The sequence below is a fragment of the Streptomyces sp. NPDC014623 genome (assembly GCF_043088245.1).
Lineage (GTDB): Bacteria > Actinomycetota > Actinomycetes > Streptomycetales > Streptomycetaceae > Streptomyces.
On sequence record NZ_JBIBZU010000001.1, the window covers coordinates 167,127 to 278,187 of the forward strand.

At 71.9% G+C, this 111,061-nt stretch carries 109 protein-coding genes and 1 pseudogene (1 of these 110 running past the window's edge); 50 read left to right on the plus strand and 60 right to left on the minus strand.

What is annotated here, in order from left to right:
- Nucleotides 1–330: 330 nt before the first annotated feature.
- Together ACF1FZ_RS00775 and ACF1FZ_RS00780 are read right to left on the minus strand one after the other, a co-directional pair.
- Nucleotides 331–1,683, minus strand: coding sequence for an LAETG motif-containing sortase-dependent surface protein (locus ACF1FZ_RS00775; protein WP_391771222.1), 1,353 nt, complete (start codon nt 1,681–1,683; stop codon nt 331–333).
- Between the two features lie 79 nt (nt 1,684–1,762).
- A complete protein-coding gene (locus ACF1FZ_RS00780; protein WP_391771223.1) occupies nt 1,763–3,466 on the minus strand; it encodes a sigma-70 family RNA polymerase sigma factor in 1,704 nt (567 codons plus the stop codon).
- Nucleotides 3,467–3,615: 149 nt separating this feature from the next.
- Between ACF1FZ_RS00780 and ACF1FZ_RS00785 the strand changes: the two are divergent.
- Nucleotides 3,616–4,178 (plus strand): annotated as a pseudogene (locus tag ACF1FZ_RS00785) (hypothetical protein); the annotation flags it as partial.
- A 411-nt stretch (nt 4,179–4,589) separates the two neighbouring features.
- Here the strand turns inward: ACF1FZ_RS00785 and ACF1FZ_RS00790 are convergent.
- Together ACF1FZ_RS00790 and ACF1FZ_RS00795 are read right to left on the minus strand one after the other, a co-directional pair.
- On the minus strand, nt 4,590–5,531 hold the full coding sequence (locus ACF1FZ_RS00790; protein WP_391771224.1) for a CPBP family intramembrane glutamic endopeptidase: 942 nt from the start codon (nt 5,529–5,531) through the stop codon (nt 4,590–4,592).
- Entirely contained in the window at nt 5,528–5,821 is a 294-nt protein-coding gene (locus ACF1FZ_RS00795; RefSeq protein WP_391771225.1) for a hypothetical protein, read from the minus strand. The genes ACF1FZ_RS00790 and ACF1FZ_RS00795 overlap by 4 nt, the downstream gene beginning before the upstream one ends.
- A 173-nt stretch (nt 5,822–5,994) precedes the next feature.
- Between ACF1FZ_RS00795 and ACF1FZ_RS00800 the strand changes: the two genes are divergently transcribed.
- Both ACF1FZ_RS00800 and ACF1FZ_RS00805 read left to right on the plus strand, forming a co-directional pair.
- Nucleotides 5,995–7,269 carry a sensor histidine kinase gene (locus ACF1FZ_RS00800; RefSeq protein ID WP_391771226.1) on the plus strand — a complete coding sequence of 425 codons (1,275 nt, stop codon included), beginning with the start codon at nt 5,995–5,997 and terminating at the stop codon, nt 7,267–7,269.
- Nucleotides 7,257–7,916, plus strand: coding sequence for a response regulator transcription factor (locus ACF1FZ_RS00805; RefSeq protein WP_391771227.1), 660 nt, complete (start codon nt 7,257–7,259; stop codon nt 7,914–7,916). Before ACF1FZ_RS00800 ends, ACF1FZ_RS00805 begins: the two co-directional genes overlap by 13 nt.
- A gap of 55 nt (nt 7,917–7,971) precedes the next feature.
- On the opposite strand, the gene ACF1FZ_RS00810 is transcribed toward ACF1FZ_RS00805, so the two are convergent.
- Both ACF1FZ_RS00810 and mca read right to left on the minus strand, forming a co-directional pair.
- Nucleotides 7,972–8,235, minus strand: a complete 264-nt coding sequence (locus ACF1FZ_RS00810) for a hypothetical protein (protein ID WP_391771228.1) — start codon at nt 8,233–8,235, stop codon at nt 7,972–7,974.
- A gap of 1 nt (nt 8,236) precedes the next feature.
- On the minus strand, nt 8,237–9,118 hold the full coding sequence (gene mca / locus ACF1FZ_RS00815) for a mycothiol conjugate amidase Mca (protein ID WP_391771229.1): 882 nt from the start codon (nt 9,116–9,118) through the stop codon (nt 8,237–8,239).
- 97 nt (nt 9,119–9,215) lie between these two features.
- Here mca and ACF1FZ_RS00820 point away from each other — a divergent pair, with 97 nt between their 5' ends.
- From ACF1FZ_RS00820 to ACF1FZ_RS00835, 4 genes are all read left to right on the plus strand, one after another.
- On the plus strand, nt 9,216–9,620 hold the full coding sequence (locus ACF1FZ_RS00820) for a DUF4307 domain-containing protein (RefSeq protein ID WP_391771230.1): 405 nt from the start codon (nt 9,216–9,218) through the stop codon (nt 9,618–9,620).
- Between the two features lie 190 nt (nt 9,621–9,810).
- Nucleotides 9,811–10,308 carry a transcription elongation factor GreA gene (gene greA, locus ACF1FZ_RS00825; protein WP_383115543.1) on the plus strand — a complete coding sequence of 166 codons (498 nt, stop codon included), beginning with the start codon at nt 9,811–9,813 and terminating at the stop codon, nt 10,306–10,308.
- Between the two features lie 392 nt (nt 10,309–10,700).
- Nucleotides 10,701–12,029, plus strand: coding sequence for a sensor histidine kinase (locus ACF1FZ_RS00830; protein WP_391771231.1), 1,329 nt, complete (start codon nt 10,701–10,703; stop codon nt 12,027–12,029).
- Nucleotides 12,026–12,718 carry a response regulator gene (locus ACF1FZ_RS00835; RefSeq protein WP_391771232.1) on the plus strand — a complete coding sequence of 231 codons (693 nt, stop codon included), beginning with the start codon at nt 12,026–12,028 and terminating at the stop codon, nt 12,716–12,718. The genes ACF1FZ_RS00830 and ACF1FZ_RS00835 overlap by 4 nt, the downstream gene beginning before the upstream one ends.
- A 100-nt stretch (nt 12,719–12,818) precedes the next feature.
- On the opposite strand, the gene ACF1FZ_RS00840 is transcribed toward ACF1FZ_RS00835, so the two are convergent.
- The 3 genes from ACF1FZ_RS00840 to map form a co-directional block, all read right to left on the minus strand.
- Entirely contained in the window at nt 12,819–14,042 is a 1,224-nt protein-coding gene (locus ACF1FZ_RS00840) for an FAD-dependent monooxygenase (protein ID WP_391771233.1), read from the minus strand.
- Nucleotides 14,039–15,448 (minus strand): MFS transporter, encoded by a 1,410-nt coding sequence (locus ACF1FZ_RS00845; protein WP_391771784.1) that lies wholly within the window; start codon nt 15,446–15,448, stop codon nt 14,039–14,041. The genes ACF1FZ_RS00840 and ACF1FZ_RS00845 overlap by 4 nt, the downstream gene beginning before the upstream one ends.
- Nucleotides 15,449–15,730: 282 nt before the next feature.
- Entirely contained in the window at nt 15,731–16,501 is a 771-nt protein-coding gene (gene map / locus ACF1FZ_RS00850) for a type I methionyl aminopeptidase (protein ID WP_391771234.1), read from the minus strand.
- 65 nt (nt 16,502–16,566) lie between these two features.
- Between map and ACF1FZ_RS00855 the strand changes: the two genes are divergently transcribed.
- Nucleotides 16,567–16,866 carry a helix-turn-helix domain-containing protein gene (locus ACF1FZ_RS00855; protein WP_391771235.1) on the plus strand — a complete coding sequence of 100 codons (300 nt, stop codon included), beginning with the start codon at nt 16,567–16,569 and terminating at the stop codon, nt 16,864–16,866.
- Nucleotides 16,867–17,088: 222 nt separating this feature from the next.
- Here the strand turns inward: ACF1FZ_RS00855 and ACF1FZ_RS00860 are convergent, their stop codons facing one another.
- The 4 genes from ACF1FZ_RS00860 to ilvA form a co-directional block, all read right to left on the minus strand.
- Complete coding sequence (locus ACF1FZ_RS00860) at nt 17,089–17,256, minus strand: hypothetical protein (RefSeq protein WP_391771236.1); 168 nt, start codon at nt 17,254–17,256, stop codon at nt 17,089–17,091.
- A 329-nt stretch (nt 17,257–17,585) separates the two neighbouring features.
- On the minus strand, nt 17,586–18,437 hold the full coding sequence (locus ACF1FZ_RS00865) for an ABC transporter permease (protein WP_391771237.1): 852 nt from the start codon (nt 18,435–18,437) through the stop codon (nt 17,586–17,588).
- Nucleotides 18,434–19,438, minus strand: coding sequence for an ATP-binding cassette domain-containing protein (locus tag ACF1FZ_RS00870; RefSeq protein ID WP_391771238.1), 1,005 nt, complete (start codon nt 19,436–19,438; stop codon nt 18,434–18,436). Before ACF1FZ_RS00870 ends, ACF1FZ_RS00865 begins: the two co-directional genes overlap by 4 nt.
- Before the next feature lie 150 nt (nt 19,439–19,588).
- Nucleotides 19,589–20,818, minus strand: coding sequence for a threonine ammonia-lyase (gene ilvA / locus ACF1FZ_RS00875; RefSeq protein WP_391771239.1), 1,230 nt, complete (start codon nt 20,816–20,818; stop codon nt 19,589–19,591).
- A 157-nt stretch (nt 20,819–20,975) separates the two neighbouring features.
- Here ilvA and ACF1FZ_RS00880 point away from each other — a divergent pair, with 157 nt between their 5' ends.
- Together ACF1FZ_RS00880 and ACF1FZ_RS00885 are read left to right on the plus strand one after the other, a co-directional pair.
- The gene (locus tag ACF1FZ_RS00880; RefSeq protein ID WP_391771240.1) at nt 20,976–21,506 is read left to right on the plus strand and encodes a MarR family winged helix-turn-helix transcriptional regulator; all 531 of its coding nucleotides are present in this window, start codon (nt 20,976–20,978) and stop codon (nt 21,504–21,506) included.
- A 69-nt stretch (nt 21,507–21,575) separates the two neighbouring features.
- Complete coding sequence (locus ACF1FZ_RS00885; protein ID WP_391771241.1) at nt 21,576–21,767, plus strand: DUF1059 domain-containing protein; 192 nt, start codon at nt 21,576–21,578, stop codon at nt 21,765–21,767.
- Between the two features lie 59 nt (nt 21,768–21,826).
- Here the strand turns inward: ACF1FZ_RS00885 and ACF1FZ_RS00890 are convergent, their stop codons facing one another.
- On the minus strand, nt 21,827–22,972 hold the full coding sequence (locus ACF1FZ_RS00890; RefSeq protein WP_391771242.1) for a cystathionine gamma-synthase: 1,146 nt from the start codon (nt 22,970–22,972) through the stop codon (nt 21,827–21,829).
- A 79-nt stretch (nt 22,973–23,051) separates the two neighbouring features.
- On the opposite strand from ACF1FZ_RS00890, the gene ACF1FZ_RS00895 reads away from it, so the two are divergent.
- The 3 genes from ACF1FZ_RS00895 (at nt 23,052) to msrA (ending at nt 25,120) form a co-directional block, all read left to right on the plus strand.
- Nucleotides 23,052–24,155: a hypothetical protein gene (locus ACF1FZ_RS00895; protein WP_391771243.1), complete on the plus strand. Its 1,104-nt coding sequence runs from the start codon at nt 23,052–23,054 to the stop codon at nt 24,153–24,155.
- A 42-nt stretch (nt 24,156–24,197) separates the two neighbouring features.
- Nucleotides 24,198–24,347 carry a hypothetical protein gene (locus ACF1FZ_RS00900; RefSeq protein ID WP_391771244.1) on the plus strand — a complete coding sequence of 50 codons (150 nt, stop codon included), beginning with the start codon at nt 24,198–24,200 and terminating at the stop codon, nt 24,345–24,347.
- Between the two features lie 68 nt (nt 24,348–24,415).
- On the plus strand, nt 24,416–25,120 hold the full coding sequence (gene msrA / locus ACF1FZ_RS00905) for a peptide-methionine (S)-S-oxide reductase MsrA (protein ID WP_391771245.1): 705 nt from the start codon (nt 24,416–24,418) through the stop codon (nt 25,118–25,120).
- 95 nt (nt 25,121–25,215) lie between these two features.
- On the opposite strand, the gene ACF1FZ_RS00910 is transcribed toward msrA, so the two are convergent.
- From ACF1FZ_RS00910 to ACF1FZ_RS00925, 4 genes are all read right to left on the minus strand, one after another.
- Nucleotides 25,216–25,569 (minus strand): helix-turn-helix domain-containing protein, encoded by a 354-nt coding sequence (locus ACF1FZ_RS00910; RefSeq protein WP_391771246.1) that lies wholly within the window; start codon nt 25,567–25,569, stop codon nt 25,216–25,218.
- A gap of 410 nt (nt 25,570–25,979) precedes the next feature.
- Nucleotides 25,980–27,359: an NADP-specific glutamate dehydrogenase gene (gdhA, locus tag ACF1FZ_RS00915; protein ID WP_391771247.1), complete on the minus strand. Its 1,380-nt coding sequence runs from the start codon at nt 27,357–27,359 to the stop codon at nt 25,980–25,982.
- A gap of 654 nt (nt 27,360–28,013) precedes the next feature.
- Entirely contained in the window at nt 28,014–29,285 is a 1,272-nt protein-coding gene (locus ACF1FZ_RS00920) for an Ig-like domain-containing protein (RefSeq protein ID WP_391771248.1), read from the minus strand.
- A gap of 181 nt (nt 29,286–29,466) precedes the next feature.
- Nucleotides 29,467–29,868, minus strand: coding sequence for a hypothetical protein (locus tag ACF1FZ_RS00925; RefSeq protein WP_391771249.1), 402 nt, complete (start codon nt 29,866–29,868; stop codon nt 29,467–29,469).
- A gap of 108 nt (nt 29,869–29,976) precedes the next feature.
- Here ACF1FZ_RS00925 and ACF1FZ_RS00930 point away from each other — a divergent pair, with 108 nt between their 5' ends.
- Entirely contained in the window at nt 29,977–30,297 is a 321-nt protein-coding gene (locus tag ACF1FZ_RS00930) for a hypothetical protein (RefSeq protein ID WP_391771250.1), read from the plus strand.
- Between the two features lie 55 nt (nt 30,298–30,352).
- On the opposite strand, the gene hutH is transcribed toward ACF1FZ_RS00930, so the two are convergent.
- The 5 genes from hutH to ACF1FZ_RS00955 form a co-directional block, all read right to left on the minus strand.
- Nucleotides 30,353–31,915 (minus strand): histidine ammonia-lyase, encoded by a 1,563-nt coding sequence (hutH, locus tag ACF1FZ_RS00935; protein WP_391771251.1) that lies wholly within the window; start codon nt 31,913–31,915, stop codon nt 30,353–30,355.
- Between the two features lie 58 nt (nt 31,916–31,973).
- Nucleotides 31,974–33,140, minus strand: a complete 1,167-nt coding sequence (locus ACF1FZ_RS00940; protein ID WP_391771252.1) for a diguanylate cyclase domain-containing protein — start codon at nt 33,138–33,140, stop codon at nt 31,974–31,976.
- Between the two features lie 73 nt (nt 33,141–33,213).
- Entirely contained in the window at nt 33,214–34,026 is an 813-nt protein-coding gene (locus ACF1FZ_RS00945; protein WP_391771253.1) for an enoyl-CoA hydratase/isomerase family protein, read from the minus strand.
- Between the two features lie 96 nt (nt 34,027–34,122).
- Nucleotides 34,123–35,313, minus strand: coding sequence for an adenylate/guanylate cyclase domain-containing protein (locus ACF1FZ_RS00950; RefSeq protein ID WP_391771254.1), 1,191 nt, complete (start codon nt 35,311–35,313; stop codon nt 34,123–34,125).
- 153 nt (nt 35,314–35,466) lie between these two features.
- Nucleotides 35,467–36,336: a biotin--[acetyl-CoA-carboxylase] ligase gene (locus tag ACF1FZ_RS00955; RefSeq protein WP_391771255.1), complete on the minus strand. Its 870-nt coding sequence runs from the start codon at nt 36,334–36,336 to the stop codon at nt 35,467–35,469.
- 174 nt (nt 36,337–36,510) lie between these two features.
- Here ACF1FZ_RS00955 and ACF1FZ_RS00960 point away from each other — a divergent pair, with 174 nt between their 5' ends.
- The 4 genes from ACF1FZ_RS00960 (at nt 36,511) to ACF1FZ_RS00975 (ending at nt 39,166) form a co-directional block, all read left to right on the plus strand.
- Nucleotides 36,511–38,100 carry an acyl-CoA carboxylase subunit beta gene (locus ACF1FZ_RS00960; protein ID WP_391771256.1) on the plus strand — a complete coding sequence of 530 codons (1,590 nt, stop codon included), beginning with the start codon at nt 36,511–36,513 and terminating at the stop codon, nt 38,098–38,100.
- A gap of 15 nt (nt 38,101–38,115) precedes the next feature.
- Nucleotides 38,116–38,322, plus strand: a complete 207-nt coding sequence (locus ACF1FZ_RS00965; protein WP_391771257.1) for an acyl-CoA carboxylase epsilon subunit — start codon at nt 38,116–38,118, stop codon at nt 38,320–38,322.
- 70 nt (nt 38,323–38,392) lie between these two features.
- Entirely contained in the window at nt 38,393–38,521 is a 129-nt protein-coding gene (gene mmpB, locus ACF1FZ_RS00970; protein ID WP_391771258.1) for a morphogenic membrane protein MmpB, read from the plus strand.
- Between the two features lie 33 nt (nt 38,522–38,554).
- On the plus strand, nt 38,555–39,166 hold the full coding sequence (locus tag ACF1FZ_RS00975; RefSeq protein WP_391771259.1) for a nucleoside triphosphate pyrophosphatase: 612 nt from the start codon (nt 38,555–38,557) through the stop codon (nt 39,164–39,166).
- 12 nt (nt 39,167–39,178) lie between these two features.
- On the opposite strand, the gene ACF1FZ_RS00980 is transcribed toward ACF1FZ_RS00975, so the two are convergent.
- Nucleotides 39,179–39,616, minus strand: a complete 438-nt coding sequence (locus ACF1FZ_RS00980; RefSeq protein ID WP_391771785.1) for a hypothetical protein — start codon at nt 39,614–39,616, stop codon at nt 39,179–39,181.
- 436 nt (nt 39,617–40,052) lie between these two features.
- Here ACF1FZ_RS00980 and ACF1FZ_RS00985 point away from each other — a divergent pair, with 436 nt between their 5' ends.
- Together ACF1FZ_RS00985 and ACF1FZ_RS00990 are read left to right on the plus strand one after the other, a co-directional pair.
- Entirely contained in the window at nt 40,053–41,807 is a 1,755-nt protein-coding gene (locus tag ACF1FZ_RS00985; RefSeq protein WP_391771260.1) for an acetyl/propionyl/methylcrotonyl-CoA carboxylase subunit alpha, read from the plus strand.
- 89 nt (nt 41,808–41,896) lie between these two features.
- Entirely contained in the window at nt 41,897–42,517 is a 621-nt protein-coding gene (locus tag ACF1FZ_RS00990) for a TetR/AcrR family transcriptional regulator (protein WP_391771261.1), read from the plus strand.
- Nucleotides 42,518–42,554: 37 nt separating this feature from the next.
- Here ACF1FZ_RS00990 and ACF1FZ_RS00995 read toward each other — a convergent pair whose 3' ends face one another.
- Nucleotides 42,555–43,526: a DeoR/GlpR family DNA-binding transcription regulator gene (locus ACF1FZ_RS00995; RefSeq protein WP_391771262.1), complete on the minus strand. Its 972-nt coding sequence runs from the start codon at nt 43,524–43,526 to the stop codon at nt 42,555–42,557.
- Nucleotides 43,527–43,647: 121 nt separating this feature from the next.
- Nucleotides 43,648–45,087, minus strand: coding sequence for an NAD(P)H-quinone dehydrogenase (locus tag ACF1FZ_RS01000; protein ID WP_391771263.1), 1,440 nt, complete (start codon nt 45,085–45,087; stop codon nt 43,648–43,650).
- A 252-nt stretch (nt 45,088–45,339) separates the two neighbouring features.
- On the opposite strand from ACF1FZ_RS01000, the gene ACF1FZ_RS01005 reads away from it, so the two are divergent.
- The 4 genes from ACF1FZ_RS01005 (at nt 45,340) to ACF1FZ_RS01020 (ending at nt 50,117) form a co-directional block, all read left to right on the plus strand.
- Nucleotides 45,340–45,777, plus strand: a complete 438-nt coding sequence (locus tag ACF1FZ_RS01005) for a gamma-glutamylcyclotransferase (RefSeq protein WP_325745657.1) — start codon at nt 45,340–45,342, stop codon at nt 45,775–45,777.
- A 105-nt stretch (nt 45,778–45,882) separates the two neighbouring features.
- Nucleotides 45,883–46,707 (plus strand): purine-nucleoside phosphorylase, encoded by an 825-nt coding sequence (locus tag ACF1FZ_RS01010; protein ID WP_391771264.1) that lies wholly within the window; start codon nt 45,883–45,885, stop codon nt 46,705–46,707.
- 243 nt (nt 46,708–46,950) lie between these two features.
- Nucleotides 46,951–48,591: a phospho-sugar mutase gene (locus tag ACF1FZ_RS01015; protein ID WP_391771265.1), complete on the plus strand. Its 1,641-nt coding sequence runs from the start codon at nt 46,951–46,953 to the stop codon at nt 48,589–48,591.
- Nucleotides 48,592–49,133: 542 nt separating this feature from the next.
- On the plus strand, nt 49,134–50,117 hold the full coding sequence (locus ACF1FZ_RS01020; protein WP_391771266.1) for a DUF4232 domain-containing protein: 984 nt from the start codon (nt 49,134–49,136) through the stop codon (nt 50,115–50,117).
- 543 nt (nt 50,118–50,660) lie between these two features.
- Here ACF1FZ_RS01020 and ACF1FZ_RS01025 read toward each other — a convergent pair.
- Nucleotides 50,661–51,299: a PH domain-containing protein gene (locus ACF1FZ_RS01025; protein ID WP_391771267.1), complete on the minus strand. Its 639-nt coding sequence runs from the start codon at nt 51,297–51,299 to the stop codon at nt 50,661–50,663.
- Between the two features lie 124 nt (nt 51,300–51,423).
- Between ACF1FZ_RS01025 and deoC the strand changes: the two genes are divergently transcribed.
- From deoC to ACF1FZ_RS01040, 3 genes are read left to right on the plus strand one after another with little or no spacing between them, the layout of a single operon-like run.
- On the plus strand, nt 51,424–52,410 hold the full coding sequence (deoC, locus tag ACF1FZ_RS01030) for a deoxyribose-phosphate aldolase (protein ID WP_391771786.1): 987 nt from the start codon (nt 51,424–51,426) through the stop codon (nt 52,408–52,410).
- A 6-nt stretch (nt 52,411–52,416) separates the two neighbouring features.
- Nucleotides 52,417–53,853: an aldehyde dehydrogenase family protein gene (locus ACF1FZ_RS01035; RefSeq protein ID WP_391771268.1), complete on the plus strand. Its 1,437-nt coding sequence runs from the start codon at nt 52,417–52,419 to the stop codon at nt 53,851–53,853.
- The gene (locus tag ACF1FZ_RS01040; protein WP_391771269.1) at nt 53,846–54,742 is read left to right on the plus strand and encodes an aldehyde dehydrogenase family protein; all 897 of its coding nucleotides are present in this window, start codon (nt 53,846–53,848) and stop codon (nt 54,740–54,742) included. The genes ACF1FZ_RS01035 and ACF1FZ_RS01040 overlap by 8 nt, the downstream gene beginning before the upstream one ends.
- Before the next feature lie 63 nt (nt 54,743–54,805).
- Here ACF1FZ_RS01040 and ACF1FZ_RS01045 read toward each other — a convergent pair whose 3' ends face one another.
- A complete protein-coding gene (locus ACF1FZ_RS01045) occupies nt 54,806–55,231 on the minus strand; it encodes a hypothetical protein (protein ID WP_391771270.1) in 426 nt (141 codons plus the stop codon).
- Nucleotides 55,232–55,294: 63 nt separating this feature from the next.
- On the opposite strand from ACF1FZ_RS01045, the gene ACF1FZ_RS01050 reads away from it, so the two are divergent.
- Nucleotides 55,295–56,023: a uridine kinase gene (locus ACF1FZ_RS01050; protein WP_391771271.1), complete on the plus strand. Its 729-nt coding sequence runs from the start codon at nt 55,295–55,297 to the stop codon at nt 56,021–56,023.
- Between the two features lie 160 nt (nt 56,024–56,183).
- Here ACF1FZ_RS01050 and ACF1FZ_RS01055 read toward each other — a convergent pair whose 3' ends face one another.
- On the minus strand, nt 56,184–56,930 hold the full coding sequence (locus ACF1FZ_RS01055; protein ID WP_391771272.1) for a SigE family RNA polymerase sigma factor: 747 nt from the start codon (nt 56,928–56,930) through the stop codon (nt 56,184–56,186).
- Nucleotides 56,931–57,110: 180 nt separating this feature from the next.
- On the opposite strand from ACF1FZ_RS01055, the gene afsQ1 reads away from it, so the two are divergent.
- The 5 genes from afsQ1 (at nt 57,111) to ACF1FZ_RS01080 (ending at nt 60,999) form a co-directional block, all read left to right on the plus strand.
- The gene (gene afsQ1 / locus ACF1FZ_RS01060) at nt 57,111–57,788 is read left to right on the plus strand and encodes a two-component system response regulator AfsQ1 (protein WP_391771273.1); all 678 of its coding nucleotides are present in this window, start codon (nt 57,111–57,113) and stop codon (nt 57,786–57,788) included.
- Complete coding sequence (locus ACF1FZ_RS01065) at nt 57,785–59,317, plus strand: ATP-binding protein (RefSeq protein WP_391771274.1); 1,533 nt, start codon at nt 57,785–57,787, stop codon at nt 59,315–59,317. The genes afsQ1 and ACF1FZ_RS01065 overlap by 4 nt, the downstream gene beginning before the upstream one ends.
- Complete coding sequence (locus ACF1FZ_RS01070) at nt 59,317–59,964, plus strand: hypothetical protein (RefSeq protein ID WP_391771275.1); 648 nt, start codon at nt 59,317–59,319, stop codon at nt 59,962–59,964. Before ACF1FZ_RS01065 ends, ACF1FZ_RS01070 begins: the two co-directional genes overlap by 1 nt.
- Nucleotides 59,965–60,127: 163 nt before the next feature.
- A complete protein-coding gene (locus ACF1FZ_RS01075) occupies nt 60,128–60,703 on the plus strand; it encodes a VanZ family protein (RefSeq protein WP_391771787.1) in 576 nt (191 codons plus the stop codon).
- Between the two features lie 92 nt (nt 60,704–60,795).
- Nucleotides 60,796–60,999 (plus strand): PspC domain-containing protein, encoded by a 204-nt coding sequence (locus ACF1FZ_RS01080; RefSeq protein WP_391771276.1) that lies wholly within the window; start codon nt 60,796–60,798, stop codon nt 60,997–60,999.
- 76 nt (nt 61,000–61,075) lie between these two features.
- Here ACF1FZ_RS01080 and ACF1FZ_RS01085 read toward each other — a convergent pair whose 3' ends face one another.
- Both ACF1FZ_RS01085 and ACF1FZ_RS01090 read right to left on the minus strand, forming a co-directional pair.
- On the minus strand, nt 61,076–61,378 hold the full coding sequence (locus tag ACF1FZ_RS01085) for a hypothetical protein (RefSeq protein ID WP_391771277.1): 303 nt from the start codon (nt 61,376–61,378) through the stop codon (nt 61,076–61,078).
- 134 nt (nt 61,379–61,512) lie between these two features.
- Complete coding sequence (locus ACF1FZ_RS01090; RefSeq protein WP_391771278.1) at nt 61,513–62,667, minus strand: adenosine deaminase; 1,155 nt, start codon at nt 62,665–62,667, stop codon at nt 61,513–61,515.
- A gap of 103 nt (nt 62,668–62,770) precedes the next feature.
- On the opposite strand from ACF1FZ_RS01090, the gene ACF1FZ_RS01095 reads away from it, so the two are divergent.
- Complete coding sequence (locus ACF1FZ_RS01095; protein WP_391771279.1) at nt 62,771–63,529, plus strand: alpha/beta hydrolase; 759 nt, start codon at nt 62,771–62,773, stop codon at nt 63,527–63,529.
- Between the two features lie 16 nt (nt 63,530–63,545).
- On the opposite strand, the gene ACF1FZ_RS01100 is transcribed toward ACF1FZ_RS01095, so the two are convergent.
- Nucleotides 63,546–64,499, minus strand: coding sequence for a LysR family transcriptional regulator (locus tag ACF1FZ_RS01100; RefSeq protein ID WP_391771280.1), 954 nt, complete (start codon nt 64,497–64,499; stop codon nt 63,546–63,548).
- A 62-nt stretch (nt 64,500–64,561) separates the two neighbouring features.
- Between ACF1FZ_RS01100 and ACF1FZ_RS01105 the strand changes: the two genes are divergently transcribed.
- The 4 genes from ACF1FZ_RS01105 to ACF1FZ_RS01120 all read left to right on the plus strand — a co-directional run bounded on the left by ACF1FZ_RS01105 (nt 64,562) and on the right by ACF1FZ_RS01120 (nt 68,061).
- A complete protein-coding gene (locus tag ACF1FZ_RS01105; RefSeq protein ID WP_391771281.1) occupies nt 64,562–65,869 on the plus strand; it encodes an MFS transporter in 1,308 nt (435 codons plus the stop codon).
- Nucleotides 65,870–65,958: 89 nt separating this feature from the next.
- Nucleotides 65,959–66,675, plus strand: coding sequence for a L,D-transpeptidase family protein (locus ACF1FZ_RS01110; RefSeq protein ID WP_391771282.1), 717 nt, complete (start codon nt 65,959–65,961; stop codon nt 66,673–66,675).
- A gap of 97 nt (nt 66,676–66,772) precedes the next feature.
- The gene (locus tag ACF1FZ_RS01115) at nt 66,773–67,759 is read left to right on the plus strand and encodes a sigma-70 family RNA polymerase sigma factor (protein ID WP_391771283.1); all 987 of its coding nucleotides are present in this window, start codon (nt 66,773–66,775) and stop codon (nt 67,757–67,759) included.
- Nucleotides 67,756–68,061: a hypothetical protein gene (locus tag ACF1FZ_RS01120; RefSeq protein ID WP_391771284.1), complete on the plus strand. Its 306-nt coding sequence runs from the start codon at nt 67,756–67,758 to the stop codon at nt 68,059–68,061. Before ACF1FZ_RS01115 ends, ACF1FZ_RS01120 begins: the two co-directional genes overlap by 4 nt.
- Before the next feature lie 7 nt (nt 68,062–68,068).
- Here ACF1FZ_RS01120 and ACF1FZ_RS01125 read toward each other — a convergent pair whose 3' ends face one another.
- The 14 genes from ACF1FZ_RS01125 to ACF1FZ_RS01190 form a co-directional block, all read right to left on the minus strand.
- The gene (locus ACF1FZ_RS01125) at nt 68,069–68,413 is read right to left on the minus strand and encodes an STAS domain-containing protein (RefSeq protein ID WP_391771285.1); all 345 of its coding nucleotides are present in this window, start codon (nt 68,411–68,413) and stop codon (nt 68,069–68,071) included.
- An 18-nt stretch (nt 68,414–68,431) separates the two neighbouring features.
- Nucleotides 68,432–69,022, minus strand: a complete 591-nt coding sequence (locus tag ACF1FZ_RS01130) for a Uma2 family endonuclease (protein ID WP_391771286.1) — start codon at nt 69,020–69,022, stop codon at nt 68,432–68,434.
- Nucleotides 69,023–69,120: 98 nt separating this feature from the next.
- On the minus strand, nt 69,121–70,398 hold the full coding sequence (locus ACF1FZ_RS01135) for a thymidine phosphorylase (RefSeq protein ID WP_391771287.1): 1,278 nt from the start codon (nt 70,396–70,398) through the stop codon (nt 69,121–69,123).
- Between the two features lie 130 nt (nt 70,399–70,528).
- A complete protein-coding gene (locus ACF1FZ_RS01140) occupies nt 70,529–70,927 on the minus strand; it encodes a cytidine deaminase (RefSeq protein WP_391771288.1) in 399 nt (132 codons plus the stop codon).
- On the minus strand, nt 70,924–72,213 hold the full coding sequence (locus tag ACF1FZ_RS01145) for an ABC transporter permease (RefSeq protein ID WP_391771289.1): 1,290 nt from the start codon (nt 72,211–72,213) through the stop codon (nt 70,924–70,926). Before ACF1FZ_RS01145 ends, ACF1FZ_RS01140 begins: the two co-directional genes overlap by 4 nt.
- Nucleotides 72,210–73,325 (minus strand): ABC transporter permease, encoded by a 1,116-nt coding sequence (locus ACF1FZ_RS01150; protein ID WP_391771290.1) that lies wholly within the window; start codon nt 73,323–73,325, stop codon nt 72,210–72,212. Before ACF1FZ_RS01150 ends, ACF1FZ_RS01145 begins: the two co-directional genes overlap by 4 nt.
- Entirely contained in the window at nt 73,322–74,938 is a 1,617-nt protein-coding gene (locus tag ACF1FZ_RS01155; RefSeq protein ID WP_391771788.1) for an ABC transporter ATP-binding protein, read from the minus strand. The genes ACF1FZ_RS01150 and ACF1FZ_RS01155 overlap by 4 nt, the downstream gene beginning before the upstream one ends.
- A 252-nt stretch (nt 74,939–75,190) precedes the next feature.
- Nucleotides 75,191–76,231: a BMP family protein gene (locus ACF1FZ_RS01160; protein WP_391771291.1), complete on the minus strand. Its 1,041-nt coding sequence runs from the start codon at nt 76,229–76,231 to the stop codon at nt 75,191–75,193.
- 385 nt (nt 76,232–76,616) lie between these two features.
- Nucleotides 76,617–77,831 (minus strand): amidohydrolase, encoded by a 1,215-nt coding sequence (locus ACF1FZ_RS01165; protein WP_391771292.1) that lies wholly within the window; start codon nt 77,829–77,831, stop codon nt 76,617–76,619.
- Between the two features lie 595 nt (nt 77,832–78,426).
- Nucleotides 78,427–78,636, minus strand: coding sequence for a hypothetical protein (locus ACF1FZ_RS01170; protein ID WP_391771293.1), 210 nt, complete (start codon nt 78,634–78,636; stop codon nt 78,427–78,429).
- 148 nt (nt 78,637–78,784) lie between these two features.
- Entirely contained in the window at nt 78,785–79,825 is a 1,041-nt protein-coding gene (locus ACF1FZ_RS01175) for a hypothetical protein (RefSeq protein ID WP_391771294.1), read from the minus strand.
- Between the two features lie 11 nt (nt 79,826–79,836).
- Nucleotides 79,837–80,772 carry an N-acetylneuraminate synthase family protein gene (locus ACF1FZ_RS01180; RefSeq protein ID WP_391771295.1) on the minus strand — a complete coding sequence of 312 codons (936 nt, stop codon included), beginning with the start codon at nt 80,770–80,772 and terminating at the stop codon, nt 79,837–79,839.
- Between the two features lie 12 nt (nt 80,773–80,784).
- Nucleotides 80,785–82,029, minus strand: coding sequence for a cytidylyltransferase domain-containing protein (locus ACF1FZ_RS01185; RefSeq protein WP_391771296.1), 1,245 nt, complete (start codon nt 82,027–82,029; stop codon nt 80,785–80,787).
- A gap of 20 nt (nt 82,030–82,049) precedes the next feature.
- Complete coding sequence (locus ACF1FZ_RS01190; protein ID WP_391771297.1) at nt 82,050–83,435, minus strand: DUF6716 putative glycosyltransferase; 1,386 nt, start codon at nt 83,433–83,435, stop codon at nt 82,050–82,052.
- A gap of 208 nt (nt 83,436–83,643) precedes the next feature.
- On the opposite strand from ACF1FZ_RS01190, the gene ACF1FZ_RS01195 reads away from it, so the two are divergent.
- A complete protein-coding gene (locus ACF1FZ_RS01195; RefSeq protein ID WP_391771298.1) occupies nt 83,644–84,624 on the plus strand; it encodes a glycosyltransferase family 2 protein in 981 nt (326 codons plus the stop codon).
- Entirely contained in the window at nt 84,621–85,970 is a 1,350-nt protein-coding gene (locus ACF1FZ_RS01200) for a hypothetical protein (protein ID WP_391771299.1), read from the plus strand. The genes ACF1FZ_RS01195 and ACF1FZ_RS01200 overlap by 4 nt, the downstream gene beginning before the upstream one ends.
- A gap of 29 nt (nt 85,971–85,999) precedes the next feature.
- Here the strand turns inward: ACF1FZ_RS01200 and ACF1FZ_RS01205 are convergent, their stop codons facing one another.
- From ACF1FZ_RS01205 to ACF1FZ_RS01230, 6 genes are all read right to left on the minus strand, one after another.
- Nucleotides 86,000–86,602 carry an ALF repeat-containing protein gene (locus tag ACF1FZ_RS01205; protein WP_391771300.1) on the minus strand — a complete coding sequence of 201 codons (603 nt, stop codon included), beginning with the start codon at nt 86,600–86,602 and terminating at the stop codon, nt 86,000–86,002.
- 249 nt (nt 86,603–86,851) lie between these two features.
- On the minus strand, nt 86,852–87,946 hold the full coding sequence (locus ACF1FZ_RS01210; protein ID WP_391771301.1) for an acyltransferase: 1,095 nt from the start codon (nt 87,944–87,946) through the stop codon (nt 86,852–86,854).
- A gap of 56 nt (nt 87,947–88,002) precedes the next feature.
- Nucleotides 88,003–90,432 (minus strand): polysaccharide pyruvyl transferase family protein, encoded by a 2,430-nt coding sequence (locus tag ACF1FZ_RS01215; RefSeq protein WP_391771302.1) that lies wholly within the window; start codon nt 90,430–90,432, stop codon nt 88,003–88,005.
- Complete coding sequence (locus tag ACF1FZ_RS01220; RefSeq protein ID WP_391771303.1) at nt 90,429–91,718, minus strand: hypothetical protein; 1,290 nt, start codon at nt 91,716–91,718, stop codon at nt 90,429–90,431. The genes ACF1FZ_RS01215 and ACF1FZ_RS01220 overlap by 4 nt, the downstream gene beginning before the upstream one ends.
- Nucleotides 91,719–91,775: 57 nt before the next feature.
- Entirely contained in the window at nt 91,776–93,122 is a 1,347-nt protein-coding gene (locus ACF1FZ_RS01225) for a polysialyltransferase family glycosyltransferase (protein ID WP_391771304.1), read from the minus strand.
- Nucleotides 93,123–93,125: 3 nt separating this feature from the next.
- Nucleotides 93,126–94,091 (minus strand): glycosyltransferase family 2 protein, encoded by a 966-nt coding sequence (locus ACF1FZ_RS01230; RefSeq protein ID WP_391771305.1) that lies wholly within the window; start codon nt 94,089–94,091, stop codon nt 93,126–93,128.
- Nucleotides 94,092–94,406: 315 nt separating this feature from the next.
- Here ACF1FZ_RS01230 and ACF1FZ_RS01235 point away from each other — a divergent pair, with 315 nt between their 5' ends.
- Entirely contained in the window at nt 94,407–94,865 is a 459-nt protein-coding gene (locus ACF1FZ_RS01235) for a MarR family winged helix-turn-helix transcriptional regulator (protein ID WP_391771306.1), read from the plus strand.
- A 13-nt stretch (nt 94,866–94,878) separates the two neighbouring features.
- Here the strand turns inward: ACF1FZ_RS01235 and leuE are convergent, their stop codons facing one another.
- Both leuE and ACF1FZ_RS01245 read right to left on the minus strand, forming a co-directional pair.
- On the minus strand, nt 94,879–95,532 hold the full coding sequence (leuE, locus tag ACF1FZ_RS01240; protein ID WP_391771307.1) for a leucine efflux protein LeuE: 654 nt from the start codon (nt 95,530–95,532) through the stop codon (nt 94,879–94,881).
- A 359-nt stretch (nt 95,533–95,891) separates the two neighbouring features.
- Nucleotides 95,892–97,472: a methylmalonyl-CoA mutase gene (locus ACF1FZ_RS01245; RefSeq protein ID WP_391771308.1), complete on the minus strand. Its 1,581-nt coding sequence runs from the start codon at nt 97,470–97,472 to the stop codon at nt 95,892–95,894.
- A 251-nt stretch (nt 97,473–97,723) separates the two neighbouring features.
- Here ACF1FZ_RS01245 and ACF1FZ_RS01250 point away from each other — a divergent pair, with 251 nt between their 5' ends.
- A complete protein-coding gene (locus ACF1FZ_RS01250) occupies nt 97,724–98,632 on the plus strand; it encodes a L,D-transpeptidase family protein (protein ID WP_391771309.1) in 909 nt (302 codons plus the stop codon).
- A gap of 167 nt (nt 98,633–98,799) precedes the next feature.
- On the opposite strand, the gene ACF1FZ_RS01255 is transcribed toward ACF1FZ_RS01250, so the two are convergent.
- The 5 genes from ACF1FZ_RS01255 to ACF1FZ_RS01275 all read right to left on the minus strand — a co-directional run bounded on the left by ACF1FZ_RS01255 (nt 98,800) and on the right by ACF1FZ_RS01275 (nt 103,787).
- Nucleotides 98,800–99,909 (minus strand): hypothetical protein, encoded by a 1,110-nt coding sequence (locus ACF1FZ_RS01255; RefSeq protein ID WP_391771310.1) that lies wholly within the window; start codon nt 99,907–99,909, stop codon nt 98,800–98,802.
- Complete coding sequence (locus ACF1FZ_RS01260; protein WP_391771311.1) at nt 99,909–100,592, minus strand: RNA polymerase sigma factor; 684 nt, start codon at nt 100,590–100,592, stop codon at nt 99,909–99,911. Before ACF1FZ_RS01260 ends, ACF1FZ_RS01255 begins: the two co-directional genes overlap by 1 nt.
- Before the next feature lie 278 nt (nt 100,593–100,870).
- Nucleotides 100,871–101,452: a hypothetical protein gene (locus tag ACF1FZ_RS01265; RefSeq protein ID WP_391771312.1), complete on the minus strand. Its 582-nt coding sequence runs from the start codon at nt 101,450–101,452 to the stop codon at nt 100,871–100,873.
- A gap of 128 nt (nt 101,453–101,580) precedes the next feature.
- Complete coding sequence (locus ACF1FZ_RS01270; protein WP_391771313.1) at nt 101,581–102,087, minus strand: hypothetical protein; 507 nt, start codon at nt 102,085–102,087, stop codon at nt 101,581–101,583.
- Nucleotides 102,088–102,200: 113 nt separating this feature from the next.
- Entirely contained in the window at nt 102,201–103,787 is a 1,587-nt protein-coding gene (locus tag ACF1FZ_RS01275; protein ID WP_391771314.1) for a family 20 glycosylhydrolase, read from the minus strand.
- A gap of 403 nt (nt 103,788–104,190) precedes the next feature.
- Between ACF1FZ_RS01275 and ACF1FZ_RS01280 the strand changes: the two genes are divergently transcribed.
- The 8 genes from ACF1FZ_RS01280 to ACF1FZ_RS01315 all read left to right on the plus strand — a co-directional run bounded on the left by ACF1FZ_RS01280 (nt 104,191) and on the right by ACF1FZ_RS01315 (nt 110,632).
- On the plus strand, nt 104,191–104,721 hold the full coding sequence (locus ACF1FZ_RS01280) for a 2-oxo-4-hydroxy-4-carboxy-5-ureidoimidazoline decarboxylase (protein ID WP_391771315.1): 531 nt from the start codon (nt 104,191–104,193) through the stop codon (nt 104,719–104,721).
- Between the two features lie 167 nt (nt 104,722–104,888).
- A complete protein-coding gene (sdhC, locus tag ACF1FZ_RS01285; RefSeq protein ID WP_356883948.1) occupies nt 104,889–105,269 on the plus strand; it encodes a succinate dehydrogenase, cytochrome b556 subunit in 381 nt (126 codons plus the stop codon).
- Nucleotides 105,270–105,274: 5 nt separating this feature from the next.
- Nucleotides 105,275–105,754, plus strand: a complete 480-nt coding sequence (locus ACF1FZ_RS01290; RefSeq protein WP_391771316.1) for a succinate dehydrogenase hydrophobic membrane anchor subunit — start codon at nt 105,275–105,277, stop codon at nt 105,752–105,754.
- Nucleotides 105,755–105,784: 30 nt separating this feature from the next.
- Nucleotides 105,785–107,539 carry a succinate dehydrogenase flavoprotein subunit gene (sdhA, locus tag ACF1FZ_RS01295; protein WP_391771317.1) on the plus strand — a complete coding sequence of 585 codons (1,755 nt, stop codon included), beginning with the start codon at nt 105,785–105,787 and terminating at the stop codon, nt 107,537–107,539.
- Nucleotides 107,539–108,306: a succinate dehydrogenase iron-sulfur subunit gene (locus ACF1FZ_RS01300; protein WP_387391136.1), complete on the plus strand. Its 768-nt coding sequence runs from the start codon at nt 107,539–107,541 to the stop codon at nt 108,304–108,306. The genes sdhA and ACF1FZ_RS01300 overlap by 1 nt, the downstream gene beginning before the upstream one ends.
- 171 nt (nt 108,307–108,477) lie before the next feature.
- Nucleotides 108,478–109,053 (plus strand): hypothetical protein, encoded by a 576-nt coding sequence (locus tag ACF1FZ_RS01305; protein ID WP_391771318.1) that lies wholly within the window; start codon nt 108,478–108,480, stop codon nt 109,051–109,053.
- A 10-nt stretch (nt 109,054–109,063) separates the two neighbouring features.
- Nucleotides 109,064–109,891, plus strand: coding sequence for a hypothetical protein (locus ACF1FZ_RS01310; protein ID WP_391771319.1), 828 nt, complete (start codon nt 109,064–109,066; stop codon nt 109,889–109,891).
- A gap of 9 nt (nt 109,892–109,900) precedes the next feature.
- A complete protein-coding gene (locus tag ACF1FZ_RS01315) occupies nt 109,901–110,632 on the plus strand; it encodes a TetR family transcriptional regulator (protein WP_391771320.1) in 732 nt (243 codons plus the stop codon).
- A gap of 2 nt (nt 110,633–110,634) precedes the next feature.
- Here the strand turns inward: ACF1FZ_RS01315 and ACF1FZ_RS01320 are convergent, their stop codons facing one another.
- A protein-coding gene (locus ACF1FZ_RS01320) for a metallophosphoesterase (RefSeq protein WP_391771321.1) crosses the window boundary here: on the minus strand, nt 110,635–111,061 show its 3' portion. The gene runs 950 nt beyond the window's last position; 427 of the gene's 1,377 nt are visible here — the last part of the coding sequence; its start codon lies off the right edge, out of view — the gene reads right to left on this strand; the stop codon is at nt 110,635–110,637.

Genomic DNA, 111,061 nt, shown 5'->3' on the forward strand with positions numbered 1-111,061 from the left:
CTTCGGCTTCGGCTTCGGCTTCGGCTTCGGCTTCGGCTTCGGCTTCGGCTTCGGCTTCGGCTTCGGCTTCGGCTTCGGCTTCGGCTTCGGCTTCGGCGAGACCTTCCACAACGGACACCGCCTGCGCAAGCACATCCACTGGGGTTGCCTCACGCCCACGAGACCCGCCTGCGCTACCGGCAGGACCAGTCCCTCGCGGCACAACGGCACCGTTCCCGAGATCACGGGAAGACTTCACGGTCGGTCATGCCCGAATTCCTGCGCATGCCCCCAAGTCCCGTCCGGGTGCCGCGAGGAGAACAGCCGGACGGGACGTGGGAGACGGTCGGGTCAGGCGCGCTTGCGGCGTCGCATCACGACCAGGGCGGCCGTGCCGGCGGCCACCAGAGCGGCACCGCCCACGGCCACCGGGAGGGTGGCGGAGCTGCCGCCGGTGGCGGCGAGGTCCTCCGAGGAGCCCCCGGCCTCGGCGGCCGGCTTCGAGCCGTCGCTCTGCGTCTCGGCGTCGCTGCCCGCGCTGTCACCGGCACCGGTGTCCTTGACCGTGTCGTGCTCGACGGTGTCCGTCCCCGTGTGCTCGGGGTCCGGCTTCGCGGTCTCCTCCTCGGCGGGCGCGTCGGTCAGCTCGTCGCCGTCGAGCGCGACCTGGACCGTGGCCCGGCCGTCCCCGGAGCTCATCACCGCGACGGAGACCTTGCCCGCCTCATCGGTGAGGGACGTGATGGCGTCGGCGTCGGCCGGGGCGTCGTTCTCGCTGGTCTTGTTCGCCTCGGTCATGTCGATGAGCGAGGCCGAGCCGTAGGAGTCCTTGGGCACCCGGTAGGCGTGCACACCCTCCAGGTCCGTGTCGAAACGGCCCGCTTCGTGGCGGTACTCGACGACGAGGCGGTCCTCGCCCATCGGGATGTCCAGGGCGCGGACACCGCCGCCCTCCCCGTGCAGCGACCGCAGCGTGTAGGTGCCCGATTCGGTGATCTTGGGCGCCTCGCTGTCGTTCAGCCAGCCGGCGCGGATGTGCTCGGGCGCCGAGAAGCCGGTCGACTCGTTGCCGTTGCCCAGCAGTGACTTGGCGCTCGCGCCGTTGTCCTTGCAGTTGACCAGGTCGCCGTCGGTGCACGTCGTGCGGCCCTGGTGCCCGAAGCCCAGGTTGTGCCCGAACTCGTGCCCGAGCACGTACAGCGCGCTGCCGGTGCCGTAGAGGTTGAACCAGGTGATGGGGCCGGGCATGGTGGCGAGGCCGGCCCAGGGGCACTTGGTCGCCTGCGCCGGGAAGGTCATGGCCAGGCTGTCGTAGTCCTCGCCCTGCACCAGGCCCCGCGCGGCCAGCGCCTCCGTGGTCCTGGCCCTGATGTCCCCGTGCTTGCAGCCGGCCGCGCTCATCGGCAGCTTGATCGGGCCGATGACCTTCTCCTCGACGGCGGGGACCAGCTTGTACCGGCCTCGCGACGCGTCCGAGAGGTACTGGGCGAGCGAGGTGTCACCCGTGCCGAAGTAGCTCTCCGGCGTGCCCGCCTTCACCTGGTCCGGGTGCTCGAAGGCACTGTCGGTGAACTCCACGAGGACCGGGAGGGTCTTCCTCTCGACCGTGGCGTCGTCCGCGTACGCCGTGGCGGGGACGACACCGGCGGTGAGCGCGGCGATGCCGGCGGCCAGGGTGATGCGGCCAAGAGCGGATGTCTTCATGAGGTCCTTCTCCTTCGGAAGTGCTTCCGAAGGAGAAGAGGGCCCCGCTCAAACCTCATCCCGCGACTTTGCCATTCCTTTACTCTCCGAACAGGGCGGGCTCGTAGAGGAACCTCATGGAGTCCGATCCGTAGTAGTAGCGCGTGGTCCCGACCGCCGTCCCGTGCTCCTGGCCCTTGTCCGCGCGGGGCCACTCGACGAGGCCCAGGTACCGGGACCCGTCGGTGGTCCGCAGGGCGACCTCACCCTTCGCGTCGTCCCTCCACAGGTTCCAGAGCTGGTTCTCCTGTGCGGCGTCGCAGACCCGCTGGTCCACGGGGGCGTGATCCTCCGCGGATCCCGAACGCGTGAGGCACATCCCGCTGGCCTCGTTGCGCACCTGGGCCCTCCCGCGGTCGCCCCCGTACGGCTCCAGCAGCACCCACCGCTGTGACGCACCGCCGCCGCAGGCGGCCTCCACGGGCCGGGCCCCGGCGCCCCCGCCGATCCCCATGCAGCTCTCGGTCGAGACGAACCGCAGCGTACTGGGCCCGCCCACGGCGGGGGCCCCGGCAAGGGGCAGGGGAGCCGTCGCGGACGTGGAGGGCCCGGCGGAGGAGCCGGAGGCCGGAGTCACGGTCAGTCCTGGGCGCGCCGTGGACTCCACTGACTCCGAGGGCGCCGGGGAATCCGTGGGCTCCGACACGTCCCGGGAGCTCATGGACGGCCCCGCACGGCCCGCCCCGGCCCCTGGGCTCCCCCCGGAATCCCCCTCGCCGGGCCACAGCACCCACCCGCCGAGCAGCAGCGCCGCAGCTCCCACGGCCAGCACCACGGCCTTCACCCCGGCCGAGCCCGCCGCCCCGCCGACCGCGGCCTGCCCGGCGCCCCCCGCCCCGGACCCCGACGCGCCCGCCGTCACACCGGCCGCCGCCGCGCGGGCCTCCAGATAGGCGGGGCCGCCGAACAGCAGCACCGCCACGGGGAGCACCGTGCGCAGCCGCTGGTTGAGATCGGTCAGCTCCCGGGCCGCCCTCCGGCACCGGCCGCACCGCTCCAGATGCCGGTCCAGGTGGGTGTCCTGTCGCGGACGGGACCGTCGTACAGCGGCCGCCAGCCGGCCGCTGTACCGACGGCACTCCTCGTCGGCGGTCCCCTGACCCGCGTGGACCGCGAGGTAGGCCTCCTTGAGTCCTTCCCTGGCGCGGGCGGTCAGCGAGGCCACTCCACTGGACGTGAGACCCAGCAGGACCCCCACCTCCGCCGCGGGTTCCTCCTCCACCACCGCGTGCCACAGGACGGCACGCCACCGCTCGGGCAGCGACCGGAAGGCCTCCGCCACGGTGCTGCCCTCCTCCTCGCGGACCACGTGCTCCTCACCGTTCACCGGACCGGCCCGCTCGCGCTGTGCGGCGGCGTCGAGCCAGGCGCCGAACCCGGGAGCCAGATCGACCCGCCGCGAGCGGTCGGCCCAGTCGGCGGCGGTGTGGCGCACGACGGCCAGCAGATAGGGCCGCCATCCGTCGACCGGCCCCTTGCCGTCACGCACCGCCTGCACCGTGCGGGCGAACGCCTCCGAGGTGAGGTCCTCCGCGGTGTGCGGATCACGGCAGCAGGTCCGGGCATACGTCAGCACCGCGGGCGCGTGCCGGCGGTAGAGCTCGGCGGTCGCCCCCGCGTCGCCGTAGTCGCGTATCGCGGCCGTCAGCAGCGCGTCGGTCCGCTCGTCCCCGGCACCGGTCGACCGGTGCCGGCCAGGGGTACCGTCCCCGCGCGTCCGCCCCGCGTCATCCCGATCGGTCATGGTCCGGTGCTCCCGCGTCCGTACGTCCTGTCGGCGGGCAGTCTCGCAGACTCCCTGTCGCCGGGGCTCCGGACCAAGGGCGCTGGACGGTCCGCACAGCGGCTCCGGCCGTGGCCCGGCCGGGCCGGGAGGGAAGGGGATCCATGGGGCTGCGGGACAGCCACCGGGCGGAAGCCGAACGGCTGTTGGTACGTGCCGTGGAGGAAGGGGCACGGCGAACGGGAGGCCGGACGGACTCAGACAGACTGCTGGCGCGCGCCCGGGGCGCGCTCGGCACCACGGCGGCAGGCACGGGCGATGAACACGACGCCTGAGCCAGGGCGTTGGACGCCGCCGGAGCCGGCCGGCAGCCGCTCTCGGCGCGGTTTCAGCAGGGCGTCGCCCGTAATCCCGTTGCTGGTCACGGCAGTTGCCGCAGCGGCGGCCTTCGGCGCGGACCTGGCGCTCGGCACCGCCACCGGCCTCGCGCTGGTCGCGGCCGTGGCCGGCGCGGGGACGACGGCCACGGTGGCGCGGGGGGCCCGCCTCGCACGGGCCCGCCGCACGTCGCAGGGGAGGGCGGCGGAACCAGCGCGGCGGCCCCGGGCAGCCGCGGCTGGCACGGCTGACGGCCCCGGAGGTACGGGGCATCCGCCCGTTCCCCGGCCAGCAGCGCGTGCTGACCGCCTCCGTCCGCCCCTCCAAGAAGGAGGGCGCGTCCGTGGTGGCGCAGGCCCTGGAAGTCTGCGGCGAGGCGCTCACGCTGTTCGCCTCGTACGGTGATGCCCTCGGCGGTGACCGGGCGGCGTTCCTGCGGTGCGCGCTGCTGCCGCACGCCTCACCGGGCGGCGGCGAGGTGGGCGCGGCGGTGGCCCAGCGGGAGCTCGCGGACCTGCTGAGGCCGCCCGCCCGCTGCGGGACTCCGGGCTGGAGGACTGCGCGGAGGCCTTCCGGGTGGTCCTGAACCGCCGGGTGGACCCGGACGACGGCCGGCAGGCCCGGCGTCTCGGCCTGACGTCGTCCCGGCACGCCCGCGAGGTGACGGGGGTCGCGAGGGGAGTACGGCCGTGACGGTCCGCCGCACACGCCGTACGGGCGACTCCGCTGTGCTCTACCGGAGTCGCCCGTTGTGTGTGCTGGCCGGTCAGGCGGTCCGGGACAGCTCGGTGTGCGCGGCGGGGGCCTTCGGCAGGCCGAGCCGGCCACGGGTGGCGACGAGCAGGACGGCCGCCACGACTGCGGAGCTGACCAGGAAGGCGTGCGCCGCGTAGGAGTCGCTCAGCGACGGGAAGACGTCGGAGTAGGCGACGGAGAAGAAGTTGTTGACGCTGGTGTGCAGCAGCATGGCGAGCAGCAGGCTCTGCCGTGTGTGGTTGAAGACCCACGTCATGACGAAGCTGAAGGCGATCGTGGTCGCCACGAACTCGACCGGGGTGTACCAGAGGAGGTCCGTACCGCCCCAGTCGGTGAGGAAGAGCGGCAGGTGCCAGAAGCCCCACAGCGGGCCGAGTATCAGCGTGCCGACGACCGGTCCGTACGCGTTCTGCAGGCGGGGCATCGCGAAGTCGCGCCAGCCGGGCTCCTCCGCGACACCGGTGGTGGCCATCTGCAGGAGCAGGCCGGGCAGGTACGCGGCCAGTACCGTCGCGCTCGGCATGACGGGGCTCTGACCGCCCAGCCCGTACAGCGTGACGACGAGCACGAGGGGCACGGAGACGATGACGGCGGCCCACCAGCGCCAGCTGACCCGCCAGTCGGTCATCCGGCCCACCCAGGCGCGGAGTCCGGGGCGTCCGTCGGCGACGGCGGTGACGGCGAACGCCGACAGGACCGGACCGAGGTAGGCCCCCGGGAGGACCCCCAGCAGCTGGCTTCCGGCCGCTCCCCCGGGGAAGGTGAAGTCCCAGACGCCCTGGCCGTTCCCGGACAGGATGTACGGCGTCCAGGCCACCCAGCTCAGCAGGAAGGCGAGCGAGAAGAACCAGGTCAGAGGGGAGCGGCGCATGCTGCCACGCCAGCCGCCGCGCGGGTCCGGCAGGCCGTGCGCCGGGGGCGGAGCGGTGCCGGGATACGACTGCGTGGTCACCGGGAGCCCTCTTCCCGGAAGGCCTGGCCCGGCGTACCCGGCACACCGGCCGGGACGCTCCTCGCCCGGCGGTGGTGGACGTACAGTCCGACGCCGCAGGCCAGCGTGGCCAGACCGAAACCGAGGGACACCGCCACGGCGGCCCCGTCCATCGCCGAGGTGACCGCGTTGCAGACGGCGCAGAGCACGAGCAGCAGCCACAGCACGGGGCGCACGGGCCCGTGCGCGGGGCGGCCGGCGCTCCCCGTCCGCGGCTCGGGGGCCGTGGGACCGCCGTAGGGGTCAGCCATCGTATCGTCCTTTTCCGAAGGGGAGTCGGGCACGGACAAGACGCTACGGACGCGGCGGGGCGGCAACGATCCGGCCAGATGGAAACCCCGGGTACAGCAGGCTGTACCCGTCCTCCCCCGCTCACCGCGTGGCCGGTGAGGGATGCCATAGTGGCGCGGCACAGGAGGTACGGATGGCCACGCACGACGCGTCACCGGCGACCGGCCCGGCACCGGTCCGCCCCTGGGACGTCTTCGCACGCACCCGGGTGGCGCTGGACGCCTTCGAGCACCTCGTCGGCGGCATCGGTACGGCGGTCCTCGCCCTGATCATGCTGCTGTGGCTGATGCTCACCGCGGCCGCCTGCCTCCTCGGGATCGGCCTGCTCCTGGTGCCCGTCACCCTGCGGGGGCTGCGCGCCGTCGCCGACCGCGAACGCGTGCGGCTGACCCGGTGGGGCCCCGAGGTGATCGGGCCGGGGTCCGCGCCGGCCCGGTTGCGCCAGGCCTTCGCCGATCCGGCCACCCGCCGCGAGGTGCGCTGGGTGGCCTCGCACGCCACCCTCGGGACGGCGCTGGGCCTGGTCGCGCTGACGCTGCCCTTCACCTCGGCGACCGACGCCACCTTCCCGCTGTGGTGGCGGTTCGTACCGCCCCCGGAGGCCACCCCGTCCATCAGCCTGTGGACCGTGCACGACTGGCCGGGTGCTTTCGCCGTCAGCCTGCTGGGGATCGGGTGGTGCGCCGTCACCCTGGGCGTCGCACCCGGCATGGCGTGGCTCCAGGCGTGGCCGGGGCGGCGGCTGCTCGCCCCTCCGCCCGGCACCGACCTCGTCACGCGCGTCGCCCAGCTCACCGCGACCCGTGCCGCCGCCCTGGACGCGCACGCCACCGAGCTGCGGCGGATCGAACGGGCCCTGCACGACGGCACCCAGAACCGTCTGGTCGCCGTCACCGTGCTGCTCGGCGCGTCCCGCAGGGCGGTCTCCCGCGACGCCGACGCCGCCGACGCACTGCTCGAACAGGCACAGGGAGCCGCCGAGCAGGCCCTCGCCGAACTGCGCGCGGTGGTACGCGGCATCCTGCCGCCGGTCCTGGCCGACCGGAGCCTCGACGACGCCCTCTCGGGCCTGGCGAGCAGTTGCCCGGTGCCCTGCCGGGTCGATGCCGGGACGGACGGGCGTTACGCGGCGTCCGTCGAGGCGACCGCCTACTTCGTGGTGGCCGAGGCGCTCACCAACATCGCCAGGCACAGCCGGGCGGAGCACGCCGCCGTCACGGTCCGCCACCGCGACGGCCGGCTGTGGCTCCGGGTCACCGACGACGGCCGTGGCGGAGCGGACGAACACGGCGGATCCGGCCTCGCCGGCATCCGCAAGCGGGTGGAGGCGCTCGACGGCACACTCACCGTGGCCAGCCCTCCGGGCGGGCCCACGACACTGGAGGCGGGACTGCCGTGCGGATGGTGATCGCGGAGGACGATCCGCTGCTGCGCGAGGGGCTCGCACTGCTGCTGCGCGCGGAGGGGCTCGACGTGGTGGCGACCGCGGGCACCCCGGACGCCTTCCTCGAAGCGGTGGACGAGCACCGGCCCGACGTCGCGATCGTCGACGTCAGGATGCCCCCGACGCACACCGACGAGGGGATCAGGGCGGCCGTCGAGGCACGGAGGCGCCGGCCCGGCCTGGCGGTCCTGGTGCTCTCCGCCTACGTCGAGCAGGCCTTCGCCACCGAACTGCTCGCCGACGGCAGCGCCCGGCTCGGCTATCTGCTCAAGGAGCGGGTCGGCCGGGTCGAGGAGTTCCTGACCGCCCTGCGGCGGGTCGCGGACGGTGGTACCGCCATCGACCCCGAGGTGGTCGCGCAGCTCTTCGCCCGCACCCGCCCCGACGCCCACCTGGACCGGCTCAGCCCGCGCGAACGCGACGTCCTGGCCCTGATGGCGGAGGGCCTGGGCAACGCGGCGATCGCCGAACGCCTCGTCGTGACGGACGGTGCCGTCCACAAGCACATCCGCAGCATCTTCGCCAAGCTGGGCCTGGCACCCGCCGACCGCACGGACCGCCGGGTCGCGGCCGTGCTGCGCTACCTCGACGACGCGCGTCGGCGCGCCTGAGCGACACGGTCCGGGCCGTCCCCGTCCTCGAGAGGCGCGGGGCGGCCCCGCCGGGTCAGCCCTTGCCCGAAGCGGACGCCTTCGTTCCCGCGCCGGAGCCGGCCCGGCCATCGGTGCCCGCGGGCTCCGCCGCCGGGTCGGGGGCCTCCTCGAAGTCGACCTTGCCCATGTGGCGGTTCATCGACTTCATCAGCAGCCACACCCCGACGGCGAGCGCCGCGAAGACGAGGAAGCCGAGGACACCGGGGGTCACCTTGTTCTTGTCGAGCTCTTCGGCGGCGAGTGGAACGAACTGCGTCAGTGCCTGGGTCGCGTACATATCAGGCATTGTCGCGGATGCCCGCGAAGAGGTCGCTCTCGGGGAGGGAAGTAGCGACCAGGGACTTGGCCAGCTCGTACTCCTCGGTCGGCCAGACCTCCCGCTGGATCTCCATCGGGACCCGGAACCAGCCGCCGTCCGGATCGATCTGTGTCGCGTGCGCGATCAGCGCCTTGTCACGGATCTCGAAGAACTCGTCGCACGGGATGTGCGTGGTCAGGGTGCGTTCGGCGCGCTCGAACTCCTTCCAGCGCTCCAGCCAGTCGCCGTACGGGGACTCCAGCCCGCGGGCGAGCAGCGCCTCGTGCAGGGCGACCGTGCGCGGCTTGTTGAAGCCCTGGTTGTAGTAGATCTTCTGCGGCTGCCAGGCCGGGCCGAACTCCGCCTCGGGGAACCTCCCGGTGTCCGCGGCGCCGTCGAACGCGATCATCGAGATCGTGTGGGTCTTGATGTGGTCGGGGTGCGGGTACCCGCCGTTCTCGTCGTAGGTGGTGATCACCTGCGGCCTGAAGGCGCGGATCTTCGCGACGAGGCGCCCCGCCGCCGTCTCGTCGTCCTCCAGCGCGAAGCAGCCCTCGGGCAGCGGAGGCAGCGGGTCCCCCTCGGGCAGACCCGAGTCGACGAAGCCGAGCCACTCCTGCTTGACGCCCAGGATCTCCCGGGCCTCGTCCATCTCCTTCCTGCGCACCTCGTGGATGTTCGCCTCGATGTACGCGTCCCCCTGGAGTTTGGGATTGAGGATGGACCCCCGCTCACCCCCTGTGCAGGTGACGACCAGGACGTCCACCCCCTCGGACACGTACTTGGCCATGGTGGCCGCGCCCTTGCTCGACTCGTCGTCGGGGTGGGCGTGAACGGCCATCAGTCGCAGCTGCTCGGTCAAGACTCGGTCCTCGGTGCTCGGTCGCAGTGGTCGGCTTCTATAGTGACCGAACCGGGGGGTGGAAAATTCCTCGATCTCCGTCACGGGAGGAACGATCATGGCAGCGGTGCGCGAGGCCTTGCCCGAGGGGCGCTACGGCCGGTCGCCGGATCAGCGCGCGGACCGCACGCTGAAGATCACCGGTTCGGTGCTGGGTGTGGCCTTCCTCGCCATGATCGGCTGGTTCGGTTACGACTACGTGGCCGGCCAGGACGTCAGCGCCGAAGTCATCAAGTCGAAGATCGTCTCGGACGGCCGCGCCGAGGCGCACCTCGAGGTCCGCAAGGAGCGGGACACCGACGGGCACTGCACGCTCCGTGCCCTGAGCGAGGACGGCGGTGAGGTCGGCCGGGCGGACTTCCGGTTCGACGGGCGCACCGAACGGATCGACGAGGTCGTCTCCCTGCGCACCACCTCCAGGGCGACGGCGGTGGAGCTCAAGGGCTGCGCCGCCGACGGCTGACCGCACCGGAGGGCGCGCGCCGGCCCGGGGCCCACGTTCCCGCGCCGGCCCGCACGGATGCGCGTGTGATGTTTTACCTTCTCCCCCTTTTCGCGCGGAATTGTTAGGCTCGTTGTTTCGCCCGCCCGTGGCAGCGCATGCTTGGGGCAGGGCGTTGCTTTGTATTCCCAGCACCGACGAGGAGCACCCTGTGACCCAGACCAGCGATAACGTCACCTGGCTCACGCCGGAGGCGTACAACCAGCTGAAGGCGGAGCTGGAGTACCTGTCTGGTCCCGCGCGCACGGAGATCTCCGTCAAGATCGCGGCGGCCCGCGAGGAGGGTGACCTCCGCGAGAACGGCGGGTACCACGCGGCCAAGGAGGAGCAGGGCAAGATGGAGCTCCGGGTCCGTCAGCTGACCCAGCTCCTGGAGCACGCGAAGGTCGGCGAGGCGCCCGCCGACGACGGCGTGGTCGAGCCCGGCATGGTCGTGACCATCGCCTTCGACGGCGACCCGGACGACACGGTGACCTTCCTGCTCGCCTCCCGTGAGTACGCGAGCACCGACATCGAGACGTACTCCCCCCAGTCCCCGCTCGGCACGGGCGTGAACGGCAAGCGGGTGGGAGACGACGCGGAGTACGAGCTGCCGAACGGCAAGAAGGCCACGGTGAGGATCGTCTCGGCGAAGCCGTACCAGGGCTGATCCCCCACCACACGCAGAGAGAGCCCCGGCCGCACGCGCGGCCGGGGCTCCGTCGTCGCGCGGGGGCCTCGTCGCTCCGGTCAGGCTCCTGCCCGCTTCGTGGCTCGTGAGCCGGACCTCCGGGTCACCCCGGAGCACGCCCCGTGCCGGCTCCGCCCACGCCCGCGCGTGCCCCGACGGGGCGGTCGCGTCGCCTCCGCGGGGCGGCCGGGCCCGCGGTTCCGGCGCTGCTCGGCCCCGGGCACGGTGGCCGTCGCCCCGTATCCTGAACCGTGTGCTGCCGAATGCGGATGTCGAGGGTGAGGCCCTGATCTGGCATGGCCCGGTCTTCGTGACCGAGCCGGGACCAGCGGTACGCCGGCTCCCCGCCGGCTGGGGGGACTGAGCCCGCCGTGACGGAACCGGGTGGTGGCGGTCCGCGGCCGGGCGGCACGTGGGGGCGGGAGGGAGCGCTCACGGCGACGGGGTTCGCGTTCTGTCTGCTCGGCGGCGCGGTGCAGGTCGACGACACGCTGTCGCTTCCCTCCACCTCGGCCTGCTTCGTCGCCGTGGTGTCCTGTGCCGTGCTGCCGGTGCGGCACCGGGCGCCCCTGGCCGCCCTGGCGGCCACGACCGCGTGCGGCCTGCTGGTACCGCTGCTGGGTCTCCTGCTGACCCCGCTCATCGTGGCCCCCGCTGTGATCACCGCCTACTCCCACGTGCTCACCGCGCGCACCGAACGGCGTGCGGCGAGCGCGGTGTCGCTCACTTCCGCGGCGCTGCTGGTCGCTTCCACCCCCTTGTCCGGGGGCCTCTCGTGGCAGGACGCGAGCAGGATGGGGGCGGTCGCGGTGTCCCCGCTGATCGCCGGAGTGCTCGGTCACTCGGTGCGGAACCGGCGGGCCTACCTGGCGGCCGTGGAGGAGCGGGCCAGGCGGGCCGAGGAGAGCCGGGACAGCGAGGCGCGCCGGAGGGTGGCCGAGGAACGGGTGCGCATCGCCCGGGAACTGCACGACCTCGTGGCCCATCAGATCACCCTGGCCAACGCGCAGGCCACGGTCGCCGCCCACCTCTTCGACATCCGCCCGGAGCAGACCCGCAAGAGCCTGCGGGAGCTCGTCGGGACCACCGGCGACGCGCTCGACGAACTGCGGGCCACGGTCGGTCTGCTGCGTCAGTCCGGGGACCCCGCCGCGCCCGCCGAGCCGGCGCCCGGGCTGTCCCGGCTCCCCGAGCTCCTGGAGTCCTTCAGCCGCGCGGGTCTGGAGGTGTCGGTGCACCAGGAGGGCACGGCCGGGCCGCTGGCGCCGGGAGTGGACCTCACCGCCTACCGCATCGTCCAGGAGGCCCTGACCAACGTGACCAAGCACGCCGTTACCGGGAGCGCCCGGGTCCACCTCGCCTGGGGCCGCGATCACGTGACCGTCACCGTCACCGACGGCGGAGGAGCCGCCGGCACGGTGCCGGCCGCGTCCTCGGGGCCGGGTGCGTCCACGGCCCCGGACCGCCCGCCCGGTTACGGCCTGATCGGGATGCGTGAACGCGCCACCGCGGTCGGGGGGCACTTCTCGGCGGGCAGCCGCCGGGAGGGCGGCTTCGTCGTCTCCGCCCGGTTACCCCTCCCGTCCTCCGGCACCACGACGCGCAGGGCTGACGGAACAGCGGCCGTCGAGGGGCGGGGGACCGGCGCGACGACGGGTGAAAAGCGTACGGACGGCGCGGGAGCCGGGGATGCGCCGTGACACTGCGCGTGCTCCTCGCCGACGATCAGGCCCTGCTGCGCGGCGCCTTCCGGATACTTCTCGACACCGCCGACGACATCACCGTGGTCGGCGAGGCCGCCGACGGCGGAGAGGCTGTGAGGCTCACCCGGGAGCTGCGCCCGGACGTGGTGGTCATGGACATCCGCATGCCCGGGGTGGACGGTCTCACCGCCACGTCGGAAATCTGCGCGGACCCGGAGCTACGTGCCAGCCGCATCCTGATCCTCACCACGTACGAGACCGACGAGTACGTCGCCCAGGCGCTGCGCGCGGGGGCCGGCGGCTTCATCGGCAAAGGCGTCGGGGCCGAGGACCTCCTGGACGCCGTGCGTGTCGTCGCCGACGGCGAGACCCTTCTGTCCCCCGCCGCGACCCGCTCCCTGGTCGCCCGTTTCCTGGCCACACCGGACACCGCCCCACCGCACCGCCCCGAACAGCTCGCCGTGCTCACCCCGCGCGAACGGGAGATGGTGGCCCTGGTCGCGACCGGTCTGTCCAACCAGGAGATCGCCGAGCGGATGTTCCTCAGCCCTTTCACCGTCCGCGCCCACGTACAGCGCGCCATGACGAAGCTCGAAGCCCGTGACCGGGCCCAGCTCGTCGTCATCGCCTACCGGACGGGACTGGCCCGGGCCACTCCCGACGACGGCGCCGAGCGCCGGCCGTAGTCCGCTCCCGGGCCCCTTTCGGCGGCCCCGGGACCGGACCACGGCGGGCGGTGGGGATCCGGGGCCGGGGTCGCCCGGCCCGTGCCGCTGGGTCACCCGGTCACGGCATCCGGCCCCACTCGGGCAGCGTGAGGGCCGAGTGAGCCGGTCGCGCTGTCACGGAGGGCGTGGTGACGAGGTCACGCAGCATGGTGTTGCGCTGCTCCAGGGCCCGCGCCGTGGTAGGGAAGAGCGTGGCCGCGCCCTTGTCGACCAGCGCCTGGTTCACGTCCACGAACGCGCGGACGTCGCGTTCGTAGGCGGCGAAAGCCGCAGTGTGGTCCCGGTGCGTGGCGAGGGCGCCGGCGAGCATGTAGGCACCGACGAGGGCGAGGCTCGAGCCCTGCCCGGTGAGGAACGAGGGTGCGTACGCGGCGTCGCCGACGAGCGCGACGCGGCCCTTGGACCAGTGCGGCATGCGGATCTGGCCGGCTGTGTCGATGAACAGGTCATCCGCGTCGCGCATGGCGTCGACCATGCCGGGGACCTCCCACCCCGCGCCTGCGAAGGCCGTGGCCACCAGGTCCCGCTGGGCGTCGGGGTGCCGGGGGCCGTCGAACGGGGGCTCCGGCCGGTGGAAGTTCAGGAAGGCGTGCAGTTCGTCGCCGTCCCCGACGGCGTAGAGGGCCGCGGCTTTCCCCGGGGTGTTCCACAGCACGAGCTCGCGGGTGAGCCCGAAGGTGTTCGGCATGGTGAACACGGCGAAGCAGTAGCCGAGGTAGCGGTGGAACTGCTCTTCAGGGCCGAACAGAGCCTCCCGGGTGTGCGAGTGCATGCCGTCGGCACCGACCACCAGGTCGAACGTGCGCCGTCGCCCACTGTGAAAAGTGACGTCGGCCTCTCGTGCGGACTGGTCGAGGGTCTCGATGGAGTCGTCGAACAGGAATTCCACGTCGTCGCGGACCCTCGCGTGGAGGAAGTCGGCCAGATCCCCACGACGCACCTCGAGATCCCGGCCCTCGGCACCGCCGGCGACGGCGCGCGGGGTGACCGAGGCCACCGTGCCGCCATCGGCGTCGAGGAAGGTGCAGCGACGCGAGTCGATGTGCGCGTCCCGCAGTCGCGGCAGTATCCCCATCCGCCGGACCACCTCCGTCGCGGTACCGCGGACGTCGATCGGGTAACCACCGCCGCGCGGTGCGCCCGCCTTCTCCACCACTGTGACCGCGAACCCGGACCGGTGCAGCCAGTACGCCAGCACGGGTCCGGAGATACCGGCCCCGGAGATCAGGACCTTGCGCTTCGCGGCGGTACTCACGTTCTTCGACAGACCGGTGGGTGTCATGCCTGGGCCTCCTTCTTCGTGACACGGACGACCAGCAGTGACACGGCGGCGACGAGACCGGCGACGACGAACCCGGTGACGAAGGCCGATTCGGCCGGCCGGCCCGTCATCGGCTCCGTCCCGGCGTCGAGGATCGCGCCGGCGCCCTGGGCGCCCAGGGCGACACCGATCACGCGAGTCACCACGAGCAGGCCGGTGGCGATGCCGATGTCCTTGGTGTCGATGGCGGTGGCGGTGCCGGCCAGCAGCGCCGTGGTCCCGATGCCCGCGGCGAACGCGGTCAGCACCTTCGCGAGGACGAGCTGCCATTCCGCGGTGTGCGACGACGACAGGGCGAACAGCGTGACCACCGTGACACCGGTGCCCGCGATGACCACGGCACGCGGACCGAAACGCCGCGCGGCGATCCCGCCGACCGAATCGCTCACCGCCCCGGCGACGGCGCCGGGCAGCAGGAACAGTCCGATGGCGGTGGTGCTGGATCCGAAGCCGTACCCGTCGGCCGGCATCCCGAACAACTGCGGGAGCAGGAAGACCACCATCCCGGAACTGGCGGTCATGACCAACGTGAGCACGCACGCATGCCACATCGCAGGCTTGGCCAGCATGCGCAGGTCGACCATCGGCGAGACCGCCCGGCGCTCGACGGCGACCCATCCGGTCGCGAGGGCGGCCACGGCCACCGCGACGGCACCGACCGCGAGCGGCGGCAGGCCGCCGCCCGCCACCGTCACGAGCCCGAGCATGAACGCGAGCAACGTGCCGCTCAACAGGACCACGCCGGGCCAGTCGACCCTGTCGTCCGGCCGGACCGGCGGATCATGCGGCATCAGCCGGATCACGACCGCCGTCGTCGCGATGACCGCGATCGTCGGCAGCGCGAACATCCACTGCCAGGACAGTCCCTCCGCGATCGGTCCGGCGAACAGCATCCCCATCATGCTGCCGCCCGTGAACAGTGCGACGACCAGCCCGATCGCGACCTGTGACTCTCCTGCCGGGAGATGTTTGCGCACCAGGATGAAGGAGAGGGGCAGCGCCCCCACCATGGCGCCCTGCAGTACCTGGCCGAGCAACAGCACCGGCAGATTCGGCGCCAGGCCGGCCAGCAGGCCACCGGCCGAGACCACGGCCATCAGCCGGACCAGCACCCGCTTCCCGCCGTGGCGGTCACCGAGCTTGCCCACGACGGGTGTGACGACCGCGCCGGTGACGAGTAACGCGTTGCCGATCAACGCCCCCTCGGAAGGACTGATCCGCAGCTCACGTTGCAGCAGCGGGAGCGCGGGCTCCACCACTGACTGCAGGGTGCCGAGGGCGAGTGCCAGGATGCCGAGGGCACCGATCGCCGGCCTCCCGATGCGGGCCGGGGGAACCACCACTTCGGGTGTGCGTGTTCTTTTCATCACCTGTCGGCCACTCCAGACGCCACGGGGGCAGGGGAAACACGTGGGATTCACGCGCCTCCCACACTTCCCTCCGGCGTCCCGCCGGGCATCGTCCCCCGCGACCCTCCTGCCCTGGTGCGACCGGACCAGCCGCACAGCGTCCTGGTGCCTACGCACTACGGGCCTGCGTGGGCCGTGGCGGGTCTCGGCCCGGATCCCGGCGGCCGGGGCCGCGATCCGGCTACCGCAGAACTCCGCCGCCCGGCTCCCGGGCCCGCGAGCCGGCCCGTGCCGAAATGATCAGTTGGGCGACGTCAGGATCTCGGCTCCGGACTCGGTGATCGCGATCGTGTGCTCGCTGTGTGCCGTCCGGCAGCCCGTCGCGCTGCGGAGCGTCCACCCGTCGGCATCCGTGACGAGTCGCGCGGTGTCCGCCATGACCCACGGCTCCAGGGCGAGCAGCAGCCCGGGGCGCAGTTTGTACCCACGGCCGGGCCGGCCGGTGTTCGCGACATGCGGGTCCTGGTGCATCGTCGATCCGATGCCATGACCTCCGAACTCCGTGTTGACCGGGTAGCCCGCCCCGCTGAGGACGGTGCCGATGGCATGGGAGAGGTCACCGATGCGAGCCCCGGGCCCGGCGGCGGCGATCCCCGCGGCCAGCGCGCGTTCGGTCGTTTCGATCATCGCGACGCTCTCCGGGGGCCTGGTGCCGCCGACGATGAAGCTGATGGCGGCGTCCGCGGCGACCCCGCCCTTGGAGACGGCGAGGTCGAGCGTCAGCAGGTCTCCGTCGGCGAGCGCGTAGTCGTGGGGCAGCCCGTGGAGCACGGCGTCGTTGACGGCCGTGCAGATGTAGTGCCCGAACGGGCCGCGTCCGAAAGAGGGTGCGTAGTCGACGTAGCAGGACTGCGCTCCCGCCTCGGCGATCATCTTCTCGGCCCACCGGTCGATGTCGAGCAGGTTCGTGCCGACCGTGGTGCGGCTCTTCAGCGTGTGCAGGATGTCCGCGACCAGGGCGCCTGAGTCCTTCGCTCGGGCCAGCCGGATGTGGTTCAGGATCTCGATCATGCGACGCTCTTCCCATGCAGCCAATAACTATACCGGCCAAACTATACCGGTATAGAATCGGGGCCATGGTCAGGCTGCCGCTCACTCCCGCAGAAGTCGCACGCGGTCAACGTCTCGGCGCCCTCCTGCGCCGGGCCCGGGGAGAACGCTCGATGCTCGAGATCGCGCTCGACGCCCGCGTCTCGCCGGAGACACTCAGGAAGATCGAGTCGGGCCGCGTGGCCACCCCCGCCTTCCCGACCATCGCGGCGATCGCCGACACTCTCGACCTCTCCCTCGACGCGGTGTGGGCGGAGATCAGCCGACCCGAACACGGCGTCGGGCCGGCGGTCGGTCACAGCGCGCGTGAACAACTGACCGCCTAGGGGCCGGCTGCGGCGATGTGACCGCCCGGGCCGGTTACGGGACCGGCCCGAGGACGAGGTCCGCTCCCGGTCGCCGGACGGCTCACGGCGGTCCTCGGCGGCGGGGCGGGAGGGCACACCGGCCGTTACCCCGATCCACCGGAAGGGACCCCGGGGCGCCGGTGCGTACGGAAGAAGCGGCCGGGCCGCGCCAGGCGCCGGGGCGCGAGGCGCGGCCGGTGTTCACCTGCTGTCGCCGCGCTTGATCTCGTCGCGCACAGCACGCACGGAACGGATGGCCGGGATCACCTTCTTGGACAGTGCCGCGATCTGGTCCAGGAGGAACCCCAGGAAAGTGACCCCTCCCGCGACCGCCCCTGTGGCGACTGCCACCCAACCCGCGAGTTCCATGCAGCTCCTTCCGAGAGTGATCGGCCAGGCACCGGAGGCGCTTCCCCCGGTTCCCCCGAATCCGGAAAAGAGCGACTGCCGGGCGCCTTGTCGGCACCGATCGGACCTCGTCTGCGAACTACACGACTTCTGGGCCGGGTTCAGCGTACTTCGCCGGGCCGGCGCTGTCCCCCGTTTCCACGCGGTTTCGAGGCGGTACGGCTTCTGCCCGGCTGCCACCGCCTCCACGGCGGAGCCGCCCTCGGTTCCGGGTGACGGACGGGGCGAACGAGGCCGAGTCCCCTGCCGGGTCGCCCCGGCAGGGGACTCGGCCCATGCCGGCCCGGCCGTCAGGCGGCCGCCTGGCGGTACTTGCGGACGGCCAGCGTGCGGAAGACCGCGATGATGACGACGGACCAGATCAGCGAGGCCCAGACAGGATGCTGCATGGGCCAGGCGTCGGACGGGGAGACGCCGGGGTTGCCGAACAGCTCGCGGCACGCCTGGACGGTCGCGCTGAACGGGTTCCACTCGGCGACCGGCTGGAGCCAGCCCGCCATGTTCTCGGTGGGCACGAAGGCGTTCGAGACGAACGTGACCGGGAACAGCCAGATGAGACCGCCCGAGGTGGCCGCTTCCGGGGTGCGTACGGACAGGCCGATCAGTGCGCCGATCCAGGAGAAGGCGTACCCGAGGAGGAGCAGCAGGGCGAAGGCCCCCAGAGCCTTCGGGACGCCTTCGTGGATGCGCCAGCCGACGAGCAGGGCGACGATCGTGAGCACGACGACGGTGAGCGTGGTCTGCACGAGGTCGGCCAGCGTGCGGCCGGTGAGCACCGCGCCGCGCGCCATGGGCAGCGACCGGAAGCGGTCGATGAGTCCCTTGTGCATGTCGTCGGCGATCCCGGCGCCCGCGCCGGCCGTGGCGAAGGTGACCGTCTGGGCGAAGATGCCCGCCATGAGGAACTCGCGGTACCCGGCGGCGTCGGTGGAGCCGCCGACGACGAGTGACCCGCCGAAGACGTAGCTGAACAGCACGACGAACATGACCGGCTGGATGAGCCCGAAGAGAACCATCTCCGGAATCCGGCTCATGCGGATGAGGTTTCGCCGGGCGATGACCAGCGAGTCGGCCACCGAGCGGCTGAGCGCCCCGCGGGATTGCAGTGGTGCCCGGTTCGGCCTGTCCGTGACGGCGCTCACTGCCCGCCCTCCTTCCGGCGCTGTGCTGCCTCGGTCGTCGCGTTCTCGCCGTTCTTCTCCAGCTCGGCGGCATGGCCGGTGAGCGAGATGAAGACGTCGTCGAGGGTGGGCCGGCGCAAGCCGATGTCGTCGATCTCCACGCCGTGGGTGTCCAGGTCGCGGATCACCTCGGCGAGCAGCTTGGCTCCGCCGGTGACCGGGACGGTCAGCTTGCGGGTGTGTTCGGCGACGGAGATCTCCCCCTTGCCGTAGGTGGCGAGCACCGAGCGGGCGGGCGCGATCTGGTCGGGCCGGTGGACGACGACCTCGATGCGCTCGCCACCGGTGCGGGCCTTGAGCTGGTCGGAGGTGCCGCGCGCGATGACCTTGCCGTGGTCGATGACGCAGATGTCGTGGGCGAGGTGGTCGGCCTCCTCCAGGTACTGCGTGGTCAGCAGCAGTGTCGTGCCGCCCGCGACGAGCTCCTCGATGACCTCCCACAGCTGCTGCCGGTTGCGCGGGTCGAGCCCGGTGGTGGGCTCGTCCATGAACATCACCGGCGGGGAGACGACGAGTGCCGCCGCCAGGTCGAGGCGGCGGCGCATGCCTCCGGAGTACGTCTTCGTGGTGCGGTCGGCCGCGTCGGCGAGGTTGAACTTCTCCAGGAGCTCCCCGGCCCGCTTCTTCGCGTCCCTCGCGCTCATCTGGTAGAGCTGCCCGACCATCTGGAGGTTCTCACGGCCCGTGAGGTATTCGTCGACGGCCGCGAACTGCCCGGAGAGGCCGATCGAGCGGCGGACCGCGTCGGGGTCCTTCAGGACGTCGATGCCCGCCACGACAACCCGTCCGCTGTCCGGCTGCAGCAGGGTGGTCAGGACGCGTACGGCTGTCGTCTTGCCGGCGCCGTTGGGCCCCAGCAGGCCGAGGACGGTGCCTTCGGGTACGTCGAGATCGACGCCCCCCAGTGCTCGTACATCACCGAAGGTCTTCACCAGACCTTCGGCATAGATGGCGCCTGGCATACGGGATTCCCCCAGTTGCTTTCGCGTGGATTCCTGAACGGATCGTAGGGTTCCCGGCCCCCTGGGACCGTGAACACCGGGATGTTCGGCGATGCAAGGTAACGCGATACATCGTGATCGACAACTGGTTTACCGCGGGGATCCCGGTCCTCAGGCCCTCACCAGGTAACCGGCCTCCCGCAGCGCCGCGGTGACCTCCTCGCAGTGCTCCGGGCCCTTGGTCTCCAGGTGGAGTTCCACTTCCGCCTCGGTGAGTCCGAGCCGGGGGTCGGTCCGTACGTGGCTGATGTCGAGCACGTTGGCGTCGGCGACGGTCAGCGTGGCGAGCAGCGCGGCCAGTGCTCCCGGCCGGTCGGTGAGCCGCAGCCGCAGGCTCAGGTAGCGGCCCGCCGCGACCATGCCGTGCGTCAGGATGCGCTGCATCAGCAGCGGGTCCACGTTGCCGCCCGACAGCACGGCGACGACGGGCCCCCGGAATGCCTTCGGATCGCTCAGCAGCGCCGCGACCGGGCTCGCCCCGGCCGGCTCGACGACCATCTTCGCCCGCTCCAGACACAGCAGCAGCGCGCTGGACAGCTCGTCCTCGGAGACCGTACGGACCTCGTCCACCAGCTCCCGGACCAGCGGGAACGTGAGGTCACCGGGCCGTCCCACCTTGATCCCGTCGGCCATGGTCTGCACCGGGTCGAGCGTCACCGGACGCCCTGCGGACAGCGAGGGCGGATAGGCGGCCGCGCCCGCCGCCTGGACGCCGACGATCCGGACGTCGGGGCGCAGCGCCTTCACCGCGACCGCGATGCCCGCGGCGAGACCGCCCCCGCCGATACCGACGACGATCGTGCGGACCTCCGGGCACTGTTCGAGGATCTCCAGGCCCACGGTGCCCTGCCCCGCGATGATGTCCGGGTGGTCGAAGGGGTGGATGAAGACGGCGCCGGTCTCCTCGGCGTACTCCTGGGCGGCTGCCAGCGTCTCGTCCACCACGTGCCCGTGCAGCCGGACCTCCGCCCCGTACTCCCGGGTCGCGGCGACCTTCGGCAGGGGCGCTCCGACGGGCATGAAGACCGTGGAGCGTACGCCGAGCAGCGAAGAGGCGAGTGCGACACCTTGCGCATGGTTTCCGGCACTCGCGGCCACGACTCCGGCCGCCCGTTCGACGGGGCTGAGGCCGGAGATCCGCACGTACGCGCCACGCAGTTTGAACGACCCGGTGCGCTGGAGGTTCTCGCACTTGAGGTGGACCGGCGCACCGACGAGGGAGCTGAGGTGGCGGCTGCCCTCCATCCCGGTCGTCCTGGCGACCCCGGAGAGCATCTTCTGCGCTCCTCGGACGTCGTCGAGGATCAGCGGAGGAAAGGGGCTTGACGTACGGAAGCTCATGACCGCAAGTCTTGCAGCTCGGAGCGGTCCGGGCCGTCGCATCTCAGGGCGGCCTGCGGTGGTGTCCACAGGTTTGTGCAGCGCTGGTACGCGTTGCCCCGTGGCCGCGTACTCTGTCCCCCACCCATCCGACACCGCACGAAGAGAGCCCCCGGCCATGCCCCCTCAGGACATGACGACTGCTGCGTCTCCTTCCGGGGGCGCGGCCCCTGGACATCCGGGAACGGATCACCTGCTCGACGCCCTTCAGCACCAGGTGGCCGTCTTCGCCCGCCGTGCCGAGCAGACCCGCCTCGGCGGTGTCGGCCAGGTCCGCAACTCGATGGACCGGGCGGCCTATCTGCTGCTCAACCGGCTCGACGTGGAAGGCCCCATGGGCGTCAAGGCGCTCGCGGCGGGCATGGGGATCGACTCCTCGACCGTGACCCGGCAGGTCGCACCGCTGGTCGACACCGGCCTGGTCAAGCGCACCTCGCACCCGGAGGACGGACGCGCCGTCGTGCTGCAGCTGTCGCCGCGCGGCCAGTCCCGTCTGGAAGAGGTACGCGCCTCGCGGCGTGAGCTGATGTCCCAGGTGACCGGTGAGTGGACCGAGGACGAGCGCGCCACCTTCTGCACCCTGCTGACCCGGTTCAACGCCTCACTGGCGGCCCGGCAGGCCGCGCACCAGCCGGCGCAGGAGAGCTGACCGGCCTTCTTCCTCCGGCGCCCGGATCTATCCTGGAAGGGCCTGCACTCGCGAGTCGAGGAGGCCGTCATGACACGGAAGACCGCCGACTGCCGTAGGTATCCGAGCGCCTCGAACTGCACGCTCACCATTTCCGGTGAAGAGGACGAGGTCGTCCGGGCCGCAGCCGAGCACGCCGTATCGGTCCACGAGCACACGGACGGCCCGGAGCTGCGGGAGCAGATCCGGGCCACGCTGGAGGACGAGAAAGCCGCCGTCTGACCGCTGCGCGCGGTCCGTGGCCGGGACGGAGTCCGTCCCGGCCACGGACCGCGGCCGGGTCAGCCGAGCGCCTGCGTGAGATCGGCCAGCAGGTCTTCGGCGTTCTCGATGCCGACGGACAGCCGGACGAGGTCGGCAGGCACCTCCAGCGGAGAACCGGCGGCGGACGCGTGCGTCATACGGCCCGGGTGCTCCAGGAGCGACTCGACACCTCCGAGGGATTCCCCGAGCGTGAAGAGCTTCGCCCGGTTGCAGACCTCGACGGCCGCCTCCTCGCCGCCCGCGACGCGGAACGACACCATCCCGCCGAACGCCTTCATCTGCTTGGCGGCGACCTCGTGCCCGGGGTGCTCCGGAAGCCCCGGGTAGAGGACCTGGGTCACCTTGGGGTGGCGGGTCAGCAGGTCGGCGACCTTGGTCGCGTTCTCGTCGTGGCGGTCCATGCGGACCGCGAGGGTCTTGATGCCGCGCAGGACCAGCCAGGCGTCGAAGGGCCCGGCCACGGCGCCCATCGCGTTCTGGTGGTACGCCAGTTCCTCGGCCAGTTCCGGGTCGCTGACGACGAGCGCGCCGCCGACGACGTCCGAGTGCCCGCCCATGTACTTCGTGGTGGAGTGCACGACGACGTCGGCGCCGAGCGAGAGCGGCTGCTGCAGGTAGGGGCTGGCGAAGGTGTTGTCGACGACGAGCCGTGCGCCCGCCTGCCGGGCCACCTGGGCGACGGCCGCGATGTCGGTGATGCCGAGCAGCGGGTTCGACGGCGTCTCCACCCAGATCGCCTTGGTGCGCGGGGTGAGCGCCGCCCGCACCGCGCTCACGTCGGAGGTGTCGGCGACCGAGAACTCCACGCCCCAGCGCGAGGCGACCTTCGCGAACAGCCGGAAGGTTCCGCCGTAGGCGTCGTTCGGGATGACCACGTGGTCCCCGGGCGTCAGCAGCGCACGCAGGAGGCAGTCCTCCGCGGCGAGGCCCGACGCGAAGGCGAGCCCGCGGCGGCCGCCTTCCAGCGCCGCCAGGTTCTCCTCCAGGGCGGTGCGGGTGGGGTTGGCGCTGCGGCTGTACTCGTAGCCGCCGCGCAGTCCGCCTACGCCGTCCTGCTTGTACGTGGACACCTGGTAGATCGGCGGGACCACGGCGCCGGTGAGGGGATCCGCCGTGTTGCCGGCGTGGATCGCAAGGGTCTCGAAGCTGTGCTGGTCACTCATGGGGCCCGAGCGTAGTTCGTCGGACGGGGAGTTACAGGCCACTCGCCGCCCGGTTGCCGGTCCGGGGACAATGGACCGCATGGAGATTCTGTGGTTCCTGCTCGCCCTGTGCATGCTCGTCGCCGTCGTGGGCCCGGTCGTGCTGCGGCGCCGTGGCGGTATCCGCCAGGTCGCGCCCGGTTCGCCCGACGCCGCCGACCCGGACACCTACGGCTTCGCGCGCCAGGAGGAGCTGGACGTCCGGATGCCGGGCCCCGACCAGGACCTGCTCGACGTCCTCGACGTGGTCCAGAGCACCGGGAGCTGGCGGGCCGCCTCCCAGCTGCTCGCGGGTACGCCGAAGGAGAGCGAGGTCCGCTGGCAGCGGGTGCAGGCGTTCGCCGGTGCCGCCTCCCTGGAGCTGGCCCAGCGGCCGGGCACCGGCGGGGCGTGGCTGAGGGCCTGGCGGGCCGAGGCTCCGAAGGACGCGGGCGCGGCGGCGGTGCACGCGGAGTTCCTGGTGCAACAGGCCTGGCGTACGGGCACGGTGGGAACCGACGACTTCCGGATCATCCTGGAGGAGGCCCGTACGGTCTGCGGCGAGGCGGCCCTGCTGGCTCCGGGCGACCCCGTCCCGTACATCGTGGAGCTGGCGGTCGCCCGTGGACTGGGTTACTCGCACGAGGAGTTCGACCAGCTCTGGGCGAAGATCATCGACCGTGCGCCCTCGCACATGGGCGCGCACATCGCGGCCCTGCACTTCTGGTGCGAGAAGTGGCACGGCTCCCGCGAGGAGGCCGACCGTTTCGCGACGGCGGCCGCCGCCCGCGCGCCGCAGGGCTCACTGCTCGCGGCGCTGCCGCTGTTCGCGGTGTACGAGCACCTGCCCGAGGTCAATCTGGTGCAGGGCTTCTACCGCGGCGTCGTCGTGACGAAGGCGGTCGAGGGTGCGATGTTCGCGGTGCACGCGGCACGCGCGGACGACCCGGTGCTCGCCCATGTCCGGCACCTGCTGGTCCTCTTCCTGGTGCGTATGGAGCGCTGGTCGGAGGCGATGCACCAGCTCGTCCACATCGACGGCCACGTGGGTGCGCTGCCCTGGACCCAGAACTCCGACCCGGCCGCCGAGTACACGGTGTACCGGGCGCTGGCCGTCGCCGGGTACGAGGCGAACGGCGGCAGCCCCGCGACCCTGCTCCACTGACCTGGCACCACCCCGCTCTCCCCGGATTGGACCGGCACACCCATGGCACGACTGATCCCGATCGTCCTGATAGCCCTCGCCCTCTGGTTCTGGGTGCGGGCGCGGAGGAAGACCTCCGCGTACATGGCCTCCTACGAGCACCCGGCCGGCGAGGGCGGCGAACGCCGCGACCCCCCGGCCCCCGCGGCCTGAGACCACGGAATCCCCGGCGTCCTCGCGGCGTTGTACGGACCGAACCCCGACCCCCGGAGGAGCCCCGCATGTTCCTGACCCACCGCACCCCGCAGCTCCCCGCCCCGGAGGAGGCCCTGCGCGGCCGCCCCGCCCCCGCATTCCCGGTGCCCTCCCGCCACACGGTCCTCGGCAACCCGCTGACCGGCCCGTACCCCCAGGGTCTGGAGGTCGCCGACTTCGCGCTGGGCTGTTTCTGGGGCGCCGAGCGCACGTTCTGGCAGAGGGAGGGCGTCTGGACGACGCTCGTCGGCTACCAGGGCGGTTACACGGAGAATCCGTCGTACGAGGAAACCTGCTCGGGCCTCACCGGCCACACGGAGGCGGTCCGCGTCGTCTTCGACCCGAAGGCCGTGAGCTACGCGGAGCTCCTGAAGCTCTTCTGGGAGTCCCACAACCCGACCCAGGGCTTCCGCCAGGGCAACGACGTGGGTACGCAGTACCGCTCGGCCCTCTACACCCACTCCCCCGAGCAGGCGGAGGCCGCAGAAGCGTCCCGCGAGGCGTACCAGCAGGTGCTGACGGGTGCCGGGTTCGGCACGATCACCACGGAGATCCTCCCGGCGGAGGGCCGCACCTTCTGGCCGGCGGAGGCCTACCACCAGCAGTACCTGGACAAGAACCCGGACGGCTACTGCGGCATCGGCGGTACCGGCGCCACCCTGGAGTCCCCCTCCGAGACCAACTGGGGCCGGGCCTGCCCGACGGGGATCGCCCCGGCCCCCGGGGCGTGAGACGGAGCACCGCGGTGTGACGTGGGCCCCGCTTCCCGGCTGCTGCCGGGGGCGGGGCCCACGTCGTTCGCCGTCGTCCGGGCGGGGCGGGGGCCTCAGGCGGCCAGCCGCACCTGGCCCATCGAGGCCCGGCCCGGCGGCATCCGGGTGGAGGTGCTGCGGGCCAGCTCCTGCTGGGCCAGGGACAGTACGCCGGCCAGCCCGAGCCCCAGCGAGCGAGCCGCTGCGCCGAGCACCTCCGAGGAGGCCTCCTTGCGGCCGCGCTCGATCTCGGAGAGGTACGGCACGGAGATCCGGGCGGCCTCGGCCACGTCCTTGAGCGTGCGCTCCTGGGCGAGGCGCTCGCGGCGCAGGACGTCACCGACCACGTCCCGCCAGAGGGGCTCCCTGGGGGCGGGAGCGGGACGCAGGGGAATGACGCGGGCGCGGTTCGGCGCGTGGCTGCTCATCGCCCCAGCGTAGGAACGAAGCGCCCGGCGCGGGAGGGGAAAGCCTTCCGCGCCGGGCGGATCTGCTGTCGGCAGAACGAGGCCGGCCGTGAGGTGCCGGCGCGGCCGCCGGTCTCGCTTTGCGGGCCGGTGTACTGCTTGAGCGGGGCGGGGGCGTCCGCGGCCGGGTCCAGGGCGCAGCCGTAGCGGCCGGACGGTCCGAAGGCCGTCCCGTGGGTCTGCCGCTCGCCGGTGCGGGAGACACAGGTGCTGCCGGTCCGGGGACGCGGCGGTGGTGCCGGCGGGGAGCACGGGCCGCGCGGAGTACCGCCGGCGCGGGTGGTGCCCCTCGGCCGGGCGTGGTCCGGCGGTCCCTGCCCCGCGCCGGCAGCGAGGCGGGCTCGGGGCGCGTCACGCCCCGAGCCCCGGGCTCAGATCAGCCCCTGCGCCAGCATCGCGTCCGCGACGATCTCGAAGCCCGCGATGTTCGCGCCGACCACGTAGTTGCCCGGGCTGCCGTACTTCTCCGCCGTGGTGTGGCAGGAGTCGTGGATGTGGCGCATGATCTGCGCGAGACGCTCCTCCGTGTGGGTGAAGGTCCAGGAGTCTCGGGAGGCGTTCTGCTGCATCTCCAGGGCACTGGTGGCCACGCCGCCCGCGTTGGCCGCCTTGCCGGGGCCGAAGGCGACGCCGGCCTTCTGGAGGACCTGGACGGCCTCGGGGGTGGTGGGCATGTTGGCGCCCTCGGCGACCGCCTTCACCCCGTTGCGTACGAGGGTGAGCGCGTCGGCCTCGTGGAGTTCGTTCTGGGTGGCGCAGGGCAGGGCCACGTCCACGGGGACGTTCCAGACGCCCGCTCCCTCGACGTACCGCGCGTGCGCGCCGCGCCGCTCCGCGTACTCGGAGATCCTGCCGCGGCCCGTCTCCTTGATCTCCTTGAGCAGTGCGAGGTCGATGCCCTTCTCGTCCACGACGTAACCGCCCGAGTCGGAGCAGGTCACCACCGTCGCGCCGAGCTGCTGGGCCTTCTCGACGGCGTAGATGGCCACGTTGCCGGAACCGGACACGGCGATGCGCTGGCCGTCGAGGGACTCGCCGCGCACGCGCAGCATCTCCGCGGTGAACAGGACGCAGCCGTAACCGGTGGCCTCGGTGCGCGCCTGGGCGCCTCCCCAGCCGAGGCCCTTCCCGGTGAGCACGCCGGACTCGTAGCGGTTGGTGATCCGCTTGTACTGGCCGAAGAGGTAACCGATCTCCCGGCCGCCGACGCCGATGTCGCCGGCGGGGACGTCGGTGTATTCGCCCAGGTGACGGTGGAGTTCCGTCATGAACGACTGGCAGAACCGCATGACCTCGGCGTCGGACCGCCCCTTGGGGTCGAAGTCCGCACCGCCCTTGCCGCCGCCGATCGGCATGCCGGTGAGGGCGTTCTTGAAGATCTGCTCGAAGCCGAGGAACTTCACGATGCCGAGGTTGACGGAGGGGTGGAAGCGCAGACCGCCCTTGTACGGACCGAGAGCGCTGGAGAACTCGACGCGGAAGCCGCGGTTGACGTGGATGGCACCGGAGTCGTCCGACCACGGCACGCGGAAGATGAGCTGACGCTCGGGCTCGCAGATCCGCTCGATGATGCGGGCGTCGACGAACTCCGGGCGCTGTGCCAGCACGGGGCCCAGGGTGTCGAGGACCTCGCGCACCGCCTGGTGGAATTCGCCCTCGCCCTGGTTGCGCCGCAGGATCTCCGCGTAGAGCGGCTCGATGACACGGTTCTCGGCGGCGTGCGGGGTGAGGGAGTCGGAACTGGCCGGCATCTGATCAAGACCTTCCGTGGGTGGGATCGTGTGCGTCGGCGCTCCCTGTCCCCGGAGGCGCCACCGGCCCGGGGGGGCCGTTGCACCCGGCAAGTCTCGCAGCGCGGCCCGGCCCTACCGGGACGACATCCACATAGTGACCACATCGGCCGGGCCGGTACGGGTGGTTCTGTCCCCGTACACCCGCTCCCGCTGCGGTGGGCGGGCCGCCCGGCAGCCGGTCGCGGGGGTGGTGCGGGTGGCGAACCTCACAGCCGGAGGAGGGCGGCCGTGAGGTGCGCGCCGGGGCGGACCGGGCCGCCGCGTTCTCCGTCACGGCGCCCCGTCCTCCCGGATGGTCGCCACCCGGGGTGTCTTGCGGGCGGGTGCGCCCCCGGGTGACCCTCACGAAGGCCGCCCGTGCTCCTTCCGCAGAGCCGGTGGCACGGACACAGACCGCGGCGACCTCGTCCTCGGAGCCGGCGGCGGTCTGCGCCGGCTCCGGCGGGATGCAGACGAGGGCAGCCGCCTCACCCCTGTCCGCCGTGGAGACTCCCGCGCTCGTGCGGGCGGCGCCGGAGACGATGACGCCGGGCCCCGCCCGCACACGCCGAAGGCGGCGGTGCCCGGAGGGATCCGGGTGCCGCCGCCTTCGGAGGGGATGGGGCGATGGGGTCAGGCTTCGGAGCCCGCCGTCCACTCCGACCAGCTCATGTTCCAGCCGTTGAGCCCGTTGTCGGGGGTGATGGTCTTGTCCGGGGAGTTCTTGACGATGACCACGTCGCCGATCAGCGAGTTCTCGTAGAACCAGGCGCCGGGGGTGTTCGAGTCGTCGGCACCCTTCGCGTCGGCGAGGCCGATGCATCCGTGGCTGGTGTTGGCGCTGCCGAAGATCGACTTGGCACCCCAGTAGTTGCCGTGGATGAAGGTGCCCGACGTGGACAGCCGCATGGCGTGCGGCACGTCCTTGATGTCGTACTCGCCCTTGCCGTCGTCGTCGGTGAAGCCGACCGTCGAACCGTCCATGCGGGTCTCCTTGAACTTCTCGGAGATCACCATCTGGCCGTTGTAGGTCGGGTTCTCCGTGGAGCCGGCGGAGATCGGGATGGTCTTGACCGTCTTCCCGTCCCGGGTGACGGTCATGGTGTGCGCCTTGGCGTCCACGGTCGAGACCTGGTTGCGGCCGACCTTGAAGGTGACCGTCTTCTGCTGGACGCCGACGACGCCGTCAGCGCCCTCGACACCGTCCAGGGCCAGCTTCAGCGTGACCGTGGAGCCGCCCTGCCAGTAGTCCTCGGGGCGGAGGTCCAGACGCTGGTTGTTGAACCAGTGGCCGACGACCTCCTGGCCGCTGCTCGACGTCACCTTGATGCCGTCCTGGACGGCCTTCTTGTTCGTGATCGCCTTGTTGAAGTTGATCGAGACCGGCATGCCCACGCCGACGGTGGAACCGTCCTCGGGGGTGAAGTTGCCGATGAAGCTGTTCTCGGGCGAGACCGTGGTGAACGAGCTGTTGGCGTGTGCCTCCCGGCCGTCCGAGTCGGTCGCCGTGGCACTGATCCTGTACGTCGTCGAGCGCTCGAGCTGACCGCTGGGCTTCCAGCTGGAGCCGTCCGCCGCGAGGGTGCCCTCGACGGCGTCGCCTGCCGCCGTGGTCATCGTGACCTCGGTGAGCTTGCCCTTGGCGACGGTGACCATCGCGGCGTTGTTGATGCTCGCGTTGGTCGCCCCGTTCTTCGGCGCGATCGTTATCTGCGCCTCGGAGGTGTCCTTGGCCGCCGCTTCGTCCACCTGGGCCTGCGACGCCTTCGAGCTGTCGGACGTCGCACTGCCGCCCGACCCGCCGTCGTCGCTGCAGGCGGAAAGCACCAGTACGCCGCCGAGCAGTGCGGACGCGGCCACGAGGCCCCTGCGCCGCTTGCTGTCCGTCATCACACGCTTCTCCATCGTTGCCGATTCCCCATGATCCCCGGACAGGGTCGCCCGACGGCGATTCCCCGTCAATGTCCCAAGAACACCGCGCCCGGGTCTTCCGTTCCACATCCACCGCGGATGTGGGGAACACCACTCATCGACGCTCCCGGGTCCGCGGCGGTTCCCACCGCCTGTGAGGAGTGCCCGGCGGGCGTCAGCGTTCCGTTTTGCCGCCGCCTTCTTCGTCGTCCGTCTCATTGTCCTCGATCCCGTAGTACCCCTCGTCCCCGTCCTCCCCGGCAGCCCAGTCCTCGGCATCGGGGTCGTAGTCGATCGTCTCGCTGCTCCAGGAGGCCTGGGCGAGCTCGACGCCGGGCACCTGGCTGACCAGATCGAACGGGTCGATCAGTGAGGCGAGGGCTTCCGCTGCGTCTTCCCTGACCGTCTCCTCGGCATGCGTCCGCTCCTCGGCGGACGCGTCGGCGGACGCGCCGGAGGCGGTGAAATCGGCGGCGATGCTTTCCAGCGCGGTACCGGTCAGGGCGTCCGCGTCGCTGATCTCCAGCACCATCTCCACGCGAAGCCGAACAAATGAGGGTGTCTTCGAAGTGCTCATACGCCGGAGCGTAAGGCTCCCGGAAGCTGCGGCTTTCCTCCGACCCGCTGCTTTGCTTAGCATCGGCCCACGGGGCTAACTGATGGTTGTCGCAAGGGGATCGATTCTGTGTCCATCGCTCGTCGCACGCTGCTGACCACCACAGCGGCAGGCACCCTGCTCTGTGCTCTCTGGTTCGTCCCCTCCGCCAACGCGACCGGCGAGACAGAGACGCGGAGCAGTTCCACCGGCTCGTCCGCCGGTTCCCCCGCCGGGGTCCGGCAGGCCTCCGCCACGGGGGACTTCACCTCCGACGACAGACTCGCCGACACCGGGCCGGGCATCGACACGACTCCCTACCTGATCGGCGGCACGGCCTCGCTGTGCGTCGGTGCGGGGTTCGTCGCGTATTCCGTGCGCCGGGACGGCACGCCGGGCACCGGCTTCTGAGGCACGTGAGGGCTGCCGTGTCCCCCGGGGCGCGGCAGCCCTCACGCGTACGGGCTCAGGCCAGCGGCCCGGTCACCGCCTCCACGGCCGCGACCAGCTTCCCGTCCCGTACGAAGGCGTCGGCGGCGGCCAGGTCCGGGGCGAGGAAGCGGTCCGGTCCCGGCCCCTGGACACCGGCGGCCCTCAGTGCCCCGATGACGGCCTGCGAGGCGGGGGCGGGGGTCATCCCCTCCGCCGTGCGCAGCTCGACGGCGCGCGTGGCGGCGTACAGCTCGACGGCCACGATCCGCGCGAGCCCGGTGACGGCTGTACGGAGTTTCCGCGCGGCCGACCATCCCATGGAGACGTGGTCCTCCTGCATCGCGGAGGACGGGATCGAGTCGACGGATGCCGGGACCGCGAGCCGCTTCAGCTCGCTGACCAGTGCGGCCTGGGTGTACTGGGCGATCATCAGCCCCGAGTCGACCCCGGCGTCGTCGGCGAGGAACGGCGGCAGCCCGTGCGAGCGGTTCTTGTCCAGCAGCCGGTCCGTGCGGCGCTCGGTGATCGACCCCAGGTCGGCGGCGACGATCGCCAGGAAGTCGAGGACGTACGCGACGGGCGCGCCGTGGAAGTTGCCGTTGGACTCCACGCGGCCCTCCCCGGGCAGGACGACGGGGTTGTCGACCGCCGAGGCCAGTTCGCGGCCGGCGACAAGGCGGCCGTGCGCGAGGGTGTCGCGCCCCGCGCCGTTGACCTGGGGTGCGCAGCGCACGGAGTAGGCGTCCTGGACGCGGGGGGCGTCGCCTGTGATCTCGGAGTGCCGCCCCGTGAGGCCGGATCCGGCGAGCACCCGCAGCATGTTCTCGGCGGAGACGCCCTGGCCGGGGTGCGGGCGGATGGCGTGCAGCTCCGGGGCGAGGACCCGGTCCGTGCCGAGGAGCGCCTCCAGGGAGAGGGCGGCGGTGATGTCGGCGCTGGTGTAGAGGTTCTTCAGGTCGGCCAGGGCCATCACGAGCATGCCCAGCATGCCGTCGGTGCCGTTGAGGAGGGCGAGGCCCTCCTTCTCGCGCAGCTCGACAGGGGTGATGCCGTGCGCCGCGAGGAGTTCGCCGGCCGGCCTCACGGTGCCGTCGGGGCCCTCCGCGTCTCCTTCGCCCATCAGGGTCAGGGCGCAGTGCGAGAGCGGGGCGAGGTCTCCGGAGCAGCCGAGCGAGCCGTATTCGTGGACGACGGGGGTGATGCCCGCGTTGAGCACGTCGGCCATGGTCTGCGCGACCTCGGGGCGTACTCCGGTGTGTCCGGAGGCGAGCGTCTTCAGCCGCAGGAACATCAGCGCGCGCACGACCTCGCGCTCGACGCGGGGGCCCATGCCGGCGGCATGCGAGCGGACGATGTTGCGCTGCAGCTGTGCCCGCAGACCGGGGCTGATGTGGCGGCTGGCCAGGGCGCCGAAGCCGGTGGAGACGCCGTAGACCGGCTCGGGCTTGGCGGCGAGGGCGTCGACGACCGTCCGCGCGGCGCGGAGCGCCTCGACGGCGGCGGCGGAGAGCTCGACCCGGGCGCCCTGGCGGGCCACGGCGATGACGTCCTCGGCGGTCGTACCGGACGTCCCCACCACGACTGTATGCATATCCATATTCAGAAGCGTACGGACTGAAAGCCGCGATGTCATCAGTGGTCGTGCGGTTGACCCCTTACCGATCGCCGCCGGGCGGGCTTCCCCGCAGCCTGCGGCGGTCATGAGGAGGGCTGGGCGGGGAGTCGGCGAGCCTGATCACGTCGCCGTCGCGCCCCGCGACCACCGGTCTGCGGGAGTGCGCGGCCTTCGCCTGGTACTGGGCGGCGTCCGCCAGGCGGAAGAGCCTGCGCGCGGACGGAACCGGCCCGATGTCGTCGCCCGTGGACGCGACTCCGCAGGCCACCCCGTCACCGGGTTCCAGGGCGAGGGCCCGCGCGCAGAGCTCCTCGGAGACCCGGACCACGTCGTCCGCCGGGGGGCCCACGGTCAGCAGACAGAACTCGTCCCCGCCCAGGCGCGCGGACAGTGCGCCGGGGAGCATCGCGCCGCAGAGCGAGAGCACGGAGCCGAAACGTTCCAGCAGGCGGTCGCCCATGGCGTGGCCGTGCGTGTCGTTGACCTCCTTGAGACCGTTCAGATCGCAGACCACGAGGCTGACGACGGTCCCTTCCGCGCGGTGCAGGTCCACCGCCTCGTCGAGGCGCAGATCGACGGCCCTGCGGTTCGCGAGGCCGGTGAGCGGGTCCGTGAAGGCCAGTTTGCGGACTTCCTCGAGCCGCTCGGTCTGCGCGATCCCCGCCGCGACGACGGCGGCCAGCACGGTCGCGAAGTCCGCGTCGTCCCGGCCGAAGACCGCGGCCCCCGCAGGACGGGCCACGTACAGCTCCCCCCACGCACGCCCGTGCAGCACGATCGGCGCCACCACGCAGCAGCCCCGCCCCCGCCGGCGCAGCGCCGCGACCCGCTGGTGGCAGTACGGGCGGGCGCCCCCGACCGGCGCACCGGCCGCCGGGGCGCCGTCGGCGGTCTCCACCCAGGCGTCGGGCTCGCCGCCGCCAGCCCAGCGCTCGTGCAGGAATTCCGTGATCTCCGGGAACTGGTGCACGGGGTAGGCCTCGGCCTCGGGGAACTCCTCCTCGCTCTCGGCCCGCTCCCCCGCGTTCACCAGCACGCGCAGCCTGCCCTGCTCCCGCTCCCACACGGAGAGGGCCGCGAAGCTGCCCGCCAGCGCCTCGCACGCCCCCGCCGCCGCGGCGCGCCAGGACTCACGCGGGGTGCAGGCCGCCGCCATCGCCTGTGCCAGCGCAACCACGGCGCGCAGCCGCGCATCATCACCGCCCATCGCCCCAGCTTAGGCAGTTTTGTGATGATTCGATCAGTCGGCGGTCCTGATGATCCTCAGTTCGCCTCCCGGCTCACTCGCCGGGCCAGGCGGGCTTCCGCTTCTCGTTGAACGCGGCCACGCCCTCGGCCCGGTCCCCCGAGAAGGCCACGGACCGCCAGGCGGCGTCCTCCACCTCGAGCCCGGCCCGCAGGTCCAGCCCCTGCCCCAGCCGGAGCGCCCGCTTGGCGGCCCTGAGTCCCACCGGTGAGTTCGCCGCGATCCGGCCGCCGACGGCCAGCGCCTCCTCGCGGTCCCGGCCGGCTTCGACCAGTTCGTCGACCAGGCCCAGCTCGCGCGCCTCGGCCGCCTCGACCCGCCGAGCGGTGAACACCAGCTCGGCGGCGCGCGCCGCGCCGACCCGGCGGGGCAGCAGCTGCGTACCGCCGCCGCCCGGGATGACGCCGACGGACACCTCGGGCAGGCCGACCACAGCCGTGCGGTCGGCCACGATCACATCACAGGCCAGCGCGAGCTCGAAGCCGCCGCCGAGGGCGAAACCGTGGACGGCGGCGATGACCGGCATGGGCAGTTCCAGTACGCCGGTGTACGCGGCGCGTGCCGTGGGCCGCTGCCGCACGAGCTCGGCGTCGGTGAAGGAGTTCCGCTCCTTGAGGTCCGCGCCCACGCAGAAGGCGCGCTCATGGCTGGACGTGAGCACGGTCGCCCGCACCTCCCGGTCGGCGCCGAGCGCGGCACAGGCTTCGGCGATGGAGCGCGCCATCGCGGTGCTCACGGCGTTCATCGCCCCGGGCCGGTCGAGCACCAGCTCGGCGACGTGCTCCTGTCCCTCGTGCCGCCGTACGACGACGAAGTCCCCGAACCTCTGCTCGGACGTCACACCCATGACTGCACCCCTCCGGTTAACGAGCGTTACCGGGATCCTAGGGTCTCGCGCCCGGATCAGACCGGGCGCACGGGGTCCGTTGCCCTCTCCGCCCGGTCAGGACGACGGCTTGCCCCGCCTGGCCAGCAGCCACGGCTCCACCACGCCCAGGCCGCGCACCGGCCGCTGCCACATCGGCTGCAGCCCGAAGCGGTACGTCGGCAGGGGTGGCGCCTCGTCCGGGCGGCGGCCCTCCTTCTCCGCCAGCCGGGCGCGCTCGGCCGCCGCCGCGGCCTCCTCGGCCTCCGAGGCGGGGGCGTCGCCGTTCCGGATCAGCTCCGCGGCGAACGCACCGTCGACCAGCACCGCGTCCTTCGGCGCTATCGACGTGAGCCGGCTGGCCAGGTTCACCGTCGTACCGAACACGTCGCCCATGCGCGTGGTGACCGTGCCGAAGGCGATGCCGACCCGCAGTGCGGGCATCGTCGTGTCCTGGGCCATCGCCTCGACCAGCCGGAGCGCTATCTCGCCCGCCGTGCCCGCGTCGTCCGCGGCGAAGAGGACCTCGTCGCCCAGGGTCTTGATGAGCCGCCCGCCGTGCGCCGCGACAAGGTCGGCGGAGGTGGTCTCGAAGGCCTCCACCAGCTCGCCGAGCTCCTCCTCCTCCAGCCGCCGGGTCAGCCGGGTGAAACCGACGAGGTCGGCGAAGCCCACCGCGAGCCGCCGGTCGACCATCTCCTCGTCGTCCCCGGTCTGCACGACCCGGCCCGTGGCGGCGGCCAGCTGGCGCCGCCACACGTACACCAGGAACTCCTGCAGCTCGGGCAGGAGCAGCTCGATGAGCGGGTAGGTGACCTCGGTCCGGGTCATCCCGGCCTCGGGGGGCTCGGTCAGCCCCTCCAGGAAGGAGTCGATCTGCCACTCCGCCAGCCGGGCGGTGGTCTGACCGGTCGACCGGGCCACCTGGATCGCCATCGGCTCGCTGAGCAGCCCGGCCTCCACGAGACCGGCGAGGCGGCGCAGCGCCAGGACGTCCGCCTCGGTGAGCGCCTTGGCCTGCCCGATGTCGGCGAAGCCCATCGCCCGCCAGAAGCGGGACGCCAGATCCATGGAGACCCCGGCGGTCCTGGCCGCCTGGAACGGCGTGTAGCGGCGGTCGGCCCCCAGGATCAAGGCCTCCAGCCGGATGGCGAGCGGGTCGTCGGTCGGCTCGGCCGTGTGGTCGACCTCGTGATGCGGTGTCGAGTGGACCGACTGCCCCGACGAGGGATCCGCGCCGTCGTCGGAGTTCGTGTCGTCGACGGTCACCGGCCGCCTCCTGCCCGTTCCCTGCGCACTACCCTGCCGATCTGTCGCTGGATCGCCTCAACGATACGGCAGGTGTGCCCTGGCTCACGTCCCCGGTCGCACCGTGCCGGGTCCGTCATACGTGACATCACCCGTATGTGCACAAGCACCGGATCAGGTGAGCCCTCCTTCCTCCCCGCGCAGGTGGACGATGTCGCCGGCCGACACGGGCTCCTGGAGACCGGCGCCCGTGGCCAGCACGAGCCGCCCGTCGCCGTCGATGGCGACGGCCTCGCCGACGACGGACCGGTCGCCCGGCAGCTCGGCCCGCACCGTCCGGTCGAGCGTGGCGCAGCCCGCCGCGTAGGCCGCCTGGAGTCCGCTGTCGGCGGCGTCACCGCCTGCGTCGCGCCATTGCCCGTACCACTGTTCGAATGAACGCAGGACGGCCCGGAGCAAGGTCTCGCGGTCGGTGGAGACGGCTCCCGCGAGTGCCAGCGAACCGGCGTGCGGAGCGGGCAGCTCGGCCGCGCGCAGCGACACGTTGAGCCCGAGGCCGACGACGACGCCGTCCCCGGCGCGCTCCGCGAGGATGCCGCCGGTCTTGCGCTCCGTGCCACCGACGGTCACCAGGAGGTCGTTGGGCCATTTCAGTGCCATGTCGACGCCTGCCGACTGCGCGAGTCCCGTGGCGGCGGCGACACCTGCCAGCAGCGGCAGCCATCCCCAGCGTTCGGCGGGTACGCCGCCGGGGGTCAGGTAGACGGAAAAGAAGAGGCCCGAGCGGGGCGGGGCCGTCCAGCTCCGGTCGAGCCGCCCGCGGCCGGCGGTCTGCTCCTCGGCGACCAGCACCGTCCCTTCCGCCAGCCCCCCGCCGGCGGCCCGTGCCGCGAGGTCGGTGTTGGTGGAGCCTGTCGCGTCCACGACGTCGAGCGCGGTCCACAGGCCGCCGGGCCTCAGCAGCCCGCGGCGCAGCGCGGTGACGTTCAGGGGTGGCCTGTCGAGGTCCGACCAGCGGTTGTGCGGCGCATCGGGAGGTGTCATGCAACCCACATTAGGTGTGGCCAACGACGCACTGCCGAACCGTGTGCGCGCCGATACGCTACGGATCAGTAGCCGAATCCGCCGACGGGCGATCCGCCGTCGAGCACGTACGGGTCCAGCACCTCGACTGGATGTACCAGCCGTCCCCGTGAACAGGCAGGGAGCCGCCACCCGATGTCCGAGCCGCAGAGCGACATCCACACCACCGCGGGCAAGATCGCGGACCTGCAGCGCCGTATCGAAGAGGCCACACACGCAGGTTCCGCCCGTGCCGTCGAGAAGCAGCACGCCAAGGGCAAGTTGACCGCCCGCGAGCGGGTCGAGCTCCTGCTCGACGAAGGTTCCTTCGTGGAGCTCGACGAGTTCGCACGGCACCGGTCCACCAATTTCGGGATCGAGAAGAACCGCCCTTACGGGGACGGGGTCGTCACCGGTTACGGCACGGTCGACGGCCGTCCCGTCTGCGTGTACTCGCAGGACTTCACCATCTTCGGCGGCTCGCTCGGCGAGGTCTACGGTGAGAAGATCGTCAAGGTCATGGACTTCGCCCTGAAGACGGGCTGTCCGGTCATCGGCATCAACGACGGCGGCGGCGCGCGCATCCAGGAGGGTGTCGTCGCCCTCGGACTGTTCGCCGAGATCTTCCGCCGCAACGTGCACGCCTCCGGTGTCGTCCCGCAGATCTCCCTGATCGTCGGGCCGTGCGCGGGCGGCGCGGTCTACTCCCCCGCGATCACCGACTTCACGGTCATGGTCGACCAGACCTCGCACATGTTCATCACCGGACCGGACGTCATCAAGACGGTCACCGGTGAGGACGTCGGCTTCGAGGAGCTGGGCGGAGCCCGCACGCACAACACCACGTCGGGTGTGGCCCACCACATGGCGGGCGACGAGAAGGACGCCATCGAGTACGTCAAGTCCCTGCTGTCCTACCTCCCGTCGAACAACCTCTCCGAGGCCCCGGCCTTCCCGGAGGAAGCGGACCTGGGGACCACGGACGAGGACCGCGAGCTCGACACCCTCATCCCGGACTCGGCAAACCAGCCCTACGACATGCACACCGCCATCGAGCACGTACTCGACGACGGCGAATTCCTGGAGACCCAGGCCCTGTTCGCGCCGAACATCATCACCGGCTTCGGGCGCGTCGAGGGCTACCCGGTCGGCATCGTCGCCAACCAGCCGATGCAGTTCGCCGGCTGCCTGGACATCGACGCGAGCGAGAAGGCCGCCCGCTTCGTCCGTACCTGCGACGCGTTCAACGTGCCGGTCCTCACCTTCGTCGACGTCCCCGGCTTCCTGCCCGGCGTCGACCAGGAGTACGGCGGCATCATCCGCCGCGGCGCCAAGCTCATCTACGCCTACGCCGAGGCGACCGTCCCGCTGATCACGGTGATCACGCGCAAGGCGTTCGGCGGGGCGTACGACGTGATGGGGTCCAAGCACCTGGGCGCCGACCTGAACCTCGCCTGGCCGACCGCGCAGATCGCCGTGATGGGCGCGCAGGGCGCGGTGAACATCCTGCACCGCCGCACGATCGCCGCAGTCACGGACCCCGGCGAGCGCGACGCCACGCGCGCCGAGCTGATGGCCGACTACGAGGACGCGCTCCTCAACCCGTACGTCGCGGCCGAGCGCGGCTACGTCGACGCGGTGATCATGCCGTCCGACACCCGCGCGCACCTCGTGAAGGGCCTGCGCCAGCTCCGTACGAAGCGCGAGTCGCTGCCGCCGAAGAAGCACGGCAACATCCCCCTCTGACCACCAGGAGCCACCATGATCAAGGTCGTACGGGGCAATCCGACCCCGGAGGAGCTCGCCGCGGCCCTCGCCGTGGTCCGGGCGCGCGCGGCGGCGGTGGCCGCGGTGCCGTCCGGCGCCCCGCTGCCGCCCGAACAGTGGTCCGACCCGGGGCGGATCGCCCGCCGGGGCGCGCTCCGGCCGGGGCCCCGGTCCTGGGCACGGACGTACTGGCCCTCCTGAGGGCGGGCCGAGCGGCGCCTGAGTACGCGTACTCAGGCGCCGCAGGCGTGTCCGGAGCACCATCGGGACCATGCTGTGGTCCGACCCCGAGAACAAGCCGCCGAAAGAACTGCGCGACGCCCAGGACATGATGCGCCGCACGGGGCTGCTGCTCGCGCTGGCCATGGTGGTGGCGATGTTCGTCCTGGGCACCCGCTGAGGCCCCGGCCCCCATGCGCCGGCCTGTCCTACGATGGCGGCCATGACTGCTCAGCGCCGCCTCGTGCTCGCCTCCGCCTCCCCTGCCCGTCTCGGTCTCCTGCGTCAGGCGGGTCTCGCCCCCGAGGTGATCGTCAGCGGTGTGGACGAGGACGCGATCACCGCTCCGACCCCGGGTGAGCTGGCGCTCGTCCTGGCCGAGGCGAAGGCCGCCGCGGTGGCGGCCCGCCCCGAGGCCGCGGGCGCCCTCGTCATCGGCTGCGACTCGGTGCTGGAGCTGGACGGCGAGGCGCTCGGCAAACCGGCTGACGGCGAGGAGGCCACCGCACGCTGGAAGTCCATGCGCGGCCGGTCGGGAATCCTGCAGACGGGACACAGCGTCATCGACACGGCCACCGGCCGTACGGTGTCGGCGACCGCGTCCACCGTCGTCAGGTTCGGCGAGCCCACGGACGCCGAGGTGGCGGCCTACGTCGCTTCGGGTGAACCCCTCCACGTCGCCGGGGCGTTCACCCTGGACGGCCGCTCGGCGCCCTTCGTCGAGGCGATCGAGGGCAGTCACGGCAACGTCATCGGCCTCTCCCTGCCGCTGCTGCGCCGTCTGCTCGGGGAACTGGGCGTCTCCGTCACCGACTTGTGGGTCTGAGCGGCGGCAGCGTCACACCGCCGCCGGAGCTTCCCGCGCACCGGCCCTGCCCGCTTCCGGCCCAGACCGCTCGAACGCCACGAGGGTCAGCACGATCAGGCCGAGGACGGCCATCAGGAACGCGAAGGCCCCCCAGCCGACGAGACCCACCGCCAGCGCGCCCAGCACCCCGTGGACGACCGCGCACGCGATGAGGGCGATCCTGGCGAAGCGCCCCGGGGCGCGGTCGCGCAGGCCGGCCAGGAGCGGTATCAGCCCGCAGAGCAGCAGCAGCGCGCCGAAGACGCCTCCCATCACCCAGGTCCCGGTGACCATGGTGTCCGGGTCCATCCCGGCCAGGGACATGCTCTGGTTGCCCGCGACCGTGGCGAGGACGCCGTTGAGGACCACGATGCCCACGGCTTCGACGAACAGAACGATCGCGGTCGTGAAGGCCACTGGTCTGCGCACCACGGCGCCACCCCCTGTTACCTGTAGTAAGACCGGTACAGCGCGGACCCTACAGGGGGGCGCCCCCCGCTCGTCAGGGGTCCGGGAGGCGGTAATCGCTCCGGACGGGAGTTCGCGCACACCCCGCGCCGATATCACGGCCCCGTGCCCCGCTCCGCGCCGCCGCCCCGCGACCGCGGCAAAGATTCCTTCGCCCGTTCGTAGGGAGTCCACAAAGAAACGCCGCACCGCGTTGACCGTACGAACAGAGACTTGAGCCACACTTCGTGGCTACTGTGCGGTTGAGGAACCCGGCGTACCGTGGTGCGACAAGGGATTTCGCGACCCGAGCAAGCCTCGGATCACACTCCGTGTGGGCAAGTTCACTATTGGGGACGGGTCGTACGGCCGTGTCGGTAGTCCCTAAACTCAGCTTGTTCTCAAGGAGGGAGTCATCGTGCGCAAGGTGCTCATCGCCAACCGTGGCGAAATCGCTGTCCGTGTGGCCCGGGCTTGCCGGGATGCCGGAATCGCGAGCGTAGCCGTCTACGCCGATCCGGACCGGGATGCTCTGCATGTGCGCGCGGCAGACGAGGCGTTCGCTCTGGGCGGTGACACCCCGGCCGCCAGCTATCTGGACATGGCCAAGGTGCTCCAGGCTGCCAAGGACTCGGGGGCGGACGCGATCCACCCCGGTTACGGCTTCCTCTCGGAGAACGCGGAGTTCGCCCAGGCCGTCCTGGACGCGGGTCTGACGTGGATCGGGCCGCCGCCGCAGGCGATCCGGGACCTCGGCGACAAGGTCGCCGCCCGGCACATCGCCCAGCGTGCGGGCGCCCCGCTGGTGGCCGGCACGCCCGACCCGGTGAGCGGCTCGGCCGAGGTCGTGGAGTTCGCCGAGAAGAACGGCCTGCCGATCGCGATCAAGGCGGCCTTCGGCGGCGGCGGGCGCGGTCTGAAGGTGGCCCGCACCCTTCAGGAGATCCCCGAGCTGTACGACTCCGCGGTCCGTGAGGCCGTCGCGGCCTTCGGTCGCGGCGAGTGCTTCGTCGAGCGCTACCTCGACAAGCCGCGCCACGTCGAGACCCAGTGCCTGGCCGACACCCACGGCAACGTCGTGGTCGTCTCCACCCGTGACTGCTCGCTGCAGCGCCGCCACCAGAAGCTGGTAGAGGAAGCCCCCGCCCCCTTCCTGACCGAGGCACAGAACGCCGAGCTGTACGCGGCGTCCAAGGCCATCCTCAAGGAAGCCGGCTACGTCGGCGCCGGCACCGTGGAGTTCCTCGTCGGCCTGGACGGCACCATCTCCTTCCTCGAGGTCAACACCCGCCTCCAGGTCGAGCACCCGGTCACCGAGGAGGTCACCGGCCTCGACCTCGTGCGCGAGATGTTCCGCATCGCCGACGGCGAGGAGCTCGGTTACGGCGACCCCGCCGTGCGCGGGCACTCCTTCGAGTTCCGGATCAACGGCGAGGACCCGGGCCGCGGCTTCCTGCCCGCCCCCGGCACCGTCACCCTGTTCGCCCCGCCCACCGGCCCCGGCGTCCGCCTGGACGCGGGCGTGGAGACCGGCAGCGTCATCGGCCCCGCGTGGGACTCCCTGCTCGCCAAACTGATCGTCACCGGCGCCACCCGCGAACAGGCCCTCCAGCGCGCCGCACGCGCGCTCGCCGAGTTCCAGGTCGAGGGCATGGCCACCGCCATCCCCTTCCACCGCGCGGTCGTCGCCGACCCCGCGTTCACCTCCGACCCCTTCCAGGTCCACACCCGCTGGATCGAGACCGAGTTCGTCAACGAGATCAAGCCGTTCACGGTCCCCGCGGAACAGGACGCCGACGAGGAGTCCGGTCGTGAGACCGTCGTCGTCGAGGTCGGCGGCAAGCGCCTGGAGGTCTCCCTGCCCTCCTCGCTCGGCATGAGCCTGGCGCGTACGGGCCTGGCGGCCGGCGCGAAGCCCAAGCGCCGCGCGGCGAAGAAGGCCGGTTCCGCGGCCTCCGGCGACACCCTGGCCTCCCCGATGCAGGGCACGATCGTCAAGATCGCCGTCGAGGAGGGCCAGGAGGTCAAGGAGGGCGACCTCATCGTCGTCCTCGAAGCCATGAAGATGGAACAGCCCCTCAACGCCCACCGCTCCGGCACGGTGAAGGGCCTGGCGGCGGAGGTCGGCACATCGGTGTCCTCCGGCGCCATGATCTGCGAGATCAAGGACTGAGTGCACGTTCTCCTCACCGGGGGCCCGGCATGTGCCGGGCCCCCGGTGGCATCCTTGGGACGCGGAGCGGACACCAGGAGGAGGCGGCGATGGCGATGAGTACGGCACCGACACCGGCCCGGCCGATGCGCGCCGACGCGCGCCGCAACCACGACCGGCTGCTGTGCGAGGCGCGTGCGTCCTTCGCCGCTCAGGGCACCGATGCCTCACTGGAGGACATCGCCCGGCGGGCGGGGGTCGGGATCGGCACGCTCTACCGGCACTTCCCGAACCGGCAGGCCCTGATGAACGCGGTGTTCCAGGAGGCCCTGACCGCACTGCTCGCCCGCTCCCGCGAGCTCGCGCAGGCGGACCAGCCGTGCACCGCGCTGGTGGAGTGGCTGGGCGCGATCGTCACCCATGCGGGTGAGTACCGGGGCCTGGCGCGGGCACTCATGTCGGCTTCGGGGGACGAGTCCTCGGCCCTGACGTCATGTCATGTCCCGCTGCGTCAGGCAGGGGCGCGACTGCTGGCCCGGGCGCAGACGAGCGGCTCGGTGCGGACGGATGTGTCGATCGACGACCTGCTGCAGCTGACGAACGCGATCGCGCTGGCCGCGGAGCAGACCCCGACCGACCCCGCGCTGGCCGACCGCCTGCTGCGACTGACGCTCCGTGGTGTGAAGGCCGACCCGGCCGACGGCGCGCCGTCGGGCCCGGCCATCGGCTGACGGCTTCCACCCCGGCCCCTCGCCGGGGCCCGCTCCCCTACCGGCGCCGTAGGTCCGCGACACGCCCCGCCGGCCCCTCCACCAGCGCGGCCGTGCTCCGCAGCTGCGGGCCACCGGGCACCCCGGGCCCTCCGTGACCGCCCTGCGTGCGCCGCTGGCCCGGCAGCGGCATCTCCTGCCGTGTCTGCCGGCCCGGAGGCGGGGTGTCACCGGCCGCGGCCTCCGTGCCGGGCCCGGCCACCGTGATCGCCACGCCCTGGTCGGCGAGGGCCTGCAGCTCTGTGGCCGCACGCTCGTCGTGGACCGTCGGCTCGTCCGTCACCAGACGGGTGATCAAGTCCGTGGGCACCGTCTGGAACATGGTGTCGGAGCCGAGCTTCGTGTGGTCCGCCAGGACCACCACCTCGGTCGCGGCCTGCACCAGTGCCCGGTCCACGCTCGCCGAGAGCATGTTGGACGTGGACAGACCGCGCTCCGCGGTGAGACCGCTCCCGGACAGGAAGGCACGGCTCACCCGCAGCCCCTGGAGGGACTGCTCGGCACCGCTGCCGACGAGCGCGTAGTTGCTCCCGCGCAGGGTGCCGCCCGTCATCACCACTTCCACCCGGTTGGCGTGGGCCAGCGCCTGGGCGACCAGCAGCGAATTGGTGACCACGGTCAGGCCGGGCACCCGCGCGAGCCGGCGGGCCAGCTCCTGCGTGGTCGTTCCGGCGCCGACCACGATGGCCTCGCCCTCACCGACCAGGCCGGCCGCCAGATCGGCGATGGCCGTCTTCTCCGCGGTGGAGAGGTGGGATTTCTGCGGAAAGCCGGACTCCCGCGTGAGACCGCCCGGCAAGACCGCACCGCCGTGCCGGCGGTCGAGGAGTCCTTCTGCCTCCAGTGCCCGCACGTCCCGCCGTACGGTCACTTCGGAGGTCTGGACGACGCGGGCGAGCTCACGGAGCGATACCGCCCCGTTGGCGCGCACCATTTCGAGGATCAATTGACGACGTTCTGCAGCGAACACGAAACTGACAGTAACGTGGCCGTGCGTTGCTTTTCAGCAGTTTGCGCCGAATAAGGGAAGTTGCGCACAGGCGGGACCCCCTAGTGGTATAGAGGCCCCGTCTGTGTACGAACGACCGGTGTCACGCCCCGTCCGCGCTCTTACGGGTGTGCAACTGCCGGGCCACTTCGGCGATCGAGCCGGACAGCGACGGGTACACGGTGAACGCGTTGGCGATCTGTTCCACCGTCAGGTTGTTGTCGACGGCGAGCGAGATCGGGTGGATCAGCTCGCTGGCCCTGGGTGCGACGACACAGCCTCCGACCACGATCCCGGTGCCGGGCCGGCAGAAGATCTTGACGAACCCGTCCCGGATGCCCTGCATCTTGGCGCGCGGGTTGCGCAGCAGCGGCAGCTTCACGACGCGGGCGTCGATCTTGCCGGAGTCGACATCGGCCTGGGTGTAACCGACGGTGGCGATCTCGGGGTCGGTGAACACGTTGGCGGAGACCGTCTTCAGGTCCAGCGGCGCCACCGCGTCACCGAGGAAGTGGTACATCGCGATCCGGCCCTGCATCGCCGCGACCGAGGCCAGGGCGAAGACCCCGGTGACGTCACCGGCCGCGTACACACCGGGGGCGCTGGTGCGGGACACCCGGTCGGTCCGGATGTGCCCGGACTCCTTGAGCTGGACCCCCGACTCCTCCAGGCCCATGCCCGCGGTGTTGGGGATCGCGCCGACCGCCATCAGGCAGTGCGTGCCGGAGATGACGCGGCCGTCGGACAGCGTGACCTCGACATGGTCACCGACGCGCTTGGCGGACTGGGCGCGGGAGCGGGCCATGACGTTCATGCCGCGGCGCCGGAAGACGTCCTCCAGGACGGCGGCGGCGTCCGGGTCCTCGCCGGGGAGCACCCGGTCACGGGAGGAGACGAGCGTGACGCGCGAGCCGAGGGCCTGGTAGGCGCCGGCGAACTCGGCGCCGGTGACGCCCGAGCCGACCACGATGAGCTCCTCGGGGAGCTCGTCGAGGTCGTAGACCTGGGTCCAGTTCAGGATGCGCTCACCGTCGGGCTGGGCGTCCGGGATCTCCCGGGGGTGGCCACCGGTCGCGATCAGCACGGCGTCGGCGGTGAGCCGCTCCTCGGTGCCGTCCGCGGCGGTCACCACGACCTGACGCGACCCGTCGGCGGCCTGGAGGCCCTCCAGCCGGCCCCGGCCGCGCATGACCCGGGCGCCCGTGCGGGTCACGGAGGCGGTGATGTCGTGGGACTGGGCGAGCGCGAGACGCTTGACCCGCCGGTTGACCTTGCCGAGGTCGACACCGACCACCCGGGCGGCCTGCTCGACGTGCGGGGTGTCGTCGGCGACGATGATGCCGAGTTCCTCGTAGGAGGAGTCGAAGGTGGTCATCACCTCGGCCGTCGCGATCAGGGTCTTGGAGGGCACGCAGTCGGTGAGGACCGACGCGCCGCCGAGGCCGTCGCAGTCGACGACGGTCACCTCCGCGCCGAGCTGGGCGCCGACCAGTGCCGCCTCGTAGCCGCCGGGGCCGCCGCCGATGATCACGATCCGGGTCACGAAAAGTCCGCCTCGCGTGGTGTCATCCCACGGCCGTCTGCCGCCCCGGCCGGGGGTCCGGGGGATCGCCCCGGGGAATGCAGTACGTAATTCATTGTCCCGCACGCGCCAAGCGGCTTCGCCCCGGGGCCCTCCATACGGGAACGGACCAGGCCGGGGCACGGCCCCCGGCCCCCGCCGGACCGTTCGCGACCGGGCCCTTCCTCTCCGGTAACCGGCACGTCCCCCATCGCCTCCCGTACCCTCGACCCCATGTCGCTCTACGCCGCATACGCCGGCAACCTCGACGCGCGGCTGATGACGCGCCGCGCACCGCACTCCCCGCTGCGCGGCACGGGCTGGCTCAACGGCTGGCGGCTGACGTTCGGCGGGGAACAGATGGGCTGGGAGGGTGCGCTGGCCACGGTGGTGGAGGCACCCCGCTCGCAGGTGTTCGTCGCGCTGTACGACCTGGCTCCGATGGACGAGGACTCCATGGACCGCTGGGAGGGTGTCGGCCTGGACGTCTACCGGCGCATGCGGGTGCGCGTGCACACGCTGGACGGCGAGGAGCCGGCCTGGATGTACGTCCTCAACGGCTACGAGGGCGGGCTGCCCTCGGCCCGCTACCTGGGCGAGGTGGCGGACGCCGCCGAGTCCGCGGGCGCGCCGCACGACTACGTGATGAACCTCCGCAAACGCCCCTGCTGAGCCACGCCCTCCGGGACCCTTCTGTACGAACGTACGAATACGACCGGCCAGTCTCTGCGCGGCCACATCTACGCGCGTAGGGAATCAGCGGTTACCCTCGTCCGCGTGAACGCATCTCTTATTCCGGACCACATCCAGGGCGACCCCCACGCCGCCGCTGCCGACGCCGCCGCCCGCCTGCGCGAGCTGACCGGCGCCGAGACCCACGACGTCGCTCTCGTGATGGGCTCCGGGTGGGCCCCCGCCGGCGCCGCGCTCGGCATCCCGGAGGCCGAGTTCCCGGTCACCGCCCTGCCCGGATTCCCGGCCCCGGCGGTGGAGGGCCACGGTGGCACGATCCGCTCGTACCGGATCGGGGAGAAGCGGGTCCTGGTCTTCCTGGGCCGCACGCACCACTACGAGGGCCGCGGCGTCGCCGCCGTCGCGCACGGCGTCCGCACGGCCGTCTCCGCGGGCTGCGGGACCATCGTCCTGACCAACGGGTGCGGCGGTCTGCGCGAGGGCATGCGCCCGGGTCAGCCGGTCCTGATCAGCGACCACATCAACCTCACGGCCACCTCGCCGATCGTGGGGGCGAACTTCGTCGATCTGACCGACCTGTACTCGCCGCGGCTGCGCGCCCTGTGCAAGGAGATCGACGAGACGCTCGAAGAGGGTGTCTACGTGCAGTTCCCCGGCCCGCACTACGAGACCCCGGCCGAGATCAACATGGTCCGCGTCATGGGCGGCGACCTGGTCGGCATGTCCACGGTCCTGGAGGCCATCGCGGCGCGTGAGGCGGGTGCGGAGGTGCTGGGCATCTCCCTGGTCACGAACCTCGCCGCGGGCCTGAGCGGCGAACCCCTCAACCACGAGGAAGTCCTCCAGGCCGGCCGCGACTCGGCCACCCGCATGGGCGCGCTGCTGGCGCGGGTGCTGGACCGGATCTAGCGGGGGCTCCACCCCGCACCCCCGCTCCTCGAACGCCGGAGGGGCTTGATCCCGCCCGGCTCGGCTTTCGTCTCCATCCCGCGATCCCAGCCCCGCCGGCGTGTGGGGCGGCCCGGCCCTGAGGCACAGGGCGACCACATCCAGCCCCGTCGGCGTTCGAGGCGCGGAGCCCCGGGGCCAGATCCCCGGCAGCCCGCGCAGCGGCTCCATCCCAGTCTCCCGTACCGCAGAAAGGCGGCCACCGTGCAGCAGGACCTCATCACGCAGGCCAGGACCTGGCTCGCCGAGGACCCGGACCCCGAGACCCGCGCCGAGCTCGCGGAGCTCATCGGCGCAGGGGACCTCGCCGCACTGGAGGACCGCTTCGCCGGCACGCTCCAGTTCGGCACGGCGGGCCTGCGCGGCGAGATCGGCGCCGGACCGATGCGCATGAACCGCTCCGTCGTCATCCGCGCGGCCGCCGGACTCGCGGCCTACCTGAAGGCACAGGGGCAGGACGGCGGGCTCGTCGTCATCGGCTACGACGCCCGCTACAGGTCCGCCGACTTCGCCCGTGACACCGCGTCGGTGATGACCGGCGCGGGCCTGCGCGCCGCCGTGCTCCCCCGCCCCCTGCCGACCCCCGTCCTCGCGTACGCCATACGGCATCTGGGAGCCGTGGCGGGCGTGGAGGTCACGGCCAGCCACAACCCCCCGCGCGACAACGGCTACAAGGTCTACCTCGGCGACGGCTCGCAGATCGTGCCCCCGGCCGACGTGGAGATCGCAGCGGCCATCGCGGCGGTCGGTCCGCTCGACGGCGTACCGCGCCCTGAGTCCGGCTGGGAGGTCCTCGGCGACGAGGTCCTGGCCGCGTACCTCGCGCGTACGGACGCCGTCCTGAGCCCCGGCTCCCCCCGCACCGCGCGGACGGTCTACACGGCGATGCACGGCGTAGGCACCTCCGTCCTGACGGCAGCCTTCGCGCGGGCCGGCTTCCCCGAGCCCGTCCTCGTGGCCGAACAGGCGGACCCCGACCCCGCGTTCCCCACCGTCGCCTTCCCCAATCCGGAGGAGCCCGGCGCCATGGATCTCGCGTTCGCGACCGCGCGCCGGACGCAGCCCGACCTCGTCATCGCCAACGACCCGGACGCGGACCGCTGCGCCGTCGCCGTGCCCGACCCGTCGGCGGACGGTGGCTGGCGGATGCTGCGCGGCGACGAGGTGGGTGCGCTGCTCGCCGCCCACTTGGTGGACCGGGGCGTCACCGGCGTGTTCGCCGAGTCGATCGTCTCCTCGTCCCTCCTCGGCCGGATCGCGGAGAGGGCGGGTCTCGGCTACGAGGAGACGCTGACGGGTTTCAAGTGGATCGCCCGCGTCGAGGGCCTGCGCTACGGCTACGAGGAAGCGCTGGGCTACTGCGTGGACCCGGAGGGCGTCCGTGACAAGGACGGCATCACGGCCGCGCTGCTGATCGCCGAACTCGCCTCCGCGCTCAAGGAGAAGGGCCGCACCCTCCTCGACCTGCTGGACGGCCTCGCGCTCGCGCACGGTCTGCACGCCACGGATCAGCTGTCGGTCCGGGTCGAGGACCTGACGGTCATCGCGAACGCCATGCGGCGCCTGCGCGAGACCCCCCCGGCCACCCTGGCGGGCCTCCCCGTCACCTCGGCCGAGGACCTCGCGCGGGGCACGGGCGCCCTGCCGCCCACCGACGGTCTGCGCTATCACCTCACGGGAGCCAGGGTCATCGTCCGCCCGAGCGGTACCGAGCCCAAGCTCAAGTGCTACCTGGAGGCCGTGGTCCCGGTAACCGACGCGGCCGGGCTCCCCGCGGCGAGGCGGCGGGCAGCCGAGCTGCTGGCCGGCCTCAAGCGCGACCTGGCGACGGCCGCGGGGATCTGAGGTCCGCCTGCGCGGTGGGCTGCTCCGGCGACCAGACCGGACAGGTGCCATGGAATGGCTGTAGTTCCACTACGGCTGACACCACGGTCCAGGTTCCGCGAGAAACCCGCGGCCGTCTCGCGGTTCCGGCGGCCGAGCGCGGCCTCACCCCGGGCCGGCTCGTGCAGCACCTCGCCGCACGCGAACTCACCGAAACCCAGATCGCCGAGCGGCTGCAGGCCGGCCGCGCGGCGGCCCGCCGGCACACGGGTGCCGATCTGGCCGGCGAGGAACTCGGTCATCGGCGACTCGCAGGCGACGGCGGCATGTCCTGCCGCACCTCGCACGTGGGCCGCCGTGGCGGTGGGCTCCGGGGTCGGCGCGCCGTGATGACCAGATGCGGACGCCGGTGTGCGGGGCAGACCGGCGGGGTCCGTTCAGGTCGTGTCCGCCATGCCGGGGACGCCGCCCGCGCCCGCCGCCCCCGGACTTGTGACACTCCTGTGACCGGAATTATGGCCTCCACCACATGCGCAGGGTTCACACCCTGATCGGATGACCGGATGCCCAGGCCTGCTCCCACCCGCACCGCCGCCTCCTTCCTGCCGGCTCTCGCAGCGACCGCTCTGCTGCTCACGGCCTGCGGGACGGAGCGTGCCGGAGCCGGCACGACTGAACCCCCGGCCCGTACGCAGGTCGACGATCCGGGCGAGGACGGCGTACGGATCACCTCGCTGACCCTTCCGCCGGCTTCTCCCTCGCCCACCCGCAGCTACCTCGTCTCCGCCGAGAGCCTCGCCACGGACTCGGGGGTCGTTGCCTCCTACGAGGTCACCAACGAGGGCGCCGAGTCCATGACCTACTCGGTCGTCCTCACCTTCATGAGCGGTGACGGCGGGGCCGTGACGAACCGGACCGCGACCGTGCGCGACGTGGCCCCCGGGAAGACCGTACGGGGCACGGTCCGGGCCGGGGTACTGCCGCCCACCGCACCGCGGGTGACACAGGTCGAGGTGCTCGAAGTGGCCAAGGTCCCCGCGAGCGAGGCCGCGGCAGAGCCAGGCGTGTGCCCCGCCTCCGGGATCCGGGTCAGCGCCGACAAGGGCGACGCGGCCATGGGACTGCGCGTCGTGGGCCTGCATCTCGACAACTGCGGCACCCGCGACTACACCGTCGAGGGCTACCCCCTGCTGGAGCTCCTGGACGACGGCCTCAGGCCCGTCGACGGCGTCGAGATCCTCGACGGCAGCCGCGAGATCACCACCGGCGCCGGTGCCGACGAGCAGCCCCGTCCCGTCACGCTCAGACCCGGCGAGTCGGCGACCGCCGGCCTGGTCTGGCGCAACACCACCGAGTCCGGCACGCCGGTGAACGTGCCCTATGTGCGAATCCGGGCGAAGGCCGGCGCCGACCCGGTGACGGTGGCCCCGGACCTCGACCTCGGCACCACCGGAAAGCTCGGGGTCAGGCCGTGGGAGAAGGCGGAGCGCCGAGCGGATCCTGCGAAGCCCCCCGCCGAGGGGCGGCCTGCGGACGGCTTCCGGTGACGTCACGCGACTCGCCGGACAGCGCGAGGAACCGTTCGCGGGCCGCCCGGCAGGGCGAGTGACGCTCGTGCGCCCGAGCCGGGACGGCCGTCGTGCGGCCGTCCGCCCTCCTCGGCACCCCCGTCCAACCGCTGCCGGACGGCGTGTGCTGGACCGCTCCCGCCCGTTCCGCGTACCCGGTGCGCAGCGCTTCGAAGGCGTCCCCGCAGGTTTCGTCGCCCTTGAACGCATGTGTGGACACGGCGGCCACCCGCCCGTTCCGCAGGGTCGTCCGCCAGCCGTACCGGCCCTGCGCATCGAGGTCGGTACGGCAGCGCACTCCGACCGCGTCCGTTCCGTCGGCACCATCGGCACCCCGCATCTCGCCCACCCCCGCCGCCCCGTCCGGACGTCGGTGCGGCAAGCGCAATCTGCTGAGACGGCGGTGAGCGGCGGGACCGGGAAAATGCCACGCAGCCGGCTTTCGTCCCGAGGCGGCCCCTTGGGTGCGCGGTATGCACCCGGGCACTGTGCGGCGGTCCCCCCGCGGGCGTCCGGCGGGTGTCAGCCGATCGCGAGCAGCACCACGAGCAGCACGGCACCGACGGCGGCCGGGGCGATCACCTCGTAGGCCCAGCGCACCGACGCCGTGGTCGTGGCCTGCTCCTTGCGGGCGGCGGCGCCCTCGGCGAGCTCCCTCAGGTCGCTCACCGTCCGGTCTGCGGCGGCCACGCGGGCCTGGGAGTCGCGGACGTCGGCGTGCACCGAGGTCCGGCCGTAGGGGTCGTCGTGCGCCTGCTGGGTGGCCTTCCTGGCGGCACGCTTGCGCTCGCGCAGCGACACGGGGACCGCCCACAGCTGGTACTTGGCGCCGTCGTGGGTGAAGATCTCGCTCGAGTAGGCGGCGCGCACGGTGGAGACGTCCGCCCACGGCAGCACGATGGTGCGGAACGGGTTGCGGATCCGGATCCGCTCCTCGTTCGCGAAGACGGCCGGCCGCAGGGTGAAGGCCACGATCAGCGGGATCACCGCCAGCAGCGCGGCCAGAGCCAGCCACGGCACCCAGCCCGCTCCCCGGACCACCGCGTCGCCGCCGATCCAGCCGACCAGCAGGATCAGCAGCACGCCGCTGACCAGCCCGGCGCCCGACCGGAAGGTCCGGTCGGCGTAGGAGGGCTCGGCGGGAGGTGTGGGGCTCGTCATGGTCCCGATTCTGCCTGAAGCGGCGCGAGGGCCGGGGCGCGGCCTCGCCCGGCTCGTGGGAGACCTGGACCGGGAAGGCCCCTGTACAGGTCGCTACGCGCGTAGATATGCTCATCTGGTGACCATGTCCACCACTGCCCCATCCCCCAGGCTCTCAGCTCCGTTCGAGCAGGGAGGTACCCCCATCGCCGACGTGACGGCGTCCGACAGTGCGCTGCGCCGCTTCCTGCACGGGCTGCCCGGTGTCGACACCGTCGGCCTCGAAGCGCGTGCCGCCTCCCTCGGTACCCGATCGATCAAGACGACCGCCAAGGCCTACGCCATCGATCTCGCCATCTCGATGATCGACCTGACGACGCTGGAAGGCGCGGACACCCCGGGCAAGGTCCGGGCTCTCGCCGCCAAGGCGGTCAACCCCGACCCCACCGACCGCACGACCCCGCGCACCGCGGCCGTCTGCGTCTATCCCGACATGGCGGCGACGGCCGCAGCCGCGCTGGCCGGTTCCGGGGTGAAGGTCGCGTCCGTCGCGACGGCCTTCCCCGCCGGACGTGCCGCGCTGGACGTCAAGCTCGCGGACGTCCGTGACGCCGTGGCGGCCGGGGCCGACGAGATCGACATGGTGATCGACCGGGGTGCCTTCCTCTCCGGCCGCTACCTCAAGGTGTACGAGGAGATCGTCGCCGTGAAGGCCGAGTGCGGCTCCGCGCGGCTCAAGGTGATCTTCGAGACCGGCGAGCTCTCCACATACGACAACATCCGGCGGGCCTCCTGGCTCGGGATGCTGGCGGGAGCGGACTTCATCAAGACGTCGACCGGCAAGGTCGGCACCAACGCCACCCCGGCGAACACCCTGCTGATGCTGGAGGCCGTGCGCGACTTCCGGGAGCAGACGGGCGTGCAGGTGGGCGTGAAGCCCGCCGGCGGCATCCGCACCTCCAAGGACGCGATCAAGTTCCTCGTCCTGGTGAACGAGACCGCGGGCGAGGACTGGCTGGACAACCACTGGTTCCGCTTCGGCGCCTCCAGCCTGCTGAACGACCTGCTGATGCAGCGCCAGAAGCTCAGCACCGGCCGTTACTCCGGCCCCGATTACGTGACGGTGGACTGATACGCCATGGCATCCGCATTCGACTACGCACCGGCTCCGGAGTCCCGCTCCGTCGTCGACATCGCCCCCTCGTACGGCCTGTTCATCGACGGCGAGTTCGCCGACGCGGCCGACGGCAAGGTCTTCAAGACGGTCAGTCCGTCCACCGAGGAAGTGCTCTCCGAGGTCGCGCGTGCGGGCACGGAGGACGTGGACCGGGCCGTGAAGGCGGCCCGCCGGGCCTTCGAGAAGTGGTCGGCGCTGCCCGGCTCCGAGCGCGCCAAGTACCTCTTCCGGATCGCCCGGATCATCCAGGAGCGCTCCCGCGAGCTCGCCGTCCTGGAGACCCTGGACAACGGCAAGCCGATCAAGGAGACCCGCGACGCGGACCTCCCGCTCGTCGCCGCGCACTTCTTCTACTACGCCGGCTGGGCCGACAAGCTGGACCACGCGGGGTACGGCGCGAATCCGCGTCCGCTGGGCGTGGCCGGCCAGATCATCCCGTGGAACTTCCCGCTCCTCATGCTGGCCTGGAAGATCGCCCCGGCGCTCGCCACCGGCAACACGGTGGTGCTGAAGCCGGCCGAGACGACCCCGCTCTCCGCGCTGTTCTTCGCCGACATCTGCCGCCGGGCCGGCCTCCCCAAGGGGGTCGTCAACATCCTGACCGGGTACGGCGACGCGGGCTCCGCCCTCGTCGGGCACCCGGACGTGAACAAGGTCGCCTTCACCGGGTCGACCGCGGTCGGCAAGGCGATCGCCCGGCAGATCGCGGGCACGGACAAGAGGGCCACGCTCGAACTGGGCGGCAAGGGCGCCAACATCGTCTTCGACGACGCCCCGGTAGACCAGGCCGTCGAGGGCATCGTCACCGGCATCTTCTTCAACCAGGGCCAGGTCTGCTGCGCGGGCTCACGGCTCCTCGTGCAGGAGTCCGTGCACGACGAGGTGCTGCACGCCCTCAAGCGCCGGCTGTCCACGCTCAGGCTCGGCGATCCGCTGGACAAGAACACCGACATCGGCGCGATCAACTCCGCCGAGCAGCTCTCCCGGATCAGCGCGCTCGTCGAGACGGGTGAGGCGGAGGGCGCCGAGCGGTGGTCCGCGCCGTGCGAACTCCCGTCCGCCGGTTACTGGTTCGCGCCTACCCTCTTCACGGGTGTCACCCAGGCGCACACCGTCGCCCGTGACGAGATCTTCGGCCCGGTGCTGTCGGTGCTGACCTTCCGCACGCCGGACGAGGCCGTCGCGAAGGCCAACAACAGCCAGTACGGCCTCTCGGCGGGCATCTGGACGGAGAAGGGCTCCCGCATCCTCGCGGTGGCGGACAAGCTCCGTGCGGGTGTCATCTGGGCCAACACGTTCAACAAGTTCGACCCGACCTCGCCGTTCGGCGGATACAAGGAGTCGGGCTTCGGCCGCGAGGGCGGCCGTCACGGTCTGGAGGCCTACCTCGATGTCTGACGGGCGACTGAGTGTCTTCAAGACCTACAAGCTGTACGTCGGGGGCAAGTTCCCCCGCTCCGAGAGCGGCCGGGTGTACGAGGTGACGGACTCGAAGGGCAAGTGGCTGGCGAACGCCCCGCAGTCCTCCCGCAAGGACGCGCGTGACGCGGTCGTGGCCGCGCGCAAGGCGTTCGGCGGCTGGTCGGGCGCGACCGCGTACAACCGCGGCCAGATCCTCTACCGCGTCGCGGAGATGCTGGAGGGCCGCAGGGAGCAGTTCGTACGGGAGGTGGCGGACGCCGAGGGACTGTCCAGGTCGAAGGCGGCTGCCGTCGTGGACGCGGCGGTCGACCGCTGGGTCTGGTACGCGGGCTGGACGGACAAGATCGGCCAGGTCGTGGGCGGGGCGAACCCGGTCGCGGGGCCGTTCCTCAACCTGTCCACCCCCGAACCGACGGGTGTGGTCGCGGTCCTGGCTCCGCAGGAGTCGTCATTCCTGGGCCTGGTGTCGGTCGTCGCCCCGGTGATCGCCACGGGGAACACGGCGGTCGTCATCGCCTCGGCCGGCGCACCGCTGCCCGCGCTCTCGCTGGGCGAGGTCCTGGCGACCTCGGACCTGCCCGGTGGTGTGGTGAACATCCTGTCGGGCAGGACGGCGGAGCTCGCGGCCCCGCTGGCATCCCACCAGGACGTCAACGCCCTCGACCTGACCGGGGCCGACGCGGGGCTGGCGAAGGAGCTGGAGACCGCGGCGGCGGACAACCTGAAGCGGGTCCGCCGTCCACAGGCCGTGGACGGCGCGGACTGGTCGGCCGATCCCGGCACACACCGCCTGACGGCCTTCCTGGAGACCAAGACGGTCTGGCACCCGACGGGCGCGCTGGGAGCCTCCGGCTCCTCGTACTGACGCGGGACGCGGGGTGGGGGGCCGTCCGGGAGGCGGCCCCCCACCCCGTGTGCGTACGACGGGTCAGCCGGTGACCATACCGGTCACCTCTCCGGCGACGGGCAGATCACCGAGTGAGGCGCCGCTGGTCACCGGGTCGGTGACCAGCGCCGTGGTCACGGGCTTGAAATCGGCCACCTGGGTACCCACCGCGTTGTCCAGCGGGTCCACACCGGTCCCGGCCAGCGGGTCGAGCTGGAGGTCCGTGGCGGGCTTCACGGCCCCCGCGAGCCCGTAGCCGAGCGCGCTGTTCAGCGCGGGTGCCGCCGCCTCGCCGACCGCCCCCAGAGTGCTGTCCGCGGCGTCGGCGCCGGTCGCGGGCGTGGCGGGCAACGGCGCGGCCTGGGCCGCCGTGCCTCCCGCGCCGAGCGCCGCGCCCAGCGCGGTGAGGGTCAGCCCGGCGCGCAACAGCGCGCGGTGCCGGGGCTTGGACAGTGCGTGACGTGCCATGTTTTCCCACCTGATCGGGATGTGTCGGGTAGTCATCCGTGCGCGCAGAGTAGTTGAGGTGTGATGCTCGATACCACCAGCACCTCCCGGGGGTCCCCTGCGCGGGTCAATGCCTCACACTTCTGTTCTGTGAGTTCCCAACCGATCCCCACGCGCGTCGTGCTGCTCGCCGGTCCGTCCGGCTCCGGCAAGTCCTCCCTCGCGGCCCGTAGCGGTCTCCCGGTACTGCGCCTGGATGACTTCTACAAGGAGGGAAACGATCCGACCCTGCCGCGGGTCACCGGCAGCACGGACATCGACTGGGATTCGGCCCTGTCCTGGGACGCGGACGGCGCGGTCGCCGCCATAGCGCAGCTGTGCAGCACGGGGCGCGCGTCCGTTCCCCTGTACGACCTGGCCACGAGTTCGCGGACGGGCCGCGAGACGCTCGACATCGAACGCACGCCTCTGTTCATCGCCGAGGGCGTCTTCGCGGCGGACATCGTGGAGCGCTGCCAGGAGTTGGGCCTGCTCGCGGACGCGCTGTGCCTGCGCGGCCGGCCGTCGACGACGTTCCGCCGGCGGCTGGTGCGGGATCTGCGGGAGGGGCGGAAGTCGGTTCCGTTCCTGCTGCGTCGCGGGTGGCGGCTGATGCGGTCCGAGCGGCGCATCGTGGCCCGCCAGACGGCCCTCGGCGCGTATCCCTGCGCCAAGCAGGAAGCTCTGGGCCGGCTGGCCGCCGCCGCGGCGGGACGCTGCCGGACCCCGCGCGGCCGGGTGCCGGACCGGCCGGAGCCGGCGAACCCGGTCTAGAGCCCGGCGGGAAGCCCCGCCGGAGCCCCGGGCACACGGAAAGCGCGGCGGGGCCGGACGAGACCCCCCGGCCCGTCCGGCCCCGCTGCGTTCCCCGTACCGCGGCCTCCCCCGAAGCCGCGGCCTCCCCCGTGCAGTTCCCCCGTGTCCCCCGTAGACCTCAGGCCACCAGCTCGCCGAAGGACTCCTCCTCGTCACGGCCGAAGCTGAGGACCTCGTCCTCGCGCAGCCGGCGGAGCGACCGCCAGATGCTCGACTTCACCGTGCCGACACTGATGTCGAGGATGGACGCGATCTCCGGGTCCGTGCGGCCCTCGTAATAGCGGAGCACCAGCATCGTGCGCTGGAGTTCCGGCAGCCGCGCGAGCGCCTGCCAGAGCACCGCCCGCAGTTCGGTGCCCCGCATCGCGTCCGTGTCGCCCACCGTCTCCGGCAGCTCCTCGGTCGGGTACTCGTTGAGCTTGCGCCTGCGCCATGCGCTGATGTGCAGGTTGGTCATGGTGCGGCGGAGGTATCCGCCGACCGCCGCCTTGTCGCTGATCCTGTCCCACGCCCGGTACGTCGAGAAGAGGGCGCTCTGGAGCAGGTCCTCGGCCTCGAACCGGTCGCCGGTCAGGTGGTAGGCGGTTGCGTACAGGGAGGCACGGCGCTCCTGGACGTAGGCGGTGAACGCCGTTTCGGCGTCCTCCGCCCGGTCCAGGGGCTTCCGCCCCCCCGGGACCTCCCCGTACGCGCTTCCCCCGTTTCCCCCCGTGGGCACGTCGACCTTCGCCAGGTGCGACGTGTGCTGACGCCCGGTGCCACGAACGCACCCCCGTGCTCCGGCACCGGACTTCTCCTGACTCCGCCCGACATCGTGAAGGCGCGTGACTACTGCGCTTGAGGTGGTGCTGTGCAGTGCGTTCATCTGGCGCCCCCCATCGGTGGAGTCCGGTCGTTCCGTGTGCCAACGAGCTTGCCGGGGCAGTTTCATGGCCCTGTCCCCCGACTGTCACAGGGCTGTCACAGGGCCACCGGAGGCCGGTCCCGCGGATCAAGTCGGGGGGATTGTCGAAACGTGGCACCGCCATGGGCCAGAATGACCCCCGTGCCTTTCCTGTTGCTGATCGAGGACGACGACGCCATCCGCACAGCCCTCGAACTCTCCCTGTCACGCCAGGGCCACCGTGTGGCCACTGCGGCGACGGGAGAGGACGGCCTGGAGCTGCTCCGGGAGCAGCGGCCTGACCTGGTTGTGCTGGATGTGATGCTGCCCGGGATCGACGGTTTCGAGGTCTGCCGGAGGATCCGGCGCACCGACCAGTTGCCGATCATTCTGCTGACCGCGCGCAGCGACGACATCGACGTCGTGGTGGGACTGGAGTCCGGCGCGGACGACTATGTGGTGAAACCCGTACAGGGCCGGGTACTCGATGCCCGCATCCGCGCGGTCCTGCGCCGCGGGGAGAGGGAGGCCACCGACTCGGCGACCTTCGGGAGTGTCGTCATCGACCGTTCGGCGATGACCGTCACGAAGAACGGGGAGGACCTGCAGCTCACGCCGACCGAGCTGCGTCTCCTGCTCGAACTGAGCCGCCGGCCGGGACAGGCCCTGTCCCGGCAGCAGTTGCTGCGTCTGGTGTGGGAGCACGACTATCTCGGTGACTCACGTCTGGTGGACGCCTGTGTGCAGCGGCTGCGGGCGAAGGTGGAGGACGTGCCGTCCTCGCCGACCCTGATCCGTACCGTGCGCGGCGTGGGATACCGGCTGGACTCGCCTCAGTGAGCGGTTCCACGAAACGTTCCGTGCTCGCGGGCCTTCGCTGGACCAGCCTGCGGCTGCGGCTGCTGATCGTGTTCGCGCTGGTGGCTCTCACGGCGGCGGTGTCCGCGTCGGGCATCGCGTACTGGCTCAACCGTGAGGCGGTCCTGACGCGTACGCAGGACGCGGCGCTCGGTGACTTCCGCCGCCAGATGCAGAACCGGGCGGCGGCGCTGCCGCTGGAGCCCACCGGGGACGAACTGCGGGACGCCGCAGAGCAGATGGCGAGCAGCGGCCCCGGGTACCACGTGCTGCTGATCGGCGCCCTGGACGGCAAACCCGTCGCCGGGTCATCGGACCTCGACTCCTTCACCAAGACGGACGTGCCCGTCTCGCTGCAGAAGCAGGTGAACAAGAGGCAGCCGCTGACGTCGGCGAACACCTTTGAGCACCACCTGTTCTGGCAGCGCACGACCCTGGGGAACACCCCGTACCTGGTGGCCGGGACGAAGATCATCGGCGGTGGGCCGACCGGTTACATGCTGAAGTCGCTCGACCAGGAGCGCGAGGACCTCAACTCGCTGGCCTGGTCCCTGGGAATCGCCACCGCGCTGGCCCTCCTCGGCTCGGCGCTCCTCGCCCAGGCCGCGGCGACGACCGTGCTGCGGCCGGTGCAACGGCTCGGCGACGCGGCCCGCAAGCTCGGCGAGGGCAAGCTCGACACGCGTCTGGTGGTCTCCGGCACCGACGAACTCGCGGACCTCTCCCATACGTTCAACAAGGCCGCGAGCTCGCTGGAGAAGAAGGTCGCGGACATGAGCGCGCGGGAGGAGTCGAGCCGCAGGTTCGTCGCCGACATGTCGCACGAGCTGCGCACCCCGCTGACCGCGATCACGGCGGTCGCCGAGGTGCTGGAGGACGAGGCGGACAGTCTGGACCCGATGATCGCTCCGGCCGTGCACCTGGTGGTGAGCGAGACCCGGCGGCTGAACGACCTGGTGGAGAACCTCATGGAGGTCACCCGCTTCGATGCCGGTACGGTCCGCCTCGTCCTGGACACGGTGGACGTCGCCGACCAGGTGACCGCCTGCATCGACGCCCGTGCCTGGCTGGACGCGGTCGACCTGGACGCGGAGCGCGGCATCATGGTGCGGCTGGACCCGCGCCGGCTCGACGTGATCCTGGCGAATCTGATCGGCAACGCCCTCAAGCACGGTGGTTCGCCCGTGCGGGTGTCCGTGCGGACCGACGAGGACGATCTGGTCATCGAGGTGCGCGACCACGGCCCGGGCATCCCCGAGGAGGTGCTGCCCCATGTGTTCGACCGCTTCTACAAGGCGAGTGCCTCGCGTCCGCGTTCCGAGGGCAGCGGCCTCGGGCTGTCCATCGCGAGGGAGAACGCGCACATCCACGGCGGCGACATCACGGCCTCGAATCTGCCCGACGGCGAGGGTGCGGTGTTCGTGCTGCGCCTCCCCCGGGACGCGGAGAACCTGACCGGCGCCCCGGGGGACGAGGACCCCGACCGGGGCGAGAAGGGCGACGCGAAGTGATGCGCGGCGAGCGGTACGGCGCACCGCACAGAGGGCTGCCGGGGCGGCGGCCCCGCCGGGCCGTTGCGGCGCTGGCCGCCGTCGCGGCCTGTGCGGCGCTGGCCGCGGGCTGCGGCATCCGCAGCACCTCGGTGCCGGTCGACGCCGGGGCGGCGCCGTCCCGGATGCCGTGCAGGACGGCGTCGGCGCAGGCGACCACGCCGCCGCCGGGAAGTGTCTCCGTGCGGATCCACCTGGTCTGCGCCTCGCAGCTGGTGACGGTGGAGCGCACGGTCGAGGTCGACGAGTCGCGGTCCGGCCCCCTCCTGATCGCGCAGGCGCTCCTCGGCGAGCTGCAGCGGGAGCCGGACTCCGGCGAGCGGCGCGCCGGATTCTCCACCGGTGTCCCGGCGGGTCTGCGGGTCACCGACGCCCACAAGGGCGACCCGGAGGGCACACTGCGCCTCAGCGAGCAGCCGGACGACCTGCCCGAGGAGGCGCTCGCCCAGGTGGTGTGTTCGTACGCGGACAGCGAGTCGCTCGGTTCCGGAGGGCCGGTGCTGCTCGGTGGACCGGGGAACTACGCCCCACGGGGTTACCTGTGCACGTCGGAGACGAAGAGCCGGCCCGGTGAGGTGCCCACGCTGGGCGCGGTCGAGCTGTCCTGAGGTTCCCGCCTCCCGCCTCCCGGGTGCCCCCTCGCGGTCGTCGCTCGCGCCCCGGCCCGCGGCAGGTCCCGGGCCCGCCCGGGGCTCCCGTGCTGCTCGTGCTGCTCGTCACAGAGCTTCCCGTAACGGGGGCGGAACCGATCCTGCCGGTCGTGGCGTCTTGGTGCACGTGCGTCACAGTCCGGACGGCCCGGCCGTCATCCGCTTCCGCGCGGCGGGGGTATTCCTCCTCCTCGCACATCTCCTGTTCGTCGGCTGGCTGACGCTGCGCCCGCTGGACGTGCCCTGGGTGACGGCCGCGAACTTCCAGCCGTTCGCCGGGATCAGGGCGGACCTGGCCCTGAACCCGGCCGAGGCGGTGCGCCGTATCGGTGAGGGTCTGCTGCTGCTCGCCCCCCTGGGCATACTGCTGCCGATGGCCGGCGGCAGGCTGCTGGTCTCCCCGTGGGCCTCACTGGCCCGTACGGTCGCGGCCGGGGCGCTGATCTCGATGGCCATCGAGCTGGCGCAGACGGGGGTCCCCGGCCAGGTCGTCGACGTCGACTCGCTGCTCCTGAACACCGCGGGCGTCGCACTGGCGCACCTCCTGGTCGTCCCGTTGTCACGGGCACGGCTGCGCCGGGGCAACCGGGCCGGGGCCGGCGACCTGTCCCGGACCGGCACCAGGACCCGCTCGTCCCGCGGTGAGGCCCCTCAGGGGTCGACCCCGACGATTACCGGGGTCGGTATCGCCCCGTAGAGCGATGTTTTGCACCCCTTCACGGAGCCACTATGGAGGTACCGGGAGCACGACGGAGCTGCTCCCCGAAACGCTTCGCGAAGGAGCCCACCATGGCCGCACTTGTCCGCCCCCGCGAGGGACGCATGATCGGTGGGGTGTGCGCAGCGCTGGCACGGCGCTTCGGCACCTCCGCAGGGACGATGCGCGTCGTCTTCCTGGCGTCGTGCCTGCTTCCCGGCCCTCAGTTCCTGCTCTACCTGGCGCTGTGGATGCTGCTGCCGTCGGAGAAGAGCCCGGCCGCGACGGCCTGGTGACCGTCGGGGCCACGGGGAAGGACATGCGGGGCGCACACCCGGACCGGGTGCGCGCCCCGCATGTGTGTGCGGTGGTTCAGCCGCCGAGCGGCAGGCCGCCGGTCAGGCCGCCGGCGGGCAGGCCGCCGAGCAGGTTGGTGGCGGGCGTCGAGACCTCACCGCTGCCGCGCTGCTGCTCCTGCCGGTCGAGGAAACCGCCCGCCACCTCCTGCACGAAGGGCAGCGTCCGGGCCATCGAGTCGAGCGTGACAGCAGCGGGCAGGGCGGCGGCAGCGGGATCCACGGGCACGGGGGCGGCGGAGGCACTGCCCGCGCCGGCGGCGGCGAAAGCGGCCCCGACAGCAACGACACCGAGGGCCCTGACAACAGACTGCTTCATGTGAAATTCATCCTTGGGGAGAGGAATGCGAGCGGCTTTGCAACGTAGTCAGCCACGCACTTCTCCCGCAAACACGCCAACACACGGAGAACGGCCTGAATTCCACGCTCCCGGCCGTTCCGATTTTAGTGCGATCAGCCCGCGACGGACGAGGAAGCACTGGTCACGGCGGTCTGACGGAAGAGCCACTCCGACTTGAGCTCCGCGTACCCAGGCTTCACCACGTCATTGATCATCGCCAGACGTTCATCGAAAGGAATGAACGCTGATTTCATCGCATTGACTGTGAACCACTGCATGTCATCGAGTGTGTATCCGAACGTATCGATCAGTCGCTCGAATTCTTTGCTCATGCTCGTCCCGCTCATGAGCCGGTTGTCCGTGTTCACGGTGGCGCGGAAATGCAGCTTCCGCAGCAGGCCGATGGGGTGCTCGGCGTACGAGTCCGCGGCCCCCGTCTGGAGGTTGGAGGTCGGGCAGAGCTCCAGGGGGATCCGCTTGTCACGCACGTAGGAGGCGAGGCGCCCCAGCGTCACACCGCCGTCCTCGGCGATCTCGATGTCGTCGATGATGCGGACACCGTGACCGAGCCGGTCCGCGCCGCACCACTGCAGGGCCTGCCAGATCGACGGCAGGCCGAAGGCCTCTCCCGCGTGGATCGTGAAGTGGTTGTTCTCCCGCTTGAGGTACTCGAAGGCGTCCAGGTGGCGGGTGGGCGGGTACCCCGCCTCGGCACCCGCGATGTCGAAGCCCACGACGCCCAGATCGCGGTAGCGGTTGGCGAGTTCGGCGATCTCCAGTGCGCGGGCGGCGTGCCGCATCGCGGTGAGGAGGGCGCCGACGCGGATGCGGTGGCCGTTCACGCGGGCCCGGCGCTCCCCCTCACGGAAACCCTCGTTGACCGCCTCGACGACCTCTTCGAGTGAGAGGCCCGCAGTGAGGTGCTGCTCGGGCGCGTACCGCACCTCGGCGTAGACGACACCGTCCTCGGCGAGGTCCTCGGCGCACTCCGCGGCCACCCGGAACAGCGCGTCACGGGTCTGCATGACGGCGCAGGTGTGGGCGAACGTCTCCAGGTAGCGCTCCAGCGAACCGGAGTCCGCCGCCTCGCGGAACCAGATGCCGAGCTTGTCGGGCTCGGTCTCGGGCAAGGCGTCGTACCCCTGCGCGAGCGCCAGTTCGACGATCGTGCCGGGGCGCAGGCCGCCGTCGAGATGGTCGTGGAGCAGCACTTTGGGCGCGCGGCGGATCTGGTCGGGACCGGGGACGTTCAGGGTCTGGCTCGTCATTCGGGCACTCTAACGCCTACGCGCGTAGAGCGCTGGGTGTCGATGCGTAACAGTGACCGCGAAGCCAGCTGGAATACACCTCTCCTTCTGACACTGTTCTGTCATGGCACAGCGCGCACTTCCCCTGCCTGCCGCCAGGCTGGGACGGGCCGTCCTCACGGCCGGAGCAGCACCCGAGGTCAGCGGCGTCGTCCTGCTGCTCCCGGACGGCGAGACCGACTCCAGACGCCGTCCTTCCGCCCTCTCGTACGCGATGCAGCTGCCGCTCGCCCGGACCCTGGCCCGCGCCGGCCGGACGGACGGGCTCGCGGTGCACGTCGTGCGCTACCGGACCCGCGGCTGGAACGCCGGCGCGGATCCGGCGGCCGACGCCCACTGGGCGGCCGACGAGGTCGTACGCCGCTACGGCGACGTCCCCGTGTGCCTCGTCGGGCACGGCATGGGCGGCCGGGCGGCCCTGCGTGGCGCCGGGCACGCCGCCGTCAACTCCGTACTGGCGATGGCGCCCTGGCTTCCGGAGGGCACGGAGCCGGAGCCCGAACCGGTGAAACACCTGGCGGGGCGCCGGATCCTGATCGTGCACGGCACGAACGACGAGCGGACGGATCCGGAGCTCTCCTACCGGCTGGCCGAGCGGGCCAAGAAGGCCAACCGGTACACCTGCCGCTTCGAGGTGCACTCGGACGGGCACGCACTGCGTCAGCACCGGTCCGAAGTGATGGCGCTGGCCTCGGACTTCATACGGGGTTCCCTCTTCGCCCGGTCGTACGCGCGCCCCGTGGTCGACGCGTTCGCCGCTCCCCCGCCGCTGGGGCTGCGGATGCCACTGGCTGCGGGGTTCGGGCGGTCGCTGAGGCACTGAGGGCGGCGTACCGCTCTCAGTCCGGCAGGAGGCTCCCCCGGCGTGACAGCAGGAAGCGTTTGAAGGCGGCCACCGGCGGTGTGTCGGGGTGTCCGTCCAGCCAGGCGACCCCGATCTCGCGGGCCGCGCGCGGCGCCGTCACCGTCAGCTCGGCCACGCCGGGCCGGGCGACGGCGGGCGGCGGCAGCAGCGCCACCCCGAGCCCGGCGGCGACCAGACCGCGCAGCGTCTCCGCCTCCTCGCCCTCGAACGCGACCCGGGGGATGAAGCCCGCTTCGGCGCAGAGGTCGTCCGTGATCCGCCGCAGCCCGTAACCGGGTTCGAGGGTGACGAACGTTTCGTCGGCGGCCTCGGCGAGGCGGACGCGCCGGCGCCCCGCCAGCCGGTGGTCGTCGGGGACGACCAGGCGCAGCCGCTGTTCGTCCAGGCGCATGGCGACGAGGTCCGGGGCGTCGGGGACGGGCGAGGTGAGGCAGAGGTCGAGGCCGCCCGCCCGCAGGCGTTCGATCATCGCCTCGCCGTAGTTCTGGACGAGCTGGAAGCGGACCCGGGGGTGGTCGGCGCGGAAGGCGCGGATCAGGGCGGGCACGGTCTCGGAGCCCATGGTGTGCAGGAAGCCGAAGGCGACCTTGCCCGCCGTGGGGTCGGCGTCCGCGCGTACCGAGTCGGCGGCCTTCTCCACCTCCGCCAGCGCGCGTTCGGCGGAGCCGAGGAACGTGCGGCCGGCGGGGGTCAACGAGACCGTGCGGCCCCGGCGGGCGAACAGGGCGACACCCAGGTCCTGTTCCAGCCTCACCATGGCCCGTGACAGCGTGGACTGCGGGACGCCGAGCTCGTGTGCGGCGCGGGTGACGTGCTCGTGGCGGGCCACCGCCTCGAAGTACGCGAGGCGTGGCGTGAGTACGGCTCGGATGTCTTCTTCGTAACCGCCCGGTGACAGCCGCCGCTGTGAGCTGTATTGATGCGCCATGGGAACGATTATGAGGGTTTCATGCATTGGACGCATGAAACCGCGCGCTCTACGTTCGCTGTATGCCTCCTGCCAGTACCGGGGCGTCCACCGTCGTGCTGGGCGCCGCCGTTCCGTCATCCCCCGCCGCCGCCTCCCCGCCCGCCCCGGACCGCCTCACGCCCGGTGGCCCCGGCTACCGCAGGATGAGCTTCGCGCTCTTCGCGGCGGGCATCGCGACCTTCGCCCTCCTCTACTCCACGCAGGCCCTGCTGCCCGCCGTCTCCGCGTCCTTCGGCGCGACGGCCGGCCAGGCGAGCTGGACGGTCTCGGCGGCGACCGGTGCGCTGGCGCTGTGTGTGCTGCCGCTGAGCGCGCTCTCCGAGCGTTTCGGGCGACGGCAGATGATGACGGCCTCCCTCGCGGTCGCCGTGGTGACAGGCCTGCTCGTCCCCTTCGCCCCGTCGCTCGGCTGGCTGATCGCGCTGCGTGCGATCCAGGGCGCGGCACTGGCGGGAGTGCCCGCCTCCGCGATGGCCTACCTCGCCGAGGAGGTGCGGCCCAAGGCGCTGGTGGCCGCGATCGGACTGTTCGTGGCGGGCAACAGCATCGGCGGCATGAGCGGCCGCATCCTCGCCGGCTGGGCCGCCCAGCTGTGGGGCTGGCGGGTGGCGCTCGGCACGATCGGGCTGCTCGCCGTGGTCTGCGCGGTGGTTTTCCACCGCATGATCCCCAAGGCCCGGCACTTCAGCCCCGCCTCCCTCGACCCGAAGGCCCTGGTGAAGACCGTCGGCGGTCACCTCTCCGACCCGCTGCTGCGCCGCCTGTACGCGATCGGCGCCCTGTTCATGACGGTGTTCGGCGCGGTCTACACGGTGATCGGCTACCGGCTCGCCGAGGAGCCCTTCGGCCTGCCGCAGGGCGTCGTCGGCTCGATCTTCCTGGTCTACCTCGTCGGCACGCTCTCCTCCGCCGCAGCAGGCCGGCTGGTCGCCCGGACGGGCCGCCGGGGTGCGCTCTACCTCGCCGTCTCCACGACGGCCGCGGGCCTGCTGCTCTCCCTCGCCGACCAGCTGGCCGCCGTCCTGGCCGGCCTCGTCCTGATCACGGCGGGCTTCTTCGCCGGGCACGCGGTCGCCTCGTCGTCGGTGAGCCGTACGGCGACGACGGGCCGCGCCCAGGCATCGGCGCTCTACCAGTCCGCCTACTACCTGGGTTCCAGCGCGGGCGGTACGCTCGGCGCCGTCGCCTTCCATGCCGGGGGCTGGGCCGGCACGGTCGTGCTGGGCGTCCTGGCGGTCCTCGGCGTCCTGTCCATCACCCTGTTCGGCAGCCGGGCGGCCCGGACCGAGCGGCTCCGCGCCGCATCCCCGGCACCGGTGCACAACTGAGACCTTCCCGGCACAACCCCAGCTCCCCGACGCGCGTCCAACAAGCGGAGTCACACACCGCGGGCGAACGCGAAGGGGAGCAGGCGCACATGGGAATCATGGGGAACACGCGCGACCTACGGATGCGGCGCGGGGCCGTGCTGTCCGTCGCCGGACTGGTGGCCGCTCCGGCCCTGGTCCTGGGCACGGGGACGGCGGCCCAGGCGGCGTCCTGCACGGCGTCGAAGGGCCCGTACCAGAAGCAGGTGGAGAAGTACCTGGGACGGACGGCCGACGGCCGGCAGTCGGTGGCCGACTGCAAGGCGATCCGCTCGTTCCAGACCGCCAAGGGAATCACCCCGAACAGCGGGTACGCGGGACCGGTCACCTGGCGCACGATGAAGACGATCACCGCCCAGAAGGCGGCGGGCAAAACCCCGAACAAGGCGAAGAAGTGCCCCACGAACAAGGGGCGCATCGCGTGTGTGGACCTGACCAGGCAGCTGAGCTGGATCCAGGACGGCGCCAAGCTGAAGTTCGGCCCGGTACCGGTGCGCACGGGCCGCAACGGTGACGAGACACGGACCGGTGCCAAGAAGATCTACTGGCGCAACATCAACCACTGGTCGACGCTCTACGACGTCCGCATGCCGTACGCCCAGTTCTTCGACGGCGGGCAGGCCTTCCACTCGGTCACCAAGTCCGTGTACAACAACCCGGGCTCGGGAGGCTGCGTCAACATGCGCCCGGCGGACGCGAAGTCATACTGGAACCTGTTGAAGAACGGCGACGACGTCTTCGTCCACGGACGCAAGCCCGGCACCTGAGCTGGGGTTTCCACGCTTCCCGCCCCTGTTGTCAGTGCCCTGCGGTAGCTTCCACAGTGCTGAGTGAGCGGTGTCACAGCGCAACAGGGGTGGAGCGATGAGTGATCTGACAGCGACGGCGGACATCGACAGCCGTCTGGAGGGACACCGGGTCGAGCTGACCGGTTACTGCTACCGGATGCTCGGCTCGGCCTTCGAGGCGGAGGACGCCGTCCAGGACACACTGGTGCGCGCCTGGCGCAACTTCGACAAGTTCGAAGGCCGTTCCTCGTTGCGCTCCTGGTTGTACCGCATCGCGACGAACGTCTGCCTGGACATGCTGAACGCGGGCAACAAGCGGGCCAGGCCGGTGGACCTGACCGGTCCGACACCGCTGGCCCAGGCCGCGCTGAACCCCCGCCCGGAGAACACCTGGCTGGAGCCGATGCCGGACGGACGCGTCCTGCCCTCGGTGGCCGACCCGGCGGAGGCCGCCGTGGCACGTGAGTCGGTGCGCCTCGCGTTCGTCGCCGCGCTCCAGCACCTGCCGCCCAGACAGCGTGCGGTGCTGATCCTGCGCGAGGTCCTGGCGTGGCGGGCGAGCGAGGTCGCCGAACTGCTCGACACCTCGGTCGCCTCGGTCAACAGCGCCCTGCAGCGGGCCCGCGCGACCATCGCGGAGAGGGGGGGCAAGGCTCCGGACACCGCGAATCCGCTGGACGACGAGCAGCGCAAACTGCTGGACCGCTATGTGGCGGCGTTCGAGGGTTACGACATGGCGGCGCTGACGGCGCTGCTCCACGAGGACGCCGTGATGACCATGCCGCCGTTCGATCTCTGGCTGCGGGGACACGACGACATCACGGGCTTCATGCTCAGCATCGGCGCGAGCTGTGCGGGTTCCCGGCTGGTGGCGACGGAGGCCAACGGGACTCCGGCCTTCGCTCACTACAAGCCGAATCCGGACGGACCGGGCTTCGTGCCCTGGGCGGTGCAGGTCATCGACATCTCGGAAGGGGCCATCACCGGGATGCACTGCTTCCTGGACACCCCGCGCTGGTTCCCGCTGTTCGGGCTTCCGGATCACCTGGAGGCCGACACGTGACGGTAAGACGTCCCGTGGTGATCGGCTGGGTCCTGCTGGCGGTCGGGGGATGGGCGGCGACGCTGTGGCTGGGCGAACCGGCCGCCACGACGGGCCCGGCTCCCGCGTCCGGCCCTCCGGCCGCCGGCCCCGAACCGGGGCCGCAGCCGGAGGGCGGCTCGTGCCCGACGCCGAGTGCTGCACCGTCGCCCTCGGCGGTCGCCGATCCGCCGCTGCTCACCAAGGTGCCAGGCGTGGGGGCCGGACATCTGCAGGTCGACTGCGTCTACCTCACGGCGCGCGACAGCGCCCGGGCCCGCTGAGCGTCGCTCACTCCGGGGCCGGCCGGATGGTACGCACCACATCGGTCAGCCCCACCAGGTCGAGCAGCGCCCCGAGTTCGGCCGGGACGTTGCGCAGCCGCAGCTCGACGCCCCCGGCCCTGCGTGCGACGAGCCCCAACCGGGCGACCGTCTCGACCAGGGCGAGATCCGGGCGCACCACACCGCCCACGTCGACGTCCACCACGGCGGCCTCCGGGAAGCCGCTCAGCAGCGCCTCCAGCTCGGCACAGAGGCCCGGTGCGTCGGCGCGGGTGACACGGCCGGTGAGGACGAGGGCGTTCGGAGTCATGGCATCCACACCAGGGAGACCGGCGGGATGCCCGGAACTCATCGGCCGGGGGCTCGCGCCTCAGCTCACGGGGAAGATCCCGGTGTCCAGATCCAGGGCGAACGGCTTCGGCAGCGTCAGCGTCTCGCCGTACTCGACCGCTTCCAGGACCCGGTAGGTGCCGTCGCTCGGCTCCCCGTGGAGGGTCGCGGTCGGACGGCCGGTGTGCCAGGGGTCGAGCAGCAGGAACAGTTCGACGCCTGCCTTCGCGTACCCGTGCGCCTTGCCGATGCGGTCATGGTTGGCGTTGGCCGGTGAGGTGATCTCCACGACGAGCCGGACGTCCTCCGCCGGTACGCGATTGCCCGGCCCGGACGCCACCGCCCGCGGCAGGACGACGAGATCGGGGATGTACAGCCCGGCCCGTCCGGGTACGGAGACGCCGAGCGTCTGGTAGATACCCCAGTCCTCCGGGATGACGGAGTACAGCCTGCGCTGGAGCAGCTCAGCAGTGGTGTTGTGGTCCTTGGACGGCGGTGGCGACACGGTGACGATCCCCTCGATGATCTCCACCTTGCAGCCCTCGGGTGCGTCCGTCTCCTCCCAGATCCGGACGAGGTCGTCCCAGTCCTGACCGCGGCCCGGCCCGGGATCGACGGTGAGTGCGCTCACGGCGGTCTCCTCTTATCGGTGCGTCACCGATCCCAGCATGCCGAACGGGACCGGTGGTGGTCCACCGGTCCCGTTCACCCGAAAGGGAAAGCCGCAGGTCAGGCGATACGTTCCCGCACCACCGGCGTGGCGGTGAAGGGCGTGCCGGCCGGGGCGATGTCGTACGAGCCGGGCAGTGCCTTCAGCGCGTACTCGAACTTCTCGGGGGTGTCCGTGTGCAGGGTCAGCAGCGGCTGCCCCTCGGTCACCGTGTCCCCCGGCCTGGCGTGCAGCTCGATGCCCGCGCCCGCCTGCACCGGGTCCTCCTTGCGTGCGCGGCCCGCGCCGAGGCGCCAGGCGGCGACGCCGACGTCGTAGGCGTCGAGGCGGGTCAGGACACCCGAGGACGGGGCGCTGATCACGTGCTGCTCGCGGGCGACGGGGAGCGCGGCGTCCGGGTCACCGCCCTGGGCGGAGATCATGCGGCGCCAGACGTCCATGGCGGAGCCGTCGGCCAGGGCCTTCTCCGGGTCGGCGTCCTTGAGTCCGGCGGCGTCGAGCATCTCGCGCGCGAGGGCAAGGGTCAGGTCGATCACGTCCTTCGGGCCTCCGCCGGCGAGGACCTCGACGGACTCGCGCACCTCCAGGGCGTTGCCGGCGGTCAGGCCGAGCGGGGTCGCCATGTCGGTGAGCAGCGCCACGGTCCGTACGCCGCTGTCGGTGCCCAGCGCGACCATGGTGGAGGCCAGTTCGCGGGCGTCCTCGATCGTCTTCATGAAGGCGCCCGAGCCGACCTTGACGTCCAGGACGAGCGCCCCGGTCCCCTCGGCGATCTTCTTGGACATGATCGAGCTGGCGATCAGCGGGACCGCCTCGACGGTGCCGGTGACGTCGCGCAGCGCGTACAGCTTCCTGTCGGCGGGGGCGAGCCCGTCACCGGCCGCGCAGATCACGGCGCCGGTGGTGTCCAGGACGTCCAGCATCTCCGCGTTGGAGAGGCGGGCGCGCCAGCCGGGGATCGACTCCAGCTTGTCGAGGGTGCCGCCGGTGTGGCCGAGTCCCCGGCCGCTGAGCTGCGGCACGGCGGCGCCGCAGGCGGCGACCAGCGGGGCGAGCGGCAGGGTGATCTTGTCGCCGACGCCGCCGGTGGAGTGCTTGTCGGTGGTGGGGCGGGAGAGCGTGCCGAAGTCCATCCGCTCGCCGGAGGCGATCATCGCGGCGGTCCAGCGGGCGATCTCGGTGCGGTTCATGCCGTTCAGCAGGATCGCCATGGCCAGTGCGGACATCTGCTCGTCGGCGACCTCGCCGCGGGTGTACGCGTCGATGACCCAGTCGATCTGCTCGGAGCTGAGTTCACCGCGGTCCCGCTTGGTGCGGATGACGGAGATGGCGTCCATGCGAGGGGAGTCCTTCCGGCCGGATGGATGGGCGAGAGTCCCGTTGACTCTACGCGCATAGAGGGTGAACGTTCCGCCCCGCCGTCCGGGCGGGCCGCCGGGCCCGCCCGGGAAGCACGGCGGCGGGGGGCTACCCCAGGTGCTGCGGCCCGAAGGCCTGCGGGAGCATCTCGTCGAGCGTACGGAGGCCTTCCGGCGTCTCCAGGACGAGCGCGGGCCCCCCGAACTCGTACAGCAGCTGCCTGCACCGCCCGCACGGCACGAGCACCGCGCCCGTGCCGTCCACGCAGGTGAAGTGGGTCAGCCGGCCGCCGCCCGTCGCGGCCAGCTGCGAGACCAGTCCGCACTCGGCGCACAGGCTGATGCCGTACGAGGCGTTCTCGACGTTGCACCCGGTGATCATGCGGCCGTCGTCGACGAGGGCCGCCACACCGACCGGGTAACCCGAATACGGGGCGTACGCCCGGGACATCGCGTCCCGGGCGGCCTCGCGCAGCACGTCCCAGTCGACGGGCCGCGGGGGCGTCACTTGCCCTGCCCCTTCCGGTAGCGCAAGCCGTCCGCCTTCGGCATGCGCAGGCGCTGCGCGGAGAGCGAGAGCACGAGCAGGGTGACGACGTACGGGGTGGCGCTGACGAACTCGGTGGGCACGGTGTCGGTGGTGAGGTACCAGACCAGCACCGCGGCGGCGACGACCGCGCTGATGACACCGGGCACCCAGCGCTTGCGGTACAGCTTCCAGGCCGCGAGGACAGCCAGCATCACCACGAACAGCAGGAGCAGCGCGTGGACGGACTCACCGCCGTTGCGCAGCTGGAGCGCGTCGGCGAAGCCGAACAGCCCGGCGCCCATGGCGAGTCCGCCGGGCCGCCAGTTACCGAAGATCATCGCGGCGAGACCGATGTAGCCGCGGCCGCCGGTCTGGCCCTCGTTGTAGATGTGCGAGGTGACCAGGGAGAGGAAGGCGCCGCCGAGACCGGCCAGACCTCCGGAGACGATCACGGCGATGTACTTGTAGCGGTAGACGTTCACGCCGAGGGACTCGGCGGCTACGGGGTTCTCTCCGCAGGAGCGCAGCCGCAGGCCGAACGAGGTCTTCCACAGGACGAAGAACGTGCCCGCGAACAGCAGCACGGCCACCAGGGTCAGCAGCGAGACACGGGTGACGAGTCCGCCGAGGACGCCCGCGAGGTCGGAGACGAAGAACCAGTGGTGCTGCTCGACCGAGTGCAGCCAGTCGGAGAGACCGGGCACCGTGACCGTGGTGATGCTGTCGGCCGGCGGTGACTGCTTCGGGCTGCCGCCCTTCTCCGCCGCTTCCCCCGTGTTGAACCAGAGCTTGGCCAGGTACGTCGTGAAGCCGAGGGCCAGGATGTTGATGGCGATACCGGAGATGATGTGGTCCACGCCGAACGTGACGGTCGCGAACGCGTGCAGCAGGCCGCCGAGCATGCCGCCCACGACACCGGCCAGGACACCGAGCCAGGGGTCGGTCTGCCAGCCCGCCCAGGCACCGAAGAAGGTGCCGAGGATCATCATGCCCTCGAGGCCGATGTTGACCACGCCGGCCCGCTCGGCCCACAGCCCGCCGAGACCGGCGAGACCGATCGGCACGGCCATCGCGAGGGCAGCGCTGATCTGGCCGGCCGAGGTGACGTCCTGGGCCCCGGTGACGGCCCGCACGGCTGACAGCGCGAGCAGGGCGCCCGCGACGATCAGCAGGATGACGGGGAAAGTGAAACGGGTGCGGCCGCCCTTGCCGCCGGAGACCTTGGGGGCCGCGGGCGGCGGGGTGGAAGTCGCCGTGGCGCTCACGCCGACACCTCCTGCTGGTCGGAGTTACGTGCGGCCTTGGCGGCGAGTTCCGCGCCGACCCTGCTCTGCTGGCGCTTGAGGCCGAAGCGGCGGACGACTTCGTAGGCGATGACGACGCACAGGACGATGACGCCCTGGATGACGCCGACGATCTCCTTGTCGTAACCCTCGAATTCGAGCTTGCCCGTGCCGCGCTCCAAGAAGGCCCAGAGCAGCGCGCCGAGGGCGATGCCGACCGGGTGGTTACGGCCCAGGAGCGCGATGGCGATCCCGGTGAAGCCGATGCCGACCGGGAAGTCCCCGCTGTATTCGTAGCTGTCGTTGAGCAGCGTCGGCATACCGATCAGACCGGCCATACCGCCGGAGATCAGCATGGAGGTGACGACCATCTTCTTGACGTCGACACCGCTGGCCTCCGCGGCCGAACCGGACTGCCCGACCGTACGGAGATCGAAGCCGAACCGGGTGCGGCCGAGGGTGAACCAGTACGCGAAGCCGGCGGCGACCGCGATCACGATGAAGCCCCAGACGGGCGTCGGCGTGGTCGGGAACTCGAAGAAGTGCGAGGACTCCGGGATCGGGTTGGTGGACACCTTCGTGCCCGCCTCGTCGAGGTGGCCCAGCCGGCCCTGCTGGAGGAGGTAACCGATGATCGCCGTCGCGATGGAGTTCAGCATGATCGTCGAGACGACCTCACTGACTCCGCGGGTGACCTTCAGGAGACCGGCGATACCGGCCCACATCGCTCCGACGATCATCGCGGTGAGGATGATCAGCGGGATCTGCAGGGCGCCCGGCAGCGTCAGCGCCCCGCCGAGTGCGGCGGCGAAGAAGGCGGCCAGGCGGTACTGGCCGTCGACGCCGATGTTGAAGAGGTTCATGCGGAAGCCGACGGCGACCGCGAGACCTGCGAGGTAGTAGGTCGTCCCCTTGTTGAGGATGTAGACCTGGCTGTCCGACTTCAGACCGTAGTCGAACATGATGCCGAAGGCGCTGAACGGTTCCTTGCCGGTGACGGCGAGCACCAGAGCGGTGACCAGGAACGCGACCACGATCGCGAGCAGCGGGGCGGCGAGCCCCAGGAGCAGCCGCTCCTTGTCGAACTTCTTCATCGGTCCTCTCCCCCGTCCCGGGGGTCGGTGTCGGAGCTGTCCGCCCCGGTGCCGGCGCTGCCCGTGCCGCCCTGTGCTTCCAGGTGGCCGGCAGCAGCACCGGTCATGGCCGAGCCGAGCTCCTCGGGCGTGACGGTCGCCGGGTCGGCGTCGGCCACGAGCTTGCCGCGGTACATGACGCGCAGCGTGTCGGAGAGCCCGATGAGCTCGTCGAGGTCGGCGGAGATCAGCAGGACCGCGAGGCCCTCATGGCGTGCTTCGCGGATCTGGTCCCAGATCTGGGCCTGCGCGCCGACGTCCACGCCCCGGGTGGGATGCGCGGCGATCAGCAGCTTGGGGTGGTGGCTCATCTCACGGCCGACGATCAGCTTCTGCTGGTTGCCGCCCGAGAGCGAGGCCGCGGTGACCTCGATGCCGGGGGTGCGGACGTCGTACTCGCGCACGATCCGCTCGGTGTCGGTGCGCGCCGCCTTGAGGTCGAGGAAGGCGCCCTTGCTGTTGGGCTTCTCGGTGACGTGGCCCAGCATGCGGTTCTCCCAGAGCGGCGCGTCCAGGAGGAGACCGTGCCGGTGCCGGTCCTCGGGAATGACGCCCATGCCGTCCTCGCGGCGCTTCCGGGTGGCCGCGCGGGAGATGTCCGCCCCGTCGAGCGTGAGCGCCCCGGTGTCCGGGGTCCGCATGCCCATGATGGCGTCGACGAGTTCGGACTGGCCGTTTCCTTCCACACCCGCGATGCCCAGGACTTCGCCCTTGTGGATCGTGAAGGTGATGCCGTCGAGCACGGCTCGCACCACGCCGTCGGGGTCGGTGGCCGTCAGCCGCAGGTCTTCCACGGCCAGCATGGGGATGTCGGTGACCGTCGACTCGCGGGTTTCCGGCGAGGGGAGTTCGCTGCCCACCATCAGCTCGGCGAGCTGCTTGCTGGTCGTGTGCGCGGGGTCCGCGGTGCCCACCGTGGTACCGCGCCGGATCACGGTGATCTCGTCCGCGACCGACAGCACCTCGCCCAGTTTGTGGGAGATGAAGATGACGGTGAGGCCCTCCGCCTTCAGCTCACGCAGGTTGTCGAAGAGTGCGTCGACCTCCTGCGGCACGAGGACCGCCGTCGGCTCGTCGAGGATCAGGGTGCGGGCGCCGCGGTAGAGGACCTTGAGGATCTCCACCCGCTGACGGTCGGCGACCCCGAGGTCCTCCACGACGGCGTCGGGCCGGATACCGAGACCGTACGCGTCGGAGATCTCCCTGATCTTCGCCCGTGCCTTGTCCCCGATGCCGTGCAGCTTCTCGGAACCGAGAACGACGTTCTCGAGGACCGTGAGGTAGTCGGCGAGCATGAAGTGCTGGTGCACCATGCCGATACCGCGGCTGATGGCGTCACCCGGGCTGCTGAACGAGACCTGTTCACCATCCACCGAGATGGTGCCCTCGTCCGGCTTCTGCATCCCGTAAAGGATCTTCATCAGAGTGGACTTGCCGGCGCCGTTCTCACCGACGAGGGCATGGACGGTGCCGCGGCTCACCGTGATGTCGATGTCGTGGTTGGCCACGACGCCGGGGAACCGTTTGGTGATGCCGCGGAGCTCTACGGCATGAGGACTGCTGGACGCTTTGATGGCGCACTCTCCTTGGCAGGAGCGGAGGGCGGGCGATGTACGGACACGGCGCGGGGACCGGTGGGGAAAATACCGCGCCCGGCGGACACTACGCGCGTAGCGCCACCGAATCGTCGGTCACCCCGCGACAAGTGACGGGCCATGGGCACGATACCGGCACACGCCGGGGGTCCCGGTCCGGAGGTGTACGTGAATCAGGGTCCGCGGGCGCGGCGGAAACCGCGCCTGCGGACCCCGAGTTCAGTGCGTGGGTCAGATCGTGGTCTTGACCTTGACCGTGCCGTCGACGATCTTCTTCTTCGCCTCGTCGAGCTTGGCCTGGATGTCCTTGAGGTGGTCGCCCGTGGTGGTCAGGCTGACACCGTCCTCGGCCAGCGAGTAGGTCTGCGTACCGGTCATCGGCTTGCCGTCCTTGACGGACTTGACCAGGTCGTAGACGCCGCTGTCGACGTTCTTCACGACCGACGTCATGATCGTGCCGGCGTACTTCGACAGGGCGGGGTCCTTGGCCTGGTCGGAGTCGACACCGATGGACCAGGCACCCTTCTTGCCGGCCACCGCCTCGATCGCACCGGCACCGGAACCGCCTGCCGCCGCGAAGATCACGTCGGCGCCCTTGTCCAGCATGCCCTTGGCAGCGGCCTCGCCCTTGTCCGGGCTGCCGAAGCCGGACAGGTCCGAACCGGTGGACAGGTACTGGATCTGGACCTTGGCCTTCGGGTTCGTCTCCAGGACGCCCTGCTGGAAGCCGGCCGCGAACTTCTTGATCAGCGGGAGGTCGACTCCGCCGATGAAGCCGACCTGGCCGTCCTTGGACTTCAGCGCCGCCGCGACACCTGCGAGGTAGGACCCCTGCTCCTCGGTGAAGACGATGGACGACACGTTCTTGGCGTCGGAAACCGAGTCGATCAGGCCGAACGTGGTGTCGGGGTGCGACTTGGCGACCTTGGCGAGCGCGTCCTGGTAGGCGAAACCGACACCGATCACCGGGTTGTAGCCACCCTCGGCGAGCGACGCGAGGCGCTGCTCGCGGTCGGCGGGGGTCTCACCGCTCTTGGCGGTGAGCTCCTTGGCCTCGGCGTCGAACTCGGCCTTGGCCTTGTCCAGGCCGCGGGCGGCGGAGTCGTTGAACGAGTTGTCGCCACGGCCGCCGACGTCGTAGGCCATGCCGATCTTCATCTTGCCGGAGTCGGAACCGGTGCTCTCGGTGGACGATTCACCGCACGCGGTGGCAGTGAAGGCGAGAGCCGCGGAAACGGTACACGCAGCAGCGATCTTGGATACGCGGCGCAAGGGAAGGCTCCTTCAAACCTGACCGAAGCGCCTCTTCCGGCGCTGGTTTCGCCGCGATCGTAACGCGCGTAGATGTCAGATAAGGGCCCCTACGGAAGCCGTTATCGGATCGTCGCGAACAGGAGGTGTCCTGTCTGGTCACGGGCGGTTACCGGTACGGAACGCGAGGCTCCCGGGGCGGGCTTCCTCTCCCACCGGGCCCTCGTTCCCGCGGCACCGTCGCTCACGCCCGTCCGTCTCCTCCCCCTCCTCGCCGCAGGCGTCGCCACCCGCCGTGCCGGGTGTGCGCGACGGCCTCGGACCTGCCGGGGACGCGGGGGCCCGGGGCCGCTCCGCCCGGCCGGACACGTGTGATCAGCACGGCCCGGCCCCAGGTCCTCCGAGGTCAGGCGTCCAGCAACGCGGCGGCGGTGAACAGCTCCACCCCGACGGTGATCGCCTCCTCGTCCACGTCGAAGTTGCCCCGGTGCAGGTCCAGGCCACGGGTGTCGCCCGGTGTCCGCACGCCGAGCCGCGCCATGGCTCCCGGGATCTTCTCCAGGTACCAGGAGAAGTCCTCCCCGCCGAGACTCTGTTCGGTGTCCTCGATCGCATACGATCCGCGGCGGATGGTCATCGCGGCGTCGAGGAGACCGATCGTCTCGGCCTCGTTCACCACGGGCGGCACCCCGCGGATGTAGTCAATCACCGTCTTGGCCCGGTGCATTCCGGCCACCTCGTCGATCGCCGCGTGCACCAGGTCCGGTGCCTGCCGCCAGCTCTCCAGGTCGAGGCAGCGGACCGTCCCGGACAGCTCGGCGTGCTGCGGGATGACGTTGGGCGCGTGGCCCGTGTGCAGACGCCCCCAGGTGACCGCGAGGCCGGCCCGCGCGTCGACCCGCCGGGCGAGCAGCGCGGGGACGTCGGTGGCCACCCGGGCGGCCGCGGTGACCAGGTCGGTGGTGAGGTGCGGCCGGGCGGTGTGGCCGCCGGGGCCGTCGAGGGAGATCTCCACGCGGTCGCAGGCCGAGGTGATGGGCCCGATCCGGAGCCCGATCCTGCCCGCGTCGACCTTGGGGTCGCAGTGCACACCGATGATCCGCCCCACCCCTTCCAGCACCCCGGCCGCGACCGCGTCGGCGGCGCCGCCGGGCAGCACCTCTTCGGCGGGCTGGAACAGCAGCCGCACCGGGCGGGGCAGCAGCCCCTGCCGGTCCAGCTCGCTCAGCACGAGTCCGGCCCCGAGGACACAGGCCGTGTGGACGTCGTGCCCGCAGGCGTGCGCCCGGTCGGGCACGGTGGAGCGGTAGGGGACCCCCGCCTTGGTGTCCGGGATGGGAAGTGCGTCGATGTCACCCCGCAGCGCCAGCATCGGGGTCATGCCGTCCCACTCCCCCACGTCGCAGACGAGGCCCGTGCCACCGGGCAGCACCTGCGGCTCCAGCCCCGCCTTCTCGAGCCGGGCCTTGATGGCGGCGGTGGTGCGGAACTCCTGGTTCCCGAGCTCGGGGTGCATGTGCAGATCGCGGCGGAAGGCGATGAGCTCGTCACGCAGGTCGTCGGGCAGGGCGCCGGGCAGGACGGCCTCGGCGTGGGGCGCACGGGACTTCAACTGGTTCACCCAGTCAAGGGTAGGCCCCTGAGACCCGCAACTAGCCACAGATCAAGAAAAGTTCAGCCGCTCAGGGGAACAAAAAGTGGCGTGGCGGCGTGTGGCGGCCGACCGTGGTGGGTATGCTCCCCCATTCGCCGCGCCGGTGTGAGCCGTACCTCCGCCTCGTTCCTCTCCCGGGGCGCGCAGAGCGTGCACCCTCCACCGTCTCCACGGTGCCGCCCCTCCGGTCAAGGCGTCCTGGGCGGTTCCCGGAGGGGCCGGCGTACGTCGCACCGCCCCGTTCGGCGGGTGGTGCGGGAGCCGCGGGCTCGGGGGCGGCCGTCGGGAGGGCCGGGCCAGGGAGACCGGCGTCTCGCGCCGGGTCAGGAAGAACTTCGCCTCCCACCCGCTCGGCAGGGTGTACCGGACCTTCGGCTTCTTCAGGCCGCTGACCTCCCACGCCTTCGCCGTGCGTGTGGAGTCGTCCGAGTCCGTCACCGCGATGACCAGTTTCCCGTCGGCGCTGAACGGACCGGTGCCGGTCCGGGGCATGACGTGGATGCCGCCCGCTGTTCCCGGCGCTCAGGGCCGGCCGGGTCACACCCTTATCTCTCCGCCCGCCTCACCGACCACCAGATACCTGCTGTCCGGGGCCCGGCAGCGGCTCGTACCGTCGGTTGACGGCGACGGTCAGTTCGCTCATGCGTGCGGCGCCACCGCCGCACGGGCGGGCGGCGGTGGCCTGGAGCCGCTGGTCGAGCAGCCGGTAGACGTCGCCCGGTGTCAGCCGCTTCGGGCCGCCCGCGTCCCCCTCCCGCAGAAGCCTGAGCAACTGACCGCTGGACAGGGTGTGCTCCGCGTCCGGTGGGGCGTGCGCCGATGTGCTGCGCGTCGCCGACGCGAGCAGACGGCTGCCGGTGGGCCGAGCGCCGGCATACGGGTCCTCCGTCGCCGTGTGAGGGCCGCCGGCGCCCGCCGCCTCAGCCCTTCGCGACCGCCGTGGCCCGCCACGGTGCCAGCCGCTGCACGTCCCTGGCCGTCTCCGTGACCCCGCTCAGGAAGCCCTCGGCACGCGGGGACGCCGTGTCGCGGAGCCACTCCGGCGCTATGTCGCACACCGCGACCTTCACGCCCGTGCCCGCCAGGGCCAGCGGGAGGGTGTGGACCACCGTGGACGGGAAGCTGAGGACCGTGTGGCCGATGGGGCCTCTGCGGGCGACGAGTTCCAGCGGGAGGTCGGGGCGGACGATCTCCAGGCCGGTGGCGGACTCCAGGGCGTGGAGCTTGTCGGTGGATTCACGGCGGTGGGCGAAGTAGCGGGTCGCGCCGTGGACACGGGCCAGCGAGGCGACCGCCTCCTCGTACGGGACGGGGTCGACCACGCCCGTCTCCACCAGGGAGGTGCCCACCAGGTCGGCGCCCTTGGTGATGAGGGGCGGGCCGAAGCGCTCCCGGGTCCAGGCGAAGGTGTTCGCCGTGACCTCGATGCCCGCGGGGGCCTCCACCGGCATCGCGGTGAACACCTCGACCGTGCGGGACGCCGACGGGATGAAGCTGCGGCGGGCCGCGGAGGTGACCGGGGCCAGCAGCAGCTCGCGCGGACCCCCGCTGCCCCGGCGGTGCCAGCGCACCAGGCGTTCTCCGCGGGCCAGCTGGGCGACGAACTCCATCGTGGCGGTGCCGTCGTCGACGACCGTGACCCGGCGGGTACGGACCAGGCTGAGGAGCAGTTGCACGTACCGGGAGAACGGGTCCCCGATGACGATCCTGTCGGCCTTGCGGATCAGGCCCGTCAGCGCGCGCAGGGCCTTCAGGGGCGCGCCGGTCTCCCCGCGCGCCTCCTGCCAGCGAACGGTGACGCCCTCGTCGCGAGCCAGCTCCGCCATCCTGCGCAGCTGTCCGCGCGACATCGGGTCGACCGGGGGGAGGACGACGACCGTGGTGGCGGGTCCTCCCCGGGTGTGGGTCCACTCCAGGACGTTCAGGAGCTGGACCGGGCTCTCGACGAAGGCGAGGTTCACCGGTCGGCCCGTCAGACCGCGACCGGCTCGGCGGCCGGTGCGTTCTCGCTCTCGGCGACGACGCCCGCGACCCGGCGGAGCTTCTTCATCGGGCCGAGCTCCGACTCGTACACCTTCTTGACCCCGTCGCCGAGCGACGCCTCGATGGTGCGGATGTCGCGGACCAGACGCGTGAGGCCCTGCGGTTCGACGGAGGCGGCCTGGTCGGAGCCCCACATGGCGCGGTCCAGGGTGATGTGGCGCTCGACGAACGCGGCCCCCAGCGCGACGGCGGCGAGGGTCGTCTGCAGGCCGGTCTCGTGGCCGCTGTAGCCGATCGGGACGTTCGGGTACTCCTGCTGCAGGGTGTTGATGACCCGCAGGTTGAGTTCCTCGGCCTTCGCCGGGTACGTCGAAGTGGCGTGGCAGAGCAGGATGTTGTCGCTGCCGAGGACCTCGACCGCGTGGCGGATCTGCTTCGGCGTCGACATGCCGGTGGAGAGGATGACGGTGCGGCCGGTGGCGCGCAGCGCGCGGAGCAGTTCGTCGTCCGTGAGCGAGGCGGAGGCGACCTTGTGCGCGGGGACGTCGAACTTCTCCAGGAAGGCGACGGCCTCGGTGTCCCACGGGGAGGCGAACCAGTCGATGCCGCGCTCGGCGCAGTGCTCGGCGATGGCGGTGTACTCGGCCTCGCCGAACTCGACACGGTGGCGGTAGTCGATGTACGTCATCCGGCCCCAGGGGGTGTCGCGCTCGATGTCCCACTGGTCGCGCGGGGTGCAGATCTCCGGGGTGCGCTTCTGGAACTTGACCGCGTCGCAGCCGGCGTCCGCGGCCACGTCGATCAGCGCGAGGGCGTTGTCGAGGTCGCCGTTGTGGTTGATGCCGATCTCGCCGGTGACGTAGACGGGGTGGCCCGGGCCGGCGGTGCGGGTGCCGAAGGTGCGCAGGCGGGAGGTGTTGCTCATGGTGGTGCTTCCTTACTCGGTGGGGGTACCGGGGGTTTCGGTGGAGAGAGTGAGGGTGGGGCCCAGCAGCCAGGCCGCGATCTCGCGGATGGCGCCGGAGCCGCCGGGGCTGGTGGTCACGGCCCGCGCGGCGGCGCGTACCGGGTCGTGGGCGCTCGCGACGGCGACGGGCCAGCCCGCCAGGCCGAAGCAGGCCAGGTCGTTGACGTCGTTGCCGACGTAGAGCACGCGGTCGGGAGCGATGGACTGCTCCTCGCACCACTGCTTGAGTGCCAGGTCCTTGCGGTCGATGCCGTGCAGGACGGGGACCTGGAGCTTGCGGGCGCGGGCGGCGACGACCGGGTTCTGCTCCGTGGAGAGGATCAGGACCGGTACGCCGGCCCGGCGCAGGGCGGCGATGCCGAGGCCGTCGCCGCGGTGCACGGCGACGGTCTCGCGGCCGTCGGAGTCGATGAGGACGCGGTCGTCGGTCTGTGTGCCGTCGAAGTCGAGGACGACGGCGTCGACCTCCGCCCGGGTGGGCAGCGGGGACGGGTCCAGGAGCGGCGCGAGGGCGCGGGCGCGGGCCAGGTCGTGCGGGTCGTCGATCTCCAGGACCCGGGCGGGATCGGTCGGTACGAGCGCCGTGTGGCCGAAGAAGCGGTGCCGGTGGATGCGGAAGCCCTCGACGTCCATGGCGTACGCGGCGCCGGTCTCCAGGTGGTCCTGGGGCCGGTCCTGGCGGCGGGGGCGTACGGCCTTGTCGTGGTTGACGCCGTAGGTGCCGTCCTCGACGGCGCTGCCGTCGCGCCACACGAAGCCGTGGAAGGGGGCCACGGTGACGGCGGTGTCCGCGCCACCGCGGGCGACCGCGGCGGCGACGCCGTCTATGTCGTCCCGGGTGATGAAGGGGCTCGTGCACTGGACCAGGAGCACGACGTCGGCCTTCCGGCCGTGCGCCGTCGCCTCGTAGGAGTGCAGCGCGTGCAGGACCGCGTCCTCGCTGGTCGCCGTGTCACCGGCGATGGCGGCGGGACGCTGCACGCAGAGCAGCCGGTCGTCCTCCCCCAGTGCCTCCGCCGCGGTCCTGGCCGCGGCGGCGATGGCCGGGTCGTCGGTGGTGACGACGACGTCCGTGACCTCGGGCGAGGCGAGGCAGGCACGGACGGCGCGGGCGACGAGCGGTACGCCGCCGACGCGCGCGAGGTTCTTCGCGGGCACGCCCTTGGATCCACCGCGGGCGGGGATCACGGCGAGCACGGTGGGGGGCGGGGTCATGGTCGCTCCTGAATCGGTGGTCACAGCTCGCCCATCCGCCGGATCACGGGGGCGACCCGCTGGACGCCGTGGCGGTAGGCACCGCGCGCCGCGTTGCGCACGGTTTCGCGGACCGCGCCCCGGACCCGGCCCGGCTCCCTGGAGGTGACGGCGCCCGGCAGCGGGCGGCCGTCGGGGGCCAGGTGGTAGCGGGCGAGGATGCCGGGGAGGTATCCGGGTGCGGTGGCGGGCGTGTAGTAGGGAGCGGGAGGGGGGAGCGGTCCGGCGGCGAGCAGCGCTGCGACCCGGGCGCGGGCCGTGTCGTAGGCCGTCCCGTAGGTGCCGTCGGCGGCGACGCCCTGACCTGCGAGCCACTCCTCGTCGGGCTCGGGGCGCAGGCCGCCGTCGAGGTGGTCCCAGGACGTGATCAGTCCGGAGCCGATGAAGTGGTGGTTGCCGAGTGCCTCACGGACGCCGAGGTCGGAGAGGATCGCGGTCGGGATCCGCCGGTGCAGGGACTCCAGCGCGGCGGTCGAGGACACGGTGACCAGCAGGTCGGTGCGGTCCAGGACCTCGCCCATGTGCCCGTAGACGAGGCGGAAGTTGGGCGGGAGGCCCCCGGGGACCCGCTCCGCGAGCCGCTGGTAGGGCAGTTCCTCGATGTGCGTGGTGTGTTCGCCCGGCTTGGAGCGCAGCTTCAGCAGCACCTCGCGGCGGGGGTGCAACCGGGCGTGCTCGACGAGCCGGCGCAGCAGGTACATGCGGTCCGCGCGGGAGGCCGGCACGGAGGGCTGGGCGGCGAACACGACGGTGTCGCGGCCCTCCTGGGCCCGGTGCGGCTCCCCGCCGAGGAACGGCAGGGCGGCCTCCGTGACGGAGGACGTGTCGGCGCCGACACCTTCGTAGACCGCACGGAAGCGCTCCCCGTCGTGACGGGAGTTGGCGAGGACGACGTCCGCGCCGTGGCGCAGCAGGAGACCGTCGGCGAGCTTCTCGTAGACGACCCCGACATAGCCGGTGACGACGACGGGCCTGCGGGGCAGGTCCAGTGCGGCCAGACCGTGGATCATCGCCTGGACGGCGCCGCCGACGAGGGCGAGCACCACGACGTCGTAGGCCTCGTCCCGCACCGTGTGCAGGAATTCGACGGTGGTCACCTCGCGCACCCGGCCGGTGCCGATCCCCACCTCGCCGACTTCGGCGAGCTGGCGGGGTGTCGGGGTGGCCCGGCCGCGCAGCAGCAGCCCGCTGATCTCGACGGGGCGCTCCGCCGCGCCGGTCTCCGAGGTTCCGGAGAGGCGGCGCGCGGTGAGCGCGCCCCATTTCCACCGGGTGTCGGAGTCGGCGAGCACGGCTATGCGGAGCGCCGCACGGTCGGCTGCGTGGGTGGCGGCCGGAGCGGCCGTGTCATCGGTACGAGGGGGCACGTCGTAAAAGCTAGGAAGCCATTTCGATCCGCGGCCCAACGCGGTGGCAACAGATGGTTAACAGCCGGTCGACGGTTGGGTGTCCGGCCCGACGGCGGATAAACCCGGCTCCGGATACGGGCGGGTTCACTTTTCCGCCGCCCGTCGTTCACTTTCCGTACGGGCAGGGGTCAGGGCGAATGCCGGGGCCGCCCCTAGCGTGACGCGGGTGGTCAAGCTCTCCGTCATCGTGCCGTTCTACAACGTCCAGGCATACGCCCCCGACACCCTCGCAAGCCTGCGGGCCAACACCCGTGAGGACTTCGAGTTCGTCCTCGTCGACGACTGCTCGACCGACGGGACGCCGGATCTCCTGCGCCGGGCCCAGGAGGACATCGAGGGGGTGGTGGTCCACAGACACGAGCGCAACGCCGGTCTGGCCACGGCCCGCAACACCGGTCTGGACGCCGCCCGCGGCGAGTACATCGCCTTCCTGGACGGCGACGACTGGCTCGCGCCCGGCCACTACGCCCGCCTGCTCGCCCTGACCGAGGCCCTGGGCTGCTCTTTCGTGCGTACGGACCATGTCCAGGTCTCCGGCACCTCCCGCACGGTGCGCCGTGTCCCGCACGGTCTGCGGGGCGTGGTGAGCGACCCCCGGGACGCGATCCTGCCCGCCGGCCGGACGACTTCGGTCGATTACGCGTTCGCCTGGGCGGGGCTCTACCACCGCAGCCTGCTGGACCGGGGGCTGCTGCATTTCACCGACGGACTGCGCACCGCCGAGGACCGGCCGTGGATCTGGCGGCTGCACCGGGAGGCGGATTCCTTCGCGGTCCTGGGAACGCTCGGCCATTTCTACCGGCGAGGGGTCGCGTCGTCCCTCACCCAGATCGGTGACGAACGCCAGCTGGATTTCATTCGCGCCTACGGCCAGGTGATGTCAGAAACCGCTGCGGACCGTGATTCCGCCCTGTTGATGCCGAAAGCGGTGCGGACGTATTGCGCGGTCATTTCCCACCACATCGGATCGATCGATAAATTCGAACCGCCCGTCGCCCGCACCCTCAGATCGCTCGCCGCGGCAGCACTCGGAAGCATGCCCCGGCGTGTGCTCGACGACGTCCTGGACTCCATGGACACCGAACGGGCGACCGTGCTGCGCGGGCTGCGCCGCCGGTCCGCCACCCAGGGGGCGGCTGCCGCGTGACCACTCAGCTCTTCGTCGCCTCCGGCCTCCACGGCACGGCCGTGCTCGCCGCGGCACTCGACTCCGGCTGCTTCGCGGAGTCCGGCCGCCGCATCCTGCTGCTCTGTGACACCGCGGCGGTGCCCGAGGCGGCGGCCCCGGCCGACGCCGTGCCCGGGTTCGGACGGCTGCGCACCCGGTTCGACGAGGTGCTCTCGTGGAACGACGCCGTCTTCCCCCTGCACCCGGGCACCTGGGCCCCCCGCGCCGACGACGTGCCCCTGTGGGAACGCCACCTGCGACGCGCATGGGGCCTCGGGGACGAGGAGGTGGAACTCGTCCTGGAATCACCGCACACCGGCCCCGCCCTGGCCGTGGCCCAGATCTTCACCGGCGGACCGGTGACCGTGTACACGGACGGCCTGGCCGGTTACGGCCCGACCGCGGGAAAGATCCCGCCGCTGATCGGCACCCGTGTCCGGCACGTGCTCCACCCCGACCTGCTCCCCGGCCTGGAGCCGCTGCTGCTGGGGGAGTTCGGTGCCGTCCCCCGCCCCCTGCCCACTCCGGCCCTCTTGCGGGTCTTCGGTGAACTGGAGGACGCGGCACCGGAGTTCGAGGCACCCGAGGGTGCGGCGGTCCTGCTCCTCCCCGAGCCGGGCGTGCTCCCCGCCGCCGAGGAGGAGGACCTCCGCCTGCGGATGATCCGCGGCACGGCCGCCCTGGGCCACACCCACCTGGTCCTCCAGCCCTCCCCCCGCGACCCCGCGCCCGCCGCCCCGGCCCTGCGGACGGAGGCCGCACGCCTCGGCGTGGAGCTGACGGTCCCGGACTCCGGTCTGCCCGGCGCCCCGGTCCCGGCCGAGGTCCTCTACGAGCGGCTGCGCCCCGCGCTCGTCGTCGGCTGCTCCTCGACGGCGCTGATCGGTGCGGCGGTCCACTACGGCCTGCCGGTGGCCAAGGCGGGGACCGGGGCCCTCCTGGAGCGCCTCACCCCGTACGAGAACCCGGCGAGGATCCCGGTCACGATCGTCGACGCCCTGCTGCCGGACCTCGCCGGACCCGCCGCCGCACCGGGCCCGCCCCCGTTGACCGGGGCCGCGGTGGCCGAAGCCCTCGACGGCCTGCTGCCGGCGGTCGCCTTCGCCATGCAGCCGCGCGTCCGGCCGGATCTGCGCCCGGCGGCCGAGCGCTACCTCTCCACCCGTCTGAACGCCCGTACCTGGCGCTACTTCAAGCGCCGCCGCCTGGGCTCACTGGCCCTCCCCGGTGTCCTCCCCGCCCGTCTCGCCTTCGTGCGGCGCAACGCCACCCTGCGCCGGCTGGCCCGGCGGGCGCGGTCGCTGAAGCGGGCAGCCGGGGGCTGAGGCGGCGTGGGGGCGCGGGCGCCAGGGAGTCACACCTCGTACTGTCCCACTTCGACGAAGTGGCGCAGCGCCTCCCGGGAACCGTCCTCCAGCACGGCGATCGCCGCCGCGCGCAGGGCTTCGCCGGTCCCGGGGGCGGCCAGGACCGTGAAGACCGCCACGCGGTCGTCCACCTCCTGCGCGTCATGGCGCCCGGTCTCCAGGAAGTACCGCAGCGCCTCCGCCGTACCGGCTTCGAGCGCCTTCACGGCCGCCTCATGAACCGTCCGGCCGGTGCCGGGGTCACCCAGGACCGTGAACACCGCCACGCGGTCGTCCGTCACCTGGGCGATCCCGCGTCCGGTCTCCAGGAAGTGGCGCAGCGCCTCCGCCGTACCGGTCTCCAGCGCCTTCACCGCCTCCTCGCGCACGGTGGGGCCCGTGCCGGGGTCACCCAGGACCGTGAAGACCTCGACCCGGAGCTCGGTCAGCGTCATGGAGTCGTACGGGGAGTCCGAGCCGGACGCCGTCTTCGCCACCGACGCGGTGACGGGCGACGGGACCGTGTCCGCGGCGAACGAGGGAGCGGCGAACAGAAGGGCCGGAGCGAGGGCTCCTGCGGTCACGGCCAGTACCGCGCGGGTCGGTCTCATGGGAAAACACACCTCGGGTCGATGAGTGGTCGGCGGGTCCGGAGACCGGGGCCGCGTCGCGTGGTTCCCGGACCGGTATCAGGTCCTGGGCGCGGCCGCCTCCCCGGGCGGTCGCATCGTCCCCCCTGCGGGGTCCCGGCTCACTGCCCGGCCCGAGCAGTCTTCACCGTGCCCACGTTGCCGACATGACGCGCCCACCGGCGGACGGCACCGGAGCAGGCCCGCCGCGCGGACCTCCGCCGCCGGCCCTCAGCCGAGCAGCCGTGTGAAGCCCAGCCGGGTCCACAGCAGGGCCGCACCGAAGGAGAGCGCGGTCGTGGCGGCGGTGACGGCGAGCACCAGGGCCGCCGCCGCGGGCAGGGCGAGATCGGCGTCGGCCAGTACGTCGGTGAGGACCCCCAGCACCAGCACATGGATCATGTACGCGCCGAACGAGGCGCCCGCCAGCCGGGTCAGGGCCGGTCGCAGGCGGTCCGGGACGCGCAGGCGGTGCAGGGAGAGCAGCACACCCGCACTGAACAGGGCCACCAGGACGCTTGCGTACGGGATCGCGTAGTGCACCTCGTGCTGGTACGCGATGACCGCGGCCAGGAAGGCGCAGGCCGGGAGCAGCCACCACAGGCTACGCCTGCCGAACGTACCGGCGGGCAGGGCGAGGAGCAGGGCTCCGAGGACCGCGTAGACCAGCTGGTACGGACCGAAGCCCCATCCGAGACGCGGCAGTTCCAGGTCCGTGACCCTGGCCAGGTCGCCGGACAGGGACGGAGCCGCCCCCAGTACGAGCAGGGCGATGCCGAGGCCCCAGGGGCGCTTGCCCGCCTTCACCAGGCCGGCGAAGGCCAGGAGCATGATCACGGGGATGTAGGCGTACAGGTACCAGAGGTGGTAGGCCGGGCGCACCGAGGCGAACACGGCGTCGAGCGCCAGCTCACCGGCCGGTGCGTCGTTGGTGCCGCGCAGCCGGCCCCATGCCACGTAGAGCACCGTCCATACCGCGAGCGGCACCAGGATCCGGACGATCCGCTGCCACAGCTGCCGGCCGTCGCGGACCGGGGCGCCGACGAGGACGACCCATCCGGCGATCGCGAAGAACAGCGGTACGGCGAACCGGCCCGCCGAGTCCGCCACCAGTCCCGCCCAGTAGGTGCCGGGGCCGTTCGCGGCCTCACGGCCCGCCGTGTTCACGAAGGCGGAGCCCGTGTGGCAGAGGATCACGCCGACGGAGCAGAGCAGCCGGACCAGGTCGATGTCGTACCGGTGTTCGCGGTGCGTGCGGGGTCCGGGGGCGGGCTGCGGGGCTTGCGCGGAAGCAGGTGAGCCGGCCCGGGAGACAGAGGAAGGCATGGTCCTCGAAGGCTATGGACGGGCGGGCCCCGGGTGAACTCCGGTCAGGTGAACAGTCACTTCGTCCGGGTGTCGGGCAGGTGAAGGCCCCGTGCCGGGCCGGCGGCACGCGGACCCGGGGGGAACGGATCCGGCAGCCCGAAGAGCTTCTGGAGTCCGGTGAGATTGGCCCGGGTGACCGACCACAGGTGCTCCTGCCGCCCGTGTACGTCGGCCACGGCCGCCCGGTGGTCGTCCAGCACGCCGGCCGCCCGCTCGGCGAGACGGGTGCCCAGCGACCGGTCGTGGACGGAGAGGCCCCACTCGGGGCGGTCGATGTCGGAGAGGAAGTAGGCGAGCTTGGGGTGGGAGACCAGGCTGATGATCGGAGTGCCACAGCCGAAGGGGATCATCCCCGCGTGCCCGCGCATGCCGATCACCAGGCGCGTACGCCGGTAGAGCTCGCGGATGCGGTCGTTGGAGAACAGGTACAGCGGCTCCACCGGGAGCGTCGTTCCGTGTGCCCGGCGCAGATCGTGGACGAACTTCTCGTCGGCCGGCATATGGGCCGCGTAACGGACCTCGGCGCGCTCGCCGATGGAGCGTACGGCGGCTGCCGTCTCGGCCAGGAAGTGGCCGTAGTCATGGCCGAAGCGCAGACCGGCACGGTCGTAGGCGCAGTTGATCAGCACGGTGTCGTCCCGGACCGCGCCGTCGTCCGGGCCGGGGCCGAGGTGACGGGCCACGGTCGTGGGACAGGGCTGGTAGCGCACCCGGTCCCGCAGTTCCCGCGGCAGCAGCTCCCTGACCCGGTCCACGGAACCCTGGTTGCGCAGTCCGAAGAAGGACGACTGCCCGACCAGGGCACGCAGGCTCGCCGCGAAGCGCTCCCGGCGGTAGCGCTGGCCGTCGAAGACGTTGTACCCGACCGCGAAGACGGCGAGCGGCGCGGTGATCCGGGCCAGCACGTCGTCGGGGATGTTCCACTGCCAGCCGCTGTTGCCGTTGGGCGCGGTGTCCGGGAGGAAGAGCCCGCCCCCGCCGACGACGATGCCGCGGCGGGCGTTCAGCTCCTCCAGCGCGGGCCCGTCGACCAGCCGGTGCACGGACCGCTCGTGCCAGCGGGCGGGTCCGGTGTCGGAGCCGAAGCACATCCGCACGGCTTCGGGGAGGACCTTGTCTCCCGCGTTCTCCTGGCCGTCGGCGAACAGGGCCACGTGGGCCAGCTGTTCACCGGCGGGTACGGGTTCCGCGGCCCGGACGCCGGCCGCGGCGGGACGGGTACGGACGTACCAGGCGTGGCAGTTGCCGTCGGCGGGGTCGGCGTCGAGCCCCTCCCGGGCGTAGGCGTGGGCGTCGGCGTCCCGGCCCAGCAGCCAGGCGAGCCGGGCGAGCTGGCCGTAGGCGCGGGCGGCGAAGTCCGGGGACACGGTGGCCAGGAGGAGATGGGCCTCGGCCTCCTCGTAACGGGACAGGGCCATCAGGCTGATGCCGAGCGTCTCGTGACAGCGCGGCAGATCGGGCCGGTCCGCCACGGCGGCGGTCAGCAGGGCGACGGCCTCGTCGTAGCGGCCTTGCTGCCGGTGCACCTCGGCGACCTGGCGGACCAGGTCCACCGGCGCACGCCTCCCTTCGGGGAACGGCAGGGCGCAGTGCAGGAGCAGTTCGGGGTGTTTGGGGCCCGGGAGGGCGCAATAGGCGGCGCGGAACGCCTCGTCGTCCATCTCGTAACGCTCGCGCGCCTCACGCGCCGGGGCGGACGGGGCCTGGTCCTCTCCGACGCCGTCCTCTCCGAAGTGAAGGACGACGGTGCTCGCGGGTACGGGGGCGTCGTCGTACAGCCGACCGGCCGGGAAGTCGTAGCGGGAGCCGAGCGGTTCGAGGAGGCCCGCCTCCGTCAGCGCACGGTGCACCGTGGACGCGCCCCCCTCGGCCGGCGTGCCGGGCACGGTGTCCGTCACGTCCTGCCGCTGGATGACGAGCAGTCCGTCGTCCCGCACGGTCCGTCCGCCGCCGGGGCCGGGCTGCGGCACGGCGGCCACCCCGGTGCGGAGGGCGAGCAGCGGCGTGAGGGAGCCGAGGACGACCATGCCGGGGCCGAGGACGATGACGGTGTCGTAACCGGGGGTCCGGAAGGCGTCGAGGCGGCCGGCCGCCGTGCGCGGGACGATGCGCGGGTGCAGCCGCCGGGCGGCGTCGAAAGCGGAGTCGGGCAGTCCGGGGTGCAGGAGGAGGAAGTCCTCGCAGACGGCCGGATCGTTCAGGACGAGGCTGCGCAGCAGCACCAGGAGACCGGGCATCCGGTCCTCGTCGGCGTACGCCGCGAAGGCGATCCTCCGCCTGCCTGTGACGGCGCGCCGGTCGTCGGCGTCGGGCCGGTCGGACACGGCGGGCGGCCCGGGCGCGGTAGCGGGGTCTGCGGGCCCGCTGCCGGCGGCCGGATCGGCCGGCCCTCGGCCGGCGGGCCCGGTCCGTGTGCCGGCGGCGGGTCCGGCGGGGGTCTTCATCGGAGCGCGGTCCTCATCTCGGTCTCGTCCTCGTGTGTCGCGCGGGCGGCGACCCACTCCCGCTCGCGCGGCTGCAACTGCCCCGGCAGTCCGAAGCCGATGAGGTCCAGGCGGCCGGCCGTGTCCAGGAAGTCCAGGAGCCGGAGCACGGTGAACGCGGTACCGGGCCGCGGTCCCCAGCCGTCTTCGCCGAGCAGCGCGGGATCGTCCAGAGGATGCCGGAGCGAGGCGTCGCCGATGTGGTCCTGCGCCCCGGCGACCAGGCGGGCGCGCAGCGAGCGTCGCCAGTGGGAGGGCGGATCGCCGAAGACCAGCCGGGTGCTCGCCCTGCGGTCCCAGGCAGGGCCCGTCCACGGGGCGTCCCCCCGCAGGGTGACCGCGTGCAGGTCGGTGCGCCGGGCGCCGGACGGAAGGGCGTCGCAGCGCACCACCAGGTCGTACCCGCCGATCAGCGCGCCGAGCGTGCTGCCCGGGTCCCGTTCCTCGTCGGCGATCCGGGCCGCGCCCGCGACCAGGCAGACCGAGCGGCCGGTGATCAGACGACGCAACCCGGGCACCCCGAGCGGCTCCACCCCGCCGAGCAGGGGATCGGCCGCCCTGCCCCGGTCCAGCAGCCGGCGATGGGCGGCGTACAGGGTGGTGAGGCGGCGGACGGCCGGGTCGGCCATGCCTCCGCCTTCGGCGGTCCGCCGGCGTACGGCCTCGGCGAAGGCGGTGCGCACCTGTCCCGCGGGGGCGTCGTGCAGCGCCCGCAGGGCGGCGGCGTCCTCGCCGGGTAGCAGTCCCGCGGCCTCGTCCAGGCAGGCGCGGAGGTCCTTCAGGACGGCGATCCGGCGTGTGACGTCCTCGGCCGGCGCCGGGTTCTGCTGGAGCGCCAGATGCCGTTCATAGGCCTGTACCGCCTCCTCGCGGCGCCCCAGGGCGTCCAGCGCGCTGCCGCGCAGCCGCCACGCGCCCTTGGACCTGGCCCGCAGCCCGGTGGCCTCGACGGCGATGTCCAGCGCGAGTCGCGTCTCCGCCTCTCCCCCGGCCTCCAGGGCGCACCACCCGGTGCGGAGCAGGGCGTCGAACAGCTCGTCACCGCCGGTCCCGCAGGCGGCGGTGAGGCCGCCGACGGCGGAGACGAGCCGGGTCTGCCGTGCGTCGTTCACGGGGCCGTTCGCGGCGAGGCCCGCGAGGTAGTCGCCGCAGAGACGCAGGGCGGTTGTGGGCGCCGGACGCGCCGCACCGCCCTGCCCGGATCTCGCCCGCACTGCCTTGAGCAGCCCGGTGAGGGTCTGGCCCATTCTCGTTCCGCCGTTCCGTCATCAGTGGCCGGCCGGGGCGCGTGCCCCGGCGCCGGGTCAGAGGCCCAGGCTGCTGCGGGTGCGCCGTACGGTGCGGCGCAGCCTGATCGCCGCTCCTCGCGGGCCGCCGCCGGGCAGGGTGAGTTTCTGCAGGCGGCGTCGCTTGAAGTAGTGCTGCGTACCGCTGTCGAGGTGGTCCCGCAGCCAGGGCTCGGCCTCGGCGCGCAGCGTGGGGTGGAGCCCGGACTGCATGCAGTAGCCGACCGTCCGGACCAGCGGGCCGAGGGTGTCCGGGGCCGTGGCCGGCAGCTCGGGCACTGTCTCGCCGTGCTGCTCCTCCAGGTCGGGCACCAGATGGTCGACGATCGTCAGCGGGATGCGGTTGCTGTTCTCGTACGGGGTGATCCGGTCCAGGACGAGACGGGTGCCGACCCGGGCGACCGGGACGCCGTAGTACGCGGCGGCGGTGAACATCGCGGTCGAGAAGCAGCCGACGACGAGTGCGGGCGCGCACCGCTCGTAGAGGGTCTCGGCGAGCAGCGGACTGTCCAGTGTGGTCAGCCGCACCCCCAGCGCGGCGGCTGCGTCGTCGAGCGCCCTGGAGTAGCGGGCCGGTGCGGTGGGGTGGGGCTTGAAGAGGACGGAGGTGTGGCCGAGCCGCGCCGCGCCGCGCAGCATGCGCAGGTGCAGGTCCTCCTCCTCCTCGGCCGTGAGGATGCCGAGCGCCGCGAGGTACTGCCCCAGGAGCACGGCTGTGGGGGCCTCGGACTCGGCCTCCGCGAGCCGGCGGTCGCCGTCCGCCGCTCCGGCGATCTCGCCGAGGACCTTGCGGAAGGCGTCGTTCGGCACGAGTTCGGGCTCGACGCCGGCCTCGGCGAGGAGGAGCGGACGCAGTCCCGGTACGAGATCCAGGTGGAGCACCCGCTGGATGCGGCAGGCGATGGACCGCGGCACCTTGTTGCGGGTCGGACCGTAGCTCATCAGGCCGTCCGCGTAGACGTGCACGGCGCTCTCGGAGAAGATCGCGGCCAGTGCGCGGGCCGGATTGACCTGGATGGACTCGACGGCGAGGTCGACGGGTGCGTCGGGATGGACGCCCCAGGCGAGGCGGAAGGCGCGCTGCCAGAGTTCGGTCTCCTCGGCGCGCGGTCCCCAGCCGCTCGGGTGGTGCGGGCTGATGGCGTCGTTCCAGTCGACGACGGAGTCGAAACGGGCGGCGAGGCCGCCGTAGCCGCGCATCTCCTCCAGCCGGAGGGCCGTTTCGGGGATCGCCGCGTTGTTGGAGACGAGCAGGACGCGGTGGCTGTCCTGCCCCGGTCCGAACTGGCCGGCGTCGAGCGCCGCCGCGAGCGTGGCCGCCCCGTAGAGGGTCGACACCTGGAAGATCTGGGTGCGCGTGGGCATGGGTCAGGCGGCCTTCTGCTTGTCACGCAGGCGGTTGAGCAGGGTGCTGCGCCTGGTGTCCATCATCGTCAGGGTGTGGTCGAGCACCTGCTGCGGCATGCGGTGCAGTGCGGCTGCCGACTCGTGGCGCAGCCGCCGGAAGGTCGGGGGGTCGTACGCGTCCGCCTTCTCGTTGTGGAAGGCGATCATCGCGCAGTAGGTGCGGACCGCTTTGGGGAGGAGGAGGTCCGCGTCCGGGTCCGCGCGGATCTCGTCGAGCAGCGTGTCGTAGGCGGGGAAGAAGTCCAGCTGACGCGAGTCCTTGATCTGCGTCAGGGACGTGGTGACACCGCGCCGGTAGAAGACGCCGTACAGATTCAGCGCCGCGTAGGTACGGGCCCTCAGGTGCAGCTGCCAGATCCACAGCCGGTCCTCGGCGGTGCGCAGCCGGGTGGTGAAGCGGTGCCCGCCGTCCTCGAAGAGCCGCCGGTGGTAGACGCCCGCCCACACGAAGGGGTAGTCGACCATCGTCTCCCATCCGGGAGCCGCTATGCCCTCGCGCGGGTCCAGCACCGTGTCGCGGAGCCGGGCGGGCGCGCGCCGCACGACCCGGCTGGTCCCCGTGGCCTGGACGTGGTCGGTGCGGGCGAAGTCGCAGTCCAGGACGGTGGCGGCGTGCAGCAGCCGGCCCAGGTGGCCGGGGGCGTACCAGTCGTCGCCGTCGAGGAAGGTGACGAAGTCGCCCCGGGCCGCGTCGATGCCGCTGTTGCGGGCCGCCGCGATGCCGACGTTCTTCTCGTGCCGGATGACCTCGGCGTGCGGAAGCCTGTCGGCCCAGCGGTCGACGACGGCCGGTGTCTCGTCCGTGGAGCAGTCGTCGACCAGCAGGAACTCGATGTCCGGGCCCGCGTTACGGGCAAGACTGCCCAGCGTCGTGTCGGCGAAGGCGCCGACATTGTGGAACGGAACGACAACGGACAGTTTCGGCACGCGGACCCTCGCCTTCGATCATGGTCCGCACACGCTAGTGACGCGGGTGAAGGGGCGGATGTCGCCCGGCCCGACGAAGGGTGAACTCTGGGCGTCATCGGGGTGGCCCGCGCCGGGGAGTCCGCGCCACGGTGCCCCGCACCGCGCGCCTCGATCCCCGCCCCGGCGGTCCGCGGGCCGTCCTCGAAGCGCTCGCCGTAGCGGGTGCCGGGGCCGGAGTCCGCGTCGGCCGCGGAGCGGAGGCGGGCGGGTGCCGAGCGCGCCGGCCCGGCGGGCCTTGACCTCGACTTCGCTTGAGGTCCTACGGTCCAGGACATGGACTACTCACATGACGACGCAGGACTGGCGCGGCAGCCCATCGGCTACTGGAGCTGGGCGGCCCACGAAGCGACCGTGACCCACATCCGGGCCGCACTGGCCGAACACGGCCTGACCCAGCCCCCCTGGTGGGTCCTCAACCAGCTCGTCGACGCGGACGAACTCGGCCGTCCGCGCGCCGAGGTGGTCGCGACGCTCCGCGGCTACCTGAACGTCGGCGACGCGCTGGAGCCCGAGATCGACGCCCTCGTCGCCCAGGGCCTGGTCACCCAGGACCCGTCCGCCCGTCTGCGGCTGACCGCCGGGGGACACGCGCTGCGCACCGAGGCGTTCGAACGGGTGAGCAGGGCGAGTGCGGAGATCCACGCCGGAATCCCGGACGAGGAGTTCGTCGCCGCCCTCAAGGTCCTCCAGCGGATGATCCACAACGTGGGCGGCAAGGCCTGGCACCACTGAGACCCCTGGGGCCTCAGCTGACCGACAGCTTCGCAGCGAACCCCAGGAACAGCACACCCGCCGCCGACGTGGCCCCCGCCGACAGCCGCTTGCGGCGGCGGAAGACGGCGGCCAGACGGGTGCCGCCGAATATGAGCGCCGAAAGATAGAGGAAGCTGCCGAGCTGCAGCAGCGTGCCCAGCAGCAGGAAGGACAGCCCCGGATAGGCGTAGCCCGGATCGACGAACTGCACGAAGAAGGAGATGAGGAACAGGATCAGCTTGGGATTGAACAGGCTGACCACGAGCGCACGACGGTAGGGCCGCTCCGCCTCCGTGGCGGGCGCTCCGCCCTCGTCCGCCAGATCGGCCATCCGCTGGTGCCGCTCGCGCCACATCGACACGGCCGTCCGCATCATCCCGATCGCCAGCCAGGTCAGATAGCCCGCACCGGCGAACTTGACGACGGCGAAGAGCAGGGGCGTCGTCTGCAGCAGGGAAGCGGCGCCCAGCGCGGACAGCGTCATCAGGATCGTGTCCCCGGTCCACACACCGGCGGCGGCCACATAGCCGGCGCGCACCCCGCGTCTGGCGGCGACGGAGAGCACGTACAGCGAATTGGGCCCCGGCAGAAGAATGATCAGCACCAGGCCGGCGAGATAGGTCGGAAGGTCGGTGACACCCAGCATGGGCGGAGTGTCGCACGCGGGCACGACACTCCGTCCGGGCGGTTCACATGACGGAAGAGTCAGGAACCGCCGACCGCCCCACGAGGCCGGCCTGCACGGTGATCACGATGATGTGGTGACTCCGTGAGGGAGGCGGCCTCGCGGGCCGCGAAGAACGGGAGAGCCGCATGCCGCTTCCTCGGCCGGGTGGGGCCGTGAGGTGAGGCGGGCTGCTGAGACGAACGTGGTGAAGGGGTTCAGCGGAGCCTTTCCCTCCGCGTCACGGCCGTGACAGCGGTCCCGGCCGCCCCTGCAGCTCCGCCCCGGCCCCCGGCCGTGCCCAAAGGGCCCCGGACTCCTCCGGACACGCCGCGTGCGCCTCAGAACGCGTCGGACGGGACGTACGCGCCCCAGATCTCCCGCAGCGCGTCGCAGACCTCGCCCACCGTGGCCCGTGCCCTGAGCGCCTCCTTCATCGGGTACAGCACGTTCTCCGTGCCCTCGGCCGCCTTCTTCAGCTCCACCAGCGCCGCGTCCACCGCTCCCTGGTCGCGTTCGGCGCGGAGCCTCGCCAGCCGGGCCGCCTGCTGGGCCTCGATCGCCGGGTCGACCCGGAGCGGCTCGTAGGGCTCCTCCTCGTCGAGGCGGAAGCGGTTGACGCCGACGACGACGCGCTCGCCGCTGTCCGTCTCCTGGGCGATGCGGTACGCGCTGCGCTCGATCTCGCTCTTCTGGAAACCGCGTTCGATGGCGCCGACCGCTCCTCCCATGTCCTCGACCTTGCGCATCAGCTCCAGGGCGGCGGCCTCGACGTCATCGGTCATCTTCTCGACGGCGTAACTGCCCGCGAAGGGGTCCACGGTGGCCGTCACGTCCGTCTCGTACGCCAGGACCTGCTGGGTGCGCAGCGCCAGGCGGGCCGACTTGTCCGTCGGCAGGGCGATGGCCTCGTCGAAGGAATTGGTGTGCAGCGACTGCGTGCCGCCGAGGACCGCGCCCAGGCCCTGCACGGCGACCCGGACCAGGTTGACCTCGGGCTGCTGGGCGGTGAGCTGCACGCCGGCGGTCTGGGTGTGGAAGCGCAGCATCAGGGACCTGGGGTTCCTCGCGCCGAACTCCTCCCGCATCACCCGCGCCCAGATCCTGCGTGCGGCACGGAATTTGGCGACCTCCTCGAGGATCGTCGTACGGGCGACGAAGAAGAAGGAGAGCCGAGGCGCGAAGTCGTCCACGTCCATGCCCGCGGCGACGGCGGTACGGACGTACTCGATGCCGTCCGCGAGGGTGAAGGCGATCTCCTGCGCGGGCGAGGCGCCGGCCTCCGCCATGTGGTAGCCGGAGATCGAGATGGTGTTCCACTTCGGGATCTCGGCCCGGCAGTACTTGAAGATGTCCGCGATCAGCCGGAGCGAGGGCTTCGGCGGGAAGATGTACGTACCCCGGGCGATGTACTCCTTGAGCACGTCGTTCTGGATCGTGCCGGTCAGTTTGCCGGCCGGTACGCCCTGTTCCTCGCCCACCAGTTGGTACATGAGCAGCAGCAGCGCGGCGGGCGCGTTGATCGTCATGGACGTGGAGACCTCGTCCAGCGGGATGCCGCCGAACAGCACGCGCATGTCGTCGATCGAGTCGATCGCCACGCCGACCTTGCCGACCTCACCGGAGGCGATGGGGGCGTCCGAGTCGTGCCCCATCTGGGTGGGCAGGTCGAACGCGACGGACAGGCCCGCCGTCCCGTCGGCGATCAGCTGCTTGTAGCGGGCGTTGGACTCGGTGGCGGTACCGAATCCGGCGTACTGCCGCATCGTCCACGGCCGGCCCGTGTACATCGTGGGATAGACACCACGTGTGAAGGGGAAGGCGCCCGGTTCACCCAGTTCCTCCCCGGCCCGCCAGCCGTCGAGCGCCTCCGGCCCGTAGACCGGTTCGATGGGCAGTCCTGACTCGGACTCACGCGTCATGTGCTGTGCCTCCCGTTCAAGCTACTTGTCGACAACGAACTCGCGACGGCCTCCGGCGGCGGCGCCACGGCTCGCGGGAGCCCTCCGCCGGCTCCTGCCCGCCACAGATACCCGAAGGCCGTGACGCGCGATTTCATCATCCTCAGGATTCAGCGACCGGGCAGGACGGGAATCCGTCCCATGGGAGGTCCGTACCACGCGGCGGGTCCTGCACGGCCGGGCCGGCGACGGACACGAGCCAGGGGGCAGAAATGGGACGCAGAGGGACGAACAGCGGTGCGCGCGGACTGCGCCCGACGGCCGTGGCAGCCGTCGGACTGATCGCGCTCGCCACATTGACGGCGGGTTGCAAGGCCGAGACGGCGGGGGCCACGGGACCCACCTCCCTCCCGGTGGGGGCGTCGCCGTCCTCCACCGAGGGCGGCGGCCGGGAGAGCCCCACGGCCACAGCCCCTGCCACTCCCCCGGCCGCCCCCTCCCGGACGCCGGGCACACGGACGCCGGGCGCACGGCCCTCTCCGGAGCCCAGCACCCTGATGTCCGTCGGCGACCGGAGCGAGCGGGTACGGGAACTCCAGGCGCGGCTGCGCCAGACCGGCCACTTCGACCGCAGCCCCACCGGGTACTACGGCACCGCGACCCTCGCGTCCGTGCAGTCCTTCCAGGGCAAGCGGGGCCTGCCCCGCACGGGGAGGACCGACACCGTCACCTGGGAACGGCTGCTCGCGATGACGCGGGAGCCCACGCCGGAGGAGCTCGACCCGCCCGCCCCGGAGCCGGCCGCCGCGAAGCCCGACGCCCGCTGCATGACGGGCCGGGTGCTGTGCATCAGCAAGAACAGCCGCACGCTCGCCTGGATGATCGACGGCAGGGTCGTCTCGTCGATGGACGTGCGGTTCGGCTCGCAGTACACGCCCACGCGTGAGGGCACCTTCTCGGTGTACTGGAAGTCCCGCCACCACGTGTCGACGCTCTACGACACCCCCATGCCCTACGCCATGTTCTTCAGCGGGGGCCAGGCGGTGCACTACTCGCCGGACTTCGCGGCGCGCGGCTACAACGGCGCCTCGCACGGCTGTGTGAACGTCCGGGACGAGGGGAAGATCGCGTCGCTCTTCGCCCAGGTGCGGGACGGCGACAAGGTCGTCGTCCACCGGTGAGAGTGCGAGGGCGCGGGCGGGACCGGGGGAACGTGTCCCGCCCGCGCCGGATGCGCCGAGCCGAAGGTACGGGGGGAACCCCGGCTCGTTGCGCGGCCGATGACCAGTCGGCACTCATTACTGCGCCGGACCCTCCAGGAACGTTACAGCTGAGACGTTCGTGCAGGTCAGCGCGGTGCCGAGGAGAGCGCGGACCGTGAGTCCACCGTGGGGCCGGCCGGCGGCCGGGGGGTCGTGCCGCCCTGCGGCGCGTCGCCCTGCGCGCTCTCCGCGGGCTGCGTACGGAAGGTGAACGAGGGGAGTGAGCCCTTGCCGTTCCCGCCGTCGCTCCCGCCGTCGCTCCCGCCGTCGTCCTCGCCGTTTTCGCCGCTCCCGCTCCCGCCGTTACGGCCGCCCTCGCCCAGGAGGCGGTCGCAGAAGCGGTCCAGATTGCGTTCTTTGCCGGCCAGGTCGAGGAGCCGGCGCTCGCCCTCCCGGCTCAGGGCGTCCTCGCGGTGGTCGAGGCAGGCCTTGACCGACTTCCTGTACACCTCGGCCGGGGACCTGCCGGGCGCCTCGCGTCCGTCCGTGCCGTCCCGGGTACCGCCGGTGCTGCCGCTGTCCGGGCCCGCGCCCTCGCGGTCCGGCGCGTCCCCGCTGTCCTGTCCGCTCCGTCCGTCGCTCCCGGCCGTCCCGCCGTCCGTCCCGCCGTCCGGCGCCTCCGGCACGTCCGACGGTGCCGGAGCGCTCGGCACGCCGGGTGTGCCGGGGGCCGGCGGCGAGGACTGCTCACCGGCGCCGGGCACCTCGCCGGCCAGTTCCCCGGGGGTCGCGGCCGCCGAGACGGACGTGGCCGGAACCGGCGAGCCATGGCCGCCGAACGGCGTGGGAAGCATGCCCGTGCCCCCTGCCACCGCCACCCCGCCGAGGGCGCACCCGGCGAGCGAGACGGCGAGGCCGTAACGCGCCGGGCGGGTCCAGCGCGGGCGCCGTCGCGGAGCCGCCTGCGCCGCCCCGATCCGTACGGTGTGCGGCGCTTCCCGGCCCGCGAGGGCGGCAGGACCCGCCGCGCCGGCCGCCCGCTCCCGGCCTCCGGACAGCTCGCGGAAGGCCGCCAGCGCGGCGGCCTCGCCGGGCAGTTCGCCGTCGGTCGGGCCCGAGGACCGCAGGGCGAGAAGGGCGGCCTCCAGCCGCCGGGCCCCGGTTCTCGCGTGATCGTCGACGGACTCGACGGACTCGCCACGAAGCAACATCTCCGCCGCGTCCGCATCAAGCCACTCGTGCTGCTCGTCGGCCATCACATGTCCTTCTGCGTCCACGGACGCGAATGCGTCACACCGGCGGGCGCCACCGAGCCCTGGCGGCCGGGGCGTTGCGCGGGTACGGCGCCGAGTTCCGCGCCCACCGCCGGAATTTCGTCCTCCGGGCCGTGGTCGGCCCCCACCAGCTCTGCCAGCCGCTTCAGTCCGCGGTGGGCCGCGGTGCGTACCGCGCCGGGCCGCTTGCCCAGCGTCCGGGCCGCGCTCTTCGCGTCGAGACCGAGTACCACACGGAGCACGACCGCCTCGGCCTGGTCCTGCGGCAGCTGCGCGATGAGGGACAGTGTGCGCCCGGTGGCCAGCGACTCCAGCGCCTCTCCCGCCGTGTCGGACTCGGCGGCCTTCCCGGCCAGCTCGCTCTCGTCACCACCGATCGCCGGGCGCCTGCCCCGCATCCGGATGTGATCGAGCGAACGGTTGCGCGCTATCCGGGCCGCCCAGCCGCGGAACCGGTCGGCGTCCCCGCCGAACCGGTCGAGGTCACGCGCTATCTGCAGCCAGGACTCGGACGCCACGTCCTCGGCGTCCGGTTCACCGACCAGCGTCCGTATGTAGCCCAGCAGCCGCGGGTGCACAGCGCGGTACACAGTCCGGAAGGCGTCCTCGTCCCCGTCCTGTGCCGCGAGCACCGCGGCGGTCAGCTCCGCGTCGTCCCCCAGCACTCCCTCAACCCGCCCTGCTGATCCGAATCGTAGCTGGTCACCACCACTGCGCTACTCTGCGCGACTCAGCACGCTACGTGCTCGGACAGCGCCCCGTCCATGACTTGTACAACTTGCAACTGTCTTCTGGCCCGGTGCGGTGTGACAGAAAACGCACCCGTGGCGCTGAGATGAGTACGGGGTCGCCCTGCGGCCCTGCGGAAGACGGCCGGGGCCTCTCCTGTGGGGGGTGGCGGCCCCGGTCGTCGTTCCCTCCCCCTCATGGCGTCACTCCGGGACTACGCCGTCGGCGCGCTCCGGCCGCGAGCGCGGCGGGACATCACCGCGCGCAGCACCCGCCGGCCCTCGGTCGACAGGTCCAGCACCCGGCGCAGGCCCGCTCCACCGCCCGCCGCCCCGGTGGTCCCGGCGAGACTCTCCAGAATTCGGATCTGGCGGCGGAGTTCTCCCGTGACGAGCGGACCGCAGCCCGGTGACCCGCCGGTCCGGCAGTCCCCCGACGTCTGCGCGCCGTCGCCGGCCGGGACGTCGGACTCCCGGTGGACGTCCAGCGCGAGGAGCGAACAGGCGTCCGCCCAGGCGCGCAGAGGCACCGCGTCGAAGCCCCGGGGCGCGGCGCCGAGCAGCGTACGGACGCGGGCGGCCGTGGCATCGCGCTCCGCCGCACCCTCCAGCGCCGCGTACGCGGCGTCGAGCCGGCCGGCCCAGTCCGCTCCGCTCTCACAGCCCGCCCAGAGCGTGCGCAGCGGCTCCGGGTCGTCACCGTCCTCCGGCGGCGGAAGACAGCGGTCCAGACAGGCGACCCCGCTCGCCGCGAGACCTCGCTCATCGGCACGAGCGATCAGCTCCAGCAGACTCATCGGCGCTTCCCCCATCGGTCCATCGGTCTCCGGGAGCGCACCGCTTCCCGTTACCGCATACAGCGCCGGTTGGCCGAAAAGCGTCACTCCCCCGACCCGGAAGATCACTCGTAAGATCCCGGCAGGACTCAGCCGGACCGTCTCTCGATGCCCAGACGGTCCAGGAATGCCAAGAAAAGCTCCTCGGCGGACCACTCCGGGTGCTCCACGCGCAGCAGTTCGAGCAGCGGGCCTTCAGGGACACCTTGGCCGGTTTCCGCCGCCCATTGCACGGCTCGGGCCGCGGCGTCCTCGGGTGGCAGGAAAAGGTCCTCGACCGTCGCCCCGTTCCGGTCGAGGAGCGCGGCCATCGGGGCCCTGCCCAAGCAGGCGTACCAGGATCCGCTGTACGGCGCCGCCGCCTCGACGGCCACGCAGACGCCGTCCATGACGGACCCGAGGAGGACCGGCGCCCGTGCGGCGCCGGCCAGCGCGGTCATGCTGCCGGGCGAGGGATCCACGGGGTGGGACCAGACCTGCCAGCCGTCCGCGCGGTGCTCCCTCAGCGTCAGCCGCTCGCGCGCGTCCCGCAGCGCGGGGTGGCCGATGAGCGGCTCACCGCTGCGGCCCACCAGATAACAGCCCCAGAAACCCACGTCGCGCTCCCCCCGCGGTCCGGGTCGTCATTCTTCCCGCCCGGATCCACGGGGAGGACATGAAAACGGGTCAACCGGGCGGCCCACGGGGCCGTGGAGCGCTCGGCCGCGGCTCAGCGGGTCTCGTCCGCCAGCTCCTGGAACTGCGCCCAGGTCAGCTCCGGCTCCCGCGGGTCCCACAGCTTCTGGGAGACCGCGTTGAGCGGCATCCGGATCCCCTCGGCCACCTGCGCCTGGGTCTGCGCGTCCGGGAAGTCGCCCCAGACCGCGAACCGGCCTCCCAGGATCTGCTTCGAGTACCGTCCGGCCACCGGCTCGGTGCCCCGCAGGACGAGCGGGGTCCACTGCTCGTAGATCCGCTCGCCGGTCGGGTACGTGAAGTCGTTGGGCTGGCCGAGCACGTAGTAGAGGTACTCGTCGTTGAGGTTGATCACCTTGCGGCCCTCGGCCAGATAGTCCTGGGGCGGCCGGGCGCCGATCTCCTTGCCGGTCCAGTACTCGACCTCGATGCCCTTGTCGGCCGTGACCGTCCCCCCGCTGAAGAAGCCGTCGTTCCACGCCTTGGGGATCTTCCCGGCCTTGCGGACGACCTCGGCGCGGTCGTTCAGCCAGCCCTCCGTCAGGTCCTGGACGGTGGCGTCGTCGCCGTACTTCTCCCGGGCGGCCGCGGCCAGTTGCGGATAGGAGGCCGCGGGATCGCTCACCGTGAGCGCCTGGTACTCGTCCGCGCCGACGTGGAACCAGCCGCCGGGGAAGAGCTCCGCGTACTCCCGGAGCAGGTCGTCGACGATCTCCGCCGATCCGGCCTTCGAGATGTCGATGGCTCCCTGCCGCGCGACGCCCTGCGTGTCGCGCAGCTGGAGATCGGGGTGGGCGCGCATGACGGCACCCAGGTGCCCCGGGGAGTCGATCTCGCCGACGACGGTGATGTGGAGGCTCTGCGCCAGCTTCACGATCCGGCGGACCTCGGCCTTGGTGAGGTGGTCCTCGGACACCACCTCGGGGTGCGACCCGGACTCGATCCGGAAGGCCTGGTCGTCGGAGAAGTGGAGGCCGAGCTGGTTGAGCTTGAGGTCGGCCATCTCGCGCAGCCGGTCCTCGATCCAGTCCGCGCTGTAGTGCTTGCGCGCGATGTCGAGGTTGAGCCCGCGCTGCGGCCGGTCGGGGGTGTCACGCACCACGCCCTCGGGCACGGTGCTGTCGGCGTTCAGCGACTGCTTGAGGGTGCGGGTCCCGTAGAAGACGCCTGCCTGACCGGGGCCGCTGATCGTGACCCGGTTGCCCCCCGTCTTCAGGGTGTACGACTCCGGGCCGCCCTTGCCCGGGGCCGTGAGCGCCAGCTCCACGTCACCGGACCGGGCGGGCTTCTCGCCCCGGTAGCCGATCCTCAGCTCCTGCGCGAGCAGCTTCGCCTCGTCGGCGAGCTCGGGGTCGGCCGCGACGACCGTGCTGTCCTCGGCCGGTTTCCAGCCGGGCCCTCGGGCGGCGGCGTGCTCGCGGACCGCGGGTATCGTCCGCGGTGTCGTGGACAGCGGGTAGCTCCGGGTGGGCGACGGCGAGGCGGACGTGCGGGACGAGGCCGACGCCCCGTTCCCGGAGCCGGAGCCGGAGCCCTCGGGCCAGACGGCGACGGTGAGGGTGACGGCGGCTGCCGCCGCGACGGCGGCGCCGGCCACCAGGGGCGCGCGTGAAGGCGTCATCGGTCAGAAACCTCCGGATCGGGAGAAAAACAGTTCAAGGAAGATGAAAAAATCGGGCATTTCCCCCGTCGGCACGTCCATCAAGCGCTCCGAAACTCTCCCGTCCGGGTGAATTTCTCGCATCCTTCGGCTGCGCGTTGCCCGGTCTCGTTAGCGTGACAGCACAGAGGAATCAGTTCTCACTCCCGTCTCCCGCGCAACCTCGTCGCTCTCCGGTCCCTCTCCAGGGTCACAGAAGTCATTCATTCGAGGAGTCCCGCTGTCCAGGTCCAGCGAGCCCCACGCCGACCTGCCGAAACCCCCGCAGCAGGCCGGGCGGACGGCCGTGCCCGTCCAGACCCGGGGCCTCACCACGGGCCTTCGGGAAGCTCCGGCGGAGGCCCCCGTTCCGGAACCAGTGTCCGTGAGTACGCGCCCGAGTGCCCACTCGAGCGGCCTCGGGCGCTTCAACGCCTGGCCGCCGGACCTCGCCGAAGCCGCCCTGCTGGAGTGCTGCGGCAGCACCCGCTGGGCGCAGCGGGTGGCCGCCCACCGCCCCTACCCGGACCTGGACACGCTGCTCGCCGCGTCCGACGAGGCGGGGTACGACCTCGCGCCCGCCGATCTCGCCGAGGCGCTCGCCACGGAGAGCGCCCCCCGCCTGCACCATGACGCGCCGCGCGCCGCCCACCTGGCGCTGCGCGCCGCGCACGCCGCGTACGAGAGCCGGTTCGGCCATGTCTTCGTGATCCGCGTCGAGGGCCTGCGCCCCTCCCAGCACGTCGACCAGGTGCTGGCCGCCATCCGCACCCGGCTGACGCACGAGCCGGACGAGGAGCGCGCCCTGACCGCGGAGGAGATGCGACGACTCGCCCGGGACCGCATCATCGAGCTGCTGACGGAGGCAGACCTGACACCCGGCCCCCTCCCACCGGTGGCATATGACCCCGGGTAGCCCGTCCGTGCCTGTTTGACTGCCGCTTTGATCACACCTGCAGGCCCCGCCGCCATGGAACCGACAAAGCGTCGCTACGATGGCCGGGGCCGGTGGACCGTACCCGGCCGGGTCAGACCGACAGTCAAGCCGGCCGACCCCAATCCCCGCTCCCGGAGGGTTCTTCCGTGCCGGCTGGAACGCTGTACCGCGGCCGGGAAGGCATGTGGTCCTGGGTGGCTCATCGAGTCACCGGTGTCCTCATTTTCTTCTTCCTGTTCGTACACGTCCTGGACACCGCTCTCGTGCGTGTCTCCCCCGAGGCGTACGACGATGTCGTGGCCACCTACAAGACCCCGCTCGTCGCGCTGCTCGAATACGGCCTGGTGGCCGCAATCCTCTTCCACGCGCTGAACGGTCTCCGCATCGTCGCCGTGGACTTCTGGGCCAAGGGCCCGCGCTACCAGAAGCAGATGCTCTGGACCGTCCTGGGTATCTGGATCGTGCTGATGGCCGGGGCCCTGTACCCCGTCCTCGGTCACGCCGTACGTGAAGTCTTCGGGAGCTGAGGCCGATGTCCACCGAGACTCCTTCTTCCGCGATCGGTGACGTCGAGGGCGCAAGCCTGTTCGACGTCGACAACCCGGCCCCGGTGATCGAGCCCCCGCGCAAGCGCACGGGCAAGACCCCCAAGGGTTCGCGCACCAACTTCGAGATGTACGCCTGGCTCTTCATGCGCCTGTCGGGCATCGTGCTGGTCGTCCTCGTCATCGGCCACCTGCTGATCCAGCTGGTGCTCGACGGCGGCGTCTCCAAGATCGGCTTCGCCTTCGTGGCCGGCCGGTGGGCCTCGCCGTTCTGGCAGGTCTGGGACCTGGCGATGCTGTGGCTCGCCATGCTGCACGGCGCCAACGGCCTCCGTACGGTCATCAACGACTACGCCGAACGGGACAAGACCCGCTTCTGGCTGAAGATGCTCCTGTACACCGCCACGGTGTTCACCGTCCTGCTGGGCACGCTGGTGATCTTCACCTTCGACCCGAACATCCGCTAGGCGCCGGGACAGAGGGACCAGAGGAAAACCATGCAGATCCACAAGTACGACACCGTCATCGTCGGCGCGGGCGGCGCCGGCATGCGCGCGGCCATCGAGTCGACCAAGCGCAGCCGCACCGCCGTGCTGACCAAGCTCTACCCCACCCGCTCCCACACGGGCGCCGCGCAGGGCGGCATGGCCGCCGCGCTGGCCAACGTGGAGGAGGACAACTGGGAGTGGCACACCTTCGACACGATCAAGGGCGGCGACTACCTGGTCGACCAGGACGCCGCCGAGATCCTCGCGAAGGAGGCCATCGACGCGGTCCTCGACCTGGAGAAGATGGGCCTGCCGTTCAACCGCACACCCGAGGGCCGCATCGACCAGCGCCGCTTCGGCGGTCACACCCGTAGCCACGGCGAGGCCCCGGTCCGCCGCTCCTGCTACGCCTCGGACCGCACCGGCCACATGATCCTCCAGACGCTGTACCAGAACTGCGTCAAGGAGGGCGTGGAGTTCTTCAACGAGTTCTACGTCCTGGACCTGCTGCTCCAGGAGGTCGACGGCGTCAAGAAGTCCGCGGGCGTCGTCGCGTACGAGCTGGCGACCGGTGAGATCCACGTCTTCCAGGCGAAGTCGATCATCTTCGCCTCCGGCGGCACCGGCAAGTTCTTCAAGGTGACGTCCAACGCCCACACCCTGACCGGTGACGGCCAGGCCGCCGCGTACCGCCGCGGTCTGCCGCTGGAGGACATGGAGTTCTTCCAGTTCCACCCGACGGGCATCTGGCGCATGGGCATCCTGCTGACGGAGGGCGCCCGTGGTGAGGGCGGCATCCTCCGCAACAAGGACGGCGAGCGCTTCATGGAGAAGTACGCGCCGGTCATGAAGGACCTCGCGTCCCGTGACGTCGTGTCCCGCTCCATCTACACGGAGATCCGTGAGGGCCGCGGCTGCGGTCCCGAGGGCGACCACGTCTACCTCGACCTCACGCACCTCCCGCCGGAGCAGCTGGACGCGAAGCTCCCGGACATCACCGAGTTCGCGCGTACCTACCTCGGCATCGAGCCCTACACGGACCCGATCCCGATCCAGCCGACCGCGCACTACGCCATGGGCGGCATCCCGACCAACGTCGAGGGCGAGGTGCTGGCCGACAACACCACCGTCGTCCCGGGCCTGTACGCCGCCGGCGAGGTCGCCTGCGTCTCCGTGCACGGCGCCAACCGCCTGGGCACCAACTCGCTGCTCGACATCAACGTCTTCGGACGCCGTTCGGGCATCGCCGCCGCCGAGTACTCCGCGAAGAACGACTTCGTCGAGCTTCCCGAGAACCCGGCGCAGCTGGTCCAGGAGCAGGTCGAGCGGCTGCGCAACTCGACGGGCACCGAGCGGGTGCACGCGCTCCGCACGGAGCTGCAGGAGTGCATGGACGCCAACGTGATGGTGTTCCGCACCGAGCAGACCATCAAGACGGCGGTCGAGAAGATCGCCGAGCTGCGGGCGCGCTACCTCAACGTGTCCATCCAGGACAAGGGCAAGCGGTTCAACACCGACCTGCTGGAGGCCATCGAGCTGGGCAACCTGCTCGACCTGGCCGAGGTCATGGCGACCTCCGCGCTGGCCCGCAAGGAGTCCCGCGGCGGTCACTACCGCGAGGACTACCCCAACCGCGACGACGTCAACTTCATGCGCCACACCATGGCGTACCGCGAGGTCGCGGACGACGGCACCGAGTCGATCCGGCTCGACTACAAGCCGGTCGTCACGACCCGCTACCAGCCGATGGAGCGTAAGTACTGATGGCTACCCCGACCCTGGACAAGACCGACAAGGCCGAGGCGGGCTTCGCCGACACCCCGTACATCACGGCCACGTTCCGGATCCGCCGCTTCAACCCCGAGGTCTCCGACGAGGTCCAGTGGCAGGACTTCCAGATCTCGATCGACCCGAAGGAGCGGGTGCTCGACGCCCTTCACAAGATCAAGTGGGAGCAGGACGGCACCCTGACCTTCCGGCGCTCCTGCGCGCACGGCATCTGCGGCTCCGACGCGATGCGGATCAACGGCAAGAACAGGCTCGCCTGCAAGACGCTGATCAAGGACATCAACCCGGAGAAGCCGATCACGGTCGAGGCCATAAAGGGCCTCACGGTCCTCAAGGACCTCGTGGTCGACATGGACCCGTTCTTCCAGGCCTACCGCGACGTCATGCCCTTCCTCGTCACCAAGGGCAACGAGCCGACGCGTGAGCGCCTGCAGTCCGCCGAGGACCGCGAGCGCTTCGACGACACCACCAAGTGCATCCTGTGCGCCGCGTGCACGTCCTCGTGCCCGGTGTTCTGGAACGACGGCCAGTACTTCGGCCCGGCGGCGATCGTCAACGCGCACCGCTTCATCTTCGACTCGCGTGACGAGGCCGGTGAGCAGCGTCTGGAGATCCTCAACGACCGTGACGGTGTGTGGCGTTGCCGCACGACGTTCAACTGCACGGACGCCTGCCCGCGTGGCATCGAGGTCACCAAGGCGATCCAGGAAGTGAAGCGCGCGCTGATCACCCGCCGCTTCTGAACCGGGAGTTGCGCCAGGAGGCCCCGTTCCCCGCACCGGCCGTGCGGGGGGCGGGGCCTCCTGGTGCATCGGGCGGTCAGGGACGGTACGGTCGTGCGGAGCCGTTGGCCGGCTCGCCTCTCCCGGCGTACAGCACGGGAGCAGATGGCCTGATGGAGAACGGGGAACGTCATGAGCGATCCGAATCCGTACGCGGACGACTCATACAAGTGGGGCCCGCCCCAGCCGCAGGGCAATCCGCCCACGATGCCGGACGGCCAGGGATACGGCTACCCGGCGCCGGGTGCCGCTCCGGCGTACGGCTACCCGCAGCCGCTGCCCGACTCCGCGGCCCAGCCCGGCCCCGGTTACGGCCGGCCGACGGAGCCCGGCTTCCACCTGCCGGTGCAGCAGGGTGGTGGCGGAGTGCCGGTGCTCGCGCTCGGTGACATCACGGTGATGAACGACGCCGTCGTGACCCCGTCCGGCACCCTGCCGCTCAAGGGCGCGGTGTGGACGGCGACCGACATGTCGCGCACGGAGGAGAAGATCCCGACCGTCGGCATCGTGCTGGCGATCGTCTTCGCGCTGTTCTGCCTCATCGGGCTGCTGTTCCTCCTGATGAAGGAGAAGCGCACGACCGGTTTCGTGCAGATCACCGTCACCAGCGGCGGGCGGCACCACCAGACGATGATCCCGGCGACGGGGCCCGAGACCTTCCAGTGGGTCATGGCACAGGTCAACACCGCGCGTTCGATGAGCGCCTGAGCAGGGTCGAGTGGCCCGCTTCCACCACACCGTCTCCGTCACGGCCCTGGACCGCGCCTGGTTCGAGGAGTGCGCCGCGCTCGCGCTGGACGTCGTCGAGGCCACCCGGACGGATCCGGCGGGTGCCCTGCTGGAGGCCGGTGAGAAGGTGCCGGGTGTGAGGCTGGTGAGAGGCCGTCACCTGCGCGCCGGAGCGCGGTACACGGTCACCTCCGCCCCCTCCCCGACAGCGCCGGGCCGCGCGCCCGGCGCCCCGCCGGCGACGATGACCGTACGGATACGGGAGTGGCGCCGCTCCACCGGGATCGCCGTGGAGCAGCAGCTGACGTCGGCCGATGTCACGGGCCGGGTGGCCCTGCGGCTCCGCACGCCCGACCGGCCGTCGGCGCTGGAGGCGGACCTCGCACTGCGCAGCCCCGACGGCGGCCTCCTCCGGCGGGTCGCGGGACGTGCGAGGGCCGACCTGGCCTCCTGGTGGGCTGCCGCCGAAGCCCCGGCCGGCACGCTCCCGGCCGCCCGTGCCCCGGTCACCGCCCGCGCGCGGCACCCGCTCGGGCGGGCCGCGGTGGCGCTCACCGTACGCCCGGCCGACGGCGGGGTGTGGCAGGTCGGCGTCACGCTGACGGTCAGCGGCAGGGCGCTCGTACGGCCGCCCGCGGCGCTCGCGCTGCTCCTCTTCCGGATCCCCCTGCGACGCGGCTTCCGCTCGGGAGTGGACGAGGCGGCCGCGTGGTGGAACGCGGCGCTCGGCAAGGGCCTCCCGCCCCCCGGCGCACTGCGGGCGGAGTTCACCGAGGCCGTGATCACGAAGGATCCGGCGTGCGAGGCTCCCGGATAGCCTGGGAGCGTGGCCAAGGAAGAGAAGCCGGCGAAGGCACCGAAGAGCGAACAGACCCGAACCCTGATCCTGGAGACCGCGCTCCGGCTCTTCGAGGAGCGCGGCTACGACCGGACGACGATGCGGGCCATCGCCCAGGAGGCGGGGGTCTCCGTCGGGAACGCGTACTACTACTTCTCGTCGAAGGAGCACCTGGTCCAGGGGTTCTACGACCGGCTCGCCGCCGAGCACGAGGTAGCGGTGCAGCCCGTGCTGGCCGGGGACAGGGATCTCGCCGTACGCATCCGGGGAGTGCTGCTGAGCTGGCTGGACGTGGCCGGCCCGTACCACCGCTTCGCCGCCCAGTTCTTCAAGAACGCCGCGGACCCGGACAGCCCGCTCTCCCCCTTCTCCCAGGACTCGGCCGCGGCCCGTGAGGCGGTCGTCTCGGTGCACGAACGCTGCCTGTCGGGCTCCTCGGCCGAGGCCGACCCCGAACTGTCCCGACTGCTTCCGCAGTTGATGTGGCTGATGCAGATGGGCCTGGTGCTGTTCTGGGTCTACGACCGGTCCGAGGGCACGGAACGCAGCCGCCGGCTCGTGGAGCGCACCGCGCCGATCGCCGCCCGGGCGATCACGCTCTCCCGCTTCCGGGTGCTGCGACCGCTCGTGCGGCAGGTCCACGACGTGCTGGTGGAGTTCATGCCCGGGGCGTCCTCGCCCGGCGCGCAGAACGCCTCGGCCGGCTTCGGAGCCGGCTGAGGTCAGGCCTGCGGGGAGGCGAGTTCCACCACGGTGATGTCGGAGGGGGCGCCGACGCGGACGGGCGGTCCCCAGGCACCCGCACCGCGTGAGACGTACAGCTGGGTGTCGCCGTAGCGTTCGAGCCCGGCGACGGTCGGGTTGGCGAGCCCCGCCAGCATGTTCCCGGGCCAGAGCTGGCCCCCGTGGGTATGGCCGGAGAGCTGGAGACCGACGCCGTACTCGACGGCGTCATCGATGACGACGGGCTGGTGCGCCAGGAGGACGGAGGCGCGGCTGCGGTCCCGGTCACCGAGCGCGCGGGCGAAGTCGGGCCCTTGGCCCTCGCTCTCGCCGGCGACGTCGTTGACTCCGGCGAGGTCGAAGCCGGCGATCTCGACGCGGTCGTTCTCCAGCGGGTGCAGACCCAGCTCGCGTACGTGGTCGACC

Bases quoted from the DNA above. Each gene is read 5' to 3' on its own strand.
- ACF1FZ_RS01265 (WP_391771312.1), bottom strand. From the start codon at position 101,452: ATGAGTCTGCTGGAGCTGATCGCTCGTGCCGATGAGCGAGGTCTCGCG.
- ACF1FZ_RS01210 (WP_391771301.1), bottom strand. From the start codon at position 87,946: ATGCCTTCCTCTGTCTCCCGGGCCGGCTCACCTGCTTCCGCGCAAGCC.
- map (WP_391771234.1), bottom strand. From the start codon at position 16,501: ATGATCGAGATCCTGAACCACATCCGGCTGGCCCGAGCGAAGGACTCA.
- ACF1FZ_RS01205 (WP_391771300.1), bottom strand. From the start codon at position 86,602: ATGAGACCGACCCGCGCGGTACTGGCCGTGACCGCAGGAGCCCTCGCT.
- ACF1FZ_RS00910 (WP_391771246.1), bottom strand. From the start codon at position 25,569: ATGAGCAGCCACGCGCCGAACCGCGCCCGCGTCATTCCCCTGCGTCCC.
- ACF1FZ_RS01025 (WP_391771267.1), bottom strand. From the start codon at position 51,299: ATGACGAGCCCCACACCTCCCGCCGAGCCCTCCTACGCCGACCGGACC.
- ACF1FZ_RS01300 (WP_387391136.1), top strand. From the start codon at position 107,539: ATGGCTACCCCGACCCTGGACAAGACCGACAAGGCCGAGGCGGGCTTC.
- ACF1FZ_RS01250 (WP_391771309.1), top strand. From the start codon at position 97,724: ATGGGACGCAGAGGGACGAACAGCGGTGCGCGCGGACTGCGCCCGACG.
- ACF1FZ_RS00925 (WP_391771249.1), bottom strand. From the start codon at position 29,868: ATGAGCACTTCGAAGACACCCTCATTTGTTCGGCTTCGCGTGGAGATG.
- ACF1FZ_RS00990 (WP_391771261.1), top strand. From the start codon at position 41,897: ATGGCGATGAGTACGGCACCGACACCGGCCCGGCCGATGCGCGCCGAC.
- leuE (WP_391771307.1), bottom strand. From the start codon at position 95,532: ATGCTGGGTGTCACCGACCTTCCGACCTATCTCGCCGGCCTGGTGCTG.
- ACF1FZ_RS01040 (WP_391771269.1), top strand. From the start codon at position 53,846: ATGTCTGACGGGCGACTGAGTGTCTTCAAGACCTACAAGCTGTACGTC.
- ACF1FZ_RS01215 (WP_391771302.1), bottom strand. From the start codon at position 90,432: ATGAAGACCCCCGCCGGACCCGCCGCCGGCACACGGACCGGGCCCGCC.
- ACF1FZ_RS00845 (WP_391771784.1), bottom strand. From the start codon at position 15,448: ATGAAAAGAACACGCACACCCGAAGTGGTGGTTCCCCCGGCCCGCATC.
- ACF1FZ_RS01245 (WP_391771308.1), bottom strand. From the start codon at position 97,472: ATGACGCGTGAGTCCGAGTCAGGACTGCCCATCGAACCGGTCTACGGG.
- ACF1FZ_RS01150 (WP_391771290.1), bottom strand. From the start codon at position 73,325: ATGAAGAAGTTCGACAAGGAGCGGCTGCTCCTGGGGCTCGCCGCCCCG.
- ACF1FZ_RS01005 (WP_325745657.1), top strand. From the start codon at position 45,340: ATGTCGCTCTACGCCGCATACGCCGGCAACCTCGACGCGCGGCTGATG.
- ACF1FZ_RS01110 (WP_391771282.1), top strand. From the start codon at position 65,959: ATGGGAATCATGGGGAACACGCGCGACCTACGGATGCGGCGCGGGGCC.
- ACF1FZ_RS01235 (WP_391771306.1), top strand. From the start codon at position 94,407: ATGGACTACTCACATGACGACGCAGGACTGGCGCGGCAGCCCATCGGC.
- ACF1FZ_RS01085 (WP_391771277.1), bottom strand. From the start codon at position 61,378: ATGAAGCAGTCTGTTGTCAGGGCCCTCGGTGTCGTTGCTGTCGGGGCC.
- ACF1FZ_RS00855 (WP_391771235.1), top strand. From the start codon at position 16,567: ATGGTCAGGCTGCCGCTCACTCCCGCAGAAGTCGCACGCGGTCAACGT.
- ACF1FZ_RS00810 (WP_391771228.1), bottom strand. From the start codon at position 8,235: ATGTACGCGACCCAGGCACTGACGCAGTTCGTTCCACTCGCCGCCGAA.
- ACF1FZ_RS01220 (WP_391771303.1), bottom strand. From the start codon at position 91,718: ATGGGCCAGACCCTCACCGGGCTGCTCAAGGCAGTGCGGGCGAGATCC.
- ACF1FZ_RS01255 (WP_391771310.1), bottom strand. From the start codon at position 99,909: ATGGCCGACGAGCAGCACGAGTGGCTTGATGCGGACGCGGCGGAGATG.
- ACF1FZ_RS01105 (WP_391771281.1), top strand. From the start codon at position 64,562: ATGCCTCCTGCCAGTACCGGGGCGTCCACCGTCGTGCTGGGCGCCGCC.
- ACF1FZ_RS01070 (WP_391771275.1), top strand. From the start codon at position 59,317: ATGCGCGGCGAGCGGTACGGCGCACCGCACAGAGGGCTGCCGGGGCGG.
- ACF1FZ_RS01115 (WP_391771283.1), top strand. From the start codon at position 66,773: ATGAGTGATCTGACAGCGACGGCGGACATCGACAGCCGTCTGGAGGGA.
- ACF1FZ_RS01225 (WP_391771304.1), bottom strand. From the start codon at position 93,122: ATGCCCACGCGCACCCAGATCTTCCAGGTGTCGACCCTCTACGGGGCG.
- ACF1FZ_RS00870 (WP_391771238.1), bottom strand. From the start codon at position 19,438: ATGCCAGGCGCCATCTATGCCGAAGGTCTGGTGAAGACCTTCGGTGAT.
- ACF1FZ_RS00820 (WP_391771230.1), top strand. From the start codon at position 9,216: ATGGCAGCGGTGCGCGAGGCCTTGCCCGAGGGGCGCTACGGCCGGTCG.
- ACF1FZ_RS01275 (WP_391771314.1), bottom strand. From the start codon at position 103,787: ATGACGCCTTCACGCGCGCCCCTGGTGGCCGGCGCCGCCGTCGCGGCG.
- ACF1FZ_RS00895 (WP_391771243.1), top strand. From the start codon at position 23,052: ATGGAGATTCTGTGGTTCCTGCTCGCCCTGTGCATGCTCGTCGCCGTC.
- ACF1FZ_RS00780 (WP_391771223.1), bottom strand. From the start codon at position 3,466: ATGACCGATCGGGATGACGCGGGGCGGACGCGCGGGGACGGTACCCCT.
- ACF1FZ_RS01080 (WP_391771276.1), top strand. From the start codon at position 60,796: ATGGCCGCACTTGTCCGCCCCCGCGAGGGACGCATGATCGGTGGGGTG.
- ACF1FZ_RS01045 (WP_391771270.1), bottom strand. From the start codon at position 55,231: ATGGCACGTCACGCACTGTCCAAGCCCCGGCACCGCGCGCTGTTGCGC.
- gdhA (WP_391771247.1), bottom strand. From the start codon at position 27,359: ATGCCGGCCAGTTCCGACTCCCTCACCCCGCACGCCGCCGAGAACCGT.
- ACF1FZ_RS00975 (WP_391771259.1), top strand. From the start codon at position 38,555: ATGGCGGCCATGACTGCTCAGCGCCGCCTCGTGCTCGCCTCCGCCTCC.
- deoC (WP_391771786.1), top strand. From the start codon at position 51,424: ATGTCCACCACTGCCCCATCCCCCAGGCTCTCAGCTCCGTTCGAGCAG.
- ACF1FZ_RS01135 (WP_391771287.1), bottom strand. From the start codon at position 70,398: ATGGACGCCATCTCCGTCATCCGCACCAAGCGGGACCGCGGTGAACTC.
- ACF1FZ_RS00885 (WP_391771241.1), top strand. From the start codon at position 21,576: ATGACACGGAAGACCGCCGACTGCCGTAGGTATCCGAGCGCCTCGAAC.
- ACF1FZ_RS00890 (WP_391771242.1), bottom strand. From the start codon at position 22,972: ATGAGTGACCAGCACAGCTTCGAGACCCTTGCGATCCACGCCGGCAAC.
- ACF1FZ_RS01090 (WP_391771278.1), bottom strand. From the start codon at position 62,667: ATGACGAGCCAGACCCTGAACGTCCCCGGTCCCGACCAGATCCGCCGC.
- ACF1FZ_RS01055 (WP_391771272.1), bottom strand. From the start codon at position 56,930: ATGAACGCACTGCACAGCACCACCTCAAGCGCAGTAGTCACGCGCCTT.
- ACF1FZ_RS00800 (WP_391771226.1), top strand. From the start codon at position 5,995: ATGGCCACGCACGACGCGTCACCGGCGACCGGCCCGGCACCGGTCCGC.
- ACF1FZ_RS01180 (WP_391771295.1), bottom strand. From the start codon at position 80,772: ATGAGCAACACCTCCCGCCTGCGCACCTTCGGCACCCGCACCGCCGGC.
- ACF1FZ_RS01290 (WP_391771316.1), top strand. From the start codon at position 105,275: ATGTCCACCGAGACTCCTTCTTCCGCGATCGGTGACGTCGAGGGCGCA.
- ACF1FZ_RS01125 (WP_391771285.1), bottom strand. From the start codon at position 68,413: ATGAGTTCCGGGCATCCCGCCGGTCTCCCTGGTGTGGATGCCATGACT.
- ACF1FZ_RS00860 (WP_391771236.1), bottom strand. From the start codon at position 17,256: ATGGAACTCGCGGGTTGGGTGGCAGTCGCCACAGGGGCGGTCGCGGGA.
- ACF1FZ_RS01035 (WP_391771268.1), top strand. From the start codon at position 52,417: ATGGCATCCGCATTCGACTACGCACCGGCTCCGGAGTCCCGCTCCGTC.
- ilvA (WP_391771239.1), bottom strand. From the start codon at position 20,818: ATGAGCTTCCGTACGTCAAGCCCCTTTCCTCCGCTGATCCTCGACGAC.
- ACF1FZ_RS00920 (WP_391771248.1), bottom strand. From the start codon at position 29,285: ATGGAGAAGCGTGTGATGACGGACAGCAAGCGGCGCAGGGGCCTCGTG.
- ACF1FZ_RS00840 (WP_391771233.1), bottom strand. From the start codon at position 14,042: ATGACACCCACCGGTCTGTCGAAGAACGTGAGTACCGCCGCGAAGCGC.
- ACF1FZ_RS00940 (WP_391771252.1), bottom strand. From the start codon at position 33,140: ATGGGCGGTGATGATGCGCGGCTGCGCGCCGTGGTTGCGCTGGCACAG.
- ACF1FZ_RS00945 (WP_391771253.1), bottom strand. From the start codon at position 34,026: ATGGGTGTGACGTCCGAGCAGAGGTTCGGGGACTTCGTCGTCGTACGG.
- ACF1FZ_RS00960 (WP_391771256.1), top strand. From the start codon at position 36,511: ATGTCCGAGCCGCAGAGCGACATCCACACCACCGCGGGCAAGATCGCG.
- hutH (WP_391771251.1), bottom strand. From the start codon at position 31,915: ATGGATATGCATACAGTCGTGGTGGGGACGTCCGGTACGACCGCCGAG.
- ACF1FZ_RS00955 (WP_391771255.1), bottom strand. From the start codon at position 36,336: ATGACACCTCCCGATGCGCCGCACAACCGCTGGTCGGACCTCGACAGG.
- ACF1FZ_RS00965 (WP_391771257.1), top strand. From the start codon at position 38,116: ATGATCAAGGTCGTACGGGGCAATCCGACCCCGGAGGAGCTCGCCGCG.
- ACF1FZ_RS01185 (WP_391771296.1), bottom strand. From the start codon at position 82,029: ATGACCCCGCCCCCCACCGTGCTCGCCGTGATCCCCGCCCGCGGTGGA.
- ACF1FZ_RS00880 (WP_391771240.1), top strand. From the start codon at position 20,976: ATGCCCCCTCAGGACATGACGACTGCTGCGTCTCCTTCCGGGGGCGCG.
- msrA (WP_391771245.1), top strand. From the start codon at position 24,416: ATGTTCCTGACCCACCGCACCCCGCAGCTCCCCGCCCCGGAGGAGGCC.
- mmpB (WP_391771258.1), top strand. From the start codon at position 38,393: ATGCTGTGGTCCGACCCCGAGAACAAGCCGCCGAAAGAACTGCGCGAC.
- ACF1FZ_RS00775 (WP_391771222.1), bottom strand. From the start codon at position 1,683: ATGAAGACATCCGCTCTTGGCCGCATCACCCTGGCCGCCGGCATCGCC.
- ACF1FZ_RS01095 (WP_391771279.1), top strand. From the start codon at position 62,771: ATGGCACAGCGCGCACTTCCCCTGCCTGCCGCCAGGCTGGGACGGGCC.
- ACF1FZ_RS00795 (WP_391771225.1), bottom strand. From the start codon at position 5,821: ATGGCTGACCCCTACGGCGGTCCCACGGCCCCCGAGCCGCGGACGGGG.
- ACF1FZ_RS01305 (WP_391771318.1), top strand. From the start codon at position 108,478: ATGAGCGATCCGAATCCGTACGCGGACGACTCATACAAGTGGGGCCCG.
- ACF1FZ_RS01020 (WP_391771266.1), top strand. From the start codon at position 49,134: ATGCCCAGGCCTGCTCCCACCCGCACCGCCGCCTCCTTCCTGCCGGCT.
- ACF1FZ_RS00900 (WP_391771244.1), top strand. From the start codon at position 24,198: ATGGCACGACTGATCCCGATCGTCCTGATAGCCCTCGCCCTCTGGTTC.
- sdhA (WP_391771317.1), top strand. From the start codon at position 105,785: ATGCAGATCCACAAGTACGACACCGTCATCGTCGGCGCGGGCGGCGCC.
- ACF1FZ_RS01050 (WP_391771271.1), top strand. From the start codon at position 55,295: ATGCTCGATACCACCAGCACCTCCCGGGGGTCCCCTGCGCGGGTCAAT.
- ACF1FZ_RS01100 (WP_391771280.1), bottom strand. From the start codon at position 64,499: ATGGCGCATCAATACAGCTCACAGCGGCGGCTGTCACCGGGCGGTTAC.